Genomic DNA, 115,343 nt, shown 5'->3' with positions numbered 1-115,343 from the left:
TGACTACTCGGCCGGGTAGTCCGTGACGAACTGCGGCGCGCCGACCTTGGTCGTGTCGGCCGCGTCGCCGACGCCGTTGACGACGTGGTCGATCGTCCCGGCGTCGAGGTTGACCGTCATGATGTGGTGCAGCCGCACGCCCGGGGCCTGCGGCACCTCGAAGCCGTTCTCGGTGTGGATCTGCGGGTTGTTCCGGTTGAAGACGTAGACGCCCGCGCCGTAGAGGTTGTGCCTCTTCACGCGGTCGCCGACCTTGTAGCCGGCGTAGCCCTCCACGGATCCGTTCATCCAGTCGGCCTGCGTCGGCGGGTCGTACGGCAGCTCGTTCTGGTAGAGGATCGTCGTGCCGTCCTCGCCGTTCCAGACCGTGTTGTAGCGCTGGAAGTGCTCGACGAACAGGCCGGTCGCCGTCACGTGGTCGCCGTTGACGATGACGCCGTAGCGACCGACGTTGGTGTTCCAGCGCTGCGTGTCGGTGAAGCCCTCGACGCCGTGGTCGGCGCGCCACACCCAGGTGTGGTCGATGAGCACGTTGTCGCTGTTGACCTCGAGAGCGGTCTCGGTCTTGCCGACGTGCGGGCCGCCGACCCGGAAGTACACGTCGGACAGGGTCGTCGGGTTGTCCGCCGGGGTCCGGTGACCGTGCTCGCCGTGCTCCTTGCCCACCCGCAGCAGGACGGGGGACGTCTGGAGACCCGCGTCCACGCTGACCCCCGCGACGACCACGCCGGGGACGTCGGCGACGTCGAGCGGGATCGCGCCGCCTACGGCGGTGAGCGTGGCGTGCCCGAGACCGAGCACCACCGTGTCCGGCCGCTTGACCTCGATGCTCCGCGCGATGTCGTACACGCCGGGCGTGAGCAGCAGATTCCTGCCCCGCGCGAGCTGGCTGTTGATGGCCTGCACCGAGTCGGACGGCTTCGCGACGTAGAAGTCCGACAGCGGCACCGTGCGGCCCGGCGTCATGCCGTCCGCCCAGGAGACGCCGCGCGTGTTCTTCCTCGCGGCGGGCACGCGGACGTTGAGCCTGCCCTGCGCGTCGGCGTACAGGTAGGGCTTCTCCCGGCTGACGGGGGTGTTCTCCACCGTGGTGTAGGGCGGGTTCGGGAACCCGGACTCGTCCGGCGCGCCGACGACGCCCGAGAAGACCTGGTTCCACACGGCGTTGGACCACCCGGCGACCTCGGTGTTGCGGGTCAGCCACTGCTGCTGCGAACCGTTGGTGACGGACGGCAGGCGGGAGTCGGCGATGAAGCCCCCGCTCGCGTACTGCGGGCCGGCGGTGCAGTAGTCCATCAGCGACAGGGTGCCGCCGGTGACGTTGAGGCGGCGCATGGAGACCGCCTGGGAGACGGCCCAGAAGTTCGCCGTCTGGCGGCAGCCGTCCTGGCCCGCGGCGTCGATGTCGATCGACAGGTTCGACAGCGTGCGCCAGAAGTTGACGAGCGCCAGGCAGTTGCCGGTGCCGTCGTTCTCCAGGCAGCGGTTGTAGACCTCGACCTTGCCGTTGATGACGACGTCGGTGGGCGAGGCGCCGAGACCGGCGATCTCGGTGTAGTAGCCGACCTTGATCTGCAGCGGGTGCTCGGCGGTGCCGTACGTGCCGGGCTTGAAGAGGTAGGAGTGCCGCTCGGCGCCCATCTCGTTGTCGACCTGCGCCGTGTGCGCCGCGTCGAGGGTGGCCTGGATCTGGTCGACCGGCATGCCGGGGTCGAAGACGGTGACGCCGGGCCCGAGGTCGGGGTTTCCGGGATTTCCGGGGTTCCCGGGATTTCCGGGGTTCCCATGGGCGGGGGGCGGTGCGGCCGTGGCGGCTGTCGTTCCCGCCGTCATGACGGCGGTCGTCAGCACGAGACCGAACGTGAACGCCCGGCCGATCAACCGGCGGCCGGAGCGCCGCCTCGGGGGACTCCCAGAGCCAGGAGCCTGGATCGTCATACGGTTCGTCCTTTCCGCTGCGTACCCGGCCGAGAGAGCGCTCTCACGCGGTGGCTTGTTTGTACCGCGCGAACCCGCGCCGGCGCTATCCCTTGATTTTTCGGGATTCTGGGATAAGGCTTCCCCGGAACGCCGAACCGCCCCGGAGCGGACGGGCTCCGGGGCGGTGCAGCGCTCGGATCAGGCGGTCTCCCTGACATACCGCGCATAGGCGGCGGCCAGACGCCCCCCGACCTCCGCCGTGCTGACGAGCACGGACATGTTCGCCCTGGACGAGCGGCCCTCGGTGGCCGCGTCCACGGCGCGCATCAGATACTTGGTGATCGCGTTGCCGCGAACGCCGTCCCGCTCGGCGGCGGCCATCGCGCCGGTGATGGCCGCGTCCACCTCGGACGCGTCGATCGCGTCCTCCTCCCGCACCGGCGTGGTGATCAGGAACGAGCTGTTGTTGCCGAGCGCCCAGTGGTTGTCCACCGCCCGCGCGATCACCTGCTCGTCGTCCAGCCGCTGCGGGCTGCGGATGCCGCTGGAGACGCAGTAGAACGCGGGGAAGTCGTCCGACCGGTACGACACCACCGGCACGCAGTGGGTCTCCAGGTACTCCATCGTCAGGTTCAGGTCGAGGATGCTCTTGGCCCCGGCGCAGACGACGGCCACCTTCGACCGGGTGAACTGGATCAGGTCGGAGGAGACGTCCATCGTCTTCTCCGCGCCCCGGTGGACGCCGCCGATGCCGGCCGACGAGAAGAACGGGATGCCGGCCAGCTCGGCCGCCACCACCGAGCTGGCCACCGTCAGCGCGCCGAGCCCGCCCTGGGCCAGGACCACCGGCAGGTCCCGGCTGCTCACCTTGGGGATGCCGGACGTCGAGGCGAACCGCTCGACGTCCTCGTCCGTCATCCCGACCTTGATCTGACCGCCCTCGACGCAGATCGTGGCCGGGATCGCGCCGCCCGCCCGGACCGCGTCCTCGACCTTCCGCGCGGTCGCGGCGTTGTCCGGATAGGGCAGGCCGTGGGTGATGACGTTCGACTCCAGCGCCACCACCGGCCGCCCCTCGGCGAGTGCGTCCGCGACCTCCTCGCTGTAAACCAGCGGGACGCGCCCATGCTCCCGGGTCATCGTCGCCCCTCAGTTCGCAGCCGGGCCGTAGTTCGGCAGCTTGTTCAGCTTGTGCTTCTGGTTGAGGATCTCCGGGATGTAGACCTTCTCGTCCCACTGCTCCTTCGCGACCGGCTCCAGGATGATCGACACCGAGCCCTCCTCGCAGCCGAAGGCGCTCGTCATCGCCTTGGTCACCGCGGCGACCAGGTCGGAGTGCTGCTGCTCGGTGAGGGGGACCGGGAAGTGCTTGATGCTGACGTGCGGCATGATGATCTCCTTACTGTGCGTCCCGAGACGATCCCTGATGGCTGCGACCAGCTCGTCGATCTCCGGTTCCCTGAGCAGGCCGTAGTGATCGGCTTCCAGGTCGGCGACGACGGGGGCCGTCGCCGAGTAGCCGCCGCTGTTCTCCAGGAACGAGTAGTCGTCGCCCCTGGCCTTGAAGATGGTGATCGGCGCCTGGATCCGCCGCCGGGCCAGCTCGCGGAAGGTGTAGCTGAACTCGAAGGTCTCCCCCACCACCCGCATGATCCGGCGTACGAGGTCGATGTCCAGGTCGGGGAAGTTGCGGTGGATGAAGGCGGCGAAGCTCTCCTCGTCCACGGCCTCGGCCAGGCACCGTTCGAGCAGCGGCCCGGTGATCGTGCCGGCGAAGACCGAGAAGAGGATCGTCACGTACGCCCTGTTGCCGAAACCGGCCTCGCGCTCGTGCTCGGACGTGCCCTCCTGATGGACCTTCGGCGAGCCCGGTGCGATCAGGAAGAGGTGCTCCACCCGCTCACCGGCCCGCTCCAGCTGGTAGGCGGCTTCGAACGCGACGCGCGCGCCGAACGAGTATCCCCACAGCGTGTAGGGGCCGGACGGCTGCAGCCGCCGGATCGCCTTCACGTCCTCGGCCGCCATCTCGCCGATGGTCGCGTACGGCACCTCCTCGGGGTTGATCCCGTACGCCTGGACCCCGTAGAAGGGCTGGGTGGTGCCCATCCTGGCGGCCAGCGTGCGCAGGTTCATCGTGTAGCCGCCGAGGCCGGGCCAGCAGTAGACGGGCCGGCCCGCGCCCTCCCGCTGCAGCGGCACGAGCCGGGAGCACGCCTCGGACTCGGTTCCGTCGACCCGCCGGGCGAGCTTGTCGATCGTGGGGCATTCGAACAGCACCTGGAGGGGCAGCGAGGCGCAGAACTCCCGGTTGATCTTGTTGATCAGCCCGACGGCGATGAGCGAGTTGCCGCCGGAGGCGAAGAAGTCGTCCTCCACCGAGACGGTCTCCCGCTTCATCGCCTTCTTCCACAGCTCGGCGATCCGGCGCTCGGTCGTCGTCCGCGGCGCGATGTACGGCCGGTCGGCGTTGTCCACGTTCGTCGCGTCGGACTCGGCCAGCCCTCTGACGTCGATCTTCCCGTTCGCCGTGAACGGGAGCCGGTCCAGCACGACGACCTTGTTCGGGATCATGTAGTCCGGCAGGAAGTTGATCAGGTCGTCCCTGATCATCTCCGCCGGTCCCTTCATGTGGACCGAGTCCTCCTTCATCCCCTCGCTCAGCCGCTGCTCGTCGCTCACGCGGCCGCCGATGAAGAAGTAGGACGGGCCGGTGGGCCGGCCGTTGGAGCGGAGGATGCCGTCGATCCGGCGGGCCGAGGGCAGGTCGTCGCCGGACTTGGAGCTGTATCCGGACGACATGAACCCGATGTTGACGTCGTTCATCGACAGGTGCTGCAGCGTGCGGCCCAGGTCGATGTAGTGCAGCCAGTCCTCGGTGTTCCTGCTGACCACCGAGATCCCGAGGCTTGACCGGTCGTAGACCTGCTGGTTGATCGCGATGACATGTTTCTTGAGGATGAGCTCGTCGGAGATCAGCCGCAGGCGCCCGTTCTCGTAGGCGTACTGGCCGGCCCGCAGGTCGGCGATCTTTCCGGGATGCGACTGGACGTAGAGGTCGACCTCGTCCTGGCGCGGCCCCGCGTACGGGATCAGCTCGAAGGTGCCGAGGTAGTAGTCCTCGGCGGCGCAGTCCAGGTGGTCCTTCGTGGCCGGCGCGTACTCCACCGGCCTGATGTCCAGGCCGTAGTCGGGCAGCACCTCCTCGAACAGGCCGACCATGTGACCGGTCTCGATTTCCAGGACCTCGCGGATGTTGTTCTTGTAGACCGGTTCGATCGCCCGCTTCTTGCCGACGAAGTGCAGCCTCACCCGAGGCTCCGCTCCCCCGGCGGCCGGCCCGACCAGCACGAGCCGGTGATGCACGGGGTGGTGGTAGTAGAAACCCGGCCGGAGGTCGCCGATCCCGTCGATCTCCAGGTAGAGCTGCGTCGCGTACAGCGCCCCCGGCGAGGCGTAGGCGTACTTCGGCAGCAGGCGTTCCTCGCTGAGGTGCGGACCGAGGTAGCGCAGGATCTCGCCGAGATCCTCCAGGCCGACGGCGTCGAGACCGCGGGAGTGCGCGCCCTCGGCCTTCCTGGCCAGCAGCTTCAGGATGTCGCCCCGGCCGACCTCCCCGCCCTCGTAGAACCGGTAGGTCTTGCGGGCGAACGCCAGCCCGCGCTGCCGCGCGGTCGCCTGCGTGCCGGGCAGGTCGATCACCGGCCTGCCGTCGAGCTCCGCGGCGTCGCGGACCCCGGCGTTGGACAGCTGCGCCCTGACCTGGAGCCGGCTCGTCTTGGACTGGTGGTGGGCGCCGTGGTTGCCCTGGTCCATCAGCGCCGCTTCCTTGGGATTCAGCTCCACGCAGGCGATCAGGTTCTGGAACCCTGTGCGCGGGTCGTCCTTGACGATGACCGCCGCGTGCTTGACCCACTCGTGGGTCTCGATGGCCAGCTTGATCTCGTCCAGCTCGACCCGGAACCCCCGCAGCTTGACCTGGTTGTCCGCGCGGCCCACGAACTGGACGGTGCCGTCGGCGTTCCAGTACGCGAGGTCGCCGGTCTTGAACAGCCTGCCCTCGCCGAGCGGACTGCCGACGAACCGCTCGGCGGTCAGCTCGGGCCTGTGCAGGTAGCCGCGGGCGACCTGGACGCCTCCGATGAACAGCTCGCCGATCTCGCCGACGGCAACCGGCGTCCCGGCCAGGTCGAGGATGTGGTAGTCGGTGTGGTCGACCGGCGCCCCGATCGAGATCGCGTTCGGGCCCTCGTCGACGGTCGCCGGGTCCACGGTGTACGCCGACGAGTTGATCGTGCACTCGGTGGGGCCGTACAGGTTGATCAGCGCGCACCCGGGCATGCTGTCGAAGAAGCTCGTCGCCAGCACCTTGGACAGGACCTCGCCGCCGGTGAAGACCTGCGTGAGCGAGGCGCAGCTCTGCAGTTCCTCGGTGTCCAGCAGCGCCGTCAGCAGCGTCGGAACGCACTGCAGCGTGGTGACCCCGTGGGTCCTGATGACGTCGATCAGCCGCTCGGCGTCCCGGTAGACCCCGGGCGGGCCCACGACGACCACGGAGCCGCAGACCGGCGCGAGGATCTCCCACTGCGCCGCGTCGAAGCTCATCGGCGTCTTCTGCACGATGACCTTGTCCTGGTCGATCCCGTAGCCGGCGTGCAGCCACCGCATCTGGCTGACGATGCTGCGGTGCTCGATCATCACTCCCTTCGGCTTGCCGGTGCTGCCGGAGGTGTAGATGACGTACGCGAGGTTGCCGGGGCGCAGGCCCGGGTGGCGATCGGAGTGGCGGTCGCCTCCGGGTGACCCCGCGAACCCTTCCGCGTCCTTCAGGGTGACGATCCGCGTCCCGGCGGGCGCCAGCCCGGTCAGCCTGTCCACGAGCTCGTCCTGGGTGACGACGACGCGCACGCCGGCGTCCTCGATCATGTAGCGGAGGCGCTCTTCCGGGTATTCGGGGGACAGCGGCAGGTAGGCGCCGCCGGCCCGCAGGATTCCCCACACGCCGACCATGAGGTCGATCGACGGCTCCACGAAGAGCCCCACACATTCGTCGAGGTCCACGCCGAGCTCCCGCAGGTGCCCGCCGAGGGCCGCGCCGCCCTCCGCGAGCTCGCGGAAGGTCAGCCGCCGCTCTCCGCAGACGACCGCCGTGTCGTCGGGGCGCGACCGGGCCTGTGCGTCGAGCAGATCGGGAAGACAGGTGTCCTCGGGTGATTCCCGCCTCGCTTCAGCGACTGGAGTGGTGATCATTTCCTCCCCCTGCGATGGACGGACAAGGGTTACTGGGAAGCCACGGCTCTCGGACGCCGTCATCCGTTTCCCGCGCTCACCCGCGGGGTGACCGGCCTGGGCTGAGCCGCAGGCCGGTCGGGCCCGCCGGGCCGACGGGACGTGAAGCCTGTCGTCCCGGGGCTGTCGCCGGTGGAACAGGAAAGAGAGATCTGGCCGGCGACGGTTGGAGTCCCCTCCCCGCAGGGAGGGGAGGCGTCAACGCGGGACGTCCGTGCCGAAGTAGCGGTCGCCGAAGTCGCCGATTCCGGGGATCATGTAGGCGTTCTCGTTCAGCCGTTCCTCGATTGCCGAGGTCACGATCCGCAGGTTCGGGTGACGCGCGTGGACCGCGTCGATGCCCTCCGGCGCCGACAGCAGGGTGACGAAGACGATGTCGTCCTCCGCGACCCCGTGGGCGAGCAGCACCTCGATGGCGGCCAGCGCGGTCCCGCCGGTGGCCAGCATCGGGTCCAGCAGCAGCACGCTGTGCCGGTCGATGTCCGCGGGCAGCGCGGAGTAGTACAGCCGCGGCAGTTTCGTGACCTTGTCCCGCTGGATGAGGATCTTGCCGATCCGCACTCCCGGCGACATCGCCCGCAGCTCGTGCTCCATGCTCTCTCCGGCGCGCACGACGGGCACCCCGCAGATCGGCTTGGCCGGCCGCAGGCCGTGGTAGGTCTGCCCCACCGGGGTCTGCACGCCGGACGGCTCGAAGGGCAGGAGGTCCAGGGCCGTTTCGACGAGCTGGCGGATGATCCGGCCCGACGTGGTGACGAAGCGCTCCAGGTCGCAGTTCCGATCGCGGATGATCGTGTGCAGCGCCCGCAGCTGCCGGGTCTGCGGCAGCAGATGCACGGTGTCGTTCCTGGTGTCGTTCCTGGTGTCGTTCGTGATGCCGGCTGCCTCCGTCGCCATGATGGTCATGCCTTCGCACCCCGCTCCAGCTCGGCGAAGGCCCTTCGGGCCTCCTGGACGAACTTGCGCACCTTCGTCCGGTCCTTGCGGCGGGTGACGGGGTCCTCAAGGCCGGTGTGCGCGTCGACCGCGGCCGGACGGACCTCGGTGATGGCGGCGGCGACGTTGTCCGGGTTCAGCCCGCCGGCGAGCATCAGCGGCTTGGGCGAGATCCGGACCAGCTCCGCGCTGATCGACCAGTCGTGCAGCAGTCCGGTGGCGCCCTTGGCACCGGTGGCCGGGTTGAAGGTGTCGGTGATGAACATGTCGACCCACTCGGCCGCCTCGTCCACGATCGTGGTCAGCTCGTCGAGGTTGTCCTGCTTGACCACGAGGCTCTTGAGCACGTACAGGTCGGGGGCGATCCGCCGCAGCTTCCGCAGCTCCTCGCCCGTCACGTCGCCGTGCAGCTGGATCGCGGTGACGCCCAGCTCCTCGCAGAAGGTCTTGATCTCCTCGGCGTCGGTCAGGTAGGTGATCACGACGCCCCTGTGCTCCGGCTGGATCTCCTTGACGATCGCCGCGGCGTCCGCCTCGGACAGGTCCTCGTTCTTCGCCGGCAACCGCAGGGCGAAGCCCAGCCAGTCAGCGCCCTCCTCGCGGATCAGATCCGCCTCGGCCTGGTCGATGACCCCTGCCACCTGAATCAGTCCCTGCATGTTGACCCGCCTTTCGAACCGGCCTGAGCGGCCTCGGTCGGAAACGAATTGCAATCGGCCACGAACATGGCATTGAGCAGCCTGCGACAGTGCGGCCTTTAGAGATGGAATTCGCAACGGCGCGAATACTTCGGCCTGCGCGGCTCATTCAGAATTCGCGGCGGCGGGCTTCTCCCACAACCCCTAGCGGCCCCACAGCATGTCGGGACGATCCGTGACACCTTTGGACTTTTCGGGTGGCCCTGGGCGGGACGCGGAAGAGACGGCCGGCAACCCCTTACGACCCCTATCGAGAAACGGCCCGTCCCGAGTAGCGTCCGGTTCTCGTTGACCCGGCGGGAAACGCGGAACTAGCCTCCGTTTCGGAGTGCCCCGACGAGCATGCGCGAGAAACGGCGGTGGTGAGAATGCACCACAGGCAAGCGCTTTCCCCGGATCATTCGCCGGCGCGGCTCCCGGGCACCGGGCGCCGCCATCGGCCCGCGCACCTCGAACCCGGACGGCCACCCGTCTGGCCAATCTCTTAGCACTAAGGTAATGTCTCTTAGTGCTAAGCGAACTCGCCTGCCGCTGATCCACGGCCGCCGGGGCCGATCGGCACGACAGCTCGACCCAACCGACGCACGACGCTCGATCTCGCCTGCCCGGACCGGGCCCACGCGCACAGGAGGAACCAGATGACAGTCATCGAGTCCGTCTCCGCCGGAACCGACAGGCCAGATCGCGTCCCCCTGAAGAACTGGATCGCGGTGATCGCCGTCGCGCTGGGGACCTTCCTGGTGGTGACCGTCGAGAACCTGCCCATGGGCCTGCTCACGGCCATCGGCGACGGCCTGCACGTCTCCGACGGCGAGGTCGGCCTGATGGTGACCGTGTCCGGCCTGGTCGCCGCCGTCACCGCGCCGCTGCTCCCCGTGGCGATCCGCGGGCTGGACCGGCGGGTGGTCCTGCTCGGCCTGATCCTGCTGGCCCTGGTGGCCAACGTCGTGTCCGCGCTGACCCCCACGTACGCCGTGCTGATGGTGGCCCGGCTGTTCGTGGGCGTCAGCATCGGCGGGTTTTGGTCGCTCGCCGCGGGTCTCGGCGTCCGGCTGGTCCCCGAGACGCACGTCGCCAGGGCCACCTCGTTGATCTTCTTCGGCGCCATGGCCGCCAACGTCCTCGGCGTCCCCGCCGGCACGCTCGTCGGCGAGCTCACCGGCTGGCGCATCGCGTTCGGCGCCGTCGCCGCGGTCGCGCTCCTGCTGGTGATCGCGCTGTCCGTACTGCTGCCGAAGATGCCGGCGACCGAACCCGTCCGGCTGCGCACACTGGGCGAGCAGCTGCGCACGCCCGCCGTCCGGGTCGGTGTCGTCGCCACCTTCCTGCTGGTGTCCGGGCACTACGGCGCCTTCACCTTCGTCAGCCCGATCCTGCAGGACGTCTCCGGGATCGGCGCGGCCTTCATCGGCCCGCTGCTGCTGGCGTACGGCGTGGCGGGGATGGCCGGCAACCTCATCGCCGGCTCGTGGGCGGGCCGCAACGTCCGCGGCACGATCGTCGTGGTGAGCGTCGCGCTCGCGATCATCCTTGCGGCGTTCCCGTTCCTCGGCGGCAACGCGGTCACCGGGTCGATCCTGTTGATCGCGTGGGGTTTCGCGTTCGGCGGCCTGCCGGTGAGCGTGCAGACCTGGATCATCAAGGCGGCGCCGCAGGGCATCGAGGCCGCCACCGGGCTCAACACCTGCATGTTCAACCTGGCGATCGCGCTGGGAGCGCTGTTCGCCAGCCTCATCGTCGGGGCGGTCGCGGTGACCGGTGTGCTGTGGGTCGCGGCGGGGCTCGTGGTCCTGACGTCGCTGGTGGTGTCGGGCGTCAAGCGGGTCTAGGGTCCGGCTAGTCGTCCAGCGACATCAGCAGTTGCCTGAGGGTCTCGGCCAGGATCTCCCGCTGGTCGGGGGTGAGCCCGGCGAGCAGGCGCCGTTCGGTGTCCACGTGGTCAGGCAGCGCCCGGTCGATGAGCTCGCGACCGGCGCCGGTCAGATCGACGTGGACACCACGGCCGTCGATGTCGCTGGGCGTCCGCGTCACCAGGCCCCGCGCCTCCAGCCGGTCGAGGCGCTGGGTGACCGCCCCCGAGGTGATCATCGCGGAGCGCATCAGCTCGGCCGGGGCCTGCCGGCCGCCGCGGCGGAGGGTGGCCAGGACGTCGAACGACGAGGGGTCCAGGTCGTGTTCGGCGAACGTGCGGCGCAGCTCGTTGTTGACGAGCTGCGTCAGCCTCGACAGCCGGCCGAAGACCGCCATCGGAGTCACGTCCAGGTCAGGGCGGGCGTCGGCCCACTGCTGCAGGACACGGTCCACATGATCCGGCACACGGCAAGGGTACCGCCCGCGGCACCCCCCAAATCGAGAGGAAGTAGCAGCATGCGCATCGCAGTGTTCGGGGCGACCGGGAACGTGGGCAGACGCGTCGTCGCCGAGGCCGTGTCCCGCGGACACGAGGTGACCGGCGTGGCCCGCAATCCGGTGCGGCTCGCCGGACTGCCCGGCGAAGCACGTGCCCGGGTCGGCGACGCGACCGACGTGAACGACGTCATCGCGCTGTCCGCCGGACAGGACTTGGTGATCACCGCGACCTGCCCGGCGCCCGGCGACGAGAGCCAGCTGGTCACGGTCGCCACCACACTGCTCGCCGCGTGCGCCAAGACCGGCACACGTCTGCTGCTCGTCGGCGGCGCGGGCAGCCTGACCGTCGAGGACGGCGGCCGCCTGATGGACCGGGCGGGCTACCCGTCCTTCCTGCAGCCGATCGCGACGGCGTGCGTCGAGCAGCTGGCGGCCTGCCGGGCCAACACCATCGTGGACTGGGCCTACCTGAGCCCGGCCGACCTGCTCGTCCCCGGCGAGCGGACCGGCCGCTACCGGGTGGGCGGTGACGAGCTGGTGGTAGACGCCGAGGGCGAGTCCCGGATCTCGATGGAGGACCTCGCGGTGGCGTTGCTGGACGAGGCCGAACGGCCGCGCCACCACCGGACCCGTTTCACCGTCGCCTACTGACCTCTCCGGAGTCTGGCACCGGGCGACCATGGCCCCGGAGCCTCGTCACGTGACACCATGTGCGGAGTCTTCCGTTCCGAAGGGGCGTTCGATGCGGGCTATCACGAATGCCGACGTACGCCGGGTTTTCGACCGGCTGGCGGACCGGTACGACAGCCAGATGCTGGCCTGGGAGCGCCGCCTGTTCCCCGGCAGCCGGGAGTGGGCCGTCGAGCAGGCGCGCGGCCACGTGGTGGAGCTGGCGGTCGGCACGGGGCTCAACCTCCCGCTGTACGACGCCGGCACCACGGTCGTCGGGATCGAGCTGTCCGAGCCCATGCTGGAACTGGCGCGGCGGCGGGTGGCGCAGGCCGGCCTCGGCGAGCGGGTCGACTTGCGGCAGGGCGACGTGCAGCGCCTGGACGTTCCCGACGGCGTCGCCGACACGGTGCTGTCCACGTTCACGATGTGCACCATCCCGGATCCGCTGGCCGCGGCACGCGAGGCCTACCGCGTGCTCAAGCCGGGCGGGCGGTTCGTGCTGGCCGAGCACGGGCCGTCGAGCAACCCGGTCATCCGGGCCGGAATGCGGCTGCTCGAACCGCTGTCGGTGCGGTTCGAAGCCGACTACCTCACCCGCGATCCCCGGCCCTACCTGGAGCAGGCCGGTTTCGCGATCGAGTCGGTGACGCGGACGACCCGCGGGATCAGCTTCCGGGTGCTGGCCGTCCGGCCCTGACCCAACCGGCCCACGAAACCGCCGTGGCCGTCACCGCCGTGGCCGTCGTCAGTCCGCGCCCGGATCCTGCCGCTGTGGGGGGCCTTGCTCTGCCTGGTGCCGCGTCCGCCGAGATTTGCCCGGACGGGTCGGCTGGTAGGTGAAGGTCCAGCGGTCGGTGCCGGTCTTGTGGCGGGTGTAGCGGTCGGGGTGCTGGTAGCGGTCGCGGTTGTGGAACTGGCAGGCCGGGCCGAGGAGTTTCAGGTTGGTCAGGCCGCCGGTGCTCCAGTTGTCGGCGTGGTCGATCTGGCACATGGTGGCGGGCAGCGGACAGCCGTCGATCCAGCAGGTGGCGTAGCGGGCGTAGACGGCTCGTCGCTGGGCGGGGGTGGCCAGGCGGACCTTGCGGCCCATGTCCAGCACCTGCCCTTCGGCGTCCATCACCAACCGCACCAGCGCGCTTGTGCGGGCCAGGCGATGCACACTGGAAACCGGCAGCATCTGCCCGGTCGCCAGCAACAACCCCGGCGCGGTTCCCAGCAAAGCTCCCGGCACCGCTCCCGGCACCGCCGGCAGCCCCGGCTCGCCTGACGCTGTTCCCGATGGCCTCCCCGCTGGCCTCCCCGGCGCTGCTCCCAGTGGCTTGCCCGGCGGAGTTCTCGGCCCCGGCTCGCTCGACGGTGTCCCAGGCTCTGGCTCCGATGGCCTCCCCAACCCCGGTCTCGGCGCTCCCGGTGCCGCGCCTCGCGCCGTCCCTGCTCCCGACTGCTCATGATGCACGTCGCCGTGGCCTTCGGGCGCGCCCTGCGCATGCCGGCAGTCCCCCGCAGGCTGATGCCCGGCGTGAGTGTGATCCGCAACGGCGTCCTCAGGAGGAGGATCCGGCCATTGCGCCGCGCAGGAATGCGCTCCGCTGGGAGGCACCACGTGTGGAGGCGCACTACCGCCATAGGCAGGCCATGCTGGTGCACACTCGGGGTCTGTTTCAGCTTGGGCCGCGGCATGGTCGCGGTCTGCGCCCCTGGGCGGTGCGGTGTCATCGCCCTCGGCAGACGCAAGGTCAAGGTTGGTGCTCCCGGCGGCGGCGTCCGCGGCTGCCCCGGCATCGGCATCGGCTGCCGGACCGGCTGCCGCCTCGGCATCGGCTGCCGGAGCGGCTGCCGCCTCGGCTTCGGCGGTGCCCGGGTCATCTGGCCGGTGGGGGCCCTCACCCTGAGCAGGTGCGGCAGCGTCGGTTATGCCCACGTCGCCGGGGTCCGCGTCGCCGAGGCTGTCGGCCTCATCGTCGCCGAGGTTGCCGGGGGCCTCGTCGGTGGGGATGGCGTCTTCGACGTCACCGTCGTCTTCCACAGGGCAAGGCCCGTCAGCGCTTCTGGTGCCGCCGAACGCGCCGGTGTCCTCACTGTCGCCATCCTCGGCACTGTCCGCACCCTCGGCATCCTGAGCGTCCTGGCCGTCGCCGGCACCCTCGCCACCCTGCGCGCCCTCGATGCCCTCACCGTTCTCGGCGTTCTCGCCGTCCTGGCCGTCCGCGCCCTGGGCGTTCCGGCCGTCCTCGGTGTCCTCGGCACCCTGCTGGTCCTCAGCGTCCCCGGCGTCCCCGGCGTCCTCGGCGCTCTGGGCGTCCTGGGCGTCTTCGGGGTGGTCGGGGCCGGGGGCGGGGTCTTCGGGGTGGTCGGGTTCGGGGTCGGTGGGGAGGGATTCGGCGTTGACCAGTACCAGAAGCTCAGCGACGATCTTCTGCTCCATCAACGCGATGAACGCATCCGCCTGGCGGACCCGCAGCGGCCGATCATCGCCCTCCGCACGCGGCTTGGCATAAGCATCCAACAGCGCCCGCAACCGCGCCGCCGCCTCACGCGGCAGATAGAACTCCCCCTCCAAGCCCCCACCCGCAGTGGGGCGGACCCGCAAAAACCGCCGCCCGTAATCGGCCCGCTCGTCCCGCTCCTCACCATCAGGGTCCAACACCGCCCGCAGATACCGCCCGGCCTTGGCCACCTCCGCCGGCCCCGCCTTACCCGCCAACTCCAGCAGGATCGGCTCGGCCAGCCCCGCGTGCTCATCACTCAACCGCGCGGTGGCCGTGCAGATCGCCTCCACCACCCCCGCCGACAACACCCCGGCGGCGAACTTCTCCCGCACCCTCGGCAGACGCGCCAACTCCACCGCCAAGGTCAGCAGACGGCCCGCCCCGGCCACGCTCATTCCCGCGGCGGTGCGCAACCAACTGCGGGTGGAGGCATGCCCATGCTGCTTGGCCTGCCCCGCCCCATGCACCCGCCCCACCCGATCCGCCAACGCGCACGTGATCCGATCCCGCGCGAACAGCAAATCCTCAGCCTCAGCCACACAGATGCCCGCATCGCCCGGCAACGCCGCCAACGCCAACGCCTGCGCCGACTCACGCAACGAACCCACGAGCACCCACGACGACCGGCCCTTGCCCTGACCGGGACCGGCCTGACCACCACCGGCGCTCCCGGCATCGGCACCGGCACCACCAGCACTCCCGCCACCGCCCGCACCACGGGCGCTCCCGGCACCGGCACGGGCACCACCAGCGCTGTCGGCGCTGTCGCCGCTCGCGGCACTGGTCGCGGCACCGGGCGCGTCGTCGCCGGCGTGCTCACCGTCGGTGAGCCCGCTGCCGGTGCTGCTGCCGGTGCTGCTGTCAGCCTTGGTGTGGCTCGCGTGCCGCGCCGACTGGGGGTCGGCGATCGGAAAGTGCTCACGAGCGAGCGAACCTTCCGACGACCACAGAGGGGAATCGGCGGTCAGCCGATCCCACCAGTCCCTGTCGGCATCGTTCGAACGACGATGACGGCCGGAATCCAGATCTAACAGATCCACTGCACCCTCCTCGCTCGATTCGAACTCTTGTGTGAATTCTTTCATCTGCTCGTCACTCTGAGCAACCGACAGAAGCGAATAGTTGGAGCATCAGGTTGAGTCGCCGGTTGTTCTCGTGTGCTTGAGGCCCGGAAGGGGTCGGCTGTCCGGGGTGCTCCTCTCGCAGCCGCGTTCAACGGTCTCCGGGTTACGGGCGCAGATACCGAGCTGGACGGGCGAGCTCGCAGGAAAGGAGCGGAGGCGAGGGCGAGGGTGAGGTAAGGACCAAGGTCCTGGCGGCTACGGCGAAGACATCCGGGTCGCTCGCCACGGGAAGGACACAGACCAGCTGACCGCCGGGCACACACAGCACCGACACCCCCGCCAACGCCTGGCGCAACCCGCAACACCGACACCCCCGCCTACGACGCGTCGTCAAGAGGGCGAACGTGGCCTGACGCGGCATCTAGTGCCGTGACCGCCGCGGTTGCCTGGACGGAGCGGTGTCCAGAGTGGTGAGAGTGGCGCATCGAAGGCGGAGGAGGAACTCGTAGCGGAGCTACGAGCGACGGCGACTCCGGGCCCCGCGGCTTTCCGAGCTTGCGAGGAATCCGCGGGCGGGGGGAGCGACACCGAAGCGAAGTCCGCTTCTGGGCGACGCGACGGGGCAAAGATCCGCGATCTCAGGACACTAGCCGAGCCCGAGCATGATGCCGGACATGGGGCAAAGATCGGCGGTCTCAGGACACTAGCCGAGCCCGAGCATGATGCCGGTCATGGGGCGAAGATCGGCGGTCTCAGGACACTAATCGAGCCAGAGCACGATGCCGGTCATGCCGTTGAGCACGGCCGCGGCACCCGCCCGGACCGCACGGGCGGCGCGCTCGGGGGTGAAGCTGCCGGGATCGTACGCCGAGGACATGCCGAGGCCCTCGCCGCGAAACGACGCACCGGTCCAGTCGGCGGCGGTGACGTTCTCCGTGGGCTCGGCCAGCTCCGCACCGACCACGAGGAACTGCTGGTCCAGGTGGTTGGGGGTGACCAGGGCCAGGGGGTCGACGAGGGCGTCGCCGGCGCTGACGATGAGGTCGGGCCTCATGCCGAGCGCCCTGCCGATGGTCGGCACGAACTGGTCGGACCGCGTGGCCGTGAGGGTCCTGAGGCTGACGCGCTCCTCCTCGGCCCACGCCGTCACCGCGCTCACCAGCGTCGTCGTCTGGGGGTCGTCCCCCGCGGTGAGCAGCACCACGCGGTAGCCCTCCGGCGGGCGGACCCCGTTCCAGGAGCCGGACCGGGGCGTGATCGTCGCCTCCGGGGCCGGTGACACGGCCGGGAAGAATCCCGGACCGAGGGTGCCGACGGCGGTGGGCTTCGCGTGCGGCCGGGACCAGTCGTCGCCGGAGCCGCATCCGCCGGCCAGCAGGGCGGTCGCGACTGCCCCGGCCAGTGTGCAGGCAGGCAGAAGCCGAGAGCGCATGGGGATCGTCCTTCGAGGTGCCGGGAAGTGCGCCTACTTCCTACCGCATGATCTGCGGCCTCCGGCGCCCCAGGCCGTCGCCGCCGGACGTGGTTCCTCGACGGTTCTCGTACGAGACACCGCTCGTTCATCCCAGTCGAGCAGATTTCGTACGCCATAGCCAAAAGGAGTCATATGTCCCCCGCCGCTCGGCGTCGTATCCGTGCTGTCATCGCCGCCGCAGCCGTGGCCGTCCTGTTCAGCGCCCTGTCCACCCTCCTGGGGGCCCTGCCCGCCCTCGCTCACGGGTTCACCTCGACGGTCTACGCCAGCCTCGTCTCGCCGCAGGCCGGGCACGTCCGCACCGAGCTCCAGCTGGAGTACGACCTGCTCGTCGTCTCCGCGGCCGACTACGAGAAGGACGACCCGCTCTTCAAAGCGGGCACCGCGGCGTTCGAGGCCGGTGACGCGGCACAGCAGGCCGCCGCGCTGGACGCCCACGCCGACTCGGTCGTCGCGTACGTCACCGAACGCTTCCGCGTCACCGCCGGGGGCCAGGCGTGCACCCCGGTCAGGGACGGCGGCTTCACGATCGGGCCACGCGAGGGCGTCCCGTACGCGCGGCTGACCCTCGACTACCGGTGCCCGGGGGCTGCCGAAGCCCACGAGGTGCGCAGCGCGCTGTTCGCCGGCTCCGAGGGGTACGTGCGCGACAGCAAGACGATCGTCACCTACGACCTCGACCTGAAGACCGGAAGCACCGCCCTCGACGCTCAGCATCGGTCGTTCTCCACGCACCAGTCCTGGTTCGAGCGGTTCTGGGAGTTCTTCCGGCTCGGAGCCGAGCACCTGCTCGGCGGGCTCGACCACATCCTGTTCCTGCTGGCGCTCATCGCGGGGTCGCGCCGCCTGCGTGAGATCGTGCTGGCGGCGTCGACCTTCACGCTGGCCCACTCGGTGACGTTCGTCCTCGCCGCCCTCGGCCTCGTCGAGGTGCCCGCGTCGTTCGTCGAGCCCGTCATCGCCCTGTCGATCGCGGTCGTCGCGGGCTGGCATCTGTGGCGCATCTGGCGACGTCGCTCGCACGCCACAGATCTCGAAACGGCCGGTCACGGTCACCTGAGCCTGGACCGCGCCGGCTGGACGCGGCTCGCGGTGGTCTTCTGCTTCGGCCTCGTGCACGGACTCGGCTTCGCCTCGGCGCTGGGGATCGACCAGGCCTGGTCGTGGACGCTCCTGTGGTCGCTGCTCGTCTTCAACGTGGGCATCGAGGTCGTCCAGTTGACGATCATCGTCGCGGTCTTCCCGCTGCTCGCCCTGCTGCGTCACCGCCGGTCGATCGCGGGGCTGTGGACGACCGGGGCGATCGCGGCGGGTGTGTCCGCGATGGGCCTGGTGTGGTTCGTGCAGAGAGTGCTCGGGCTCTGAGATCACCTCACACTTCCGGCAAGCGCAACGGTCCGCCTGCCTCGCGTTCATCTCCCTGACACCGAATGCCGAAAGCGTGCAGAACGCTCCAATAACCCCCAAATGGATGGAAAGCCATGAAGCTCGACAAGGGGACTCAGGGCCCCGGGCTCGTCCTGCGCCGGGTGGCCATGAGCGCCACCGCGGCGGCCCTCAGCGCCGGCGCCGTGTTCGGCGGCGGCCTGGCGACCGCGGCCCACGCCGACAGCGCGACGCTCACCGGCGTCGTCCTCGGTGTGGGCGCCGACGAGACGCAGCGTGTCCTGTCGTGGTACTCCTCGGCGGGCACCGCGCAGGTGGTGCAGGTCGCGCCGGCCAAGAAGCTCGTGCACGGCGACTTCCCGAAGGACTCCGTCACCTTCCCCGCCACCGTGACGGCGAACACCGTCAACGGCGGCTACAACGCGCACGCCACGATCGACGGCCTGAAGCAGAACACCGAGTACTCCTACCGCGTCGGCGCCGAGGGCGACTGGTCCCCGACGTACTCCTTCACGACCCAGAACTTCAAGGGCAACGACCTCGACTTCCTGTTCTTCGGCGACCCGCAGATCGGCTCGTCCGGCGACGTGGCGAAGGACGGCGCCGGGTGGGCGGACACCCTGAACGTCGCCCTCGCCGCCAACCCGAAGGCCGAGCTGCTGGTGTCCGGCGGCGACCAGATCGAGAGCGCCAACAACGAGACGCAGTGGAACGCGTTCCTCGCGTCCGACAAGCTGCGCCAGTACCCGTGGGCCGCCACCATCGGCAACCACGACGTCGGCGGCAAGGCGTACGAGCAGCACTTCTGGACGCCGAACACCGACCGCTCCACGCCGTACTACAACGGCGACGCGGCCACCCGGTCGGGCGGCGACTACTGGTTCACGTACAAGAACATCCTGTTCATCGACCTCAACAGCAACGCGTACGCCAACGGGTCCGACGCCGCGCACATCAACTACGTCACCGACGTCGTCAACAAGCACGGCCGCGACGCCAAGCACACCGTGCTGATCTACCACCACTCGATCTACTCGCCGGCCAGCCACGCGAACGACGGCGACAACCAGGTGCGCCGCCAGGACTTCCCGACGGCCTTCTCGAATCTCGGCGTCGACCTGGTCCTTCAGGGTCACGACCACAGCTACTCCCGCAGCTACGTGATCAAGAACGGCCAGAAGGCGAACAAGGACGAGCAGCCCGGCGCCACCGAGGTGTTCAAGGGCCCGGGCGGCGTCATCTACGTGACGGCCAACTCCGCGTCGGGTTCGAAGTACTACAACCTCACCGCTCCCAACACGACCAAGGACCCGAACTACGGTCCCGACCCGCTGAACCCCAAGAACCACTGGGCCAACTCGGTCGAGAACCAGGAGCACGTCCGCACGTACGTGCGCGTCCAGGTGCGCGGCGACAAGCTCGTCGTCCAGAACATCCGCAGCGGCACCTGCGCCGCCCCCAACGCCGCGGTGGAGCTGGGCCAGGAGGACTGGTGCGGCCCGGACAGCGGGGCGAGCGCCGCTCAGCCGGTCGGCTCCCTCGTCGACCAGGTCGTGATCCACACGAACGAAGGCGGGCCCGGCAAGCCCGGCGAGCCCGGTGGACCCGGTAAGCCCGGCGGACCTGGCAAGCCTGGCGAGCCCGGCAAGCCCGGCGGACCCGGCAAGCCCGAGTCCGACTGGCTCCAGTAGACGACCGAGGGCGAGTGGGGCCGTCGCGATCAGCCGATCCGGCCCCACTCTCCCCCGAAACCACCCGAGGATCATGCAGATGCACCCGCCGAGACCCCGTACGGCAGCCGCAGCCGGCTCCCTCACCCGCGCCGTCGTCGTGGCGCTGCTCGCCGCGTTCGGCCTGTGCGGAGCGGCGACGGCCCCCGCCGCCGCGGCGGACGGCGAGGTCTCCTGGACGGTCGCGACGGCGCCCGGCGACTTCGGGTCCGACCGGCCGAACTACAGCTACACGCTGGACCCGGGCGGGCGGATCGAGGACGGTCTCGTGGTCGCCAACCACGGCACGACGCCGCTCCGCCTGAGCGTCTACGCCGCGGACGCGTTCACCACCGAGCAGGGCCGGCTCGACCTGCGCGGCCAGGAGGCGAAGCCGGCCGCGGTGGGCGCCTGGGTCCACCCGGACCGGTCCGACGTGACGGTCCAGCCCGGCGAGTCGGCCGAGGTGCCGTTCACGGTCGCGCTTCCCGGCGACGCCGCGCCCGGCGAGTACATGGGCGGCATCGTCACCTCGCCGGCCCCGTCCGGCGCGCCGGACGACGGACGGCGTCTCGGCATCCGGATCCGCCTGCGCGTGGGCGGAGAGCTGAAGCCGAGCCTGTCGGTGGAGGACCTGCGGGTGCGCTATTCCGGCACGCCCAATCCTCTCGGAACGGGCGAGGCCACCGTCACCTACACGGTCCGCAACGACGGCGACAGCATTCTCAGCGCTCGTCAGGCTGTGGCCCTGTCCGGACCGTTCGGACACTGGGACGCCCGCGCGGGACACATCGACGACTCGCCCCCGCTGCTGCCGGGCGACACCTGGAAGGTCTCCGTACCGGTGCGCGGAGTGACTCCCGCGCTGAGACTGACGGGAACGGTCACGCTCGTCCCGCTGCTCACCGACGCGGCGGGCTCGGTCGCCCCGCTCGCCGCCGTCGACGGCACTGCGCACGCGTGGATCCTCCCCTGGGCGCCGCTGCTTGTCCTCGTCGTCCTCTGCGGGCTCCTCGTCGCGGCTCTGGCCTCCCGGCGCCGCCGGTGATGTCACGCGCTCCCGGAACCGCACGTCGTCTTCGACGCCAGGCCGGTGTGTTCGGCGGCGAAGGCCAGGATGTCCGCGGTCAGGGCCCGTTCCTTGCTCGCGGGCGAGGCGGCGTGGGCGGTGCCGGGTTCCCGGCGCATGAGGATCGGACGGTCACCGGCGGTGGCGTGCTGGAGTGCCGCGCACATCTTGGTGACATGGGCCTGTCCGGTCTGCAGGTCGGTCACCGCGCCGGTGAACAGGAAGGCGGGATAGGGGGTCCCGGGCGTGACGTTGTGGTACGGGGAGTACGTCAGCAGCCACCGGAGTTGTTCGGGCCGGCAGGCGCTGCCGAATTCGTCGGTCCACGTGCATCCCAGGCCGAATCGTTCGTAACGCACCATGTCGCACAGCGGGCCTTCGGCGACGACCGCGGCGTACAGGTCCGGTCGCCGTACGGCGGCGGCGACGACCAGGAGCCCGCCGGCTGACTGGCCGTAAATCGCGAGTTGGTCGCGGGTGGTCGTGCCGGTCTCGACGAGCCAGGCCGCGGCGTCGTTGAAGTCGCTGATCGCGCGGTGTTTGTTCGGCCCGCGGCCGGCGTCGTGCCAGTGCTGCCCTTCCTCGCCGCCTCCGCGTACGCAGGCGACCGCGTAGGTGCCGCCGGCGCCGACCCACGCGGCCGCCAGGGGGAAGAACCAGGGGCGCATCGGCATGCCGAAACTGCCGTAGCCGTACAGGAGGGTGGGGCGCGGCCCCCGGTGCTCCTCGTCCGGAGTGAACAGGAACAGCGTGATCTCGGTGCCGTCACCGGCGCGACAGCGGACGGCGCGGCTGCGGATCCGCGGAGCGTGCCCCGCTGTGGCGGCGCCGGCTTCCCGCTCCATCGTGCCGAGCGCCGCGTCGTAGCGGTAGACGGTGGGAGGGGTGGTCGCGTCGCAGTAGCTGAACCAGGCCTGGTGCCCGTGCGGGACGCTCGCGCGCAGGCAGGACACGACGCCCGCGCCGGGAAGGGGCAGCGCGGTGAGCAGGCGGCCGTCGGCCAGGTCGTGCAGCGTCAGGGCGGAGGTGCCGTGGCGGGCGCGTGCCACCAGCAGGAGGGGCCGCGCAAGCGCCGGGCCGTCCAGGACCAGGCACTCGTCCAGAGGAGCCTGAGGATCTTCGGCGATCAGCGTGCGCCAGGCGGCCGGGCCGGCATCGTGCCGGTCCGCCACGCAGACGCGGCCGCACGGGGCCTCGTGGTCGGTGACGAGCAGCAGGGCGCCGTCCGCGAGGAAGCGCGGCAGGACGCGGGCGCCGACTGCCGCCCCGTCCACGACCTTGACGAAGCGCGGGGCTTCCGGATCGACGAGCTCTGCCACGTACACGTCGTTCTGCGCGGTGGGCCCGGCCACGGCGGTGACGGCGAGACGACGGCCGTCCGCGCCGACGGTGAGCCCGTAGTAGTGGTCCGGGGCGTCCTCGCCGCCGAACACCACGGTGTCGTCCTGCCAGGGCGTGCCGATCCGGTGCAACCGCACCCGCCGGTGCAGCCGCATGTCGTCCGGGGCCAGTTCCTCGCCGGGGACCCGGCTGACGTAGTAGAACGCGTCTCCTCCGGGCAGCCAGGCGACCGAGGTGTTGCGGGCGCGCGGCAGCGGCCCGTCCACCACCTCGCCGGTACGCGCGTCGAGCACCACGATGTCGCTGCCGGGCTGCTCGGCGACCTCCATCTGGACGGCCACGCGTCCGCCCTCGCGCGACGGCCACCAGGCGTAGAGCCCCGTGTGCCCGGACGGATCGATCTCCATCGGATCGACCAGCACCCGCCTGTCGCCCTCGGCGTTGACGACGATCAGGCGCCGCTGCTCGTCCCCGCGGAGTTGCTCGGCGAGGAACATGAGCGAGCCCCGCACCGTCGGCGGCTCCGGCACACCGAAGGAGGACACCTGGTCGACCGAAGACGCCCAGAATTCCTTCTCACGCCATTGTTCGCGGCAGGCGAGGAAGAGGCGATCCTGGGCCGCGGCCCAGTCCCGCACGCGCGCGTCATCGCTGTCTTCCAACCATCGATAAGGATCGGAAACCGGGAATCCGAACAGATCCTCCACCACATCGCCGCGCCAGGCGGCAGGGTAGAACAATCGCGGCATGAAGGTCCCCCGCCTCCGATAGGTGCGCCGTAACGGGTCGAGGCACTGCGGCCCGCATGCGCCGCAGCACCTCGATTCACTCGGCTACGACTCGCCGCGGAGAATGTCCGCCTGCCAGCCGCGTACGCCGCCGACGCGGGCAGCGGGAGTGGAATCGCGATACGGCAGGTATCCAGTCATATCAGCCTCCTGGATCCGTTCGGCTCACCCATTATGGGCGATTACGAGGCGAACCGTCCCCGCGCCCGGGATCGATAAACTCGGGCGCCGCCTCCGGCTCCTCGACCGACCGTGCGGCGAAAAGCCGTCAATCACACTCCCGTTAAATTCACCGAAAGAAACGACGGCGTACGGGAATGCCACTGGAGATCAATCTCCTACGACGGCAGTTCGGAGTCTTCCGCGGTAGATCCCGGGCTGACGGGCGTGGGACGCGGCCGGATCGGCAGCACCGGCGCCGCGAACCGCGGTCCCCGGCCGGAGCCCCGGGCGGGCGGGTGAAAGGCTGGACGGGTCCATCGCCGGCGGAACGGGGCCATCACCATGGGGGACATCGGCGCGAGGAGCCAGCACAGCGGGACCGAGGACCTCGACCAGGCGGCTGCCACGTTCGAGAGCGTGCGGCCGCGCCTGTTCGGAATCGCGTACCGGATCCTGAGCAGTTCCACCGAAGCGGAAGACCTGTTACAGGACGTCTGGCTGCGCTGGCAGGCATACGACCGCGGCATCGTGGCCGACCCGGGGGCGTTCCTGGCGACGGTGACCACGCGCCTGGCCATCAACGCCCTCCAGTCCGCGCGGGTCCGCCGCGAGACGTACGTCGGCCCGTGGCTTCCCGAACCCGTCGACACCGGTAACGACCCTCACCTCGGCGCCGAGCGAGGCGAGGCCCTCAGCTTCGCGGTCCTGCTCCTGCTGGAGAAGCTCTCGCCCACCGAACGCGCGGCCTACGTGCTGCGGGAAGCGTTCGACTATCCCTACCGGGAGATCGCCGAGATCATCGAGGCGAGCGAGGTCGCGGTGCGGCAGCTCGTCAGCAGGGCACGCAGGCACATCGCCTCCGAGCGCCGGGCACCGGTGAACCGGGCCCACCAGCGCAGACTGCTCACCGCCTTCGTCGCCGCCGCCCGCTCGGGCGACCTTGCCGCGCTGGAAGAGCTCCTCGCCGCGGACGTCATCAGTTACTCCGACGGCGGCGGCGCCGTACGAGCCTCGCGCATCCCCGTGTTCGGCGCGTTCCGGGTCGCGAAATACGTCAGAGCGTTCGCGGACCGGTTCTGGGCCGGGGTCGAGGTGGACTGGGCCGACGTGAACGGGCAGGCGGCCGCTCTGCTGCGCCACGACGGCGAGCTGTTCGCGGTCCTCACCGTCAACGCCTCCGACGACGGCATCGACCAGGTGCTGTGGATGATGAACCCCGCCAAGATCGCCGCACTGTCCGCCGCGGGCTGACGCCGTCGCGCGCCGGGTGGCGGCCGGCCCGCATGAAGCCGGCTCCCTCCCTCAGACGGGGAACTCGACCTGGGCGAGCCGCTCGGAGACGGTCCACAGCCGGGCCGCGTCGCGCTCGGGCCGGACGGATTTGTAGAGGGACAACTCCGTCGGCCCACCGGTGAACTGGCCGATGCCGTCGGGGCCGTAGAAACGGCCGCCCTGCGCCTGTGGGCTGGTGGCCGCGTACAGGGCCGGCCGCAGCCCGGCGTCGACCGTCTGCACGAACAGACCCCACCGGAGGAGCAGCTTCATGATCCGCTCGTAGGGTGCGGAGCGGGTGCGCCCCATGTTCGGGCCGGACGCGTAGAGATTGGTCAGGGTCGTGCCGGGATGTGCGACGGTGCTGACGACGCCCCATCCGCCGGCCTTGCTGCGCCGGTCCAGTTCGAGCCCGAAGAGCAGGTTGGCCAGCTTCGACTGACCGTACGAGCGGACCGGCGAATACTTCCGTTCGCTCTGCAGGTCGTCCCAGTCGATCGCGGCGGAGCGGGCGGCGCTGCTGGACATCGTGGTGACTCGCGCCCCTCTGAGGCGCAGCAGCGGCAGGAGTCGTGCCACCAGCGCCACGTGGCCGATGTGGTTGGTGCCGAACTGCAGCTCCAGGCCGTCCGTGGTGGTCTGCCGGGTGGCGGGGGCCATCACGCCCGCGTTGTTGATCAGGATGTCGATCGGGCGGGCCTCGTGTCGAAGGGTGGCGGCGAGCGCCGCGATCGATTCCAGCGAGGCCAGGTCGAGCTCACGGGTGGAGACGGCGGCCTCCGGCACCGCCGCAAGGATCTTCTGGACGGCGGCGGCTCCCTTGGCGGGATTGCGGACCGGCAGCACGACCTCGGCCCCGGCCCCGGCCAGGCGGATCGCCAAGCCGAGACCGAGCCCGTCACTGCCGCCCGTCACCACGGCCAGCTTGCCGGTCAGATCGGGCACGTTTTCGGCATCCACAGCAAACCTCCTGGTCAACAGAGAGTTTCGGTCTGCCGACAAGACAGGACAGGGTCCCCGTCTGTGACACGCACGGGCCGCCGATCATCGACTGGAGGTCACGGAGCGCTCCGGTTGCCGCCCGCTTTCACTGCCGTCGCACCAGGCACCGCTTTCCCATACTTCGCATAACATCACCCTCTTGGGCAAATACAGACAGTATCTAGGCATTTACCCAGAGTTGTGATGACATGGTGGCCGACCGCCCGGCCCTGCGCCGGGCGCGCCAGGTGGACCCCGGCCGGGACAGCAAGCCGACGGCGAAATGCCGAGACGTAGTGGACCTGAGCAGGAAGGGCGACATGAGCGCGGACGACCCGACAGCGGACCCGACAGCGGAACAGGCATGGCCGGAGCACGCGGCGGCGGTGGTGGGCGTGGGATGCCGACTGCCTGGTGGGATCGTGAATCTGGACGGGCTGTGGCAGGCGTTGCGGCAGGGCGCCGATCTGGTCGGCCGGATCCCGCCGAGCAGGTTCGACGCCGATCGGTTCGTCGACGACACCATGCCGAGGCCGAACAGGAGCTACACCCGGGCCGGAGGCTTCCTCGACGAGGACGTCACCGCGTTCGACGCCGCCTACTTCGGCATCTCCCCCAAAGAGGCCGCCTCGATGGACCCGCAGCAGCGGTTGCTCCTGGAGATGGCGGTCGAGGCCCTGGACGACGCGGGCATCGATCCGGCGGTGCTGGCGGGCACGGACACCGGGGTGTTCATCGGCATCTCCGATCCGGCCTACGGCACGATGCAGGCGTTGGAGCCTGGGGCCCTGGGGCCGTACTCGATGTCGGGGGGAACCCTGTCCATCGCGGCCAACCGGCTGTCGCACTTCTTCGACCTGCGCGGGCCGAGCATGAGCATCGACACGGCGTGCTCCTCCGCGTTGACGGCCGTGGAGCGGGCCTGGCGGTCCCTCGCGGAGGGATCCAGCCGGGTGGCGCTGGCCGGCGGCGTCAACCTGCTGCTCAGCCCCGGCCCCTTCATCGGTTTCAGCCAGGCGTCGATGCTGTCGCCGACCGGCCGGTGCCGGGCGTTCTCCGCCGACGCCGACGGGTTCGTACGCGCGGAGGGCGGCGGTGTGGTGGTGCTCAAGCGCCTGGCCGACGCGATCGCGGACGGCGACCGTGTTCACGGCGTCATCGTCGGCGCCGCCACCAACAACGACGGCCACACCATGGGGCTGGCGTTGCCGAACGCCGAAGCGCAGGAAGCCCTGTTACGGCAGGTGTACGCCACGGCGGGCATCAGCCCCGACGAGATCGTGTACGTGGAGGCGCACGGCACCGGCACCCAGGCTGGGGATCCGGCCGAATGCCAGGCGCTGGGGCGGGCGCTGGGCAGCCGGCGTACACGCGGAGTCCTGCCCATCGGCTCGGTGAAGTCCAACCTGGGGCACCTGGAGCCCGCCTCCGGCATGCCGGGACTGTTCAAGGCCCTGCTGGTGCTCCGGCACCGGATGATCCCGCCCTCGTTGCACGCCGCCACGCTCAACCCTCGCATCGACTTCGACGCCCTGGGGCTGAGCGTCACCGTCGAGCCGCGACCGCTGGACGAGGCAGGCGAGCGGCCCGTGGCCGGAGTCAACTCCTTCGGCTTCGGCGGCGCCAACGCTCACGTGGCGTTGGCCGCACCACCCCTCCCCCAGGCGATGACGCCCCCGCCCGCCCGGACAGTGCCCGTCGTCGTGTCCGCGCGCAGCCGGACCGCGCTCCAGCAGGCCGTGGAACGAACGGCCGCGCACCTGGCGTCCCTCGACGAACGGGATTTCTACGACGTGGCCTACACCGCGGCCCGCCGGCGTGGCGTCCACCGGCACCGCGCCGTGGTCCTCGCCGATTCCGCCGCCGCGGCGGCTCGGGCGCTGACGAACCCGGCGGACGCGACGGTGGCGGAAACAGTGGCGGAGGCGGAGGCGGTGGAGCACGGACGGATGGCGTTCGTGTTCTCCGGCAACGGTTCGCAGTGGGCCGGGATGGGCGCCGACCTGCTGTCCGACCAGACCTTCCGCTCGGCCGTGGAAGCGGTCGACGCCGAATTGTCCGCTCGGCTCGGCTGGTCGGTGCTCGAGGAGCTGTCCCTGCCCGCCGACCAGTCACGGCTGTCGGCGACCGAAGTGGCGCAGCCGTTGCTGTTCGCCGTCCAGGTCGGCCTGGTCGAGATGCTCAAGGCCGCGGGCGTACGGCCGGGAGTGGTGCTCGGCCACAGCGTGGGCGAGGTCGCCGCCGCCTACACCGCCGGCGCCCTGTCACTGGCCCAGGCGGCGCGGGTGATCGCCGAGCGCGGCATGGCGCAGTCGGCCACCCGGGGGCAGGGCCGGATGGCCGCGCTCGGGCTGCCCGAGGCCGCGGCCAGGCAGATCCTGGCCGGCTATCCGCAACTGGAGATCGCGGCGGTCAACTCCGACCGCGACGTCACGATCGCCGGACCGGACGGATCGCTGAAGTCACTGTGCGAGGACCTCTCCTCGCGCGAGACCTTCTTCCGGGAGCTGGACCTGGACTACGCCTTCCACAGCGGCGCCATGGATCCGGTGCGGCAGCCCCTGGCGGAGGGACTCGCCGGGCTGCGGCCCTGCCCGGCGCACATCCCTCTGGTGTCCACGGTGACAGGCGACCTGATCCGGGGTTCGGAGCTGGACGCGGCGTACTGGTGGCGGAACGTCCGGGAACCGGTCCGGTTCGCGGCGGCGGTCGAGCGGGTGCTCGGCGACGGCTTCGACGTGCTGCTGGAGATCGGCCCGCATCCGGTGCTGCGCTCGTACCTGCGTCGCATCAGCGGCACGGCGCGGGTACGCACGGCCGTCGTGACCACCCTGCGCCGCGACGAGCCGGGCCCGGCGCTCGTCCGCCGCGCGGTCGCCGAACTCGTCGCGGCCGGTGCGCGGCTCGACTGGGACCGGTACTTTCCCCGCCCCGGCGCGGTGCGGTCGCTGCCGGCCTATCCCTGGCAGCGCGAGCGGCACTGGATCGGCGGCCCGCACACCTGGGTGCAGACCAACATCGACACGACGATCCGGCACCCGCTGCTGGGACAGCGGATGCCGGTGCTGGACCCCACCTGGCAGGGGGAGATCGACCGGGTGCGGGTGCCCTGGGTGGCCGACCACCGGGCCGGCGGCGCCGCCGTCATGCCGGCCACCGGATACGTGGAGATGGCCATCGCCGCCGCCCGGCTGACCATGCCGGACGCCGCCGAGGCGGTGGAGGTGGACAGGGTCGACATCAGCCGGGCCATGGTGGTGCCCTCACAGGCCGCCGCCGCTCCGGTGTACGCGCAGACGTCGCTCCACGCCGAGACCGGGGTGGTCACCGTGGCCAGCGCCGACCGGCAGGCGGAGCAGCCCCGCGAGCACTTCCGGGCCCGGGTGCGGCCCCTGCTGCGCCGGATCCCGCCGCCGCTGGACGTGGCCGCGCTGCGCGCTCGCATCCGCACGCCTGTGGACGTGCCCGGCTACTACGCGCGGGCCGCCGAAGGGCACATGGTGTGGGGGCCGGAGTTCCAGGTCCTGACCGAGCTGTGGGCGGGCGAGGGAGAGGTGCTGGGCGCCTACTCGTGCCCGGAGCAGGGGCAGGGGCGCTACCAGATGCATCCGGTGGTGCTGGACAGCGCGCTGCAGGCCGGCGTGCTGTGGCTGGTGGAGTCGCTGCGATCGGGCCGCGGCTACATGCCCGCCGCCATCGGCTCCGTCCGCCTGTGGGGAACGCCCCCGGCGCAGGGGCTGGTGCACGTGCGGGAACGTTCCAGCAGTGCCGAGGAGGTCTGCTGGGACATCGTGGTCGCCGGCCACGACGGCCGGATCGCCGCCGAAGTGGAGGGCTGCCGGCTACGCCGGATGCCCGGCGTCCACATCACCCCGGTCACCCGTTACGAGGTGGCGCTGCGGGCCGCACCCCGGGCCGGCGCGCCCGCCGCGCCGTGGCCGGCCCCCCGCCCCGGGCAGATCCTGTCCGGCGCGGCCGAGCGGATCGACCGACTGCGTTCGACGTGGCACGAGCTGGACTACCCGCGGTACGCGGCACGGCTCGAAGAGGTCTTCGCTCACACGCTGGCCGGCGCGCTCGGCGAGCTGACCGCCGAGCGGCCAAGCGACATCGAGGAACTGATCGAAGCGTGCCCGGGGGCGCACCACCGGCGGATGCTCCGCGCGGCCCTGCCCCTGCTGGAACAGCACGGGCTGCTGGAGCGCCTGAAGCCGCCAAGTCCAGACTCGCGCGAGCTACACAGTGATCCCCACCGTGATCCCCACCGGGACCTCCTCGCCCGGGGAGCCGCCTTCGCCGCGCAGAGCGCCCTGTCCGTACGGGTCGGCCGGTGCCTGCCCGAACTGCTCTCAGGCCGGCGGGCCGGCTCCGACGTCCTGGATTCCGGCGGCGGTCATGAGCTGATGGAGCAGTTCCACGACGTCGGGCCGGTCAACCTGTTCACCAACCGGATCGCCCGGGCACTCGTCGAGCAGATCGTGAGGAGATGGCCGGCCGACCGGCCGCTGCGTGTCCTGGAAGCCGGTGCGGGGACGGGCGGCACCACCGCCATGCTGCTGCCCGTCCTGCCCGCCGACCGCACCCGATACCTGGTCACCGACCTCGCCGAGGCGGCGCTGACCCGGCTGCGGCAGCGCTTCGCCGGCTTCGACTTCGTCGACTACGCCGTCCTCGACCTGGACGCGAATCCGGTCGGGCAGGGACTGACCGCGGGCGGATTCGATCTCGTGATCGCGGCGAACAGCCTGCACCTGGCCCGTGACCTGCCCGCTGCGCTGCGCCATCTGTCCACCCTTCTGGTTCCCGGCGGCCACCTGCTCATCGCCGAGCCTCACCGGGTGGGGACCCTGCTGCCGTTCCTCGGCATGCAGGAGGAGTTCTGGAACTTCACCGACCGGCACCTGCGCCCGGCCTCGCCGCTGCTGTCGCGGGAGCAATGGCCGGAGGTGCTGGCGGAGGCCGGCTACACGGAGGTCGTCCAGGTCGGCGACGACGACGCACTCGCAGCCGGCGACTTCTCGGTGCTGCTGGCCGCCGCTCCCGCCACCGCTCCGGCTCCGGCCCCCGCGCACCCCTTGCCGGACGCCGACGGCACGTGGATCCTCGCCGGTGAGGACGGCACCGACGCGCTGACCACCGAGCTGGGGGCTCTGCTGGGAACCCGCGGCGGCGACGTGCTCCACTCGCCGCTCAGCGACGATCCCGACCACTGGATCGATCACTTCCCGCCCACCGCCCAGACGATCACCATCGCGATCGTCCTGGGCGGAGCGGACGACACGGATCCGGAGGCGGCCGTCGAGCGGATCACCCGGCGGGCCGCGGCGCTGCGGGCCGTCGCGCTGGCCTGCGAGCAACTGCCCGAGCACGTCGCGACCACGTTGTGGCTGGTGGCCCGCCCCTGCGCCGCGCTGCCGGAACCCCACGTCGCCGACGTCCGGCTCCACCCCGAGGACGCGGCGACCTGGGGGACGACGCGTTCGCTGGGCAACGAGCAGCCACGGCCGGTGATACGCAGGCTCTGCCTGCACCCCACCGGTGACACCGCGCAGGACGCCGGCCGCCTGGCGGCGGAACTGCTCGACCCGGGCGAGGAGGACGAGATCCTGCTCACCCGTGGGGGACGTTTCGTGCCGCGGCTGATCGAGCCGGGCGAGCACACCCGCGACCTGCCCGTCGGTTCGGGCGACGCCTACCGGCTCAGGGTGTGCGATCCCGGGCTGTCGTACACGCTGGCGTGGGAGGAGATCCCGATGCCGCAGCCCGATCCTGACGAGATCGTGGTCGAGGTGCGGGCGATCGGGCTGAACTACCGCGACGTCATGCGCGCGGTGAACCTGCTGCCCGCCGAGGCCGTCGAAGCGGTCTTCGGCGGGCACGAGCTGGGCCTGGAATGCGCCGGGATCGTCACCGCCGTCGGCGCCGCCGTCACCGGGACGAAGCCCGGTGACCGGGTCATGGCCGCGGGACCCGTCGGATTCGCCAGTCACGCCAGGGTCAAGGCGTGGGCGGCCGTCGCCGTCCCCGAGGGGATGACCTTCACCGAGGCCGCCACCATGCCGATGGCGTTCTCCACCGTGCACCATTCGCTGGGGCACTGCGCACGGATCAAAGCCGGTGAGACGATCCTGGTCCACGGTGGCGCCGGTGGGGTCGGCCTGGCCGCGCTGCAGTACGCCCGGTTCCACGGAGCCCGCGTGATCGCGACCGCCGGCACCGCCGCCAAACGCGACCTGCTGCTCGCCATGGGCGCCGACCACGCCTTGGACTCGCGCAGCCTGCACTTCGCCGATCAGGTCAAGGAACTGACCGGGGGCCGGGGCGTGGACATCGTGCTCAACTCGCTGGCCGGGGAGGCCATCACCCGGGGCGTGGAATGTCTGCGGCACGGCGGCCGGTTCATCGAGCTCGGCAAGCGGGACATCTACCAGAACGGGTCCCTGCTGCTGCGGCCGTTCTCCGACAACATCGCGTTCTACGGCGTGGACGTCGGCACCCTCATGTGGAAGGCGCCCGAGCTGATGGCGGACAGCACGGCGGAGGCGGCGCCCCTCTACCGGTCCGGGGAGTTCCGGCCGCTGCCGCACACGGTGTATCCGGCCGCACGCGTCGCGGACGCCTTCGCCATGATGCGCCATTCCCGGCACATCGGAAAGGTCGTGGTGTCCTTCGATCCACGCGACGAACCCGTCGCCGTCCGGCCCCGGCCGACGGCGCCACGCCTGGATCCCGAGGGGGCCTACCTGGTCACCGGCGGCCTGGGCGGGTTCGGTGCGGCGACCGCTCGCCGCCTCGCCCGGCGGGGCGCCCGCCACCTGGCCCTGGTCGGCCGCCGGGGCGCCGAGTCGCCCGAAGCCCCCGACCTGCTTGCGGAACTGCAGAGCTCGGGGGTGGAGGTCCGCGCGTACGCGGCCGACGTGGCCGACCGCGACGCCATGTGGCGGATCCTGCAGGACCTGGACGCCGGGGGCCGCCCGCTGCGTGGCGTCGTGCACGCGGCCATGCACCTTGACGACGGGCCGCTCACCGACCTCGGCGATGACCGGATCCGGGCCGTGCTCCACCCCAAGGTCGCCGGCGCGGTGGTGCTGGACGAGCTGACCCGGGATCGGCCCCTCGACCTGTTCGTCATGTACTCCTCCCTCACCACCGTCGGCAACATCGGTCAGACGTCGTACGTCGCCGCGAACCTGTTCCTGGAGGCGCTGGCCCGGCGGCGGCGCCGGCAGGGCCTGCCGGCACTCGCGGCCTGCCTGGGCGCGCTCGCGGACACCGGGGTGCTGACCCGGGGCACACAAGGCGAGGTGCTGGCCAAGGCCGGGATCCCGCCGATGCCTGCCGGCCGGGCGCTGGACGCCGTGGAGCACATGCTCGGCGAGCAGGCCGACGTGGCCGTGGTGGGCCGCTGCGACTGGGGCCGGTTGCGGCAGGTCCTGCCCAGCCTGCAGCGTCCGTGGCTGTCCCTGGTGCTGCCGCCCGGTGCGGAACAGCAGGCGCCCGACCTGCAGGCGCTGCTGGCCGGGGCGACCTACGAGCAGGCGTACGCGTACCTCACCGAGCAGATCACCGGCTTGCTGTCCGCCGTCCTGCTCGTCCCCGCCGACCAGATCGCCGACGACCGGCGGCTGGACGAGTACGGACTGGACTCCCTCATGGCCGCCGAACTGCTGACCTCGATCCGGAACCGGTTCGGCATCGACATCCCGCCCATGGAGCTGATGCGCAGCGGCGGGACCGTCGCCGACATCGCCCGGAGCCTGCTCATCCGTCTCGGGCTGCGCGACGACCGGCAGCCCGCCGGCACGGCACAGAAGAGAGGCCTGCGTTGACCCTGCACACCCGGCTGGCCGGGGTGGCCGCCCACCTGCCCGAGACCACACTGAGCACAGCCGAGCTGGAAGACCGGCTCGCCGACCGCAATCCGGCACTGGACCTGCCCCGGGGGCTGATCCACGACCACAGCGGCGTCCGGCGCCGGCACATCGCCCCTCCCCACGAGAAGCCGTCCGACCTGGCGGCGCACGCCGCCCGCCGGGTCCTGGAGGAGTGCGACCTTCAGGCCGCCGACCTCGACCTGCTCATCTACGCGGGGGTGTCGTCCGACGCCGTCGAGCCGGCCACCGGGCACATGGTCGCCGCCAAGATCGGGGCCTGCTGCCCGGTCTTCGACGTACGCAACGCCTGCAACAGCGTGCTGAACGCCATCCAGGTGGCCGACGCGCTGATCTCCGGCGGCCGTCATCGGCGGGTCCTCATCTGCTGCGGAGAGCTGCCCACCGCCGGCACACCGTGGACCCTGTCCAGCGCCGAGGAGTACGTCACCGTCGCCGCGTCCTACACCGTCTCCGACGCCGGCGCCGCGGTGCTGCTGGAGGCCGGCGCCGAACCGGGAGTGCTCGCCCACCGGTTCTCCGCGTACTCCGCCGGGTGGCCGGCGGCGGTCTCCGCCGTGGACAACCTCACCAGCGACCCGTGGGCGGACCGGCCCACCATCGGGCCGCTCATCGTCGACGCGGCCCGGCTGGCGCGCGGCTTCGAGGAGATCGACTACGCCGTCTTCCACAAACCCCTCGCCGATCTCGGGCTGACCTGGGACGACTTCGCGGCCATCTGCGTGCACCAGGCGTCGCTGGCGACGCTGTGGTGGTTCTGCGACCAGGTGCGTATTCCGCAGGGCAAGGTCGTCGTCACCATCGCCCAGCACGGCAACCTCGTGGCGTCGACCCTGCTCGTGCAACTGGCACGGGTGGTCGGCTCGGGACGGGTGCGGCGCGGCGACCTGGTCGCCCTGGTCGGCCTGGCCAGCGGGGCCAGTGCCGGAATCGTCGTCGTGCGGTGGTGATCCCGTGACCACACAGGCGACCCCTCCCGGCTCCGGCCCCGCCGAGCCGCCCGCGCCGATCAGTGAGCTGATCGTCCGCGCCGAGCGCTGGTTCCGCGAGCAGCCCGACGTCATCGCCTGCCAACTCGGTGGCCGCACCCCGGCGGCCACCACCTACGGGCAGCTGTCGCGGTCGGTGGACCATGCCCTCGCCGCCCTCGCCGAGGCCGGGATCCGCCCGGGCATGCGTACCGGCCTGCTGGTGCCGCCGGGCCCAGAGCTGGGCGCGCTGGTCGTCGCCCTGGTACGGCTCCGCGCGGTGCCGGTGCTGGTCGATCCCGGGCTGCCGCTCGACGCGATCAGGCGCTGTCTGCGTCAGGCGGCGCCCGAGGCGTTCATCGCGATTCCCGCCGTTCAGCTGGCCAGGAGGCTGCTGGGCTGGACCCCCGACGTCCGCGTTTCCATCACGGTCCCCACGCGGCGGCGGCGCGGCTCGGCATGGACGTCACGCGGACCGGTACGGTGGCCCCCCGCCGGCCCCGACGACCTGGCGCTGATCGCCTATACCTCCGGATCCACCGGCCCGCCCAAGGGCGTACCGCTGCGTCACCGGCACCTGACCGCGCAACTCGACCTGCTGGGCGCGCTGGGCACGGTGCGACCGGGCACGCCGGTGTTGTCGACGTTCGCGCCGTTCGCTTTGGGAGCGGCGGCGTTCGGGGCGACCGTGGTGATCCCGGACATGGACCCGCGGCATCCGGTGCGGGCCGACCCGGCCGCTCTGGTCGCCGACATCCAGCGGTATCGCGTGGCCGGGATGTTCGCCCCTCCCGCGCTGCTGGACCGGCTCGCACGGCACTGCGCCGCCCGCGGCCTGGTGCTGGACACGCTCGGCGACGTGGTGTCCGCCGGGGCGCCGCTGCCGATGCCGGTGATGGAGCGCCTGCGCGGCTGCCTGCGTGACGAGGCGCGGGTGCTGTCGGTGTACGGCGCCACCGAGTGCATGCCGGTGGCCGCGATCGAGAGCCGGCTGCTCGCCGAGCACGCCGCGGCCACCGCCGCCGGGGCGGGCACCTGCCTGGGTCCTCCGCTTCCGGGCGCCGAGGTGCGCGTCATCGCCGTCACCGACGACCCCATCGAACGGTGGAGTGAGGATCTGGTCGTGCCGTCCGGCACGGTCGGGGAGATCACCGTGGCCGCCCCCACCGTCAGCGATCCCTACCTGGACGATCCGGGGGCCACCGCGCTGGCCCGGATCCGCGATGGAGACCGCGTCTGGCACCGGATGGGCGACGTCGGCCGGTTCGACGGGCACGGACGGCTCTGGTTCGCCGGACGCAAGTCGGAGCGGGTCCGCACGGTCGGCGGCGACCTGCACACTGACCAGGTCGAACCCGTCTTCGCCGCCGTGCCGGGGGTCCGCCGCACCGCACTGGTCGGCGTCGGTCCCGCCGGCGCGCAGCGAGCGGTCCTGATCGTGGAGCGCGAACCGGGGTCCCGGGACAACGGCCGGATGAAGGAGGACATCCTCGATATGGCGGCCCGTCATCCGCACACCGCGGAGCTTCGGGAGGTGCTGTTCCACCCCGGATTCCCGGTCGACGCCCGGCACAACAGCAAGATCCGCCGGCACGAGCTCGCCCGGTGGGCCTCGCGACGCGTCCGGGCGGGCCGATGACGACAGTCCTGGTGACCGGGGGCGGCGGCTTCCTGGGAGAGGCCGTCTGCCGGCGGCTGGCCGCCCGCGGTGACACCGTTCACGCTCTCCAGCGTCACCGCAGCCCCGCGCTGGCGGCTCTCGGGGTCACCCAGCACCTGGCCGACGTCCGCGACCGCGCGGCGGTGCTGGCCGCCGTCGAGGCATGCGAGGCGGTCGTGCACTGCGCCGCGAAGGCCGGCGTACACGGTCGGGACCGGGACTACGAGGAGATCAACGTGTCGGGGACGCGGAACGTGCTGGACGCCTGCGCGCGCCACGGGGCACGCCTGGTCCACACGTCCTCGCCGAGCGTCGTCCACGACGGGCGGGACCTGGAGGGAGTGGACGAGTCCGTGCCCTACGCCCGCCGTTTTCCCGCCGCCTATCCGCGGACCAAGGCCGAGGCCGAGCGGCTCGTCCTCGCCGCTGCCGCCGCCGGACAGGTCACGGCGGTCGCGTTGCGTCCGCATCTCATCTGGGGGCCGGGAGATCCGCACTTCCTGCCCAGGCTGGTGGCGCACCACCGCCTGCTGTGGCTGCCGGGCACGACCGACAAGAGCATCGACACCGTCTACATCGACAACGCCGCCGACGCCCACCTGCTCGCGCTCGAACGGTTACGTCCCGGATCACCGCAGGCGGGCCGGGCCTACTTCGTCACGCAGGGCGAGCCCTGCGGCTTCGGGGAGTGGCTCAACCTGCTGCTGCGCGCCGCCGGGTTGCCCCCAGTGACCCGCCGGGCACCGCTCGGACCGGTCCTGCGGGCGGCCCGGCTGCTGGAGCGGGCTCGCCGGCTCCCGTGGACGCCGCACCTGCCACCGCTGTTGTTCCTGGTGGAGCAGGCATCGACGGCGCACTGGTTCGACATCTCCGCGGCCCGCCGCGATCTCGGCTACCGGCCCCGGGTGAGCATGGCGGAAGGACTGGCCCGGCTCACCGCCCACCTGTCCGCGGGGAACACCCGGTGACCGGGTTCCCGGACTACCCGTTCGCCTCCCGGTGGTTCGCCCACCCGCGCCGTGACGGCCTGCGCCAGCAATACCTGGACGAAGGGGCGGGACAGCCGGTGCTGTTCCTGCACGGCAACCCTTCCTGGAGTTACCTGTGGCGGCGGCCGATACTCGCCCTGCGCGAGGAGTTCCGCTGCATCGCCCCCGACCACATCGGCATGGGACTGTCGGACAAGCCCGGAGCCGACCGTTACCCCTACGACCTGGCCGCCCGCGTGGACGACCTGGACGCCTTGATCGAACACCTCGTCACCGCCGGAGGCGCCCCCGAGCACGGGTGGACACTCGTGCTGCACGACTGGGGCGGGCCGATCGGCATGACCTGGGCCTGCCGCCACCCCGGCCGGGTCGCCCGCCTGGTCCTGCTCAACACCGCGGCCTTCCCCAACCCGCACGGCGAACGCGTGCGTCCCCTGCTGCGGCTGCCGTTCCGGGTGTTGCGCGACACCCGGCTGGGAACGCGCCTGTTCCTGCGCCACAACCTCTTCGCCCGCGGCGCCACCTGGCGGCCGCTGGGCGTCCGGCGCCGGATGCCTGCCGCGGTGCGCTCGGCGTTCCTGGCCCCCTACGACCGGCCCGAGCACCGCGTGGCCATCCAGCGCTTCGTCCAGGACATCCCGTTGCGCCCCGGCGACCCTTCATGGCCGGTGCTGCACGGCACCGGCACGTCGCTGGCGCAGTTCGCCGACCGGCCCATGCTGATCGCCTGGGGACTGGGCGACCCGGTCTTCGACCGCGCCGTGCTGGGTGAATGGCAGCGGCGCTTTCCCGCCGCCCGGACTCGCCTTTATCACGGCGCGGGCCACTACCTGCTGGAAGACGCTCACGCCGATCTCGTCCCGGTCATCCGCTCGTTCCTGCGCACCCCGCCTGGCGCGTGACGCCGCCTCTGGGTCATTCCACCAGCGCGCCGAACACGTAGCTCCCGGGAGCGCTCGGGTTGTCGCCCGCCCAGAACTCCGTCCAGTGGGTGCGGAACTCGTCGCGGGTGAGGTGGCCGTCGCCGTCCAGGTCCAGGCGCGGGAAGATCTCGTCGGTCGCCGCCGGCGTCCCGTTCCACGTCTCGACGAGCACGCCGTACTCGGAGCGGGAGATGAAGCCGTCCCCGTCGAGGTCGACGGCCTCGAACATCGCGTCGGCGGTGGCGGAGACGGCGTCCGCCCTGTCGCCGAGTCCTTCCACGACGAGGAGCACCTCGTCGAGGGTGACGGCGTCGTCGCCGTCGGGGCCGGAGGCGGTCTGGAGCACCGGCCACCAGCCGGTCATGACGGCTGCGAGTCGCTCCGGGTCGACGGATCCGGCGACGGCCGTCCATCGGCGGGCGAGCGCCTGGAAGTCGGCCTCGGTCAGCCGGCCGTCTCCGTCCACATCCATCGCCCGGAAAACTCCGCCGACCTTCTTCCGCTGGAACTCACTGGCCACATCTGCCTCCACTCTTCGGGAAGACTCCATGTTGCCAATGAGTCACTTTGGGTGATCATATACAGTAGGTGACTAATCCGTTACGGTCATGACGCCGGGGAGGCCGGTGACTGCTCGTGGGGCAGCAGGAACCGCCAGGAGAGCACATAGGTCGTCCCCGAGCCGGTCCTGAAGAGCGGCCGGTCGGACTGCTGCCCGGCGGGAACCGCCTTGGTGAGCGCACTCGCCGCCGCCCCCTCGACGTCCTCCTGCCAGACCGGGTCCACCACGCCAGAAGGCTCAGGAACGCCCTCGGGCCACGGCGACGGCTTGCCCTCCGCCGACTCGGCCCCTTCGGCGACCATCCGGACACGGGTGGCGACATAGTCGGCGCCCTCCGCGGCGGCCCGGGTCGCCAGGCCCTCCATCAGCTTCTTGGCGTCCACCAGCTGCTTCGGATAGAAGTCCGCAAGCTGTTCCAGGGCCGGGACCCGCACCTCCAGCGACTTCCCGTCCTTGCCTCGTACGCCGAGGACGGTGTCGGGCAGGTCCGTCACCGACGGTGCACCCGGCTTCGGCGCCGCGGTCGGCGGCTGCCCGGTCAGGTATTTCTCCATCCGCGCGACCACCTCGCCGGCCTCGGCATCGGTGAGCGTCATCTGCTTGCTCGCATCGACGATCACCAGTCCGTCGCCGTACAGCACCACCCTGGGCGGACGCAGCACGTTCGTGGTCGCGGTCACGAACCCGCCTTCCGCGCCCCACAAGGCGACCGGCTCCGCCGGCACGTCGGCGACCGCGGCCGCCGATGTGTCCGATTCCACTCCTCCACAGGCCGCGGTCAGCGCCGTCACCGCCACGAGCAGGATCATTCGTAGTCTCATGCCTCCACCACGTAAGCACTCTCACCTTGGTTCATCCGACTCCGCAACTACACAGGACCGCCCGTGGGGAGGAGTCGCCGGCCGGCTTCTCGTGCGGTCGGCGGGCAGGGCTCTTCGGGGGCGCGGGCGGGGTTTTGCGAGACAGTGGCGCGGGAACGACGTCGCGCCGTGTAGTGTTCGGAGAAACAGGTTGTGTCGAAGTCCCAGTTTGCGTAACAGCGCCTGCGGAGCTATGACAGCGGGCGTTACCGTACGGAGCCGAGGCTTTCCCAAGGCGGTCGGTCGCAGCAGCCCGGGGATCACACCCGTGGTCCTCGAGATCGTCTTATCAAGGAGAAAGCAACATGGCTCAGGGAACCGTCAAGTGGTTCAACGCCGAAAAGGGCTTCGGCTTCATCGCTCCCGACGACGGCACTCCGGACGTCTTCGTCCACTTCTCGGCCATCGACGCCGGCGGCTACCGCTCGCTGGAGGAGAACCAGCGGGTCGAGTACACCGCGGGCCAGGGCGCCAAGGGCCCGCAGGCCGAGCAGGTCCGTCCGCTCTAAGCGACGCTTCACCGCCGATGCCGGGCACATAGTGGCCCGTCATCCGACGACATCCAGCCCCGGGCTCCTCACGGAGTCCGGGGCTTTGTCATGCGGGTTGCGCCGGTCGTTCGGGGCGGCAGACCTCCACTGACGCCTCGCCCCTTCAAGGCCCGGCGGAGCGGGTCAGCGGATGAGGGCGCGGGTGAGGAGCTGCTGCAGGACGTCCTGCTCCTCGGGGGCCAGAGGGGCCAGGGGGGAGTTTTCGGAGAGCAACTCGAGGAGGCGTCGGCGGAGCTCGGTGCCCTTGGGGGTCAGGACGAGCTGCTTGGCGCGACGGTCGTCGGGGTGCGGATGCCGTTCGAGGTAGCCCTGCTCTTCGAGGCGATCGGCGACGAAGGTGACGTTGGAGGGCTCGCAGCCCATCCGTTCGGCGAGTTCGCGCAGGGTCATGGGGCGGGTCAGCTCGCACAGCGCGGTGCCCTGTGAGGCGGTCAGACCGAGAGTGGCCGCCCGGCCCCGGATGTTGGCTTCGATCTGATTGGACAGGACCTTGACCAGCCCGCACAGCTCGCGGTCGGTCGGGGCTTGGGTCTCGCGCTCGGTGGCCACCGCACGAGTCTACTACAGTTCGAATAGTTGCAGTTAGAGCTATTCTAGTTGTAACTTCTGGCTCGTAGCGCCGCTCCGGCGACACCTCTTCACGCACGAGGTAGGACCACATGGCCACGACAACCGATTTCGACCGCGCACGGCTGACCAGCGCACCGCGGGTTCGTTCGCTCCACATGGGCGAACTGAAGATCACCTATGTTCCGGACGGGCTGTGCCTGTGCAAACCGCGCGGCTGGCTGACCGGCGCCACCGACGCGGACTGGGCGGCCAACCGCGATCATCTCGACCACGACGGCTTCCTGCCCGCGGCCATCGGCGGGCTGCTGGTCGAGCGGGGCGACCGGGCCCTGCTCATCGACACCGGGTTCGGACCCGAGTCCCACCCCGACGACCCGGCCAACCCGGTCATCGGAAGCATCTACGGCGGTGAGATGCCGGACGGGCTGCGGCGGCTGGGCCGCGAGCCGCGCCAGATCGAGGCCGTCGCCATCACCCACCTGCACCTCGACCACCTGGGCTGGGCCTGGAGCGCCGAGCCTGGCACCGACGCGCCGCCGTTCGCGCACGCCACCCACTTCGTCGCGGCACCCGAGTGGGAGCGGCGCGACCTGGCCGCCGAGGGCGGGGCGACCGAGGAACGTCTGGCCGCCTTCGCGCCCCGCGTCCGTACGGCCGAGGACGGCGAGGAGATCTTCCCAGGCGTGCGGGTCTCATACTCTGCCGGACACACCTTCGGCCACACCACGTACACCATCACCGGCGGCGACCGCCGGCTCATCGCGTTCGGCGACGCGATGCACGCGCCGATCCAGGTCACCCACCCCGAATGGGGCTGCGTGCTCGATCACGACCCCGCCGAAGCCACCGAGCAGCGCCGCCGCCTGGTCGAAGAGCTGAGCCGCCCCGACACCATCGGCTACGGCAACCACTTCGCCGACGTGGTCTTCGGACGCGCCGAGCGCCGCTCCGACGGCCGGTTCACCTGGGTACCCGTCGCCTGACCGTCCGCCATCCAGTGGTGCGCTCCCTGGAACGGGCCGCGCCACCACGCGCTAGAGAAACAGAGAACTGGTATGAAGCACATCAAGCTGGGGGACCTGGACGTCTCCCGTATCGGTCTGGGCTTGGTATCGATGTCCTACGCCTACACAGGAGCCGGCACGGACGACGCCGAGTCGATCCGCACCATCCACCGGGCCCTGGAGCTGGGTGTCACCTTCCTCGACACCGCCGAGGTCTACGGCCCGTACGTCAACGAGGAACTTCTCGGCAAGGCGCTCAAGGGCCGCCGCGACCAGGCCGTGGTGGCGACGAAGTTCGGCATGATCTCCCATGCGCACGGCGGGCCAGGACATCTCGACAGCAGCCCGGCCAACATCCGCACCGCCGTCGAGGGCTCGCTCAAGCGGCTGGGCACCGACTACATCGACCTGTACTACCAGCACCGGGTCGACCCGAACACGCCCATCGAGGACACCGTCGGGACGCTGGCCGAACTGGTCACCGAGGGCAAGGTCCGCCACATCGGCCTGTCCGAGGCTGGGCCGGAGACGATCCGCCGTGCCCACGCTGTGCACCCCATCGCTGCCGTCCAGTCGGAGTATTCCCTGTGGACTCGGGAACCGGAGGCACGGGTGCTGCCGCTGCTGCGCGAGCTGAACATCGGCTTCGTGCCCTACTCGCCGCTGGGCCGCGGCTTCCTGACCGGGCAGATCCGTTCCACCGTCCACTTCGACGACACCGACTTGCGCAAGAACAACCCACGCTTCACCGGCGAGAACTTCCAGCACAACCTGCGCATCGCCGACGAGGTCCAGGCCATCGCGGCCGACGCGGGTGCCACTTCGGCGCAGATCGCCCTGGCCTGGCTGCTGACCCGGGGCGACGACATCGCCCCCATCCCCGGCACCAAGCGCGTGGCACGCGTCGAGGAGAACTCCGCCGCCGACGCCGTGGAACTGACCGCCGAACAGATCAAGAAGCTCGACGACCTTCCCCCGGCCATCGGCGACACCCACGACGAAGCCGGCATGCGTACGCTGGAGCGTTGACCGGGCCCAAGTTGTGACCACACGAACGCGCCCTTGCCGTTCGCGCGCGGACGGCATCACCCCCCACGAACTCCGACCGACACCGTTCCTCCCCGAGCTGAGGATTTCGTCATGCCAACTGATTTCCGCTGCGCCGTGCTGGACGACTACCAGAGGGTGGCACTCGGGCTGGCCGACTGGTCGCGGGTCCGGGCCACCAGCTTCCACGAGCACTTCACGAGCAGCGACGAGCTCGTGGCGGCCATCCACGACTGCGAGATCGTGGTCGCCATGCGGGAGCGCACGCCGTTCCCCGCCGAGGTGTTCGACCGCCTGCCCCACCTGCGGCTACTCGTCACCACCGGCATGCGCAACGCCGCCATCGACCTGGAGGCGGCGCGGGCGCACGGCGTCACCGTGTGCGGCACGGGCGGCGGCTCGACCTCGACGGTCGAGCTGACATGGGCCCTGATCCTCGGCCTGGCCCGCCACCTGCTGCCCGAGGCGACCGCGCTGCGCGCCGGCGGCCCCTGGCAGCACACCATCGGCACCGACCTGCACCGACGCACCCTCGGGCTGCTCGGCCTCGGCCGGATCGGGTCGCAGGTGGCGGCGATCGGGCGGGCGTTCGGCATGGACGTGCTGGCCTGGAGCCAGAACCTGACGCGCGAGCGGGCCGAGGAGTGCGGCGCGCGGCCGGCCCCCGGCCTGGACGCCCTGCTCGCCGACTCCGACGTCTTCTCCATCCATCTCGTGCTCGGCGACCGGACGCGCGGACTCGTCGGCGCGCGGGAACTGGCGCTGATGAAACCCACCGCCTACCTGATCAACACCTCGCGGGCGGCGATCGTCGACCAGACCGCCCTGGCGTCCGCGCTGCGCGAGGGGCGCATCGCAGGAGCCGGTCTCGACGTGTTCGAGGAGGAGCCGCTGCCCACGGGACACGAGTTCCGTACGCTGCCGAACGTGCTGGCCACGCCGCACCTCGGCTACGTCAGCGAGCTGAACTACGCGACGTTCTTCCGTGAGGCCGCGGAAGACATCGGCGCCTACCTCGACGGAGCCCCGATCCGGGTGCTGACCTGACTCACCCGGCTGCCGCGCTGGTTCAGCCCTGTATGTGGCCGACGGCGTCGAAGACGGCTGCGGCCACCGCGTCGGGCTGGGACGCCCCGACGGCGTGGGAGGCGCCCGCGATCTCACGGGTTCCGCGCGATCCGGCGCGTTCGGCCATGAACCTCAGCGCCGTAGCCGGAATACTGAGGTCGCGGTCGCCGTGGACGAACCAGGACGGCTTGGTACGCCAGCCCGGCTCGCTCACTGTCAGCCCGTCGGTCAGCGCCTGTTCGGTGACCGGGCGCTGGGTCGCCGCCATCAGAGCGGCCTCATCGGCGTCGAGGTCGGCGCAGAACTGGTGGTGGAAGGTATCCTCGGCGATCCGGAACTCGTTGCCGCCGGAGGAGACCGGGTAGGCGACCAGCGCACCGCCCAGGCTGCTGCCCTCGAACTTGCCGGACAGCGCCAGCGCGCTCTCTCCGGGCTCGGGTGCGAAGGCGGCGACGTACACGAGGGCCTGCACGGCGTCGTCGCCGGCCGCCGCCTGGGTGATCACCATGCCGCCATAGGAGTGGCCGACCAGGACGACCGGCCGTCCGATGCCGGCGATGACGTCGCGCACGTAGGCGGCGTCGCCCTCCACGCTCCGCAGCGGGTTGGCCGCCGCGACGGCGGTCAGCCCGCGGTCGTGCAGACGCTGAATGACGCGGTTCCAGCTCGCCGACTCGGCGAAGGCGCCGTGGACGAGGACGACAACGGGCTGTTCTGCGGTGGTCATGAGTTCGCCTTTCCGTACTTCGACGGCCTGGGTGACGGCGGCGCCGGCCGCCGTCGAGCGGGCGGGGTTGAGCATCATGAAGTCGTGCGGGGTGCGGGTGTGACGGACGCCGGCGATGGGCACTCCCGCCGCCGTCCGCCCAGGTCACAAGGTACCGATCAGGCCGCCGTCGATGACGAAGTCCGCGCCGGTGACGTTGCCGGCGCGCTCGCCGGCGAGCAGGACGACGAGGTCGGCGACCTCGTCCGGGCGGGTGAACCGGCCGGTGACCGAGTCGGCGGCGGCCTGCTTCGCGACCGCCTGCGACTCGCCGCCGTCGCGGCGGGCGAGCGTGGCGGCGACGCCGTCCGGGCCGAGCCACAGGTCGGTGGAGACCGGCCCGGGGCTGACGGTATTGACCCGGATCCCGTGCGGGCCCAGCTCCTTCGACAGAGACTTGCTGAAACTCGCCAGGGCCGCCTTCGCGGCGCTGTAGTCGATCACCAACGGGTCCGGCAGCGACGCGTTGACCGAGCTGACGGACACGATCGCGCCGGAGCCCCGGCCGAGCATGAGCGGCAGCGCCTCGCGGGTGGCGCGCACCGCGGACAGGAAGTTGACGGTCAGGGTGGCGAGCCAGTCCGCGTCGGTGACGGACGCGAAGCCGCCGGTGCGCGGGCGTACCGCGCCGACGTTGTTGACCAGGATGTCCAGGCCGCCGAAGGCCGCGCCGGCGGCCTCGACCAGTTCGGCCGGGCCGTCCGGGGTGGCGAGGTCCACCGCGACCGGGCGTACGCGGCCCTCCGCCGCCAGCGCGGACAGCTCGGCGCTGATGTGCCGCGCTCCGGCGGTGACGCTGACGCCCTCCGCGGCGAGCGCCCGGGTGATCGCCAGCCCGATGCCCTTGCTCGCGCCGGTGACCACGGCGGTCTTGCCTGTCAGATGCAGCTCCACGACGGGCCTTTCTGCGGGACGCGGCCCCGCCCCCTGGGGGCCGCGTGCGGGTTCAGCGGACGGACTTGGCGGCGGCGACGATGACGTCCACCACGGCCTGCGGCCGGGACAGCATCGACAGGTGCGACGCGGCGACCTTGGTGACGTGGCTGTGCGCCCGGTTCGCCATGGTGGCCTGCAGAGACGGCGGCAGGATGCCGTCCTTCGTGCCTATCAGGTACCAACTCGGCAGCTTCTTCCAGGCGGGCGGCCCGGACGGCTCCTGCAGCGCGCTCAGCGCGATCGGGCGTTGCTCGGCGGCCAGCCGGACGGCCGTGGCGGCCGGCAGATCCCCCGCGAACGCCTGCGGGAACACCGCCGGCTTGATGTAGAGGTCGACGTCTCCGACCGGCGCCCCGGGGTAGGCCACGACGTCGAACAGCGCGCTGGGGTCGCCGCCGCCCTGCAGCCCGAGGACCGTCTCGCCCTCGTCGGGCGCGAACGCGTCGACGTAGACGAGCGCCTTCACGTCGGGGTCCGTGCCGGCCGCGTTGGTCACGACCGCGCCGCCGTAGGAGTGGCCGACCAGGACGACCGGGCCGCCGGTCCGCTGGGCGAGGAACGCCGACAGGTAGGCGGCGTCGGCGCCGAGCCCGCGCAGCGGGTTGGGCGCGGCGAGCACGGTGTACCCGAGCCGTTGCAGCCGGCCGGTCACGTCCGACCAGCTCGACGCGTCGGCCCAGGCGCCGTGCACGAGAACGATGGTCGGCTTGGGGTGGTCGGAGCGGCCGGCGGCCGACGCCGGGGCGGCGAGTGTGAACAGGGCGAGGGCGGCCAGCGCGATCATCGCACCGCGCCGGCGGAGGGGTCGGTTCGTCATCGTTGAATACCGCTCTCAGTCGAGGAAGCCGAGCAGGTGGCGTGTTGACCGGTCGTCCTCATGGAACCGTGCCGGGGCGGGTCGCCGAATCAGGGAAAAACCCCAGTGTGTCCACGGGGGGGTTCAGGCTGGTCTGGACGCGCCTTGGAGGAGCGGGGCGAGTTTGCGGCGGGAGGTGATGTCGAGCTTCCGGAAGATCTTGTTGAGGTGGTATTCGATGGTCGAGGTGCTGAGGAACAGGCGGGCGGCGATTTCGCTGTTGGTGGCTCCGGAAGCGGCGAAGGTCGCGATCTGCTTTTCGCGGGGGGTCAGGGCATCGGCGTCGGGGGCGGTTCGCTTGCGGGGGTGCTCGCCGGTCGCCGACAGTTCGGCTCGGGCTCGTTCGGCGAACCCCGCGGCGCCCATTCCCGTGAACATCTCGTAGGCCGTTCGGAGCTCGAAGCGCGCGTCGCTGCGGCGCTTGTGCCGCAGGAGCCATTCGCCGAACAGGAGGTGGCTTCGCGCGACTTCGGTCGTGATCCGCGTGTGGCCGAGCAGCTCGATCGACTCCTGGTAGAGCCGCTCGGCGTGCTCGCCGTCGACCATCAGCGCCCTGCAGCGGGTGAGCAGGCCGAGACCCCAGGCGGTGTCGGCGGCCAGGGCGCGCTCCTCCAGACGGGTGAGGGCCGCCTTCGCGGCCACATGGTCGCCGCTCCGCAGTCCCGCCTCGACGATCTCGTGCAACGATCTGGTGCCCGTGCCCGGCCTGTCGGCGTCAAACGACGGAAGGACGCAGGCCAGTGCTTCGGCGTAGCGGCCGAGGCTCAGCTCCAGCACCGCCAGGCTGTTCCCGGCGAAGTCGACGAGACCGGCGGTCGAGCCGGCCCGCGCGGCGGCCGCCAGCGCCCGCGTCTCGGCCTCTCTGCCGCTCCATGCCAGGAGCTCGATCCGCGGGATGTCTCCGGAGGACGGTTGCCCGATCATGCTGGACAGATCGGCGAGCTCGTCCTGGAGCGCACCCGCCGCCGAGAACCGGCCCGCGCGCAGCTCCCACATGGACCCGACCATGAGTGTGGTCCGCAGCGCGCCCAGCGCTCCGTTCTCGCGGTCGAAGGCTTCGAGCCGCTTCCACGCCCGCCATCCTCCCTCGTCGTCCCACACGTCTTCGGACGCGAACATGCTGACGACCGCCAGCGGCAGACCGTCCTCGGCTAGGCCTCCGTCCGTGTGCAGGGCCTCCAGCGCGCCGCGCAGCAACGGCACGGCGGGCCGGTGGCCGACGGCGATGCGTGTGGCATAGGCGTTGAGCAGCAGGTCGGAGAAGGTCGATTCCGCCGACCCCATCGCAGGTGAGGCCAGCACCGCGCGAGCGAGGCCCTGCGGGGTGACTCCGACGGAGTGGTCGTAGGTGATCAGAGCCACCTGGAGTGCTTCGAACATCATTTTCCGCGACAGGCGGGGATCCTGGTCGGCGATCGACTCAGCGGCCTCCAGGAGAATCGCGGGGGTGGCGGCGACCTGGCCGAGGTACAGCTCGGCCGTCGCCCTTATCTGCCGCGCACGGGCGCGCAGCACGGGACGGTCCAGGCCGAGCTCGGCACGTCCGAGCATCTTCCGCGCCGCGGCCGAGTCCCCGACCATGACGTAGGCCTGTGCCGCCGCGACGAGCCGTGCGGCCTCGTCGCGGACGTCGGGAGTGAGCTCCGCCGCGCGGGACAGGAAGGCGGCCTGCTCCGCGTGGCCGCCGCGGGAACGTGCGTGCTCCGAGGCTCTTTCGAGCTCCGCCGCAACCTCTTCGTCGAGGCCGATGGTGGCATGCGCGCGATGCCACGCGCGGCGGTCCCGGTCGCGATCCGGATCGCTCACGGCGGCGAGGGCGGCGTGGACGCTGCGCCGCTCCACCGCGTCGGCGCCCCGGTAGACGGCGGAGCGGATCAACGGATGCCGGAAGTCCAGCGAGCCATGGTGGGTGAGAACGCCCGCGGACAGCGCGGTGTCCGCCGCGCTCGCGGCGATCCCCAGATGACCGGCGGCCCGCCAGAGCAGCGACTGGTCTCCGGGCGGCGCGGCGGCGACGACGAGGAGCAGCGTCCGGGTGTCCGCGGGGAGGGCCTGGATCTGCTGCAGGAAGTGCGTTTCGAGGAGCCGGCCGACCGGGAGGGGGCTGGGCAGGGGGGCGCGGCCCGACAGCTGCTCAGCGGTGAGCGTGCGGGCGAGCTCGATCAACGCCAGCGGGTTGCCGCCGGTGCCGGTGACGATCTTCGCGGCCACGGCGTCGTCGAGACGTCCGGCAGCGCTCGCCGACAGCAGCCTGCGGGCATCGCGTACGGGCAGCCCGGACACCGTCATGACGGGCAGCCCGTCGAAGAGGGCCAAACCGTCAGAGCGCGGGCGGATGGCGAACAGGAGCCCCACGGCTTCGGCATGGAGGCGGCGGGCGACGAACGCCAGGGCTTCCGCCGACTCCCGGTCCAGCCATTGCACGTCTTCCACCACGCACAACAGGGGCTGGACGGAGGCGGCGTCGGCGAGAAGCGTGAGAGCCGCCATGCCGACGAGGTACCGGTCGGCCGCGACCGCGGCCACCTGGCCGAACGCCGAGCGCAACGCGTCGCGCTGCGGGGTGGGAAGGCTCTCGATACGAGACGACCACGGGCGCAGCAGGCGGTGCAGCGCGGCGAAGCCGAGATGTGCCTCGGACTCCACACCGACGATCCTGGCGACGCGCACGTCCGGGCATCCCGTCGCGGCCTCGTCAAGGAGCCGGGTCTTGCCGGTCCCGGGCTCGCCGACCAGCACCAGCACGCCGCTCAGCCCTTCCTGGACGCCGGCCACAAGACCGGCCAGGACGCGTTGTTCCTCGATGCGGCCGATGAGCGGCCGGTCGGCGGCACGGTCGGCGGCACGGTCGGCGGCGCGGCCGGCCAGGCCCTCAGGGAGAAGCGCGAGCACGTCGCGCGTGACTGCCGTCATCGGACGGCGGACTGGCGGATGAGCTGGGCGACCGCGGCGGGCTGGGAGACGTGGACGGCGTGGCTGCCGATCGCCTCGACGACGAACGATCCGGCGCGTTCGGCCATGGCGCGCTGGGCCGGTGGCGGGATCATCCGGTCCTCGGTGGCGACGAGATACCAGCTGGGCCTGTGCCGCCAGGCCGGCTCGGTGACCGCCCCGGCGAGGGCTCCCACACCCCAGGGGACCTGCGCGTCGGCCATGAACGCGGCCGACCGCGCGGACATGTCGGCGGCGAACGCGGCGTGGAACCTGTCACGGTCGAGACAGAGGAATCCCTCGCGCGCGGGCAGGATCGGCGGCGCCGGCGCCCCGGGCGGCGGGTCGGCGATGAGCGTGCCGGCCGACTCGCCTCTGTCGGGGGCGAAAGCGGCGACATATACCAGTGCCGCCACGTTGGGGTGCGTACCGATCTCACTGATGACGACCCCGCCATAGGAGTGGCCGACCAGGACGGCCGGACCGTCGAGCGCGTCCAGGACCCGGCGGGTCGCGGCGACGTCGTCGTCCAGCGACACCGTCGGGTTCTGCACGATCCGGACGCGGAAACCGTCTCTCACGAGGTCGTCGTAGACGCCGTGCCAGCCGGATCCGTCCACGAAGGCGCCGTGCACGAGCACGACGTTCTCGGTTGTCGTCATGGTCGCTCCTGACCTGGATGAACGGACAGGCTCAACGCCTGTCCTGTACGTCCAATCCAAGTCGCGCGGAAGGAACCGGACCACGCACAACAGCACGAAGAAGTTCCGCGCTCAAACGGCTTGCGCGACTAAGGAGAAGCGGCCGCGAGGTCGCGGCAGCGGTCGCCCTCCGCGGTGTCGCCGACGTCCTCGTACACCTCGGCCGCCCGCGCGTAGGCATGGCGGCTCTCCCCGGTCCGGCCCTCCTCGGCCAGCAGGGCCGCCAGTGTCTCCAGGGAGCGGGCCTGCAGAACGGGCAACTGGACCTGCTCCATGAGACCGGTCGCCTCGGTGAGCGTGATGATCGCTTCGGCCCGGCGGCCGAGCAGTCCCAGACACTCGCCGACGCGGGCAAGCGCGATCGGCCGGGTGAACACCGCGACGCTCGGCGTCACCCCCGACCGGTCGTCGTTCAGCAGGGCCAGCAGATCGAGGTACTGCTCCAGCGCCTCGGTGTGGCGTCCGGCGTCGCGAAGGCAGGTGCCGAGGGCGCCGAGACACTGGCAGTACCGATCCATGTCCCCGTTGGCCTTGTGGATCCCCGCCGCCTGGGTTTCCGCCGCGATGGCCTCATCGAGCCGCCCGAGCCGCCGGAGGGCGCCTCCCGCGTGGTGGTGGGCCAGGGCGATCTGCACCGTGGCGCCACTGCGGGTCGCCAGGTCGATCGCCTGCGCGGTGTAGCGCAGTGTGGTCTCCAGGTCGTCCCGCGGCACCAGATGGACCCAGGCCAGCATGTTCAGCTGTTTGGCCTGCCGGGCGGGATCCCCCAGTACAGCGGCGGCCTCGGCGCCGAGGGTGAACACCTCGTACCAGTGCGGCGCGTGCATCCATCGGTCGGAGAACCAGTTCATCGACTCGGCGCAGTCGAGGATGGCGGAGTGCAGGCCACTGCTCGCCGCGTGGCGCAGCGCGCCCAGCCAGTTGTCCACGTTCACCCGCAGCCAGCGGTCGGCCTGTTCCGGGGAGGACAGTTCGGTGAGATCGGCGTCGGGCCCGGCGGGGCACCTGTAGGCAGGTTCGAACCACCGCCCCGCGGTGGTGGTGGCCATCCGCAACAGCCACGACGCCACCGTCTCGATCAGAGCGTCGCGCTCGGCCGCGGCGTCCTCCGCCTGAAGCCTGTCGCGGGCGAACAGCCGGACCAGGTCGTGGAAGCGATACCGGCCCGACGCGCCGTCCTGCAGCAGGCCGAGGTCCACCAGCTCGTCGAGGGCGTCCCAGGCGTCCTCGGCCGAAATCCCGCCGGCGACCGCGGCCAGAGCGGCGTCGAAGTCCCGGCCCGGCACCAGGGCGAGCCGGCGGAAGAGCTGCCGCGCGGACCCCGCGAGCTGCTCGTACGACATCCCGAACGCATTGGCGATCTTGAGGTCACCGGCACTGAGCTGCTCAAGCCGGCGTTCCTCGTTCGCCAGCCGGGCGACGAGCTCGGCGGCGCTCCAGCCGGGACGGCTGACCAGCCGGTTCCCGATGATCCGCAGCGCGAGAGGCAGGCCGCCGGACACCTGCGCGAGCTGCGTCAGCGCCCGCTCGCCGTCCGATGCGGAGCGGTCGCCCACGATCCCGGTCAGCAGTTCGGTGGCCTCCGCCAGGGGCAGGGGTCCCAGGCTGAGCCGGCGTACCCCCTCCAGGCCCGCCAGCAGCCGGCGGCTGGTGATCAGGACCCGGCCGTGGCTGCCGCCCGGCAGCAGTGGCCGGATCTGCTCCTCGGAGGCGGCGTTGTCGAGCACGACCAGAACGCGCTTCCCCTCAAGCAGCGACCGATACAAGGAGGCGCGATCGGGGACGTCACCGGGCATATCTCGGTCCTCGACGCCGAGCGCACGAAGCAGCAGCGCCAGAGCCTCTCCGGCGGCGACGGGGTGCGGGGACATGCCGAACAGATCGAGGAAGAACACCCCGTCCGGAAAATCGGGTCGCAGGGCATGGGCGGCGCGAACGGCGAACGTGGTCTTCCCCAGACCGGCAGGGCCGGTGATCAGCCCGACGCCGGCCACCCCCGGCGAGGCGTCGGCGTGCACCAGATCGTTCGTCCAGGCCAGCTCCGGGGCCCGGCCGGTGAAGTCGCCGACGGATCGCGGGAGCGCGCACAGACCGGTCGGGCGGGTCCAGTGATCCCGCAGGCGGCCGTCCCGCGCCAGTTCGACGAGCTGCCTGCGGGCGCTCTCATCGAGAGCGAGTGCGTCCGCGAGAGCGGTGACGGTCCGGTGCTGAGGTCCTCTGCTGCGTCCCCGCTCCATGTTGGACAGGCTTCGGGCGCTCACCCCTGAGGCCTCGGCGAGCTGTTCCAGCGTGAGACGCGCCGCGTGCCGATGGCGGCGCAGCACCTCCGCGAAGCTGAGTGGATCGGCGATGGGGACCACTCCTTCTCAGCGGTGGGTCCATGACCCCCGAAGGCCCTCACGGAGGCGTCGATCAACCCGCGCCTGAGCGGGCACCACTAGAAGAGGGAAGCACTCAGTGCCCGGCCGGGACACTAGGGACGCCCCCTAGTCGTCGATCCCAGGGTCGGGCCGGGCGAGGCTCACGCGGAGCGAAGGGCCTCGGCGAGCTGGCGGCGGGAGGAAATGCCGAGCTTGGCGTAGATGCGGGACAGGTGGTATTCGACGGTCTTCTGGCTGACGTAGAGCTCCGCCGCGGCCGCCTGGTTCGTCCGTCCGCTCGCGATGAGGTGTGCCACGGACAGCTCGCGTTCCGTCAGCGCCGACAGCCGGCCGGGATCCTTCTCGAACGCCGTGAGCCCGCTCGCGGACAGATCGGCCTCGCACCGCCGGGCGAACGGCACGGCGCGCAACGTGCTGAAACGGCCGTGAGCCTTGTGGAGCCACGCTGCCGCCTCCCGGCGCGACGTGGAACCGGTGGCCAGGAGAAGCCTTCCGTAGGCCTGTTCCACAATGGCCCGGTGAAGGGGCCCGGTGTCGCCGTCCGCGTCGGCGGCGACGGCCTGCTCATAGATCGCGAGGGCGTCGTGCGGACGGCCCTGGGCTTCGGCGAGCCGACCGCCGAGTCCGGCGATGACGACCCCGAGATAGCCGTCGCCGTCGTAGGCCGCCCGCAGTTCACGCAGTGCCACCGCTGCGGCGTCCACCCGTCCGGTGCCGGTCAGCGCCTCGACGAGCAGCGACTGCTGCCACAGCCAGAAGGGCTTGTACCGCAGGCGGAACCGGCCGTCTTCGGCCGTCCCGTCGAGCAGCGGCCGGAGCGAGCGCAGCATGGCCCTGTGGTCGCCCCTGGCCTGGGCCACGGTCGCGGCCGCCAGGGCCGAGTAGACGATCTCGCCTGCCGAGTCGAGGGACTGCGCGATCCGCGCCAGGTCGTCGAGGTGCCGCTGCGCGATGTCCCACTCGCCCCGGCCGGCCTTGACGCAGACGGCCGCGAAACCGGCCGGGGCCTCACCCACCAGCTGGTCCTGGGACGACGCGACGGCCAGGGCCCGCTCCGCGGTGGACTCGCTCTCGTCCCAGTCACCGGCGACGTAGTGGACGACGGACAGAAGGGAGATCGTCAGGGGGCCGAACTTGGATCCGGCCCCCTGCTGGTCGCGTTGCGCCACGATCTGAAGATCGGCGCGCGCCGCGGAGAGCTCGCCCAGGAACAGACGCAGGACGCCGCGCGTGGCCAGCGTGTCGAGACTGTGGTTGCCCACCGTGGTGCCCTGGACCGGCAGATGCGCGAGGTCCCGCAGTGCCGCGCGCGGACCTTCGTGCCAGAGCCGGCCGGTCGCCAGGGCCGCGCGGGTGAAGTCGGTCGTCGCAGGGTCGAGATCGCCTGTCGCCAGGGTGCGGCGGGCGATCTCCACCGTCTCGGCGCCCCGCCCGCGCCAGAGCATGATGTTGGTCAGGAAGGTGCCGGCCAGTACGGCCACCCAGCCGGGCTTCGGGAGCGACAGAGCCTCCTGCCATGCCTGGGTGAGGTGCGCCTCGGCGGTGGCGAACCGGCCCGCCATCATGTCCAGGGTCCCCAGGACGCAGCTGCGCAGCGGCCCCGGCGAGCAGTCCTCCACCTGCTGCCGCAGGTTCGCGGCCCAGCCGGGCTGCATGGTGAGCAGCGACTGGGCACAGGCGGTGAGGAGCCGTCGTTCGCGGTCCGCGCGGTCGGCCGACAGAGACGATGCCCACAGGAGGCGGGTGGCGGCCACGGCGTTGCGCCCGCTCGCCGCCTCTTCCATTCCGGACCGGTCGAGCTCGTCGGAGAGCCGGGCGTCGGTGGTCGTGGCAGCCGCGACCCGATGGGCCCAACTGGCGGCCGTGCCCACGAGCGCAGCCGCGCCGGCGTGCAGAAGGCGACGCCGTTCGGGGGCGAGCGAGTCGTAGATCGTGTCGCGCTGGAGCGCGTGCACCAGGGCGACGGGGCTCTGGGGTTCCTTGGGCCACCACAGCGCGAGCCCGGCAGCCAGGGCAGGCCCGAGTGCGCGCGCCGGGTCCGGGAGGCCGGCGAGCCGGCCGGCCGCCGACAGCGGAACCTGCGCGTCCAGCACCGCCATCGCCTCCAGGAGGTCGCGGGACTCCTGTGGGAGACGGTCCAGTTGCGCCCTGATCCCGACCTGAAGCGATCGCGGGACGGGCCAGCGCTCCAACATGCCGTCTCGCAGCACCTCGGCGGGGATCTCCGCCAGCACGGTCCGGACGTACAGCGGGTGCCCCCGGGTGTAGGCGTGCAGCCGGTCGGCCAGGCCCGGCGCCAACCGGCCTTCGATCAGGGCCTGCGCCAGCTCCGCGATCTCGTCGCGGCCGAGCCCGCCCAGGTCGACCTTCACCGTCCGCTCCGACGAGCGCAGCAGCCTCTCCAGGATTTCGCCGGACGCTTCGGCTTCCGGCCGGGTGGCCAGAATCGTCAGGACCCGGTCCGCCCAGAGACGGCGCAGAACGAAGCCCAGCATCTGGACCGACAACCGGTCCGCCCACTGGACGTCGTCCACGATCACGGCGACGGGATTCCCGGACTCCTGCAACGCGCCCAGCAGGAGCAGCAACTGCCCGCCGACCACGTGCGGATTCGTCCCCGCGGGCGGGCTCTCGGCCAGCAGGGGGAACTGTTGCAGCACCGCTCGGTCCACATGCCGGGCCAGCTGTCCGATCACGCCGTACGGCAGGTCGGCCTCCGACGGGTCCCCGATCGCCCGGAGGACGGTGAAGTCGTCCAGCGCCGCGGCGAACCTGCGTACGAGGGCACTCTTGCCGATCCCGGCCTCACCCTCGATGACGGCCAGCCAGGAGTCACCTGCCCTGACCTTGTCCGCACAGTACCGAAGCCGGTCGGACTCACGCGCACGGCCGACGAACGACTCGTCCGCCACATCAGGGTCCACGTGCCCGAACCCTCCCAGTGCCAGTCGTGGCGGAGCGCCGTTTGTCACCTCCGACATGAACATTCTCGCCGGAAAACGAGCGGAAGGTCTCATGCGCTACGAAGTCAGAAAATCACACCGCCTGTGGCATGCGACGCGGGGGGACTGTGGACTTTCCCTGTTACGAAGCCTCCGGCGCCGGTGTTCTCCTGCTGCGACAGACAAGAACACATGTGGAGGCACCATGACGACACCGATCCCCGTCATCTTCATTCACGGCCTGTGGCTGCACGCCACGTCGTGGACCCCCTGGATCGAGATGTTCGGCGACGCGGGCTACGCGCCGTCCGCCCCCGGCTGGCCCGGCGACCCCGACACCGTGGCCGAGGCGCGCGAGAACCCCGAAAGCATCGCCGACCATGGCATCGACGACGTCGTGGAGCACTTCGCCGGGATCATCCGCACCCTGGACACCCCGCCGATCCTCGTCGGCCACTCCTTCGGCGGAATGATCGCGCAGAAGCTGCTCGGACAGGACCTGGCCCGCGCCGCCGTCGCGATCGACGCCGCGCAGATCAAGGGCGTCCTGCCGCTCCCGCTGTCCGCGCTGCGCGCCACGCTGCCGGTGTTCAAGAACCCCGCCAACAAGCACCGTGCGGTCTCGCTGACCGCCGAGCAGTTCCGGTTCGCGTTCGGCAACGCCATCTCCGAGGCCGAGTCGGACGCGCTGTATGAGCGATGGACGATCCCCGCGCCCGGCAAGCCGCTGTTCGAGGCGGCCGCCGCCAACTTCAACCCGCACTCACCGGCCAAGGTCGACACCGCCAACCAGGCACGCGGCCCGCTGCTGCTGATGACCGGCGGCAAGGACCACACCGTCCCGGAGACGGTCGTCCGCGCGACGCTCAAGCAGTACCGGCACTCTGACGCCGTCACCGACATCACCGCGTTCCCCGACCGGGGTCACTCGCTGACCATCGACGCGGGCTGGCGAGAGGTCGCCGACACCGCGCTGACCTGGCTGCGCCGGCAGTCCCTGTAGGACCGTTCCTCTTCCCCCTGGAGCCATCGATGAGACCTTCCCTCAGCTTGTTCAAACTGCGCAGTCTGGGACTGCTCGCCATGGCCGCGGCGGTCGGACTGACGTCCGTCGTCGTCACCGGACCGGTGAGCGCCGCTTCGCCGACGACCGCCCACTCCGTGAAAGAGGAGATGCCCGCCGGATTCTCCGAACACAAGGTGCAGGCCGGCTCGCTCGGCATCAACTACGTGATCGGCGGCCACGGACCGACTCTGGTCCTGATCCACGGATACCCGCAGACCTGGTACGAGTGGCGGCACATCATGCCGGCGCTGGCCGAGCATTACACGGTCATCGCCCCCGACCTGCCCGGCGCCGGACGCAGCGACGCCCCGGCGGCCGGCTACGACAAGAAGACGATGGCCGCGGAACTGCACGCGCTGCTGGTGCGACTCGGACGCGACAAGGATCTCCGCATCGTCGGGCACGACATCGGCACCATGGTCGCGTACTCGTATGCCGCCGCGCATCCGGCGGACGTGCGGAAACTGGTGCTCAGCGAGGCGCCGATCCCCGACCCCGGCATCTACTCCTACCCGTCACTGACCGCGGACGGTCCCGGCTTGTGGCACTTCGGCTTCTTCGCGCTCACCAACGGCCTGCCCGAAGACCTCATCACCGGCCGCGAGACGTCGTGGACCGGCAAATTCATCGAGAACCTCGAGGTCAAGCGGGGCGCCGTCACTCCGGACGAAATTTCGGTCTTCGCCGGCTACCTGCGGGACAAGGCGCACCTCGAAGCGAGCTTCGCGTGGTTCCGCACACTGCCGCAGGACATTAAGGACAACGCCGTCTACCGCAAGCACAAGCTCACCATGCCCGTCCTCGCGATCGGCGCTTCCGCGAGCCTCGGCTCCGCCGTGGCGGACCAGGTGAAGCGGTACGCGAAGAACGTCACCGGCGTCGTCGTCCCCGATTCCGGCCACTGGATCTACGAGGAACATCCCGACGAGATGACCCAGCGCCTGCTCACCTTCTTGAAGTAACCAGAAAGGCCACTTCCCCGTGAGTACGCGATTGTCCATTGGCGACCTTCGAGCGAACGTGACCGGCACCGTTCTCCTACCGGAGGACGAGGGCTACGCGGAGGAGCTTCGCACCTACAACCTGACAACGGTGCACGCGCCGTCCGTCGTGGTCGGCGCCGAGAACGCGGCCGACGTACAGGCCGCGGTGAAGTTCGCCGCGGCTCATCACCTGCCGGTCGCGGTGCTGGGCGCGGGTCACGGCAGCTCGGTGCCGTCGACGGGCTCGGTCCTGATCACGACGCGGCGCCTGAGCGGGCTGGCGATCGACGCGGGCGCTCGCACGGCCCGGGTCGAGGCGGGCGTCCGGTGGGGCGAGTTCATCGAGCAGGCAGCCAAGGTGGGTCTGGCGGGTCTGAACGGCTCGTCGCCGACGGTGACGGTCGTCTCCTACACCCTGGGCGGAGGTCTGGGGCCGTTCGGCCGCAAACACGGTTACGCCGCCGACCACGTCACCGCCCTGGAGGTCGTGACCGCGGACGGCCGGTTGCGCCGTGTCACCGCGGAATCCGAGCCCGACCTGTTCTGGGCGCTGCGCGGCGGGAAGGGCAACTTCGGGGTCGTGGTGGCGATCGAGTTCGACCTGTTCCCGATCCGCGGCTTCTACGGCGGCGGCATCTTCTTTCCCGGCGAGTTGTCGGGGAAGGTGCTGCACCTGTTCCGGGAGTGGACGGCCGACGTGCCGGAGGAGATGTCAGGCTCGGTCGGGTTGCTGCACCTCCCCGCGTTGCCGTTCGTGCCGGAACCGCTGCGCGACCGGCTGGTGGCCCATCTGCGGATCACGTACCTCGGAGACCCGGCGGAAGGCGAACGGCTGGTCGCGCCGTTCCGGGCACTGGGCGAGCCGATCATCGACGCGGTCGGCGAGATGCCGTACTCGGCGGTCGCGGCGGTGCACAACGACCCGATCGACCCGCTGCCGTTGTTCGAGCATGGCGCCCTCCTGAGCGAGTTGCCGGCCAAGGCGGTGGACGAGTTCCTCCGGCTGGCCGGCCCGGACGCGGCCTCGCCGTTGGTTCTGGCGGAGATCCGTCACATGGGCGGGGCGCTGGCCCGGCCGCCGGCGGTGCCGAACGCGGTCGGAAACCGCGACGCGACGCTCTACAACGTCTTCCTCGTGGCGGCGGGCGGCCCGCCCGACGCCACGGCTCTGCACGGCTACGAGCAGACGCTGATCGACGCCCTGGCACCGTGGTCGACCGGCCGCCGGTATCTGAACTTCATGTTCGGGGGCGACGCGGATCCGCGGACCGCGGCGCTGGCCTGGTCGGAGGAGGCATATCCGCGGCTACGCGAGATCAAGGGGCGGTACGACCCAGCGAACCTGTTCCGGATCAACCACAACATCCCGCCCCTCCGCTGACAAGGCGTCTACGCGCCTTCGGCGCCGCCGTCACCCGGTGTGGCGGCGGGCGCCCCGTGCGCTCTGAGGCGGGCGGCGAGCGCCGCCGCGGCTTCGGAGAGCCCGGACCAGCGCCGGCCGCACAACAGCAGGTTGCGCTTCGCCCAGGGATTCGTCAGGTCCACGATCCGCAGGTCGTAGGTACGCCGCCAACGGACGACCGCGCGCGCGGGAACCACGGCGATGCCGACGCCGGCCGCTACCGCGCCGCAGATCGCCTCCGTGGTCGGCAGATGCGCCCGGTAGCGAGGCCGGAGCCCGAGCGGCTGGGTCTGCCCGTTCAGATGCTCCTGCAACGGGTTTCCCTCGGTGTAGCCGACGAACGGGTGGCCGAGGCACTCGCTGAACGCGACATGAGCACGCGCGGCCAGAGCATGGCCTGGCCGTGTGATGACGACCAGCGGGTCGGGACGCAGCACCGCCCGTTCCAGCCGGCCCGAGTCCACGGTATCGGCGATGATCCCCAGTTCCGCCCGGCCGTCGGTGACGGCGGCGACGATCTCATGGCTCGGCCGCTCCTCCAGTTCCAGGTCGATGTCGGGATTGTCGGCCAGGAAGTCGACTATCACCGACGACACGAGCGTTTCGGTCGCCGAAGTGTTCGCCGAGATCACCAATGTGGACCGCAGGCCGTCAGAATAGCGGGACAATTCAGAACGCATTCGAGCAATCTGCCCAACGACCTCACGGGCATGGGCCACCAGGAGCCACCCTGCCGGTGACGGCACAACGCCACGGCGATGCCGGATCAGAAGCGGCGCCCCCAGAGCCTTCTCCATCGCGTTGATCCTCGCGCTGGCCGAAGCCAGCGACAGGTGCGACCGGTCCGCACCCCCGGTGATGCTGCCATGGTCCACCACCTGCAGGAACAGCTGGAGATCGGTCAGGTCGTACGCCATGGCCGAGACGCTACTCCCATCAGTCCCATCCCGAGGAGCCTCCGGCTCAGCCGAAGGGTCACTCCAAAAAAGACTCATTGTGAACTCGGGCCCAAACGCCCAGACTCTGAACGGCGGATATCCATCACTCCCCTCTTCGGAGGTATTGATGTCATCTCAGGTCGAGCCGGCCGAAGTTGCTGAAAGCCGCATCGCCACGGACTGGAGCCTGGACCAGTGGGCGGACCGGCTAATCGATCAGGCTGGATTCGGAGTCACCGTCCTCGACCGCCACGGAACGGTGATGTATTACAACAAGTGGGCTTCGGAGCACCTCGACCGGAAGCCCGAATACATCGGAAACGACGTCCGGAAGCGACATCGCCGAGCGGTGACCAATCCCCGTTTCGACGCCATGCTCCGGCTTTTCGAGGAAGGCCGCGTCGAGCCGGTAAGTTACGTCGCCAGGCCCTACGGAAGAACCACGATCCTGGTCACGGTCTCACCGATCCGGGTCGATGGCGAACTGGTCGGTTTCTCTCAGGTCGTGCTTCTCAAGGACGAAATACAGGAGCTCTGCGCGCGGTTCGACGAGTCGGGACGCGAATCCTTCGAAAGGGAAATGCTGCCTGATACTCCAGCTGTAGCTCGGGATCCCGCTGCCGGCCAGTGCTCCAGCCGTAGAGCCTGATAGACGTGTCGTCGCCGGCGGACCAGCACAGCAGGTCGGTCGTGCTACGGGCGGTGCGGACAAGCACCCGCCCCACCGTGGGTTTGGGCTTGGCTCCCGTTCGGGGATGCGCCTGCGCCTCGGACGTTCCCAGCAGGGCGCCCGTCGCGACCGCGCGTTCCCGGCGTCCGGGCCCCGAACCTCCCGCACTGGCAGACGTGGCGAGCTCTACTCACGGGGCTCGTGCGGTAAGCCTTCCCGCTGGATCCCCTACATGCTGCCGCGACGTGCTTAGTGGTCGGCTCCGGAAGTCCTTCGGGCGTCGACTTCGCATCCAGCGGTGTGCGTGTCACCACGTCAGCTGTCAGGGGTGACGATGAGCCCACCCGCGAGCAGCGTCAACGGCACCAAGAGAACGCGAAGAGCCGCCTCGCGGCGCGATCACCAGGCCGCGGCCACGGTCATCGGCCCACGGCGGTCACCGCGGCTGCTGTTCCGCGATGACCGCCCAGTCGTCCGCCCCGCGACCGTCGGCGATGGCCTGATCGAAGACCGTCCGCAGGAGTTCACCGATCGGGAGCGGAATGTCGTGGTCGTTCGCTGCGTCGAGCGCGAGGTGGAGGTCCTTGCGGCCCAGGACTGTGGTGAATCCGGGCGGCTGGTAGCGCCGTTCGGCAATCATCGACCCGTAGCCGGCGTAGACGGCTCCCGGGAAGAGTGTCGAGGTCAGCAGTTCGACGAACTGCCCCGAGTCGACACCGGCGCCTTCCGCGAGGCTGACAGCCTCGCCCAGCGACTGGATCGCACAGGCGATCAGGTAGTTACCGAGGATCTTCACGATGTTGGCCTGCTCGGGACGATCGCCGAGTCGCCAGGTCCGCGAGCCGATCACGTCGAAGAGCGGCTGCACGCGGTCGATCAGCCCCTGCTCGCCCGCCGCGAGGATGTTGAGTGCTCCGGCTTCGGCGACCGGAACACGGCCGAAGACTGGTGCCGCGACGTACCCGACTCCATGCTCAGCGTGCGCTGCGCCGGCCCGGCGAGCCAGGCCGGCGCTCACCGTCGCGAGGTTGACGTGAACGGTCCCGCCCGGGGCCTGAGCGAGAACACCGGAGTCGATGAACGTCTCGGCGACGGCCCGGTCATCGGCCAGGACCGAGAGGACCACCGACGAGTGCATGGCCTCTGCGACCGAGGCGGCTCGACGGGCACCCGCCGCGACAAGCTCGTCCGCGGGCCTGTCGGAGCGGTTCCACACCACGACGTCGTACCCGGCCCTCAGGAGGTTGCGTGCGATGGGCCGCCCCATTGCTCCCAGACCGATGACCGCGATGTCACTCCTGGAGAACCCTCTCTGTGAACCGCCTCAGGCAGTTCCACGATGTCATGGAGGTACGATTGCGTCGAACCGGCTGAGACGGTTCGAAAGGTGCTGTCGCTCACTGCGGAGGCTGGAATGACCGAGGACGTACGTCGTGTGTTCCGAATGGACAACGAGGTCCTGGCGTTCCGGTTCACTGCCACCGTCAGCGATCGAGCCGGCATGGCGCCGCGAGAGCGGCTGACTGACCCCGCACGACTGAAGATGTGGCTGCAGGCCACAGGGCTTGACGCCGCGGACGTGTCGCTGACCGATCTGAAGGACGCCGTCGAGCTGCGCGAGGCGATCTACCGCATCGGGTCGGCGATCGCCGCAGGTGAACAGCCCGATTCGAAGGATGTCCGCACTCTCAACACGGTCGCGGCCGCTGGGCACGCGAAGGCCGCGCTCAAAGGCGATCTCGCAGGATGGCACCTGACCGAGACGACGCCTGTCGGTGACGCCCTCGGGGTCCTGGCCACGGATGCCATCCACATCCTCGGGGGCCCCCACCGCAGCCGCATCAAGAACTGCGAGGGCCCCGGATGCGCGGGGCTCTTCCTTGACACCAGCCGCGGAGCCAACCGCCGTTGGTGTTCCATGAACACCTGCGGCAACAAGGTCAAGAAGGCACGACTCGCCGAGAGCTGACCCAGCAGCCGCGATCAGGCCCGGCAAGCCCGACCACCCGCGCATTAACGGACAGGACACCGTCCGACCACCGGCTACCTCTCGATCGGCCCTCGTCTCATGCCCGTTGCCCTGGCCCGCCCGACAGCGCCGACCGCCGCCGAGCGCAAGCGGCTGAAGAAGATGGCCTACAGGCACAAGACCGAGTATCGGTTGCGCTTGCGCGCGCAGGGCGTCCTGCACGCGGCGCGCGGCGCTCCAACGCTCGCGTCGCCCGTGAGACGGGCACCATGGAGCGGGGCATCGCCACGTTCGTGTCAGCCTCCACTGTGCGTCGCCGGCTGGCCCAGGATTCGATCAAGCCCTGGCAGCACCGCTCCTGGATCTTCATCGCGGACCCCGACTTCCGCGCCAAGGCCGAATGCGTGACAAAGCAGATCACCCCTTCGCCTTCATCCCCCGGAGGGGGCTTCCAGCCATCCATGATTGCGGCGTCTCGATAGAAGGAGCAGGCGGGGCCGCGTCGGTGGGTGCGGGCGGGACTGCGTCGGCGGGCCAGGGGCGGGCGTTCAGGGCCTCGAGGGCCTGGCGGGCCATGGCTAGCTTCTCGTAGACGAACAGGACCGGGTGGCCGGCGGCCATCGTGACCGCGATGCGCAGGGCGGCCTGCGGTCCTTCGGCGGTGGCGAGGCCAATGCCGGGCCGGGCCCGGCGCATGGCCGCGGTGATCAGGCCGGTCATCTCACCGGGCCGGCGGCCGCGCTTGTCGGCGTCCTCGTAGACGACGACCCGGCCGAACCACGCGGCGACGGCCTCGGCCGAGCGGGCCACCAGGTCGTCGCGGCGGTCGCCGGGCAGCGTGATCGCGGCAACGGGCTCGCCGCCCCACACATCGTTGATCATGCGGCCGGTCGCGTCGAGCGCTGCGGCGTTGTGGCCGTAGTCCAGGATCACCGGGCCGCCGCCGGCCATGTAGACGTTGCCGCGCCCCGGGTTCGACTCGCCCGGCGTGAACGTGCCCAGTGCGCGCCGGATGTCCTTGACGCTGACCCCGAGCCCACGGCAGGCCGCCACCGCGGCCAGCGCGTTCGCGATCACGTGCGGGGCGAGCCCGCCGAACGCGCCGGGCAGCTCGGCCACGGCGAGCAGCGCCCGCTCCCGGTCCGTATCGAACTCGACCAGCTCGCCGTTGCGAAGCTCGTAGGCCAGGCCGCCCGCCTGCCGGTGCCGTTCGATGACCGGGTTGCCGTTCACCAGGCTGAAATACCTGATCACGGACGCGTGCCTGTGCACCCGCGGCCGGTCGGCGAGCGCGGCGACCACCGGGTCGTCGGCGTTCAGCACCACGGTCCCGCCCTCGCGAACCTCCTCGGCGACCAGCGCCTTTACCTCGACCAGCTCATCGAGATCTTCCACGCCGTCCGCGCCCAGGTGGTCGGCGGTGATGTTGGTGACCACGGCCACGTCGGCCTGGTCGTAGCCGAGCCCACCGCGGATGATCCCGCCGCGCGCCGTCTCCAGCACCGCGGCATCGATGCTGGTGTCGTCGAGCACCATGTCCGCGGACCGCGGGCCCGAGGCGTCGGCGTCGTAGACCAGCCGGCCGCCGGAGTAGACCCCGTCCGTGGTGGACATCCCCACCCGCATCCCGGCCTTGCTCAGGATGTGGCCGATCATGCGGACCGTCGTGGTCTTCCCGTTGGTCCCGGTGACCGCGACGACCGGGACCCGAGATGGAGCGCCGGGTGGGTACAGGCTGTCGATCACCGCGCCGGCCACGTCCCGCGGCGCCCCCTCGGCCGGGAACAGGTGCATCCGCAGCCCCGGGCACGCGTTGATCTCGATCACAGCCCCGGGCTCAGCCCCGCCGTGACCTGCCGCGCCGCACGGCATCGGTGCCGCGATGTCGGCCAGCCGCATGTCGATGCCACAGATGTCTAGGCCGACCACGGCCGCGGCCCGGCGGCACACGTCGGCCACGTCCTCGTGCACCAGGTCGGTCACGTCGCGGCTGGTTCCGCCGGTGGACAGGTTCGCGTTCCGGCGCAGGGTCACGAGCCGGCCGCGGGCCGGGACCGACGCCGGGCCCAGGCCCTGGGTCTCCAGGTGCGCGAGCGCGCGCTCGTCCAATTTGATCTTGGTCAGCTCTCGGGAGTGGCCCTCGCCCCGGCGGGGGTCGGCATTCACCACGTCGACGAGTTGGGCGATGTCCGAAACACCATCCCCGGTCACCGACGCCGGCCGCAGCTCGGCCGCGGCCACCACCTGGCCGTCGACCACCAGCACCCGGTAGTCGGTGCCGGGCACGAACTTCTCCACGATCGCGCCCTCGCCGTCGGCCGCCGCCTGGGCGTATGCGGCGACCGCGGCCGCGGCGGTGGTCACGCCGACGGTCACGTTGGCACCGTGGTTGCCGCGGAGCGGCTTGATCACGACCGGCCCACCGAGCCGGCCCAGCGCTCCGGCGGCGTCGGCCGCGCTCCAGGCCACCACCCCATCGGGCACCGGGATGCCCGCGCCGGCCAGCAGCTGCTTGGCCAGCATCTTGTCGGCCGCGATGTCCACACCGATCACCGACGTCTGCTCGGTCGCCGCGGCCCACACCAGCCGGCGATAGCGCCCGTAGCCGAGCCGCAGCATGCTCAGCTGACCGACCCGGCGGACCGGTATTCCCCGGCTACGGGCCGCGCCCGCGAGCGCGGCCGTACTCACGCCGAGGCGCTCCCGCTCCACGACCCGAGCGATCCTGGCCAGTTCGAGCGGCAGGTCGGGCATGCGTTCAAGAAGAATGCGCTTGACCGTGGTGATGGCCAGTTCCAGCAGCTCGGCAGGCACCGAGGACTGCGCGGGCTCGTCCTGCGGGCACTCGGTCATCACGTCGTAGCGGCCGTCGGCGCCGGCCCACATGGTCCGGCCCAGATACACGTCGCGGCCCACCAGGCTGGACAGCTCCAGCGCCACGTGCTCGGTGACGTGGCCGAAGTAGGTGCCCCTGGCCATCGCCTCCAGGAACCCGCCCGGACGCCCGGCCGCGCAGTGGTGCTCGGCCAGCCCGGGTAGGGTCGCGGTCAGCCGGCCGGCGAAGCCCGGGTACTCGGTGGTCTTCCGGTCGGTCAGCTCCTCGAGCTCGAGCCGCGCGACGATGACCGGCCGGGTGCTGAATGAGTTAGGTCCGCTCAGGTGACGCAGGTCGTCGAGACGCACGTGACACTCCCCAAGGGTTGGGCGGATGGGCGGGCCGGCGGTGGTCAGTACCGGTCGTGCGCGGGCCCGATGGTGGCCTCGCGGGTCGCGATGTCGAAGACGCACCCGGCGGGCAGCAGGTGCAGCCGGACACCGGACAGGGTGATCGGGTCTTCGTCCCCGGCGGCGTGGATGACCGTGGCGTTCCGCCCGTCAGCCACCGTGGCCACGCCGGTGCCGAGCACCTCGAAGCGGGTGCCGTCGACCAGGATCCCGGTGTTCTCGCCGATGCCGACGCCCAGGTACTCCAGGTCGAGCGCCATGGCGCTGAGCAGCCGGGGAAGCCGGGCGCGCTCGCTGAAGTGCGTGTCGATGATGAGCGCCTTCGGGAGCAGGCCGAGCCCGGGGCCGGTGCGGACCGTGGCGGCGGACACGCCGGGGCCTTCGCCGCCGAGGATCATCGTGCGGCCCATGGCGGTGGCGCCGGCGCTGGTCCCGGCGATGACCGCGCCGCCTGCGCGCAGCCGGCCGCGCAAGATCTCGTTGGCCCGCGTGCCGACCAGGGCGCGCAGCCGCGACTGGTCGCCGCCGGAGAAGAACACGCCCGTGGCGTCGTCGAGGAGCTTGGCCGCGGCTTCGCCGTCGGCGTCGGAGCGCCCGCGCAGCCGAAGTTCCCTGGTGCCCACGCCGAGCTTGCGGAACACCCGCTCGTAGTCGGCGTGCACCTCCTCGGGCGCCCCGGTGGCCGTAGTGACCAGCACGATCCGGGCCGCCTCGCCGCCAGACAGCTCTACGAACCGCTCGAGCAGGCCGGAACCGCGGCACTCGGCGCCCCCGATGATAAGCAGGTGGCCCAGATAGCCGGGCTTATCCCCTTCGTCCGCGTCCATGCTCCCTCCTCGACCAGAGGTTACCCTTAGTTATCAAATATCAACCGAGAGCAACTAGTGTGGCCCCGTATGGTCCGGTTTGAGAGCGCGGATGCTCGCGTTACTCGGAGCACAGGGCGCCGCGGACGTGCCGGCCGCGCCCCGGGGCCCGGAGTGCTGCCTGGACAGCTCCTCGGGCAGCTACAGCCCAACCTGCCCGCACCACACCTCCATACGCGCCCTGGTTGACTGTTGCGGCACTTCTACGCGGTTCGGAAGCGTGCCCGGGCTGGAGACGTCCCGATTTCACGACATCCGGTACACCGCCGTCTCGCTCCTCCTCGATCTGGGCGTGCCTCCGCACGTGATCCGCGAGATCGTCGGAGACAGCGCCATAGAGGTCACAAATGGACGTGTATGAAGGCACCCCAGAAGTTCGATCGTCACGGACTCGTCCTCGTCGGTCACCTCGACATAGAGGTCTTCGGCATCAAGACACTGCCCGAGGATCCGATTGTCCTCGTGGATCAGGAGATACTTCGGCCGGAGACATTCCACAGTCATCGCACTGTCCCAATAGTCCGCGACGTTGCTGTCAGCGTTGCTGTCACTGGAAATCAAAAACGCCCCGGAGCATAATCGCTCGGGGCGTTTGGGCTGTTCGATGATGGTGGTCAGGGGCAGGGTCGAACTGCCGACCTTCCGCTTTTCAGGCGGACGCTCGTACCAACTGAGCTACCTGACCTCGGCGGCTGCCGCCGTACGCGGTCCTGACGGGACTTGAACCCGCGACCTCCACCTTGACAGGGTGGCGAGCACTCCAAACTGCTCTACAGGACCTTTATGTCCGGGGGGCTTTCGCTCCCCGTGTTGTTCGGCTTGCCTAGCTTACCAGCTTCCGGGAGGTCTTCGACCTTCCGTCATCCGGTGCGCTCGACGCGCTCCACGTGCCCCCAACGGGATTCGAACCCGTGCCGCCGCCTTGAAAGGGCGGTGTCCTAGGCCGCTAGACGATGGGGGCTCAAGGCTTTCGCCCTGTTCCGTGACGCCTTCCGTCGGAGACCTCTGAAGCATAGGGGACGTTTGCCCCTGATGCCAAAGCGACCGGCGACGGCGAGCCGCTGCCGGTTGCCGTCGGCGACGGCGCCAGCGGCGACTCGGGAAAAATTGTACGGCCAGGGTCCGGCTCGATATGACGCTCACACTGGATCCACTGCTCGCCGAGGCCGCCGACGGTGATGTCGTCCCAGGCCTCCAGGCGGTGGCTGCTCTTGCCGAAGTAGAGCACCGAGGCGGTCAGCGGGGTCGGCTCGTCGTGTTCCAGGCCGCGCAGGCCGGCGCCGCCGGTGGATCCCTGGATCATCAGGCGGGTGCCCGAGGGCAGCAGCTCGGTGGACCGCGCGTGGACGTGCCCGCTCAGCACCAGCGGCGCATACCCGGACAGGCCCCGGCCGACGGTCGGGTCGTGGACGGCCACGATGTCAGCAGCGATCTTGTCCGGGGCCGAGGTGGAGGCGGACCTGGGCCACTCCCGCGGCGTCAGCTTGGCCGCGTTGGCCCGGCCGAGGTCGAGGAGGCTCTTGCTCTCGTCGCCCTCCGCCTGCACGGATTTGTCGGGCGTGAACCTCGGGTCGCCGATGCCGTAGATGCTCAGCCCCTTGACCGTGGCGGCGGCGCCGTCCAGCACGACCGCGTTCTTCTGCTTCCCGACCGCTCGCTGGGTCGTCAGGGAGTCGTGGTTGCCGCGCACGTAGACGTACGGCACGTCGAGCGAGCCGATCTCCTTGACGAACTCGTTCTCGGCCTTCGTCCCATGGTCGCTGATGTCGCCGGTGTCGATAATGAAGTCGACCTTGAACTGATCCTTCAGCGACTTGATCACGTTCCAGCCCAGCGGGTTGATGTGCAGGTCGGAGACGTGCAGCACGCGGATGGTGCCCGGATCCGGGTCGAAGATCGGCAGGCTGGACCCCGCCTCGTACAGCTGCGACACGTTGGTCACCAGCTTGGCGAGCTGACCGCGATATTCGGAGAACTTGGTCACGATCGACTGCGCGCTGCCGACCAGGGACGGCACGCCCGTGAGCAGCCCGGTGTACCGGGGCTCGGCGATCGAACGGGGGTTGAACGTCAGCGCGGAGACGCCACCGAGGACGACGACCATCGCCAGCGAGCCCGCCGCTGTCCAGGCCGCCCGTGACAGCCGCCGGAAGGCGACCAGGCCGGTGAGGAACCCGGCGACGACGGCGAACAGCGCCGCGCGCAGGGCGAGATTCCGCAGCCCGGAGATGACGTCGGCCTCGATGGTCGTCGGCAGCCGGTCGGCCCACCGGGGGTTCTTGAGTATCTCCTCGGCGACCTCCGGATGGACCGCCTCGATCGTCATGTCGAGCCGCAGCGGGCCGTGGTGGCTGTCGAAGCTGAGCGTCCCGAGGGGCCGTACGTCGATGACGGTCTCCCCGCTCCAGGACGGGGCCAGGGACATCCCGATGTCGGCGGGCCCGACCGGCGTCTCCACCTGGGCGCCGAATGCCAGCCCGAGCCATCCGCCGACCCCCGCCGCCAGCACGACCGCGAGCACGCGAGCGGACAGACGGGCGGGCCGACTGCCGACCGTCCTGTGGGCGAACATCCTCAACCGCGAGTTATCCATCCCTTCCTGACTACCCGAAGATGCGACCTCTGTGGTTACCGGACCACGGTGTTCCGGTTACCGACCGTCGGGCTGGGCCTCCAGACGTGCCCGCATTCCAGACAAAATCAGCGCTAAACCGTGCTCGAAGGACGCGTCCGTCTGCGGGCCTTTGGTCTCGGCCATGACCGCGCGCACGTTCGGGTACGGCGCGAGGCTCTCCAGTGCCTCCTCGAACAGGGCCGGGTCGCTCGTTCCCCGCTCCTGGTCGGACTGCTCCTCAAGGACGAATCCGCCGAGGAAGCTCGCGAGCGTGCCGAGACCCCACATCGCGTCCGTACGGGTGAATCCGGCCCGCAGCAGCGATTCCAGGATGGTCTCGACGGTCTGCAGCGTGGCCGTGCCGGGGTGGGTGCCGGCGGCGAGGCGCGCGGTGTCGCGGTGCGACTTGAACGCGCGGCGCTGGCCCCTGCACCACTCCGCCAGCCACTCCTCCCACGACTCCCCCTCGGCGAGCGGCCGCAACGGCTCCTGTACGGAGATCGCCTCGGCCATCTCGTCCAGCAGTTCCTGCTTGTTCTTGAAGTGCCAATAGAGGGCGGGGGCCTGCACGCCCAGCTCGGTCGCGAGTCTGCGCAGGGTCAGCTTCTCCAGCCCCACCTCGTCCAGGAGCCGGATGGCGGTCCTGACGATCGTGTCCCGTTCCAGTGCCACGGTTGACAGCTTAACGCCGTTCAATGCATCCTTAACGTTGTTAAATTTAACCGCGTTAAGGAGATGCCGTGATCCATGCGGAAGGAGTACGCAAGCGGTTCGGCACGACCGAGGCGCTGCGGGGCGTCGACCTCGACGTGCCGCGCGGCTCGGTGTGCGGCCTGCTTGGGCCCAACGGCGCGGGCAAGACGACGATGGTGCGCGTCCTGACGACGCTGCTGCGCCCCGACGGCGGCTCGGCCCGGGTGGCCGGCTGCGACGTGGCCGGGGACGCAGAACGGCTCCGTTACCGCATCGGCCTCGCCGGCCAGCACGCGGCACTGGACGAGCTGCTGACCGGACGCCGCAACCTGGAGCTGTTCGGCCGGCTCTACCACCTGCCCCGTCGTACGGCCCGCCGCAGGGCCGAGGAGCTGCTGGACCGGTTCGGCCTGACCGAGGCGGCGAACCGTCCGGTGCGGACGTATTCCGGCGGCATGCGGCGCAGGCTCGACCTGGCCGCCAGCCTGATCGTCTCCCCGCCGGTGCTGTTCATGGACGAGCCGACCACCGGCCTCGACCCCCGCAGCCGTCTCGCGCTGTGGGACGAGCTGCGCGCGCTCGTCGCCGAGGGAACGACCCTGCTGCTCACCACGCAGTACCTCGACGAGGCCGACCACCTGGCCGACCGCATCGCCGTCATGGACGCCGGGCGGGTGGTCGCGGCCGGGTCGCCGTCCGCGCTCAAGGCGAAGGTGGGGGGCGACCGGGTGAGCATCGCCTTCCGCGACGCCGCGGATCTGGCTCCCGGCGTCGAGGCCGTGCGCGGAGTGCTCCCGGGCGAGCCCGAGATCGACGCCGCCGAGCGGCGGCTCGTCGTGCCCGTCTCGGACGGCGCCGCCTCTCTGGTCAGGGTTGCCGCGGCCCTCGGCGCCGCCGGGGTCGGCGTGGAGGACCTGGGGCTGCGCCGGCCGACGCTGGACGAGGTGTTCCTGGCGCTCACGGACGCGCCCGCCAAAGAGCCCACCAAGGAGAAGGAGGCCGCATGATCACCCTGGAACCCCCCGCGACGAGGGCGCAACGGCTGCGCTGGGCCCTGAGCGACACGTTCGTCATCGCGGGCCGCAGCTACTCCCAGCTGCGCACCCAGCCCGGCCAGATCGCCGCCGAGCTGGTCGCTCCGGTCATCATGACCATCCTGTTCGGATACGTCTTCGGCAGCGCGATCCGCCTGCCCGGCGGGGGCGACTACCGGAACTACCTGATGCCCGGAATCTTCATGCAGGTCATGGCACTGTCCGCGGTCGCCGCCGCCACGTCGGTCGCCGAGGACATGGCGCGCGGCATCATCGACCGCTTCCGCGCCCAGCCCATCGCGCGCGCCGCCGTACTGGCCGGGCGGAGCTTGGCGGACCTGTCCAAGGACTGGCTGTCGCTCGCCACCATGAGCGTGTGCGGCCTGCTGATCGCGGGATGGCGTCCGCACGGCACCCCTCTGGGGACACTCGCCGGCTTCGCGCTGCTCGCCCTGTTCGGGTACGCGATGATCTGGCTGGGCACGTACATCGGGCTGTTCGTGAAGAACGGCGCGCAGGCGGACGCCGCGACGTTCGGCTGGCTGTTCCCGATGACCTTCCTGGCCAACGCGTTCGTGCCACTGGAGGGCCTGCCCGGGTGGCTGCGGGCGATCGCGGACTGGAACCCGATGAGCGCCGTCGTCTCGGCCGCCCGGGAGCTGTTCGGCAACCCCGGCTCGGCCGCCGCCTCCTGGCCTCTCCAGCACCCTGTGACGGCGGCGCTGTGCTGGTCGCTGCTGATCATCGCGGTGTTCGCACCGCTCGCCGTACGGCGCTACCGCACGGCCGCCTCGCGATGACACGATGAGACGGTGATCGACGTCCCGCTGAAGAGGTTCGAAGAGCTCGTGGCCGAGGCGCTCGACACGATCCCCCCGGATCTGGCCAAGGTCATGGACAACGTCGTGCTCGTGGTGGTGGACGACCCGCCCGAGCCCGGTCTGCTGGGGCTCTACACCGGCATTCCGCTGACCGAGCGGGGCGACTGGTATGCAGGGGTTCTCCCGGATCGCATCGAGATCTACCGGAACCCGACGCTGGAGATCTGCGAAACCGAGGACGACGTGGTCGAGGAGGTCCGCGTCACCGTCGTCCACGAGATCGCGCACCACTTCGGCATCGACGACGAACGACTGCACGAGCTCGGCTGGTGACGGCCGTGTCTCCTGGCGCCTCCACTCGTCGGCGTCTCCCCTCGTCGGCGTCTCCCCTCGTCGACGTTTCCCTCGTCCGCGTTTTCCCCTCGTCGGTGTTTCCCCTCGTCAGGACGGCGATACGCGTTCGCGGGCCGCGAAATGGGACCGTCAGCGGGTTGCAAAACTCGCATCCGGCGGGCACTGTAAGTGACATGTTGACCACGGATTGTCAGATCCAGTCGCCGCGGCGTACACCGGCGGACATGGCCGGCGGAGCGACCACTGCGGAGTGAGATGGCGGCCACCAAGCCCGGCAGGCTGTCCGGCCGGCACCGCCGTTCCCCTGAGGTGCGGACCACCTATCGGGAGGTCGCCGCGATCCCCGAGTTCCGGGCCCTGTGGCTCGGACAGGGCATGTCACTGCTCGGCGACCAGCTCGCCCAGGTGGCGCTCGCGGTGCTGGTCTACAGCCGGACCGCCTCGCCGCTGGCGACGGCCGCCGTCTACGCGCTGACCTACCTGCCGCCCATCCTCGGCGGGCCCCTGCTGGCCGGGCTCGCCGACCGGTACCCGCGCAGGCGGGTCATGCTCTGGTGTGACGTGCTGCGCGCCCTGATGCTCGCCGCGATGGCCCTGCCCGCCACACCGTTCCCCGTGCTGTGCGCGCTGGTCTTCTGCGTGGTGCTGCTCGGCGCGCCGTTCTCGGCCGCCCGCGCGGCGCTGCTGCCGGAGGTCCTTGAACGCGATCGGTACGTCGTGGGGTCGGCCCTGCAGAACGTGACCAACCAGGCCGTGCAGATGCTCGGGTTCGCCGCCGGGGGCGCGGCGATCGCGGTGCTCGGGCCCTACCGGGCGCTGGCGCTGGACTGCGCGACGTTCCTCGGATCGGCCCTGGTGATCGTCGCGGGGGTGCGGCACCGCCCCGCGCCATTGCGGGAGGACGGCGAGCGTCCGTCCATCTGGCGGATGACGCTGTCCGGCACGCGCCTGGTGTTCGGCGAGCGGCGGCTGCGCACGCTCGTGCTGTTCGCCTGGCTGTGCGGGTTCTACGTGATCCCCGAGGGCCTCGCGGTTCCGTACGCCGCGGCGCTCGCCGACGGGAGGCTGGCCGTCCCGGTGATCACGGGCCTGCTGATGGCGGCGATGCCGATGGGCATGGTTATCGGCGCGTTCTTCTTCGGGCGGTTCGTCACACCGTCCGGACGGCTGCGGAGCATGGGCTGGCTGGCCATGCTGACCTGCGCGCCGCTCGTTCTGTGCGTGATGCGGCCACCGCTGGAGGGTGTGCTCGCCCTGTGGGTGCTGTCCGGCGTCGGCGCGGCCTACCAGCTCGCGGCCAACGCGGCCTTCGTCCAGTGCGTTCCGGCGTCGGGGCGGGCCGCGGCGTTCGGGCTGGTGCAGTCGGGCCTGCTGGCCGTCCAGGGCGTCGGCATCCTCGTCGGAGGCGCCGCCGCCCAGCGGCTCGGCCCAGAGGCTGTCGTCACACTGGCGGGAGTGGCCGGGCTGTGCGCCGCGGCCGTGCTCGCCATGCTCTGGACCGAGTCGCGCAGGGAGATCATCGCCAAGGTCCGGGCCGCCACGACCTGAGTCAGGCCTGCGGACCCTGGTTCTGGGAGTCGCCGTCGGAGGGCCGGCCGTACGGGTGCTGCTCGTAGCCGGAGGCCTGCGGGGCCTGAGGGGCCTGCGGCGGGTAGGGGGTGCCGGTGGGGCGGCCGCCCTGGTTCCAGCCCTGCTGGACGTTGTCCCACTTGGCCTTGGCGTCCTGCCAGACGTGGCCGTCCTTGTTCTTGTCGATGAGGTCCTGGACGATGGAGGTGTTCTTGCCCTCCTCGGGGAGGAGAAGCCAGGCGACGGCGTAGACGCCGACGCCGAGGCCGCCGAAGAAGCTCGCGACGGCGAGCCCGAGGCGCAGGATGTTGGCGTCGATGCCGGTGTACTCGGAGACGCCCGAGCACACCCCGGCGACGATCCTGCCGTTCCGAGTGCGGCGGAGCTGCTTGACCGAACCGTTGGTGTTCATCTCGTTCATACCTCCACAGTGCCTCTCCGGGGGATGGGCGCACATCGGGATTCCCCCTGGCCCTACCCCGAGAGCGCCCGGATACCCTGACGCCATGGACGACCTCCTCGCGCTCGACGACCAGCTCGACCCTGAGCACCGCATGGTCAGGGACTCCGTAAGGGAACTCGTCTCCGGCAAGGTCCTTCCCCATGTCGGCGAGTGGTTCGAGCAGGGCACGTTCCCCGCCCGCGAACTCGCCCCGGCCCTGGGATCGCTCGGCCTCCTCGGCATGCACCTCCAGGGGTACGGCTGCGCCGGGCTCGACGCCGTCTCGTACGGCGTGGCCTGCCGCGAGCTCGAGGCGGGCGACTCCGGCCTGCGGTCGTTCGTGTCCGTGCAGGGGTCTCTGGCGATGTTCCCCATCTGGAAGTACGGCTCGGACGCGCAGAAGGAGGAGTGGCTGCCCCGGCTGGCGTCAGGGGAGGCCATCGGCTGCTTCGGCCTGACCGAGCCCGACCACGGGTCCGACCCCGCCGGCATGCGCACCACCGCCAAGCAGGACCCGTCCGGCGACTGGATCCTGAACGGCGCCAAGATGTGGATCACCAACGGCTCGATCGCCGACGTGGCCGTCGTGTGGGCGCGCACCGACGAGGGCATCCGTGGCTTCGTCGTCCCCACCTCGGCCCCCGGCTTCTCGTCCGCCGAGATCCACCGCAAGCTGTCGCTGCGGGCCTCGGTCACGGCCTCCCTGTACTTCGACGACGTACGGCTGCCCGCCTCCGCGGTGCTGCCTGGCGTCTCGGGGCTGAAGGGCCCGCTGTCGTGCCTCACGGAGGCGCGGTACGGCATCCTGTGGGGCGTGGTCGGGGCCGGCCGGGCCTGCCTGGAGGCGGCCGTGGACTACGCCACCACGCGGGTGCAGTTCGGCAAGCCGATCGGCGCGTTCCAGCTCACCCAGGAGAAGCTGGCCTGGATGGCGGTCTCACTCGGCCAGGCCGGGCTCACCGCCCTTCACCTCGGCCGGCTCAAGGACGCTGGGAAGCTGAAGCCGACCCAGGTCAGCTTCGGCAAGCTGGCCAACGTCCGGGCCGCGCTCGACATCGCCCGCGAGGCGCGTACGGTGCTCGGCGCCAACGGGGTCACGTTGGAGTATCCGGTCATCAGGCACATGAACAACCTGGAGTCCGTGCTCACGTACGAGGGCACCCAGGAAGTGCATCTACTCACTCTGGGCAAGGCGCTCACGGGCCTCGACGCCTTCCGCTGACGCCGCTGTTCACCGCGATCAGGGACAATCGCGTCGCCGAAGACGCGGTACTCTCTGTACCCTGCATCATGGGGAGTGTTCCACGGATCACAGCGCGACACGGGCCGGGTCCGCGGGGCACGACCAAGGGGTGCTAGCTCAATGGCAGAGCTGCGGACTTTTAATCCGTCGGTTCAGGGTTCGAGTCCCTGGCGCCCCACCACCTCTGACCTGGGCGTTCTCCTCAACGGGAGATCACTCGATCATGACCTGGGACACGGCGCCGGTGCCCGGGGAGGTACAGGTCGTCACGCCGCCGGGGGCGACCGTCCAGCCGTTGGCCGTGAGCAGCTCGGTGGCGTGCTTCGGGTCGCCGGCTGCGTCTTCTCCGCCGGGTCGATGGCCTGGTGCGGCGCCCTGTCGCACGACGGCTACCGCAACGACATCTCGACGATCACCCGCAACGTCATCGACCGGTTCCACGACCCCGAGGCGTTCGCGGGGGTGGCCGCAAATGGCTAGGAATGAGTCCGCCCGCGCGGAGGAGCAGAGCGAGACCCGGCACCGGATCCTCCGTGAGGCCGCCAATCTGTTCGCCGAAAAGGGTACGCCGCCACGACGACGCGGGAGATCGCCGCGGCCGTGGGCGTGCAGCAGCCGTCCTTGTTCCACCATTTCGGTTCCAAACAGGAGATCCTCGACAACGAGGTCTCCGCGCGGCGGCCGATCGCACGGGGCATGCTGCGCAAGCCGCCGGGCGCGCCGCGGGAGTCGAACATGTTCACGCCGCCGCCCTTCTGGGAGCCGCGGTACGAGGCGTACGAGTGGACGAGGTACAACGGGTACTCCCGCCATCACGCCGACGCGTTCTGGGCGACCTATGAGCGCCGTTCGTGGTGTGGGCCGAGGAGGCCGGCTATGAGCTGGACTATCTCACCCAGCACGACCTCGACGCCGATCCCGGCGTGCTCGCCGGGCACGCCTGCGCGATCGTCGTCGGCCATGACGAGTACTGGTCGTGGCGGATGCGGGACGCCGTGGACCGGTTCGTCGACGGCGGCGGCAACATCGCGCGATTCGGCGGCAACTTCTTCTGGCAGGTGCGCATCACCGACGACGGCGGCACGCAGATCTGCTACCGCGATCCCGCCGCCGACCCGGTGACGGGCACCGACGACGCGCACCTGGTCACCACCGCCTGGGACTACCCGCCGATCGGCCGCCCGGCCGCGGAGTCGATGGGGCTGACCGGTTCGTCCGGCGTATACGTTCGCTACGGCTGCGCGGCGCCGCGCGCCTCCGGCGGGTACACCGTCTACCGTCCCGGCCACTGGCTGTTCGAGGGGACCGACCTGTACTACGGCGACGTCATCGGCGCCGCGCCGATCGGCATCGCCGCATTCGAGCTCGACTCCGTGGAGTACACCTTCCGGCGCGGGCAGCCCTATCCGACCTTCGAGGACGGCGCGCCGGAGAACCTGGAGATCCTTGCCATGTGCCCGGCCGTGGCGTCCGAGGAGGACCGCTGGGCGGGCACGGTGCCGCTGGGCAGCGGCGGCCCGGGAGAGAGCCAGGGCCTGCGCGAGCTCACCGGCCGGGCCACCGGCGACGACGCCCCCGACTGGCAGTACGGCTCCGGCATGATGGCCGTGTTCACCCGCAACGGGGGCACGGTCGTCAACACCGGCACCACCGAGTGGGTCAACGGCCTCGTCGCCCGCGACTTCTTCACCGAGAAGATCACTCGCAACGCACTCGACCGGCTGGGCGGATAGGGGATGCGACATCCGATGCCGCCGTCCCAGCCCCGCCCGATCGAAGGAAATCCGTGACGATGCCCAAGCAACCTGAACGCGCGCCGATCGGCCCGGTCGACGCGTCGGTGGTACCGCGTTACGGCGGCGAGGCGACCTTCGCCCGGCTGCCGCGCCTCGACCAGGTGCCGCACGCCGACGTCGCGCTTCTCGGCGTGCCGTTCGACAGCGGGGTCAGCTACCGCCCCGGCGCGCGTTTCGGGCCGGGGCACATCCGGCAGTCGTCGCGGCTGCTGCGCCCGTTCAACCCCGCGCTGGGCGTGGAGCCGTTCGCCGAGCAGCAGGTCGTGGACGCGGGCGACGTGGTGTGCAATCCCTTCGATATCGGGGCGGCGGTCGAGTCCGTCGACTCGGCGGTGAGCGAGCTGCTGGACCGCGGCACCAAGGTGGTGACGCTGGGCGGCGACCACACGATCACGCTGCCGGTCCTCCGCGCCCTGTCGCGGCGGCACGGGGCCATCGCGGTCCTGCACTTCGACGCCCATCTGGACACGTGGGAGACCTACTTCGGGGAGCCGTACACGCACGGCACCCCGTTCCGCCGCGCCGCCGAGGAAGGACTGCTCGACGAGACGCGCTGCGCGCACGTGGGAATCCGCGGCCCGCTGTACAGCCCGCTCGATCTGGTCCGGGACGCCAAGCTCGGCTTCCGGGTCTTCACGAGCGACGACATCGAGGCGCGGGGCGCCGCGGCGGTGTCACAGGACGTCCGCGCGCGCCTCGACGGCGGGCCCGTCTACGTGTCGGTCGACATCGACGTGCTGGATCCGGCGCACGCCCCCGGCACCGGCACGCCGGAGATCGGCGGCCTGAGCTCCCGCGAACTGCTCGTAATGCTGCGCGGGCTGGCCGGCCTGGAAATCGTGGGCGCCGACGTCGTCGAGGTCTCACCGTCCTACGACCACGCCGAGATCACCGGCCTCGCGGCCGCGAACGTCGCCTACGAGCTGGTGTCGCTGCTGGCACTGGGCGCCCGCCCTCTCTCATCCCGCTGACTTCGATCTGGAGGACAAGATGGACATCTCCGCGGTAACGGTGCTCGGCGCGGCCGGCCGTGCCCCTTACGTGCCACCGCTGAGCGACTACGCCGCATCGTCGCCGTCGTGGACCGAGGCGGAGTTCACCGGCCTCGAGACCACTGCGGCATCGGTGCGGGCAGGCTACTGGACCGGTGAGCCGGGCAGCGTGCGGCTGGATCCGTGGCCCTACACGGAGATCTGTTCCATCCTCACCGGCCGGGTCGCGGTGGTAGACCAGGCGGGCGGGCGGCTGGAGTTCGGCGCCGGCGACGGCTTCGTCGTGCCGAAGGGCTTCGTGGGCGACTGGCTGACGCTCGAAGCCGCGTCGAAGTACTTCATCGCGGTGGAGTGATCGGCGGCCCGCCTCCGCCCTAGGTCGTGTCTGGACGGCGACGACTTCGATGCCGCGACCTGCACCTACCTGTCCAGGCCAGGCAGCCGCACCACAAGTGACCTCTCGTGTGATCGGAGGGCTCTCGCGCACCGGCGAACACCTGTTTCCAGCTGAGCCACGACGGCCACTTCGGGCTCTCGATAGAGTTGAGTCTCCGCTCGCCCCACCACGAAAGGCCAGAGATCACCAGTGGCTGATTCGTTCGTTCACCTGCATGTTCACACCGAATACTCCATGCTGGACGGAGCGGCGAAGATCGGCAAACTGGCCGAGCGGGCAGCCGCGCTGGGCATGCCCGCGATCGCCATGAGCGACCACGGCAACATGTTCGGCGCCTACGAGTTCCAGTCGAGGATGAAGGCCGCCGGGGTCAAGCCCATCATCGGCATCGAAGGTTACGTCAGTCCGGAATCCCGCCACTACAAGCAGCCGGTGTTCTGGGGAGAGCCCCACCAGCGTAAGTCCGACGAGCGCACCGGTCTGGGCGGTGACGTGTCGGCCAGCGGCACCTACCTTCACAAGACCATGTGGGCGGTCAACGCGCAGGGCCTGCGGAACCTGTTCAGGATCTCGTCGCTGGCCTCCCTTCAAGGCCACATGAAGAAGTACCCGCGCATGGACGACGAGCTGTTCGCGGAGTACCACGAAGGGATCGTCGCCACCACCGGCTGCCCGTCCGGAGCAGTACAGACCCGCCTCCGGCTCGGGCAGTACGACAAGGCGCTGGAACACGCCGCCAAATACCAGGAAATCTTCGGGCGGGACAATTACTTCCTGGAGATCATGGACCACGGCGGGATCCCCATCGAGACGGGGGTCCGCGAGGACCTGCTGCGGATCGGCAAGGCCCTCGGCATCCCGCCCCTGGTCACCAACGACTCCCACTACGTGACCGAAGACCAGGCCACCGCCCATGACGCGTTGCTCTGCGTCGGCACCAACTCCCTGCTCAGCGACCCCAGCCGGTTCCGCTTCTCCGGCAACGGCTACTACGTACGCACCGCCGAGGAGATGTGGGCTCTCAACCCCAGCTCCGACATGTGGGCCGAGGGCTGCAAGAACACCTTGCTGATCGCTGAGCGGGTCGAGCCGTACGACGAGGTGTTCGCTCATCGTGACCTCGCCGCCAAGTTCCCGGTCCCCGAGGGGGAGACCGAGATGAGCTGGCTCCGCAAGGAGGCCCAGCGTGGCGCGGAACGACGTTACGGCGCTCCCGTACCGGCCGAGGTCGTGGAGCGGATCGAGTACGAGCTCGGCGTCATCGAGGGCATGGGTTTCCCCGGCTACTTCCTCGTCGTCGCCGACATCTGCCGCTACGCGCGGGAGAACGGCATCTGGCTGGGGCCGGGCCGAGGATCCGCTACCGGCTCCATGGTCGCCTACGTCACCGGCATCACCGAACTCGATCCCATCGAGCATTCACTGCTGTTCGAGCGGTTCCTGAACCCGGAACGCATCTCCATGCCCGATGTCGACCTCGACTTCGACGAGCGTCGGCGCGGCGACATGATCCGTTACGTCACGGAGAAGTATGGCGAGGACAACGTCTCGCTGATCATCACCTATATGACGATCAAGTCGAAGGCGGCGGTGAAGGACGCGGCCCGCGTCCTCGGCTACCCCTTCCCCGTCGGGGAGAAGATCACCAAGGCCTTCCCACCGGCCGTCATGGGTAAGGAAATCCCGCTCACCGGCATCTTCGACGAGAAGCACCCCCGGTTCGCCGAGGCGACCGAACTGCGGAAGCTCTACGCAGAAGACCAAGACGTCAAGCAGGTCATCGACACCGCGCTCGGCCTTGAAGGGCTGACCCGGGGCACCGGCGTTCACGCCGCGGGTGTCATCCTTTCCTCTCAGCCGTTGATCGACGTCATGCCGATCTTCATGCGCCCTGACGACGGTGCCCGCATCACCGGCTTCGACGGACCCAGTTCCGAGTCCATGGGCGCCCTGAAGATGGACTTCCTGGGCCTGCGCAACCTCACCGTCATCGGTGACGCGGTGCAGAACGTGAAGGACAACCGCGGCGTCGACCTGGACATGCTCAGCCTTCCGCTGGATGACAAGAAGACCTATGAGCTGCTGGCCCGCGGCGAGACGCTCGGCGTGTTCCAGCTCGACAGCTCGATGATGCGGGACCTCACCAAGCTGATCGCCCCGGCCCGATTCGAAGACATCTCGTCCATCCTGGCCTTGGGCCGTCCCGGCCCCATGGGGGCGAACGCCCACGTCAACTATGCGCTGCGCAAGGCCGGCCAGCAGGAGATCACCCCGATCCATCCTTCGCTCAAGGAAGCCCTTGAGCCGATCCTCGGCACCACCTACCACCTGGTTGTCTACCAGGAGCAGGTCATGGCCATCGCCCAGCAGCTGGCTGGCTACACCCTCGGTGGCGCCGACATCCTGCGCCGGGCCATGGGCAAGAAGAAGAAAGAGGAGATGGACAAGCAGTGGGCCACCTTCTCCTCCGGCATGGTCAGCAAGGGCTACACGGAGGAAGCAGCGAAGGCTGTCTGGGACGTACTGGAACCGTTCAGTTCCTACGGCTTCAACAAGTCCCACACCGCCGGGTACGGTCTTGTCTCCTACTGGACCGCCTACCTCAAGGCCAACTACCCGGCCGAGTACATGGCCGCACTGCTCACCTCTGTCGGTACCAACAAAGACCGCATGGCGCTCTACCTCGCCGAGTGCCGACGCATGAAGCTCAAGGTCCTACCGCCTGACGTCAACGAATCCGGACTGCGGTTCTCAGCCGTCGGGGAAGACGTTCGCTTCGGATTGGGCGCGATCCAGAACGTCGGGGAAAACGCCATCAAGGGCATCATCTCGGCACGTCGCAAGAAGGGCGCCTACACCGACTTCAACGACTTCCTGACCAAGGTTCCTCAGGTTGTCTGCAACAAGCGCACAATCGAATCTTTGATCAAAGCCGGAGCGTTCGACGGACTTGACCATGCCCGGCATGGGCTGATCCAGATTCACGAGCAGGCCGTTGATGCGGTGATCGATGTCAAGCGCAAGGAAGCACTGGGCCAGGACTCACTCTTCGGTGCGCTCGACGAGGGCGGCGATGCAGGGAATGTCTTCCATATCTCCGTCCCGGACGGCGAGTGGGACAAGAAGACCAAACTGGCCTTCGAGCGGGAAATGCTTGGTCTTTACGTTTCCGACCACCCGCTCCACGGCGCCGAACGCATTCTGGAACGCAACCGGGATCTGACCATCGCTCAAGTTCTTGATGGACAGGCCGGGGCAGGAAACGTCCGCATCGCCGGCATCATCTCAGGCGTCGACAAGAAGGTCACCAAAAAGGGCGACGTCTGGGCCATTCTCAAGATTGAAGACCACGACGCGTCGATTGAGGTTCCCTGCTTCCCCCAGACCTACCAGCTATACGGCACCAACCTCGCTCCCGACCTGGTCGTCTCCGTCACCGGCCGGATCCGTTCGCGCGGCGACGGTGACGAAGCCACCATCTCTTTCAACGCCACCGACATCACGTTCCTCGACATCTCCGGCATCCAAGACGACGGCCGCGAGCCGATCGTGATCGCCCTCCGCGAGGAACGCATAAACAGGGAACTCGTCCACGAACTCAAGCGGATTTTAACCGTACACCCAGGGGAAACCCCCGTCCGCTTGCGAGTGGAGCGACTCAACCGGAAGATCAACGTTGTGGAGCTCCCCGACTACGCGGTGAACATCAACAACGGCGCATTCGCCGGAGACATCAAAGTTCTCCTGGGCGCGAACGCACTCGTTGTGTCATAAAAAGTAACTCCACCCGAGACCCGAGCCGAGTCGAAGTCATCCTGACAGCAGAGCCGCCCGAGTGCGGACGATGCGGCCAGGCAGGCATCCTCTCGGCCCGGGTTCCGCACCACCTCGTCAATGCTCGAAACGAGACCCTTCGGGGTACCGGCATCGTGGTTCTGTGCCCCCGCTGCGACATGGGCCAACCAGAAGCCGGGCCCTTGATCGCGTGGTTCACCGATTTGAAAAGGTGATCGTGGTGGATGTCGAACCGACCAACGGCTCACGGGCGTCGGGCTAGAGGTTCTCCGGCTCGATGGCGGTCCCGATGTGCGTGGTGAGGACCAAGCCGTACGGGTTGTTCCAGGCCGATCCGGCCGCCAGGCGCTCCGCGGCCTGCTCGGCCCTGTGCTCCTTGAGGACCTGCTCGGCCCTGTGCTCCTTGAGGACCTGCTCGGCCCTGTGCTCCTTGAGGACCTGCTCGGCCCTGTGCTGCTTGAGGGCCTTCACCAGGTTCTCCGGGAGCCGGATCGCACACAGTTTCCGCGTGGGGGCGAACCTCAACCTTTGACGGCCTCTGCGATCTGCCGTGCGACCTGGGCGGGTGTCAGGTGCGTGGTGTCGATGACCTCGGCCTCGCCATGTAGCCACGTGCGGGCCGCCTCGGCGTAGGGCTCAAGGTATTTGAGACGGAAGGGGGAGGGGCCAAGAAGAGTGTCCCCCTCGATGCGCCTGCGGAGAGTGTCCTGGTCAGCGTGGAGGACGAAGTGCCGTACCGGGATGGCATGCCGGGTGAGGCCGGTGCTGATCTCGCGCCAGTACTGCTCGACCAGGACAGTCATGGGCATCACCAGAATGCCGCCGGCGTAGTCGAGTACGAGGCGGGCGGTCTCGACGACGAGTGGCCGCCACGGCGGCCAGTGCTGGAAGTTGTCCGTCGCCGGCAGCCCCGGCGTGATGTCCATGAGCGTCTCGCCTACCTTCTCGGCGTCGAACACCCGTGAGTCCGGGATCAGTTGCTGCACGAGTGCAGCGGCCGTCGTCTTGCCTGCGCCATGGGTTCCGTTGATCCATACGATCACGAGACCCGATGCTACGTACTTCCGCTCCGACCCCGAACCGGTAGGTCGGCCGCGCCCGCTCCTACGTCACTCGACTGCTCCGCCAGAACACGAGCTATGGGAACTGCCGGTGGGAAGGGAGCTCCGGCCGACGAGGCCGATCCCGGCAAGCCTCGTCATCGGCTGTGATCGTCGGCCGGAGGTTGATCGATGTCGTGTTCGCTGTGGACGATGGCATGCGCCGCCTCCGACAGGCGCAGGCCGCGGGTGCGCGCGTAGACGCACAAGGAGTCGAAGGCGTCGTCCATGTCGCTGTGATGGCGCTCGGCCAGCATCCCCGTGGCCTGCTCGGTGAGCGTGCGACTGTTGAGCGCGGTCTGTAGCTGCTCTGTGGCTGCCTCGTATCGCTCCAGCCCGCGCTGGTGCAGGATGCTGATGGTGGCGACATTGGCCAGTGCCTGCCCGATGTGCAGCTCATCCGTGGTCAATCGGCCGGCTGCCGTCCGTAGCAGGGTGAGTGCGCCGATGACCCTGTCGCGGTGGCGCATCGGCAGTGCCTGGACCGCGACGAAGCCGGCGAGCTGCGCCGCTGCGGCGAAACGGGGCCAGCGCCCTCCCCCGGCGATCAGATCGGCACTGGTCACCGGCTCGCCGGTGCGGTAACAATCCAGGCCGGGGCCGTCCACATCCTGGAGCTGGAGGAGTTTCAGCATGCGGGCCTGCTCAGTGGAGGCCGCCATCGGACGCAGCCGCCCTTGCCGGTCGACCAGCAGCAGCCCCGCCGCATCGACGTCCAGCAGTCGCACGCAGCGCAGGGTGAGCTGGTGTAACAAATCGACGACGTCGAAGTCTCCGACAAGGGTGTCCGTCAACTCGGCGAACGCGTCGGTCAGTTGGCGTTCCCGCGTCACGGCTGCCTCCCAGAAGGGACCTGCAGAAACGTTGTCCTCCTGGACGTTCATGCTTACCTAACTACACTCAGGTCATGCCGCACCAGCCCGTGAATCCGGGCTCAGCGAGCGCGGGGCTGCGAGCCAGTCGAGCCGGCGGGCAACTTGCCGGGCGGTGTCGATGACGGCGTTGACGTATGGAGACGGGTCGCCTGAGCGCCACAGGAGCGACCAAGGGTAGTGGGGGTTTGGTTCGGTCAGTGGCCGCCAGACGGTGCCTGGACGGTTGGATGTGCGGGCGGAGGAGGGGACGCAGAGCACGCAGCGGTGCTGGAAGACGAGATCTTCAGCTGCGTGGTTGCTCTCGACGGTTCCCTTGTAGACGGTGGGCTCGAAGCCGGCTGAGCGGCACAGTTCGCGGACGAACTGGTTGGACTCCGGCGTCTGGGCCTCCTCGCCGAGCAGGAGGAGTTCCTCAGCCAAGGATGCGACGGGCACCCCGTCCAGCGCAGCGAAGCGGTGGGTATCAGGAACCAGCACGCCCAGCGGATCGAGCCGGATGAGCTCGGAGGCCATGTCGGGGGGGAGCTGGGAGGAGAGACCGATCCCGATCTCCAGGCGCCCGTCGGCCAGTTTGCGGTACTGCGCGGGAGTGCTCGCCTCGACCTGGTGGATCGTCAGCTCCGGATGGCGTCGCTGTACGGCTTGCAGGATCCGGGGCATGGAGTCGTAGCCCGCGTCGACGATGCCCACCCGGAGTGTGGGCGGAGAACCGACGGCGTTCCGGGCCGCGTGCGCCGCCCTACCCGTATGGTCGAGGATCTGCCGGGCCTCGATGAGGAAGGCGGTGCCGGCCGGGGTCAGTTCGACGTGGTGGGTGCTGCGATTCAGCAAGCGCACACCTAGTTCGCGTTCGAGACGTTGCACCTGTTGGCTCAGCGCGGACTGCACGATGTGCTCACGAAGCGCCGCCCGGCCGAAGTGCAGCTCCTCGGCCAGGGTCACGAAGTAACGGAGCTGACGTAGCTCCATGGGCCATCCCCTCCGGCCTGCGGCGTCGACGCGGACCCGCGTTTTCCCACCTTAAGTCCTCGCGCAGGAGGCCGCCGCGACGTGAACCGGACGATCGACTGGAGGACGATCACCATGCCCACCGCTGACCGGGGATTCCGTGCCGATAGGCCGCTGCCCTCAGGGCCCGGCGGATGTGCGGGCTCCCTCGGACAGGCCCGTGCGCCGACGGCGCTCGACACGGCCGGGATCGGGCCAGCGCACGCCGGTGGCCCAGCCCAGACGCTCGAAGAGCCGGATCAGCCCGGCGGCAGGGTCGATCTGGTGCCGGTCCAGGCCGTGCACGGCGCAGGTGGGTTCACTGTGGTGACCGTTGTGCCAGCTCTCCCCGAACGACAGAACCGCCAGCGGCCACAGGTTGGTCGAGCGGTCATGACGGCGAGTGGCGAAAGGCCTGCTGCCGACCACGTGGCAAAGAGAGTTGACGCTCCAGGTGACGTGCTGCAGGAGGGCGATGCGAACCAGCCCGGCCCACAGGAACGCGGTCAGCCCGCCGTACAGGCTGCCGCTGATCGCCCAGCCGGCCAGGAACGGCAGCCCCAGCGACAAGGCGCACAGTGCGGGGAAGGCACGCGCCACTCTCACCATCGCCGGATCGGCGGGCAGGTCGGGCGCGTAGCGGGAGGCCGGCGTCAGATCGTCGGTGAACAGCCAGCCCAGATGGGCGTGCGCAAGGCCGCGAAGCTGGCCGTACAGGCTGGTGCCGTACCGGTAAGGAGAGTGCGGATCGCCGGGGCGGTCGGTGAAGGCGTGATGGCGTCGATGGACGGCCACCCAGTCGATGACGTTGCCCTGGAAGCTCATCGACCCGGCGACCGCCAGCGCGATCCGAAGCCACGGGCGGGCGGTGAAGGACCCGTGAGTGAGCAGCCGGTGGAATCCGACGGTCACCCCGAATCCGGTCACCATGTAGAGCGCCCCGGCCAGCAGCAGATCGGTGAGCACGACTCCGTGCCCCCATGCCAGCAAGAGCCCGGTTCCGAGCGCGACGAACGGCAGCACGACGATCGTCGCGGTCAGTCCTGTCTGCGCTCTGCCGGCCGAAACCTGCTCTGCGGCCGTGGGGAACGGTGACGTGCCGTCGTAGTCCTCCCGGCGTTTCAGGATATGTTCGGAGGTGATCATGAGCCTCTTCCCTCTCGTCCTATAGGGCGGCACGTCCGTGCACGTAACACCATCGCCGGGGTGTTTCCGAATCCAGTGCGGCAACCACCGGATGGTCGGTCTCCTCGTAGTGCGCCCGCGCGTGACCGCCGGGCGAATCATCGGAGCAGGCGACCCACCCGCAGGTCAGGCACACCAGCAGGTGAGACCAGGGCAGCCCCAGGGCCAGGCACGGCCGGCATTCGGGAGCCTCGTGCCGGACGTCCGGGAGCATGTCGAGGTGCTCACAGCGGCGCTCCTGCCCGTTCGGCCCGCTGTCGGCGCGGACCTTCATGCACTCCACGTTCAGGGTCATCGCGCCCCCTTACGGCGGTCGCAGCGACGCGAGGTGCGCCGGCTGATCTGCCTCAAGTCAACGCGGCCGAGGGTGCGGGGGAAACGTCGATTCCGAGTCAGGCTCATCTCCGGCTGAGATGGCCCGTCGAGGCACCACCCGAATTCGCCCTCCACCCGCACCCGACGGGCACCTCACCGCGATCCTGCCGCCTCCCGTTCGCCGACGATCAGCAGGTGGCAGGCGGCTGGAGAGGACGCGGCAGGAGGCCGGAAGCCGGCGAGGTAGGCTGAAGGCGCCGAGGACATTTCGTGCGTTGGCAGTCAGGTCGGCGTCGCCCCCGGCGAACCATCGCTTCGGCCCCTGCAAGGAGCCGGACAGGCTAGGCAGTCATGGTGCCAGCGCTTCTTTCTCGTCCCAAGCCGCTGAGCGCCGCCGCGCCCGAGGGTCCCGTGATCGACTCGGCGGTCCGGCTCTCCTTGAATCCCGTGCTGGACCGGCGCGCCACCGTAGACGGGGCGTGGTGGCCCTACTCCCGCGACGCCACCGCCGAGCTGCCCGGCCTCATCGCCGCCGTCGATCAGCGGGTCGGCCGGACCACGCTGCGGGTCGGCGTGTACCGGGACGCGTGGGACCACATCCCGCGCCGTGTCCCGGCACACAGGCGCCAGGTGAAAGTCGGCTGGTTCCGCTACATCGACCCCCACGTGATCACCTTGATCCTCTCGGGCGCCGAGCCGGTCGTCCTGCTGGTCGTCCCGCCGGGCACCGCAAGCGGGCCCGCCGAGGCGGTCCTCACGCTCGTCACCGGGAAGACGACGGGCCTCGCTCCGGCCGACATCCTCGCCGCCGCGCACCTTCCCACCGCACCGGGCGCCGGCCGGGCGGACCAGGAGTGCATGCTCCGCTGGGAGAACGAAGGCGGGTCCGTCACCGAGCACCAGACCGTTGCCGCTGCCGGTCGGTGACCTGCGTCGCAGTGAGCCACGCGCCGCCACCGGCCGGACCTGGCGATCCCGGCAACGACCTTTCCGGCGGCGGATCGATCTGCGGCCGGCAGGCCCTGTCTCAGCCGCCAAGGGTGAGACCGGGCGCGGAGCACCAGCCGGTGAGGTCGAGCAGGCGTCGCGTCTGCGGGGGCGCCGACCGCAAGATCAGTGAGTGATCACCCTCCAGCCGCGCAGCAGCCGTGACGAGGGCACGCAGGCCACCGACATCGATGAATACCAGGCCGCTGAGATCGACGTGGATGTCGGCGCTGTTCGACATCGAGGCCAGTGCCAGGGTCAGAGCGGGCAGGCTGATGCGGTCGAGGTCGCCTTCGATGCAAAATCCCTGAGGATCGGCACACGCGGTGATTCGCCGGCGCCGGACGGTGGCCCTCATGGCAGAGTCGGCGTTTGGATCATCGACGCGTGAGGAGGGCTCGAAGTCGGTCCTTGGGACCGCGGCTCGCTGGAAGACGCCCGTCCCCTACGGTCTGCCCGATAGGCGGCTCGTATAGCGGCTTGTGGTGCTTGGAGGCGTCGCCGACCGACGTGGATACCATCCGGCGACGGGCGAGCCGACGGAGCTGGATGATCCGCCCGACTCCGGGGAGTGCGACGGCGAGAATGCCGCCGGTCATGGCCAGCAGGAGCGCGACGCCCAGAGGCAGGTCTCCGTCGGCGCCGAAGAAGGAAACCCTGATCACTTGGCCGTTCTGCAGCACGAAGATCAGCAGCAGGAGCAGGATGAACGCCGCCGTGATGGTCGCCACCCACATCGCGCTCGCACGCGTACGCGCGAGGACGAACCGGCGGGATGGCCCGACCGTGGGCACTTCGACTGGCTGGGACTCGCGTGGCTTCGACAGGTCGGGCATGGCTGCTCTCCTTCTTTCCGTCAGGCCGGCCGCGGTCTCCTCGGCGGATCCGCCGAAGGGGGCAGGAGGGTTCGGGGGATGGACCTGAAGGAACTCCAACGTATGCCCGATGCATCGACGCGGTGAGTGCGGGGAACAGGGCGATCCGAGCTCAGCTCATCACATCCGGTGATGACTCCCGTCCCCGCTCTCGGGTGGAGGAGCCGCTCTTGGGTGAGACGAGACGGTCCACATCGGAACCGCCCGGCCGGGAAGGGGTGGCGGGCATGAAGCTACGCCAACTCCGCTTGGTTGCGACGCTGTGCCGAGGTCGGTACCCCCCGAGCAGTACCGGCAACTGACCGGCGGAACCACAAGGTTTCCCCGGCCCCTACTCGCTTCCGGCGCCCTGCCCGAAGCCGGCCCCCACGTCAGTGCAGCCGTTGGTCAGGCCTCTTGACGCCATCGGCGTCCCGAAGGGCGGCGAGGGGAAGCCGCAGCGTGAAGCGTGCACCGCCAATGGGAGAGTCTCCGGCATGGAGGGTCCCGTCATGCGCCTGAGCGATTTCACGGGCGATCGACAACCCGAGGCCCGTGCCGCTGCGGTCGCGGCGGCGGCCTGCGTCCAGCCTGGTGAATCGTTCGAAGATCCGCTCGATGTCGGCCTCGGCGATCCCTTCGCCGTCGTCGGAGACCGCCAGTTCCGCGATGCGCCCGTTATGGCTGACCTCGACCCGTACGACCCGTTCGGCGTGCCGTTGGGCATTGTCCAGCAGATTTGTGAGTGCCCGGCCGATCTGGATGCCGACGATCTTGACGTACACCCCGGGGACGAGCCACAACTGGACCGGAATCCGGTCCGCCCGGCGGGAGACTTCCGCCTTGACCAGTTGTGCCAGGTCGACCGGCGCCCGCCCGTTCGGCACAACGCTCTCGACACGGGACAGCAGAAGCAGATCGCCGATGATCGCCTCGAGCCGGTCGACGGCGCTCAGCGCACGTTGGAGGGTCTCGTGCAGATGAACATCATCTGGATGCAACTGAGCCTGCTCAAGCTCTGCGCGCAGCCCAGCGAGGGGGTTACGCAACTCATGCGACGTGTCGGAGGCGAACCGCCGCTGTTGCTGCAGTGCCTTGTTGAGCCGTTTCAACGTGCAGATCACGGCCCTGGTGGTCCGGGCGATCTCGTCTTCACCGAGGGGATTGGAAACCTCCGCGTCAAGGTCTGTGACAGATGCGGGGATGTCAATACCGTCGATACAGCCGGACAGAGCCTCAACGTGTCTCATGTCCATGTCAGTTCTTCCTTCCCGCGACCGAGTGGTCGGGGTGTGTGGGTATCGCCCGCGTGCCTGCCGCATCCCCGTGAGTCACGAAGAGTGTTGTGCATTCCGAAGCCGGCCGGGAATTCCTTCCCGGCCTTTGACCGGGGGGCTCGACGACGGGATGTCTCGGGGGCGACGACGAGGGCCTCATGGCATCCATGCCGGCGTGCCCTCTGAAGCAAAGCGGCGCCTTCCTCTGCCGGGGTACCGGCACTGGGCGCTCTTGAGCCCAACCCCGCCAAGGCGGTAGTTCGGGGAAGATCCGCGGTGACCCGCGGTGGGACGCATGTTCACCAATCTAGGAAGACGCCAGACGCCACGCCACCCGCATATGGTGCATCTGACACCCCCCAGATGGGCCGAATCGCGGGCTCAACCAGGTTTTCGCAGTCCTGGCAGAAGCCCCGTCCGAGTCGCCACGACAACCGCTTCGAGCTGGCTGTGCGCGCCCAGCTTCATCATGACGTTCTTGACATGGCCTCGAGCGGTGTGAAGGCTCACGACGAGTCGCCCAGCGATCGCACGGGGATCGAGCCCTTCGCCCATCAGATTCAGGACTTCCAGCTCGCGCGCGGTGAGCCCCGCCCAGCTCTCGCGCCCACCGTGCGGCGGTGCGCTGGGGTCCTGGAGGAGCGCTTTGAGTGGTTCGCCCTCCACCATAAGGATGTTCTTGTCGACCGGGGCACGGATCACTTTGAGAATGTCCGGAAACTTACTGTCTTTTGCGAGAAATCCGGAAGCCCCTGCCGCCGCTGCGGCCGCGAACAGGTCTGGGCTGGCATCACCGGTCAAGATGAGGACGCGGACATCCGGGTGAGACGCTTTGATCCGCCTCGTACCCTCGATTCCGTCGACGTCCGGAAGATGAATGTCCATGAGCACGACGTCGGGACTCCGCATCGTGGTGAGCGAGACGGCGTTCTCGACCGTTCCCACGGCGCCCACACAAATCAGGTCGGGCTGGGCGTCGATCGCGATCTCAAGAGCGCCAGCGAGCGCCCGCTGATCCTCGACCACGAGAACTCGGATCACAGGATGCTCCTGCCCGCCGTGGCCTTGTCCACTGCTCGGCTCATGGCTGCTCACTTCATGAGCGGTTTCGCCGCCGTACGCCGGTCGGCCGGGGCCCGCTCTGCCCGTCTCCCGGGTTGGGCACAGCTTGACCAGAAAGGTTTGCTTCGGAGCCGGCCGATGGGGGCGCGCCCCCCTGGCGAAAGCGGGCCGAAGACCCTGTGGCCTGCCCTTATGGACTGTGGCCTGCCCCTGTGAACTCATCATGACGCTACCCCGCGTGCACGGTGATACACAAACAGATCGACCTGCATCGGCGCCATGCGAGGGGCGGCAATGCCTGATGCGTACGCAAAGCGGTGGGGAGGACACCTCCATCCGCCACGCGCGCCGTCTTCTCCTCCGATGCTCGTCCCTGCCCGTCTTCGGGGTACGAAGAGCAGTAGACCGCAAGGCCCCAGCTCGGGGCCCTGCGAACGTTGGAGACGGTTCCTGACGTGACCACTTACTCATTCAGGCTGTACGTGGCTGGGAACTCGGAGCGGTCCCACGCCGCGGAGGTGAACCTGCGGTTCCTGTGTGACGCTCACCTCTCCGGCATGTACGAGGTCGAGGTCGTCGACACCGTCGCGCGGCCAGAACTGGCCGAGGAGGGACGGATCCTGGCCACCCCCACCGTCGTCAGGCTCACGCCGCCACCACAGCGGCGGGTGATCGGGGATCTGTCCGATCACGGCCGCGCCGCCATCGCTCTGGGCCTCCCAGCCGCGGACGCATCGCCCATGGAAGGGCAGTGACGATGACTGGCAGCAACACCATCGAGCGGATCCCCACAGGGATCAGCGGCTTCGAGCACGTAACCCTGGGCGGATTGCCCGCGGGCCGATCCACACTGGTGAGCGGCACGACCGGCAGCGGTAAGACCTTGTTCGCCGTTGAGTTCCTCTCCCGCGGAATCATGCGCTTCAACGAGTCTGGGGTGTTTGTCACCTTCGAGGAGACATCCACCGACATCCGCCGTAACGCAGCCTCGCTGGGCTTCCCCGTACAGCTGTGGGAGGACGAAGGAAAGTGGGCCTTCGTCGAAGCCTCGGCGAGTATCGGCGAGGACACGCCCGCCGTCGGCGCCTACGACTTCGGCGCCCTGGTGGCGCGCATCGAGCACGCGGTCCGCCAGACCGGGGCTCGCCGTGTCGCGCTCGACTCGCTCAACGCGATCTTCACCCAGTTCACCGACAGCGGCATCGTCCGCCATGAGCTGTTCCGGATCGCCTCCGCCCTCAACGCGCTCGGAGTCACCTCGGTGCTCACCGCGGAGCGTCCCGAAGAGTACGACGGTGTGACCCGCTACGGGGTCGAGCCTTTCGTCCTCGACAATGTCATCATCCTGCGCAACGTGCTCCGGCAGGGTCGGCGAACCCGGACGGTTGAGATCGTCAAGTTCCGCGGCGCCCAGCACCGTACGGGAGAATGGCTGTTCACGATCGATCCACGGGACGGCATCGTGGTGGTCCCCCTCGCGTTCCTCACGCCGTCCGACCACGCGTCACTCGCCCGCGTCTCGTCCGGCATTCCCGAGTTGGACGAAATGTGCGGCGGCGGCTTCTACCGGGACGCGATCGTCCTGATCACCGGGCCCACCGGCGCGGGCAAGACAATGGCGAGTCTGCGTTTCGCGGCCGCCGCCGTCGAGGCGGGTGAGCGCTGCCTGCTGTGCACCTTCGACGGGACCCCCGGGCAACTCTTCCGCAGCGCCGCGAGCTGGGGTCTGGATCTCAAGGCGATGCAGGCAGCGGGTCTGCTCCGAGTCATGTGCGGCTACGCGGAGGTGATGTCTCCAGAAGACCACTTTCTGCAGCTCAGGAACGCCATTGAGGAGTTCGCGCCTGGCCGGCTCGTCATCGACACGTTGTCCGCGCTCGAACGCGTGGCCGCGCCGCGGACTCTACTCGATTTCATCATCGCGCTGACGGCGGTTCTCCGACAGCGCGAGATAACCACTCTTCTCACGGGGACACCTGCCGGACGGTTCAATTCGGCGAACGCGCCGCTGATCACCTCCGACGTCGCCGCCCTTGCCGACGTCTGGATCCAGCTCCGGTATGTCACAGGGCCCGTCGAGATCCAGCGCGCCATCGCCGTGCTCCAGGCGCGCGGCTCCGCCCATGACCACAGCATTCGCCAGTTCAGGATCGACCGCACCGGAATGCACATCGGTGAGCCCCTGACAAGCGCCCCCCACGGCTTCACTGAGGCGATCAGTCCCGGCGGCGCGTGGGAATCGCCCGAGTCCGAAGTGACAGAGGGTCCGTCGGGGTGAGTGCCGGCGGCGGGTCCTCGCCTGGCGGAAACCCCATAGGAGGCTCCGAGTCAGGCCGGCCCAACGACGTCGAATTCCGGGACGATATCAGCCAGGTCATCGTTTCGGCTTCGGCGGACGGGATCGTCGCCGTCGACAAGGAAGGAATCATCAGGCTCTGCAACCCCGCTGCCGCGGAGCTCTTCGCCCGCTCGGCCGAGGAGCTGATCGGCACACCGTTCGGCTTCCCCATCGCCGCGGGCGCGGCGACCGAGATCGACTTGATGCTGCCCGCCGGAGGCAGACGGGTCGTCGAGATGCGGGTCACCGCCACGACCCTGGAAGGTGAGCCCCTGTACGTCGCCGCGCTCCGCGACGTCACACGGAGCAGGCACGTCGAACAAGAGCTGGAGGCGGCCCTGGAACGCCAGAACGTCGCGGTCGCCGTCGCAGCCCATGAGCTCCACAATCCTCTGGCCACCATCAGCGTGCTGGTGGACGTGCTACGTGACCGCCTGATCGCGCTCGCCGAGGAGCGAAGAACCGAGATCATCGAGCGCATCGCCGATCGGACGGCCCGGCTCCAAGGGCTCGTCCGCAAGCTCCTCACCGCGTCGACCATCGAAGCGAAAGGCGCGTCCGCCCGCGTGGAACGCGTCCCCGTGCTCGAAGTGCTCCTTGAACGACTCGGCGAGCTGGACGCACGATCGCAGCAGGTGCACGTGTCCTGCAGCCCTCATCTGGAGGCCCTGGTCGATCGCAGGGAGTTCTCTGCGATGGTGGACAACTACCTGGAGAACGCGTTCGCCTATGGGCGTCCGCCCGTCGAGGTGTCCGCGACCGGGCAGCCGGAATGGATCCTTCTCCGGGTGTGCGACCGTGGGCCAGGTGTGCCGGAGGCTTTCGTGCCCCGGTTGTTCGAGCGCTTCAGCCGTGCGCGGGAGGTTGACCGCGAGACAGAGGGGACGGGCTTGGGGCTGTGGATCGTCCGAAGCTTCGCCCTGGGCAACGGCGGCGACGCCTGGTATGAGCCCCGCGAGGGCGAGGGGGCCTGTTTCTGCCTCCGCCTGCGACGACCGCCTTCACCCGGCGCGCCGGACCGGACCTAGGAATAGCCGCCGAGGCGCCGGGCGGAGGCGCCGGTCGCGACGTCTGGCCCTATGTATCGGCCGACGCGGTTCGCCCGGGGACCTCGGACACGAGCACTCGGTCAATGTGATCTCCGGAGGTCATTGGGACCTGGACAGGAACGAGGTCGGGTGCCGGCGGCGTTCCCGCTCGTCGACGGCGCCGCCGGAAGCCTGTCGCGCCCGACCACGAAAACCTGTGTTCGCCGCAGTAGACATTCGTGCCCGATGGGGCTAGTGTTTCTCGCATCGCAAGGAACGGTTCGGCAGGGCAGCAGAAGTACCGGCACCACGATGGACTGCCCTGAACAAGATGAAGTTCGAAGTCTGAAGTCGATGGCAGAAGGTCGGACGTGGTGGGCCAGTGCAGTGGTTGGGGCCCTGATCGTGGACGCGCTGCCGCAGGTGAAGCCGGACAGGGTCCGGAAAGAATTGAAGGGAGTGTTGACGCCATCAGGATCGCCCGTTGCCGGCTGAGTCTCGCCGCTCGGGTACCGCAGTTCCACAGATAGGAAGGTGGTCTACGGTCACGTATCCGCGATCCCCGCACCACCGCCGCTCAGTACGGCGGACGCGGAAAACAGTACGCCGGCCAGATAGCCGGTAGATGGTGTTGAACTCTTTGGGGCCCCGGCACAACAGGTGCCGGGGCCCCCTGTGCGCGTGATGGAAGGAACGTATGGATCAACCTCACTCGGCTGGCAAGGGTGACGCGCTCACTCACGGCAGGACCGCGGACACGGCCGGCTCCAGGCCTGGGCCGAGGGCCGAAGATCGGCCAGAAGATCAGTTCGAAGATCGGTTCGACGACGAGGACTACCCCGCCTACAGCATGGGCGCGGCCGCGGAGATGCTCGGTGTCAGCCCCGCGTTCCTGCGGGCTCTGGGCGCCGCGAAACTGATCGAGCCGAAACGCTCCAGCGGCGGCCATCGCCGCTACTCCCGCTACCAGCTGCGGCTGGCCGCGCGCGCCCGGGAACTCGTCGATCAGGGCACTCCTGTGGAAGCCGCCTGCCGGATCATCATCTTGGAAGACCAGCTCGCCGAGGCGCTGCGCATCAACAACGCGCGCGAGCGCCCGGCCGGACACTAGCCGGCACCGGCGGCGAGAAGACCCGGCGGCGTGAGGCCGACCAGGTCCAGCCTGTGCGGCTTGGCGACGTGGTTGCTCTCTGCCGCCGGCCTCGCATCTCCGGGGCTTCATGCCTCCTACCTGGCCTGATGACGTTTCACCCGCTGTCGATCACCGGTGTCGAGGAGTCGCGCGACTGTGGCCGACATCCGCTGCCGCCGATTCTCACGCAGCAGCGATACAGCAGCAGAAAACGAATCAGGGCCCGCACCTGTGAAGGTGCGAGCCCTGAAACGTGGCGCTGTTCGTCAGGCGGGAACGATGTTCTCGGCCTGCGGGCCCTTCTGACCCTGAGTGACGTCGAAGGCCACCTTCTGGCCCTCACGCAGCTCGCGGTAGCCGCCCTGAGAAATGATGTTCGAGTAGTGCGCGAAGACGTCGGCGCCGCCGCCGTCCTGCTCGATGAAGCCGAAGCCCTTTTCCGCGTTGAACCACTTCACGGTGCCAGAAGCCATTTTAATCTCCTCTTGATAGGCGTAGCCGAAATCCGCACTGTCACGAATTCCGCGTTGCCGCGATAGGCCCACACCCGGAGAAGACCGGCAAACAAAAAAATGCACCTGAGGCTACATCCGTCAGGTGCACACAAGTTTATTATGGGTACCACAACTGCAACTGCCTTCAACCTAGCACACATGAGGCGTGATACGCACACCCCGCCGCTATCCGCCGGGATGAGCCGCATTCCGCGCGGCGCCGCACACCCGTCTCCGTACACGCGTAGCTGCAGGTCAGCACATGATGGCGGATCCGCACCAAGGCCGGAGGACGCTCGTCGTCTCCCCCAGGGCCACGGGTCAAGGTGGAGCGGGACGCGCCCGGTCGGCACCACCAACGCGAGACATTCTGGACCAAGAGCGCCAGTTCGCCTCCGACATCGCCCACGAGATCCGGTGCGGGATACGCGTCGTGGCGGCAGAGGCGACTACCTGTTCCGGCGAGGCAGGCCCGCCCCCGCGTGCTGGAGGCGGTCCTCCGTGGAGTTGATCGGCATGGAGTTGACCGGCATGGAGTTGACCGGCATGGAGTTGACCGGCATGGAGTTGACCGGCATGGAGTTGATCGGCTGGAGGCGCCGGCCACCGCACTGCGGAACTCGAACCTGCATCTTGGGAAATCGAACCTGCATCTTGCTTCCGGAACAGCGCCGTTCCAGATGACACGAGGTAATGTTCAAACACCGAGGACTTTTCGTGCGTTGGCAATCAGGTCGGCGTCGCCCACGGCGAGATATCAGGACGCGGTCCTTTTCGAGGGCCAAGACAGGCCAGGCGATCATGACACCGACGCTGCTCACTTGTTCCACACCGCCCACCGCCCCTGCCGAAGCGGCCCCCGTCGTCGGCTCTGACGTCCGGCCACGGTCGGCTCCCGTCCTCGGCCCGGCATACGCCGCGAACGGCCCTGCCGGAACCGCGCTCATGCGCGCCGGTCAGGGCACGCTCGGCCTGCTCCCCGTCGGCCTCCTCACCACTGCGACCCGCAAAGAAGGCGGCGCCACGCGGGACGTGGACGGCGAGAACGACGGCGGGCACATCAGCACGCTGCCGGCGGACCTGCCGGACGGGTGCCGACACCGCCGGTCGCACTCCCACCTGCCAAGCCTGCCGCGAAAGACCCCGTCTCGTCGCCGGCCGGCGCGTTCCATCGCCGTCCGTGACACCACGCCACCCGGCCGAGCCTGCCCTTCGGTCCCGACGACCATCCGGTTGTCCGGTGAGATCGATATCTTCACCAGTCCCGGCCTGCGTGAGGATCTGCTGGACGTCCTGCGCTACAGCAGTGGCGTGCTCGTCATCGATCTGTCGGGTGTGGCGGCATGCGACACCTGCGGGCTGGGAGTTCTGGTCGGCATCCAGCGCCGCGCCAAGGCGATGGGGATCACCCTCTCCCTGACCGCAGCCCGCCCGTACCTGTCCCGGCTACTTCATGTAACCGGCCTGGACCGCATCATCCCGATGCCGGCGTAGCCGGAGGGCCCGGAGCCGCGACGAAGGCGGAAGCCCTCGCCGCGCAGGAGGCGGGCCCGCGAACGAGCCCGTGGCCCACAAGACGAGGGCGGCCGCACCCCACAGCACCGGACAACCGCACCGCACAGCACCGGGCAACCGCGCAGCACTAGACAACCGCACCGGACAACCGCTCCGGACCGCACCGGGCAACGCCACCGCACAACAGCACAGCACCGCATCGCGCCCTATACGACGGCTCAGAAGCTGCTGATCCGTGTCGACCCGTAGGGAGCGAAGCGGGCTGCCACCACGTGCCTGAAGTTGACCACGTAGGTGAAGGTGCCCGGCTCGCCCTCGTGGGAGATCTGAAGGGACACCACAGTGCCCTGCTCCATCCAGTCGACGAGTCTGTCGACTGCGGGCGTCGCGCCGTGCACGCGGAGAATCAGTTCCTTTTCCTTGCCAACGCTCAGCAAGTAGAGCAGCCCGGTGGGAGCGTCCATGGTCATGCGCTGCTCCTCATCGTGAGGATGGGACCGGGTCCACGTGGGTATCCCCGCAAAACCCCCGGCGTAGCGTCCACATCGCCCTTTCTGCGGGCGCCGCGAACCTCCTCCTGTAGCCGAGCCGCCAACGGGCCTTACCGGTCCTGAACCGCTTCCTGCTCCCTTCATGGCCCTGGCCCACAGGTGCCGGACGCGGACGGCGGGTATGTCTCAGCACGGACGGCCCTTTCGTGGCCTGGGTCCTCGACCGCCTCGGGAAGGCTCTGTGATCCTTACACGCGCATCCGTGTCCCCTGCGGCTCTCCTGCACCGGCTGTCGGGAGCCGCGCACTGGCTGACGTCACCGCTGCTTCCCGAGGACTACCTCAGGTTGATCAATCCGCTCTGGGCGGTGGAGGAGTTGTACGGCCGGGTCGAGGCGGTGCACGCGGAAACCTGCGACGCGGCGACTCTGGTGATCCGCCCGGGTCTGGGCTGGACGGTGCACCGTCCCGGTCAGTCGGTCCGGATCGGCGTCGACATCGACGGGCGGCGGCACTGGCGGACCTTCTCACTGTCGTCGGCCCCGGACCGGTCCGATGGTCGCATCACCGTCACGGTGAAGGCCGTGCGCGGCGGGCTCGTCTCCGACCACCTGGTACGGAGCACCATGCCCGGGGCGGTGCTCACGCTGGGACGGCCCGAGGGGGCGTTCGTCCTTCCGGAGCCACCACCACCGCGACTGCTGTTCGTGACCGCCGGGAGCGGCATCACACCGGTGATGGCGATGCTGGACGGCCTGCGTCTGGACAGTGCGGACGGACCGGACATCGTGCTGGTCCACTCGGCGCGGACACCCGACGACGTCATCTTCGGCCGGCGACTCCGGAGCCTGGCTGCGCGATACCCCCGGCTGCGGCTGCACGAGCGGCACACCCGCACCGAAGGACGGCTGCGGCCCGCGGATCTGGCCCGGCTCTGCCCGGACTGGGCCGAGCGGTCCCTATGGGCGTGCGGACCGCCGGCGATGCTCGACGACATCGCGGCGCGCTGGATCGGGCCCGCGGACGGGATCCATGTCGAGCGCTTCAGTCTGGCGCCGGCGGCGGCAGCGGGCTCGGGGGGACACGTCCGCTTCACCAGGAGCGGGCGAGAAGCCGAGGCCGACGGCGGCACACCGTTGCTGGCCGTCGGCGAGAGCGCGGGGGTGCTCATGCCGAGCGGCTGCCGTATGGGCATCTGCTACGGATGCGTCGCGCGCCTGCGCTCGGGCCGGGTACGTGACGTACGGACCGGCCAGGTGCACGGAGACGCAGGAGACATGATCCAGACCTGCGTGTCGGTGGCGATCGGCAAAGTCGAGATCGAACTGTGAAAGGGACACGCATGCCTGCCAAACAACCGGCCTCTGTCGACACCGAGGGGTTCGGCCGCGAGCTGGACAAGATCCGCGACGAGGTGCTCGCGAGCCTCGGCGAGCGGGACGCGGCCTATATCCGGGGTGTCATCGCGGCCCAGCGCAAGCTAGAGCTGACGGGGAGGGCGCTGTTGTTCGCCTCCTGGTTGCCTCCCGCCTGGGCCGCCGGGACGGCGGCGCTGGCCGTCGCGAAGATCCTGGAGAACATGGAGATCGGCCACAACGTCCTGCACGGGCAGTGGGACTGGATGCGGGACCCGAAGATCCACTCCACCACCTGGGAGTGGGACATGGCCTCCCCCGCCGACCAGTGGAAACACTCCCACAACTTCGTCCACCACACCTGGACGAACGTGCTCGGCAAGGACCGCGACATCGGCTATTCGGCGATGCGGATCAGCCCGGAGCAGCCATGGCATCCGATCTATCTCGCCCAGCCGTTCTACAACGCGCTGCTGGCGCTCTTCTTCGAGTACGGCATAGCCATCTACGACCTCGAACTGGAGCGCATCCCGTCGGGGAGAAGGGATCCGAAGGAGGCCCTCGCGCAGGCTCGCGCCGTGGCGGCCAAGATACGCCGCCAGATCGTCAAGGACTACGTCGCGTTCCCGCTGCTCGCCGGTCCGGCCTTCCTGCCCGTCCTGCTCGGCAACCTGACCGCGAACATGGCGCGCAACGTGTGGGCGCACACAATCATCTTCTGCGGTCACTTTCCCGAGGGCGCGCACATCTTCACCGAGGACCGGCTCGAGAACGAGACCCGTGGCGAGTGGTACCTCCGCCAACTGCTCGGCTCGTGCAACATCGACGGCGGACGCCTCCTCCACATCATGAGCGGCAACCTCAGCCACCAGATCGAGCACCACCTGTTCCCCGACCTGCCCAGCAACCGGTACGCGGAGATCGCACCCCGGGTCCGCGCCCTGTGCGAGCGGTTCGGCCTTCCGTACACGTCCGGGTCGCTGGCCCGGCAGGCGGGGTCGGTATGGAAACGCGTCCTGCGGATGGCACTGCCGGGGCCCGGCCGGCCATCGGCGGCCGACTCCTCCGCTCAGGCGCTCAAAGCCGCGGCGTGAGCCCGAGCGGATCCACCGGCGCATGACAAAGCCCCGGACTCCGTGAGGAGCCCGGGGCCGGATGTCGTCGGATGACGGGCCACGTTCAGGTGCCCGGCATCGGCGGCGAAGCGTCGCTTAGAGCGGGCGAACCTGCTCGGCCTGCGGGCCCTTGGCGCCCTGGCCCGCGGTGTACTCGACCCGCTGGTTCTCCTCCAGCGAGCGGTAGCCGCCAGCGTCGATGGCAGAGTAGTGGACGAAGACGTCCGGAGTGCCGTCGTCGGGAGCGATGAAGCCGAAGCCCTTTTCGGCGTTGAACCACTTGACGGTTCCCTGAGCCATGTTGCTTTCTCCTTGATAAGACGATCTCGAGGACCACGGGTGTGATCCCCGGGCTGCTGCGACCGACCGCCTTGGGAAAGCCTCGGCTCCGTACGGTAACGCCCGCTGTCATAGCTCCACAGGCGCTGTTACGCAAACTGGGACTTCGACACAACCTGTTTCTTAGAAACAGTACCCGATAGGCGCGCCCGTGTGGCCCCCTTTACGAAACCGCCGTACATCCCGGCTGCGGGCATGACCCCGTACGCGGTCAAGCACTCGACGACGCCTGTTGACCGGTGGCTGGTTCAGCGGGGACGGCGGCCCTTCCTGCCCCGGCCGGTTTGCGCGCCCCGCCGGCCCGACCCGCCCGGAGCGGGACCGCGCGGCTGCTTCCGCGCCTTTTCCTGCGCAGACGCGGGTTCCTGGGCAGGTGCGGGGGTGCGGCCCCGCGAACTGTTCGCCGTACGCCCTCGGACGATGCCGATGAAGTCCTCAACCAGTTCGGTCGTCGCCTTTTCGGGCCAGGCCAGCGCGATCTGCGACTGCGGCGTCTCCACGACCGGCCGGTAGGTCAGATCCTTGCGGTGATGCAGGCGTGCCAGCGACTGCGGGACCAGCAGCAGCCCGGCCCCGGCCGCCACGAGCTGGATCGCCTCCGCCGTCGTGTCCGGGCGCGTGAAAGCCGGCCGTCCCGGCAGGGCCGTCCACTCAAGGGTGTCGTCCATCGGATGGAACACCTCGTCGTCGGCGAGATCGGCAACGGTCACCTCGTCGGCGGCGGCCACCGCGTGATCCTTCGGCACCACGACCACGGTGGTCTCGGCGTAGAGAGGGATCACGCTGAGCCCTGCACGGTCCACGGGCAACCGCACGAACCCGGCGTCGGCGCCGCCCTCGTGCAGGAGCCGCACCACGTCGGCGGGGGCGACGGAGACCAGGCTGAGTGGCACGTCGGGCACACGCTCGGCCCAGACGTCGACCCATTTGGCGGGCGTCACCCCAGGCACGTAAGCCAGCCGGAACTCCCTGTCGGTCACCTGCCCAGGGTACCGATGTCCGGGGAGGCGGCTTCCCGCCATACCCTTGACATCATGACCAAGCTCAAAACCACCCAGACGATGAAGCCCGCGACCGCGGCCAAGAAGCTGGGTGTGCTCCTCTCGGCCACTCCCGCCGAGTTCCAGGAGGGAGTCGTCTCCAGGGATGAGCTGAACAGGCTGCAGGCCGATCCGCCGGCGTGGCTGGCCGATCTGCGGCGCAACGGTCCGCATCCCAGGCAGGTCGTCGCCGTGAAGCTGGGCATCTCCAACTCGGGCCTGGCCAGGGCCGGCATCACCGGACCGCTCACCACGGCCGAGATCGAGGCCATCAAGGCGGAGGACCCCGAGTGGCTGAAGCACGAGCGGTCGGTCCAGGCCGAGGTGCGCAAGGAAGCACAGCGCCTCAAGCAGCGCTAGCAGCGCTGGGGAGTGGCGATCTGGACCGGTTCGGTCCGCCGCCATCCGGGCGAGCCGCTGAGTCTTTCCAGCGCGACCCGGCGCATGAGCAGCTCTACCGCGCCTTGGCCGACCGGGACGTGCCAGGCAGGCCACCGGTCCGGGGCCGCCCTGCGTTCGGACAGCCGACCATCGGCTGAAACTTTCCCACTTTTTCATCCGAGGTTTTCCGCCTCCGGCGGAGCCATCGGCACCGTCAATCACAGCGCGACCTGGGGATCCAACTGCGGGTTCTGCTGTCCCCGCGGCGGCGGTCGCAGGGCCCACACCGGTGCACCGATCGGGTCTATTGACGGAGACGGATGCGCTGAATAGCTTCCCGATCAGGAAACGATCTGCCTCGATTTCGGTGACACTCCGGAACGCGGGTGGGCGGCCCGAGACGGGGGCTCACCCCGGAGCTCCGATGTTAGCGCTCACAGTCTTCGAGGCGACGACGCTGCTCGGCCGCCCCCACGGTCAGGCCTGCACCCCAGGAGGATCGTTGCACTCCCCCCCACCCGTACGCAGAAAGACAGGGATCGCCGCGATGGCCGCCGCGATGGTGACGGTGGTCGCGGCGGCGCTGACATGGGCGGCGCCGGCGGCGGCGGCCGCGTCCTCGTTGGTCAGCACCGCCTCGGGCCGGTGTCTGGATGGGGCGGGAAACGCCGACGCGCCGGGCACCGCCCTGCAGATCTGGGACTGCAACGGGCAGGCCAACCAGGCGTTCGAGTTCACCTCGGCCGGTGAGCTGCGGACGTTCAACGGCACGCGGTGCGTGGACGCCTACGGCGGGGGGACCTCGCCGGGCACGAAGGTGGTCATCTGGTCGTGCAACGGGCAGAACAACCAGAAGTGGCGGCAGAACGCCGACGGGTCGATCACCGGCGGGCAGTCGGGTCTGTGCCTGGACGTGAACGGCAACGGCACGGCCAACGGGACCGCGGTCATCCTGTGGACCTGCAGCGGACAGGCCAACCAGAGGTGGAGCACCGCCGGAGGCAGCCCCAGCCCGACACCCAGCCCCACGCCCAGCCCCACGCCCAGCCCGACACCGAGCCCGACGCCGTCCGCCTCCCCCACCCCGTCACCGTCGCCGTCGCCGTCGCCGTCGAGCAGCCCGCCGACCGGATCGAGCTCACGGCAGAAGGTCAACTTCGACCGGGGGTGGAGGTTCGTCCGTTCGGATGTGACGGGCGCCCAGAACGCCGGCTTCGACGACTCGAGATGGGTCCCCGTGGCGTTGCCCCACGACTTCGACGCGCCGTACAACGTGGGCGGCTCCACCGGCGGGCAGAACTTTCACGTGGGTGCGGGCTGGTATCGCAAGCACTTCACCGTTCCCTCGTCCTGGGACGGCAAGCGCGTCGAGCTCGAGTTCGAGGGCGCGTTCTCGATCACCGATGTGTGGGTCAACGGAACCAAGGCAGGCACGCATCGGGGCGGCTATACGGGATTCGCCTTCGACATCACCAGCGCGATCCGGACCGGCGACAACGTGATAGCGGTGCGCGTGAACAACCGCTGGCAACCGGACCTCGCCCCCCGGACGGGCGACCACCAGTTCAGCGGCGGCCTCTACCGTGACGTCTACCTGAACGTCACCGACAACGTCCACGTCACCTGGTACGGCACCTTCGTCACCACCCCCGCGCTCACCAACCCGGCCTGGAACACGAGCAACTCGGCGTACTACAGGAACATCGATCTGTCGCAGTATCCGAGCGAGACCGACCTGCGCGCGAACATCACCGCCCGCCGCTCCAACGTCAGAGCGCAGACGGAGGTCCGCAACGACGGTTCCGCCGCGGTCGACGTCTACGCGCGCCAGGAGGTGCGCAAGCAGGGATCGGCCGGCGTGCTGGCGACGTTCACCTCGCCCGTACGGACACTCGGCGCCGCGGCCACGACGACGCTCGACGCGCTGAGCGGATCTCTCTCGAACACCTCCGCCATGCTGCAGGGTCTCGACCTCTGGGCGCCGAACAACCCGGCGCTCTACACCGTGACCACCTCTCTGGTGATCGACCGCACTCCGGACGGGGCGGTCGACAACGGTGTCATCGTCGACAGCTATGACACCACGTTCGGCTTCCGCAGCGCGCAGTGGAAGGTGGACGGCTTCTATCTCAACGGTGTCAAGACGCTGCTCGTCGGGGCGGACGCGCACCAGGACCACGGCGGCTGGAGCAACGCCGTCACCAACTCGGGCTTCGACCGCGACGTCCGCTACATCCGTGAGGCCGGGATGAACTTCATCCGGGGCTCGCACTATCCCCACGACCCGTCCTTCGCGGACTCCACAGACAGGCTCGGCGTCATGCTCTGGTCGGAGGCCACCTTCTGGGCGACCGCGACCGCCGGCAGGGAGCCCACGCCGACCGGCACCGTCAACGACTACCAGGCGGACGGCTATCCGCAGAAGACGGCCGACCAGGCGGCCTTCGAGCAGAGCGCCTTGGACGGCCTGCGCGACATGATCCGGGTCAACCGCAACCATCCCTCGATCATCAACTGGTCGATGGGCAACGAGGTGTTCTTCACCTCCTCATCCACCCTGAACAACGCCAGGGCGCTGGTGAGCAGGATGCGCGACTACTCCCACCAGCTCGATCCGACGCGCAAGGCAGGGCTGGGCGGCGTGCAACGCAGCTCGCTCGACCAGCTCTCGGTCAGTGACGTCGCCGGTTACAACGGCGACGGCGGGAAGATCACCAACACGTGGATGCCGAACGTCGTCTCGGAGTACGGGTCGTACACCTCCGACCGGCCCGGTACATACAACCCGACGTACGGCGACGTCGCGGATCCGTCCGACGGCACCAGGTTCACGCTCACGACCGGAAGCGCCGGACTGGCCATCTGGGCGGGCTTCGACCACGGCACGATCATGAGTGCCGCCTTCGCCCGCATGGGCATGATCGACTACTACCGGCTGCCGAAGGACCAGTGGTACTGGTACCGGGCCAACAAGTCGAGGTGGACAGGCCTCACCAATGTCGCCGACCCCACGCCCGTGGCCCGCGAACGATCCACGAGCGGAACAGCGACCCGGATGACGCTGGAAGCCGGGAAGTACTCCCCGACGACGATCACTGACGACGGCGCCACGGACACCCAGCTCGTGGTGACGATGCGGAACTCGTCCGGCGCCTGGGTCAACGACACCCGCGCCGTCACACTAACCGTCACCAGCGGCCCGGGAATCCTGCCCGGCGGCAAGTCGTACACCTTCACGCCGAACGTCTCGGCCTTCGACGGGAAGATGGCGATCGAGTTCCGTTCCTACTACGCCGGCACCACCACCATCACGGCGAAGTCCTCGGGCCTGCCCGACGCCACCATCACGATCACGACCACCGACACGGCCGGGGCAGCGGGCGAGACCGAACCCGCCAACTTCGGCAACTCAGCCCTCTGGGGCTGAACCGCCGCTCACCCGGTCGATTCCTGGCGGGAAGCCGCCAGGAATCGACCGGCTCCCGCTGCCGACTGATGTCGTGGAACGGCCTCACGACGGCTCCTGCGAGGCAGCCCGAATCCTGTCGCCTTTGCCGAATGATCGGCCTAATCTGCCCGCATGGCCCATGGGAAGACCTCCTTCGTCTGCTTGCCCTGCCGAGCCTCGTACAAGCAGCCGTTTCCAGGCCTGGGCCTCGACGATCGGCTCTGCCCTCGATGCGCGCAGCCGCTTGTCCATGTCGGCTCCGCCTTCGCGGCACCGCGCCGTACCGACAGGGCAGGCTGGCGGACGCTCTCGGTGCTGCTGCACGCGGGCGTCCGCTTTCACAAGAGTTGCTGCGGGGGCCCTGGTTACCGCCCGCGCTCGCTCAGCGAGGTGCGCGCGCGAATGACGTACGCCCGGAGAACCGGAGGGCCCTTCTCCGAAGCTCTGGCGCGCCGCGAACTGCCCTAGGCGTGACCTCCTGCCGTCTTGGCTGGTCACGCATCCGGTGAGCCGCAGAGGCAAGCTGCGATTGCGATCACGATCCCGTCGCACTTCGGCACGCCGCTCGCCTTCGTCGGACAGCCCTACCTGCCGACCGCCCACGGAGCCGTTCATCCCCGCGGCGCTTGCCATCGCCTCACAGTGTCCTGGCCACGGTTGGCGGCGACGTCGGTCAGTCGTTGGCGGCCACGTAGCCGCCCGTACATCGAGACGCCCGGCAGACGGGGCAGATTCACATGCTCACTTCAGCGACACCCGAACCCCACCCGAGAACAGCGAGTCATGCAGCTCGATCGCCACCGGGTTCAATCCCTTCGGCACGTCGAAGACCACCGTCCCATCCACCGACAGGCCTGGATTGATCTGCTCATACATGCTCTTGGAGTCTTTCAGCCAGAGTGCCGCCCCGGTGTCGGCCTCATACTCACGGCCGTCGGCGTCGATCAGCTTCTGCACGGACCCGGCGAACGACTGGGCTTCGTCGCCGATGTTCTCCACGGTGATGACGATCAGGATGAACTCGCCCTTGGGCTTCTGCTCGGTGAACCCAGACCCGACACTGTCGGCGCGGGACACCTTCTTCACGGTGAACTGGAACTTGCCGTCCCTGACGGGGGTGCCGACCTTCCCCGCGGTCTTGTCCTCCGACTCGTCCGCGGGCTGCTCTGTCTCCTGGTCGTCGCCGACGGCCGGGGCCGTCTCGTCTTGTCGTACGGTCGCCACCGTGGGGGAGTTCGTGTTATCGCCGGTGAGGGCGACCAGGACGCCGCACCCGGCGAACAGCACCAGGCAGATCCCGCCGATCACCGCAAGGACGATCAGCCCTGTGTTCGACTTCTTGGGCGGCCGCGGCGGAGGCGGGTAGCCGTAGCCGGGTGGAGGACCGTAGGCAGGTGGGCCGTACTGCTGAGGCTGCGGACCCCCAGGCCCCTGGTACGGGTACGGCTGCTGCGGGAACTGGCGAGGGTCCGGCTGATAGCCGCCGGGAGGCTGCTCGGTCATCGGTGAATCTCCGGGAGGTCATGTGAAACTGGACGATCACGGGACGAGTGATCCACCGAGACGGGTTACCTCTCCCTGCCGACTGATCAGATCGTTAGCCTTCGGGAGGCCAAGGGAGCCGGTGAGCGGGCCGTCGGCGTGGTCCGCGCCCGGCGCTCGTTGAGCCCGATAAGCGTCGCCATCCCGTCCAGCGGGCACTTCAGGTCGAGCTCGAACAGCGTGTCCAGGTCGAGCGCGTGGTAAATCCGCCCGCGACGTCACACTTCGCTCCCCGCCGGTCCTCTTAGGAGGCGTGACCGTTCCCGTGCGCGCCCAGCGGGCGGGACGGCGTGACCCACGGCGACAAGGAGCACTCGGCATGACCATTCTCGTCACCGGAGCCACCGGGACCGTCGGCCGACAGGTGGTCCACCATCTTCTCGAACGCGGCCGGAAGGTGCGGGCGCTGACCCGGGACCCCGGCTGCGCCGTCCTGCCGTACGGCGTCGAGGCTGTGGGCGGTGACCTCACCGACGCCGCCGGCCTGGAGGGAGCCTTCGACGGCGTCACCGCCGTCCACCTGATCAATTTCGGCGTCGGCTACCGGCCTCTCGCCAACGGACGCGACATCGTCGCGCTCGCGGAGCGGGCCGGAGTCGCCAAGGCCACCGTGCTGGGCGGCTGGCAGGAGGGCACGCTGGAGCCGGCCGTCAGGGCGAGCGGCCTGGAGTGGACCCTCCTGCGGCCGACCCAGTTCATGGCCAACTTCCTCAACGACTGGGGCGAGTCGCTGCGGACCACCGGGCGGGTGCGTGAGCCGTACGGAGATCGGCAGAGCCCGCCGGTCGACGAGTACGACATCGGCGCCGTCGCGGCGGCCGTGCTGACGCAGGACGGTCACGGCGGCAGGTCCTACCACCTCACCGGCCCCGAGGTGCTGACCGCACGGCGGATGGTCGCGATCATCGCCGAGGCGACCGGCCGCGATCTGCGGTTCGAGGAGCTCACCCCCGACGAGGTGCGCCGCGAGTGGAGCGTGCCGGACCGGCGTCCGCAGCTTGCCCTCTTCCGTGCGTTCGCGGAGATCGAGAGAGCCGACGAGACGGACCTGGTGGAGAGCCTGCTGCGGGTCTACGGCACGCCCAGCGACTTCGCCACCAGGCTCATCGGCGATGTCGAGCAGGTCGTCGGCCGGCCGCCGCGCACGTTCGCCCAATGGGCCGCCGACAACGCCCGTCACTTCCTGCCCACCGGCCCGCGCTGACCTCACGAAGGCGAAACCCATGATCCTCATCACCCTGGACTCACGCATCTTCGGCGACTCGGCCGACCGGCTCCTCGCCTTGGCCGCCGAGCGGGGCGTGAGCAGGGTGGTGGTCCCGTCGGCGATCATCGACGATCCGTTCGACCTGCAGCCGTCCCGATGGCGGGGGGACCGGAACAGGGAGGCCGGGGAAGCGGCCGTCCGGCACGGACGTACGCCGGCTGGGTGGCCGGCCACATCGCCGCCTTCCGGAACGGATGAGCTTCGATGCCGGCACGATCCCGCCCTGGTGCTGTGCGCGACGCGCTGATCCGGTATCCCTAGCGGCAAGGAGCCCCATGATGCGTGAAACCCCCGCGGCCGACGCTTCCGAGGTGTTCGCCGGCCACCGTGAGTTGTTGTTCTCCATCGTCTACAACATGCTCGGCACGGTCGGCGACGCCGAGGACGTGCTTCAGGAGACCTGGCTGGCGTGGGCGGCACGGGATGTGGCCGGCGTCGACAACCCCCGCGCCTACCTGGTGCGTGTCGCGGTCAACCAGGCCCTCGGTCACCAGAGCGCGCTGCGCAGGCGCAAGGAGACCTACCTGGGCCCGTGGCTGCCGGAACCGCTGATCACCGGTCCCGACGCCGCCGAACCCGCGGTACGCGCGGAGTCGGTGTCGATCGCCCTGCTGGTGATCCTGGAGACGCTCACCCCGCTGGAGCGGGCCGTGTTCGTCCTGCACGAGGTGTTCGCCTACCAGCACAACGAGATCGCCGCCATGCTGGACCGCAGCCCGCCCGCGATCCGGCAGATCGCCCACCGGGCCCGCGAACACGTCCAGGCGCGGCGTCCACGCGCCCGGGTCGACCGGCGTACGCACCGGGAGGTGACCGAGCGCTTCGTCGAGGCGGCGTTCGGCGGTGACCTGCCCGCTCTGATGGAGATGCTCGCGCCGGACGTCGTCCTGTGGCCCGACGGCGGAGGCAAGTCGGCGGTGGGCGGGCCGCGTCCGATCCGCGGCCGCGACAAGGTCGCCCGGGTGGTCGTGGCCAACGCGCGCGGCGGCGTGGACGTCCGGCACCGCCAGGTCAACGGTGACCCCTCTGTGGTCGTCTTCGCGGAGGACGCGCCCCTCGCGGTGATGGTGCTCGACCTCGACGCGGACGGGGAGCAGGTGCGCGACATCTACGTGGTCAGCAACCCCGACAAGCTGGGATCCGTCTCCGGCCACACCGCCGGGAAAGGTCAGGAAATATCCCGAAACGATTAGCCGCACCTCGGGTCGAAGGGCCGGACGCCCGAAAGGCCGGGCGCCCCGGAGGACGCCCGGCCCGGTGACATCGGCCGGCTTTATCCGACGCGCTTCCAGGGACCGTTCGGGTCGCCCGGCTTCTGGTTGCGGGTCCACCATTGCGCCTGGTAGACGACGCCCTGGTAGTCCGCCCGGTCGCCGGAGTCGAAGATCCGTGACGGGGTCCAGACAGCGGTGCCGTCCGCCGTGGTCACGAACTCCTGCCACGGGCCGTACGGATCGCCGGGGGTCTGGTTCTTCGTCCACCACGAGGCGTGCCAGACCGATCCGTGGTAGGACACCTGGTCACCCGTGTCGTAGACCGTGGTGGCGGCCCAGGCCGGCGGGTTGCCGATGACGAAGGAGACGGTCTGCTCGGTGGTCAGCCCGTTCGTGCCGACCGCGTCGATCTTGAGCTGGTAGGTGCCGTTCGGGTAGGCGGTGGTGTCGACGACGAGGTTGGGGTGAAGCCCGTCGTTGTGGCTGCCGGATGCCTTGGTGTTGTCGGTCAGCCAGACGCCGTCGCGGTTGAGCTCGATGTAGGTGTAGGACACGTCGGACGCCGCGCCGCCGAGATCGACGGTGAAGGTCGGCGTGCCGGAGACGGTGGCGCCGTCGGCCACCGAGACGCCCTTGATCGCCAGGTAGGGCGCGAGGGTCCAGAAATGGTCGGGGACGGTGCCGTCGCCCGTCGCGGGCGCCGGGCTGGCGACGAGGGTCGCGTTGCGTCCGTTGCCCGACGAGTCCGCGACGGCCGTTCCCGTGCTCTCGTCGAACGTGTAGCGCAGGACGTCGCCCGCGCCGGCCTGCCCGGTCGCGAGGGCGGACACCTCGGACGCGGTCAGCGCGCGGCTGTAGACGTTGAAGTCGTCGACCGCGGCGGCCAGGTAGGGGTCTCCCGAGTACTGCGAGCGGCCGATCCAGTTCTGGGTGGTGTTCCCCAGGCTGGAGGGGTGCAGGGTGAGGTTGGCGTTGGTGCCCGCGACCTTGTCGTTGACGTAGAGGGTGCCGGTGGTGCCGGAGACGGTCACCGTCACCAGCGACCAGGTGTTGAGCGGGAGCGACGTGGTGGAGCTGATCAGCTGCTCCCCGCCGGCGCCGCCGGTCGTGATGGCGAACCGGAGCCCGGCGCCATTGGTGAGCGTCAGGAACATGTAGTTCGACGCGCCGGTACCGAAGTCGAACACGCGCGACCACGTCGTGTTCTTGGCCGGGTTGACCCACGTCGAGACCGTGAAGTCGCCCGTGACGCCGCTCACCGCGCCGCGCGGCACGTTGACGTACTGGCTGGCTCCGGACAGCGCGACGGCCTTGCCGAGCTTGCCGGTCACCCGGGTGCCGCCGATGCCGGAGGACGTGACGGTGGTGTCACTCCACTGCACGACCTGGGCGCCCGAGTCCTTGCTCATGCCGTCGACGGCGAGCACCAGGCCCGTGTCGTAGTTCACGAGCTGGTTGTGGCCCTTCCCGTCGGGGACGACCTGCCAGAGCCGGGTGTTGCCGCCGGTGTCGGTCTCCACGACAGCGGACGCACCGTTGCCGGACGAGGCGTCCTTCACCCCGAGCACCAGGCCGCTGGCCGCGTTGACGACCTTGACCAGGCCGGAGCCGGTGGAGACCAGCTTCCATCGCTGCGTGGCGCCGCCCGCGACGGTGGCCTGGTTCACGAGGGTCCCGGCCGACGTCCCCGCATCGTGGGTGTCGAGCGCGAGCCCGCTGTTGAGGTTGGTGATCCGGTAGGTGTTCTCCAGGTCGGTCGCCGTGCCGGCGCCGCTGACCACCAGGTGGTAGGCGTCGGCGGAGCTCATCGCCACGGGCACGGTGATGGAGCCGTCGGTCACCTTGTAGACGGTGTCGGAGATGGTGATCGGGCCGGCGACGGGGTTGGTGCGCCCGTACGACGGGGTGTACTCGAGCGTGGCGTGGACGGTGTCGCCCAGGTCGAGCTTGTCCAGCCCGTCGACCTTGACGGCGGTGGCGCCGCCGGCGCCGCCGAAGACCACGCTGACCTGCTTCTTGTCGGTGGGCACGGCGGCGGCGCCGTCGAGGCCGGTGGTGGCGTTGGGCGGGGTGGTGGTGACCATGTCCCCGCTCATGTCGGCGTACCACTTGTAGAGCCAGTAGGCGCCGTTCGGCTTCCCGCCCGTGCCGGTCAGCAGGTCGCCGAGCGCGCCGTAGCCGTTCCAGAACGCGAGCTCGGCGTCGTGGATGCCGTATCGCTCGAACTTCGCGATGTATCCCACCAGCGAGCCGGGGATGCCGACCTCGGAGGGCGCCGCGTACTCCTCGATGGAGATCGGCCGGGGGCTGATGCCGAGGTCCTTCATGATCGCGTTGACCTTGGCGAGGTCACCCACGATCTTGCCCGAGTTGATCAGTTCGTGCCAGGAGATGATGTCGGGAACCGTGTCGGTCTCGACCGCGTTCCTCAGGAAGTTCTCCATGTCGTTGATGTTGTCGGAGAAGCTCGGGCCCTGGATCGGCGTGGTCGGGTCGAGCGATCGCACCTGGCGGAAGGTCTTCGTCCAGAAGTCCTCGTAGGTGCCGTTGGACGAGAGCCAGGTGTTGTCCGACTCGTTCCACAGCTCCCAGGCCACCATGTTCGTCGCTCCGGACGCCTGGACGGCCTTGACCTGCTGCTCCACCACGCCCGGCCAGGAGTCCCAGCTGAACTTGTACGGCCAGCCCGCGTAGTAGTCCGACAGGCGGTTCACGACCTTCGCACCCGCTCGGGCCGCCTTGTCGGCGACCACGAGCACGTCGCCCTTCGCCTGCTGCTTGCCGCCCACGGCCATCTGGACGAAGGTGTTCGGCTTGATGGCCTTGACCAGGGCGTCGGAGGGCGTCGCGTCGTCGGCGAGGCCGTACAGGGACCCCGTCGCGACATGCGTGACCGGGCGGAAGGGCTGGTCGGCCTTCACCACGAGCGTGGACGCCGGGACCGGCGCCGCGTCCGCGGCGGCGGACGCGGGCACGGCGGAGAGGGCGGCTCCCGCGGCCGCGCTCGTGAGCGCGGCCACCAGGGCCGCGGCGTGGCGGGATACGCGCCGGAGCCGGTTGCGGCCAGGGCGCGGGGCTGAAGCACCTCCCGGGGGAAATGCCGTTCGAGACATGGGTGCTACTCCTTCACATTGTGTGAACGACAGGACGTTCACCTTTCTTGGGGCGTCCCGCAGGGCCCCGGCGATGCCGCCGAGACCCAGTGTTAGCGCTAACATCAGCGGCGAGCCCGGATGTGGCGTTCTTCCGGGATGCGGGACGCTTCCTCTAGTCCTTCACCGCTAGTCCTTCACCGCGCCGGCGGTGACGCCCGCCGCGACGTACCGCTGGGCGATGACGAGCAGGACGGTTGCCGGGATGGAGGCGACCACGGCGGTGGCCATGATGGCGTTCCACTCCTGGTTGTTGTTGCCGATGTAGTGGTAGATGCCCAGCGTGATCGGCTGACGGCCGCCGCCCTGGTCGAGGGTGGAGGCGAAGACGAAGTCGGACCAGGCCCACAGGAACGCGAACAGCGACACCGTGATGACCGAGTTGCGGGAGACCGGCAGCACGACCGACCAGAACGTGCGTAGCGGGCCCGCGCCGTCCACCCGGGCCGCCTGCATCAGCTCCTCGGGGATGCCGGACATGAACGCGGTGAAGATCAGCACCGCGAACGGCACCGCCAGCGTGGAGTCGGCCACGATCAGCCCCGGCACGGTGTTGAGCACGCCGGTGCTCAGGTAGATCGCGTAGAACCCCATCGCCATGATCACGCCGGGGATCATCTGCGCGATCAGCAGCACGAAGCTCAGCACCCCGCCGCCGCGCGGGCGCAGCTTGGCCAGCGAGTACGCCGCCGGCGCCGCGATCACCACCGTCAGGGCCACGGTGCCCAGCCCCACCACGAGGCTGGTGGCGAGGTAGGGCCCCTGCTGCTCCAGCACCGCGCGATACCCCTCCAGCGTCCCGTGGACGGGGAACCAGTACGGCGGCGACTTGCGCATGTCCTGGTCGCGGGTGAACGAGACGTTGATCATCCAGTAGACCGGGAACAGCATGAGCGCGGTGAACACCACGCCGAGGCCGGTCCGCCACCAGGTACGCCGGGTTGTCATGCCGCCCCCTGCCGTCGCTGCACGCGGATGTAGACGAGGCCGAAGACCAGCGCGATCACGATCAGGAGGTTGCCCACCGCCGCGCCGGGGCCGAAGGAGGGCAGCATGTTGCCGAATCCCAGCCGATAGGACCAGGTGGCCAGCGTCGTGGACGCGTCGCTCGGCCCGCCCTTGGTCATGATCCAGATGATGTCGAACACCTTGAGCGTGTAGACCAGCCCGAGCAGCAGCGTGATCGCCGAGACCGGCCGCAGCAGCGGGAAGGTCACCCGCCAGAACCGCTGCCAGGCACTGGCCCCGTCCAGGGCCGCCGCCTCGTAGATGTGGGAGGGGATCGCCTGCAGCCCGCTGTAGAGCACGACCAGGTTGAACGGGATGCCGATCCAGATGTTGGCGATGGTCACCGACCACAGCGACCAGTCGGGGGACGTCAGCCAGTTGACCGGGTCGATCCCCACCGCCGCGAGCACCGCGTTGACCACGCCCGACTCGCTGTTGAGCATCCACGACCAGGTCGAGGACGACACGATCAGCGGCAGCAGCCACGGCACCAGGAACAGCGCGCGCAGGGTCGCCGACAGCCGGAAGTTCCGGGTGAAGAACACGGCCAGGGCGAGCCCGATGGTGAACTGGAAGGCCAGCGACACCACGGTGAACACCACCGTGTGCCACAGCGCCGGCCCGAACGTGGCGTCGCGGACGGCCTTCCCGTAGTTGGCCAGCCCGGTGAACGGCGCGTCGCCCTGCACGAACGACCGCACCGTGTAGTTCCGCAGGCTCAGGTCGACGTTGCGGTACAGCGGATAGACGTAGAACGCGAGCAGGTAGACCACCACCGGGGCGAGGAACGCCCACGCCGCCCACTGACCCGATCGCCGTACGGGTGCACCGCGATCGCCTCCGGACTGTGGCCCCGGGGCCCGCTCCCGCCGGCCCGCCGCGGTCGGCGGGGCCGGCGTCTGTGTTGCGTGTTTCATGCTTTCCTTCATCTGGACGGCCAGAGGCGGGCCCGGCGACCGACGCCCGGGCCCGGACGCTACTGGACGGCGCTTTCCGCCGTGCCCTGAGCCGCCGTCAGCGCCTCCTGCGCCGACTGCGACCCGCTCAGCGCGGCCTGCATCGCCTTCCACATGGGCTCGGAGATCTTCGGGTACTTGGTGCCCAGGTTGTCGCTGGTGCGGCCCTTCGCGGCCTTGACCGCCTCCACCCACACCTTGAGCTCGGCGTTCTGCTCGACCTGCTTGGCCTGCACCTCCTCGGTCGGTGCGATGTACGACAGCGTGGTGTCGGTGGTGTAGGAGTTGCCGGTGCTGGCCAGGCACGTCACCAGCTTCTGGGAGGCGACGTAGCGGGCGGTGTCCTTCTGCACGGGAAGGGTGACGAACTCACCGCCGGTCGGGGCGGGGGCGGTGCCGCCGTCCTTGGCGGGGATCGGGATGATGCCGTAGTCGAAGCCGGTCTTCTTGGCGTTGGCGAGCTGCCAGGTGCCGTTCTCGCCGAAGGCGAAGTCCCCGGTCGCGAACTCCTGCCAGCTCGTGGTCTGGGTGTTGTTGATGACCGAGGTGGGGGCGTAGCCCTTCTTCACCCAGTCGGCCCACAGCGACAGCGCCGCGACGCCCTCGGGTGAGTCGAGCTTCGTGAGCTGCGCGCCCGAACCCCAGAACCAGGGCAGGAACTGGAAGCTGCCCTCCTCGGTGCCGATGCCCGAGAACGTGATGCCCTTCTTGCCCGCCGCCTTGACCTTCTCCAGCGCCGCGGTCAGCGACGCCCAGTCCTTCACCGCGTCCGCGTCCACCCCGGCCTTCTTCAGCACCTCCTTGTTGTAGTAGAG

Annotated in this window: 94 protein-coding genes, 4 tRNA genes and 2 pseudogenes (1 of these 100 running past the window's edge); 48 read left to right on the top strand and 52 right to left on the bottom strand. The window is 69.8% G+C overall.

What is annotated here, in order from left to right:
- Window positions 1-19: the 3' end of an MFS transporter gene (locus tag FLX07_RS27585; RefSeq protein ID WP_142574589.1), read on the top strand. It extends 1,265 nt beyond the left edge of the window; the window shows 19 of its 1,284 coding nt (coding positions 1,266-1,284); its start codon lies beyond the left edge, outside the window; the stop codon is at window positions 17-19.
- On the opposite strand, the gene FLX07_RS27580 is transcribed toward FLX07_RS27585, so the two are convergent.
- The 6 genes and pseudogenes from FLX07_RS27580 to FLX07_RS27560 form a co-directional block, all read right to left on the bottom strand.
- Window positions 4-1,938 carry a glycoside hydrolase family 55 protein gene (locus FLX07_RS27580; RefSeq protein WP_223853999.1) on the bottom strand — a complete coding sequence of 645 codons (1,935 nt, stop codon included), beginning with the start codon at window positions 1,936-1,938 and terminating at the stop codon, window positions 4-6. The genes FLX07_RS27585 and FLX07_RS27580 overlap by 16 nt on opposite strands.
- Window positions 1,939-2,118: 180 nt before the next feature.
- Window positions 2,119-3,060 carry a pseudouridine-5'-phosphate glycosidase gene (locus FLX07_RS27575; protein ID WP_142574588.1) on the bottom strand — a complete coding sequence of 314 codons (942 nt, stop codon included), beginning with the start codon at window positions 3,058-3,060 and terminating at the stop codon, window positions 2,119-2,121.
- A 9-nt stretch (window positions 3,061-3,069) separates the two neighbouring features.
- Window positions 3,070-4,491, bottom strand: coding sequence for a thioesterase domain-containing protein (locus tag FLX07_RS38995; protein WP_482808820.1), 1,422 nt, complete (start codon window positions 4,489-4,491; stop codon window positions 3,070-3,072).
- A gap of 1,380 nt (window positions 4,492-5,871) precedes the next feature.
- Window positions 5,872-7,167: pseudogene (locus FLX07_RS38990) on the bottom strand (non-ribosomal peptide synthetase); the annotation flags it as partial.
- Between the two features lie 237 nt (window positions 7,168-7,404).
- A complete protein-coding gene (gene upp / locus FLX07_RS27565; protein WP_208762419.1) occupies window positions 7,405-8,112 on the bottom strand; it encodes a uracil phosphoribosyltransferase in 708 nt (235 codons plus the stop codon).
- Window positions 8,109-8,801 carry a phosphoribosylanthranilate isomerase gene (locus tag FLX07_RS27560; RefSeq protein WP_142574586.1) on the bottom strand — a complete coding sequence of 231 codons (693 nt, stop codon included), beginning with the start codon at window positions 8,799-8,801 and terminating at the stop codon, window positions 8,109-8,111. The genes upp and FLX07_RS27560 overlap by 4 nt, the downstream gene beginning before the upstream one ends.
- A gap of 677 nt (window positions 8,802-9,478) precedes the next feature.
- Here FLX07_RS27560 and FLX07_RS27555 point away from each other — a divergent pair.
- Window positions 9,479-10,669: an MFS transporter gene (locus FLX07_RS27555; protein WP_142574585.1), complete on the top strand. Its 1,191-nt coding sequence runs from the start codon at window positions 9,479-9,481 to the stop codon at window positions 10,667-10,669.
- Between the two features lie 7 nt (window positions 10,670-10,676).
- On the opposite strand, the gene FLX07_RS27550 is transcribed toward FLX07_RS27555, so the two are convergent.
- On the bottom strand, window positions 10,677-11,156 hold the full coding sequence (locus tag FLX07_RS27550; protein ID WP_142574584.1) for a MarR family winged helix-turn-helix transcriptional regulator: 480 nt from the start codon (window positions 11,154-11,156) through the stop codon (window positions 10,677-10,679).
- Between the two features lie 51 nt (window positions 11,157-11,207).
- Between FLX07_RS27550 and FLX07_RS27545 the strand changes: the two genes are divergently transcribed.
- Window positions 11,208-11,840: an NAD(P)-dependent oxidoreductase gene (locus tag FLX07_RS27545; protein ID WP_142574583.1), complete on the top strand. Its 633-nt coding sequence runs from the start codon at window positions 11,208-11,210 to the stop codon at window positions 11,838-11,840.
- 91 nt (window positions 11,841-11,931) lie between these two features.
- Window positions 11,932-12,558, top strand: a complete 627-nt coding sequence (locus FLX07_RS27540) for a class I SAM-dependent methyltransferase (protein ID WP_142574582.1) — start codon at window positions 11,932-11,934, stop codon at window positions 12,556-12,558.
- Window positions 12,559-12,606: 48 nt separating this feature from the next.
- On the opposite strand, the gene FLX07_RS38575 is transcribed toward FLX07_RS27540, so the two are convergent.
- Window positions 12,607-15,435, bottom strand: coding sequence for an HNH endonuclease signature motif containing protein (locus FLX07_RS38575; protein WP_142574581.1), 2,829 nt, complete (start codon window positions 15,433-15,435; stop codon window positions 12,607-12,609).
- A gap of 739 nt (window positions 15,436-16,174) precedes the next feature.
- A complete protein-coding gene (locus FLX07_RS27530; protein ID WP_189105059.1) occupies window positions 16,175-16,846 on the bottom strand; it encodes a type 1 periplasmic-binding domain-containing protein in 672 nt (223 codons plus the stop codon).
- A gap of 174 nt (window positions 16,847-17,020) precedes the next feature.
- Between FLX07_RS27530 and FLX07_RS27525 the strand changes: the two genes are divergently transcribed.
- From FLX07_RS27525 to FLX07_RS27515, 3 genes are all read left to right on the top strand, one after another.
- Window positions 17,021-18,253 (top strand): HupE/UreJ family protein, encoded by a 1,233-nt coding sequence (locus FLX07_RS27525; RefSeq protein WP_142574580.1) that lies wholly within the window; start codon window positions 17,021-17,023, stop codon window positions 18,251-18,253.
- 116 nt (window positions 18,254-18,369) lie between these two features.
- A complete protein-coding gene (locus FLX07_RS27520) occupies window positions 18,370-19,965 on the top strand; it encodes a purple acid phosphatase family protein (RefSeq protein WP_208762418.1) in 1,596 nt (531 codons plus the stop codon).
- Between the two features lie 79 nt (window positions 19,966-20,044).
- Window positions 20,045-21,031, top strand: a complete 987-nt coding sequence (locus FLX07_RS27515) for a WxL protein peptidoglycan domain-containing protein (RefSeq protein ID WP_167748409.1) — start codon at window positions 20,045-20,047, stop codon at window positions 21,029-21,031.
- A gap of 2 nt (window positions 21,032-21,033) precedes the next feature.
- Here the strand turns inward: FLX07_RS27515 and FLX07_RS27510 are convergent, their stop codons facing one another.
- Complete coding sequence (locus tag FLX07_RS27510) at window positions 21,034-23,142, bottom strand: prolyl oligopeptidase family serine peptidase (protein ID WP_142574578.1); 2,109 nt, start codon at window positions 23,140-23,142, stop codon at window positions 21,034-21,036.
- Between the two features lie 543 nt (window positions 23,143-23,685).
- On the opposite strand from FLX07_RS27510, the gene FLX07_RS27505 reads away from it, so the two are divergent.
- Window positions 23,686-24,594, top strand: a complete 909-nt coding sequence (locus FLX07_RS27505; protein WP_142574577.1) for an RNA polymerase sigma-70 factor — start codon at window positions 23,686-23,688, stop codon at window positions 24,592-24,594.
- 51 nt (window positions 24,595-24,645) lie between these two features.
- Here the strand turns inward: FLX07_RS27505 and FLX07_RS27500 are convergent, their stop codons facing one another.
- Window positions 24,646-25,575, bottom strand: coding sequence for an SDR family oxidoreductase (locus tag FLX07_RS27500; protein WP_208762417.1), 930 nt, complete (start codon window positions 25,573-25,575; stop codon window positions 24,646-24,648).
- A 230-nt stretch (window positions 25,576-25,805) separates the two neighbouring features.
- On the opposite strand from FLX07_RS27500, the gene FLX07_RS27495 reads away from it, so the two are divergent.
- The 5 genes from FLX07_RS27495 to FLX07_RS27475 are packed head-to-tail and all read left to right on the top strand — an operon-like array spanning window position 25,806 to window position 38,007.
- Window positions 25,806-33,425 carry a type I polyketide synthase gene (locus tag FLX07_RS27495; RefSeq protein ID WP_208762416.1) on the top strand — a complete coding sequence of 2,540 codons (7,620 nt, stop codon included), beginning with the start codon at window positions 25,806-25,808 and terminating at the stop codon, window positions 33,423-33,425.
- Entirely contained in the window at window positions 33,422-34,438 is a 1,017-nt protein-coding gene (locus tag FLX07_RS27490) for a 3-oxoacyl-ACP synthase III family protein (protein ID WP_208762415.1), read from the top strand. Before FLX07_RS27495 ends, FLX07_RS27490 begins: the two co-directional genes overlap by 4 nt.
- A gap of 4 nt (window positions 34,439-34,442) precedes the next feature.
- Complete coding sequence (locus FLX07_RS27485) at window positions 34,443-36,095, top strand: fatty acid CoA ligase family protein (protein WP_208762414.1); 1,653 nt, start codon at window positions 34,443-34,445, stop codon at window positions 36,093-36,095.
- Window positions 36,092-37,084, top strand: a complete 993-nt coding sequence (locus FLX07_RS27480; RefSeq protein WP_142574576.1) for an NAD-dependent epimerase/dehydratase family protein — start codon at window positions 36,092-36,094, stop codon at window positions 37,082-37,084. Before FLX07_RS27485 ends, FLX07_RS27480 begins: the two co-directional genes overlap by 4 nt.
- On the top strand, window positions 37,081-38,007 hold the full coding sequence (locus tag FLX07_RS27475; RefSeq protein WP_142574575.1) for an alpha/beta fold hydrolase: 927 nt from the start codon (window positions 37,081-37,083) through the stop codon (window positions 38,005-38,007). Before FLX07_RS27480 ends, FLX07_RS27475 begins: the two co-directional genes overlap by 4 nt.
- Before the next feature lie 13 nt (window positions 38,008-38,020).
- On the opposite strand, the gene FLX07_RS27470 is transcribed toward FLX07_RS27475, so the two are convergent.
- Window positions 38,021-38,548, bottom strand: a complete 528-nt coding sequence (locus FLX07_RS27470; RefSeq protein WP_189105058.1) for an EF-hand domain-containing protein — start codon at window positions 38,546-38,548, stop codon at window positions 38,021-38,023.
- Between the two features lie 86 nt (window positions 38,549-38,634).
- Window positions 38,635-39,411: a hypothetical protein gene (locus FLX07_RS27465; RefSeq protein ID WP_142574573.1), complete on the bottom strand. Its 777-nt coding sequence runs from the start codon at window positions 39,409-39,411 to the stop codon at window positions 38,635-38,637.
- A gap of 344 nt (window positions 39,412-39,755) precedes the next feature.
- Here FLX07_RS27465 and FLX07_RS27460 point away from each other — a divergent pair, with 344 nt between their 5' ends.
- Window positions 39,756-39,959, top strand: a complete 204-nt coding sequence (locus FLX07_RS27460) for a cold-shock protein (protein ID WP_142574572.1) — start codon at window positions 39,756-39,758, stop codon at window positions 39,957-39,959.
- 165 nt (window positions 39,960-40,124) lie between these two features.
- On the opposite strand, the gene FLX07_RS27455 is transcribed toward FLX07_RS27460, so the two are convergent.
- Complete coding sequence (locus tag FLX07_RS27455) at window positions 40,125-40,550, bottom strand: MarR family winged helix-turn-helix transcriptional regulator (protein WP_142574571.1); 426 nt, start codon at window positions 40,548-40,550, stop codon at window positions 40,125-40,127.
- Between the two features lie 110 nt (window positions 40,551-40,660).
- Between FLX07_RS27455 and FLX07_RS27450 the strand changes: the two genes are divergently transcribed.
- From FLX07_RS27450 to FLX07_RS27440, 3 genes are all read left to right on the top strand, one after another.
- On the top strand, window positions 40,661-41,554 hold the full coding sequence (locus tag FLX07_RS27450; protein WP_142574570.1) for an MBL fold metallo-hydrolase: 894 nt from the start codon (window positions 40,661-40,663) through the stop codon (window positions 41,552-41,554).
- A gap of 72 nt (window positions 41,555-41,626) precedes the next feature.
- Window positions 41,627-42,604 (top strand): aldo/keto reductase, encoded by a 978-nt coding sequence (locus FLX07_RS27445; protein WP_142574569.1) that lies wholly within the window; start codon window positions 41,627-41,629, stop codon window positions 42,602-42,604.
- A 111-nt stretch (window positions 42,605-42,715) separates the two neighbouring features.
- Window positions 42,716-43,669, top strand: a complete 954-nt coding sequence (locus tag FLX07_RS27440) for a D-2-hydroxyacid dehydrogenase family protein (protein ID WP_142574568.1) — start codon at window positions 42,716-42,718, stop codon at window positions 43,667-43,669.
- A gap of 22 nt (window positions 43,670-43,691) precedes the next feature.
- On the opposite strand, the gene FLX07_RS27435 is transcribed toward FLX07_RS27440, so the two are convergent.
- The 7 genes from FLX07_RS27435 to FLX07_RS27405 form a co-directional block, all read right to left on the bottom strand.
- Entirely contained in the window at window positions 43,692-44,540 is an 849-nt protein-coding gene (locus FLX07_RS27435; protein WP_229689910.1) for an alpha/beta fold hydrolase, read from the bottom strand.
- A 21-nt stretch (window positions 44,541-44,561) separates the two neighbouring features.
- Window positions 44,562-45,350: an oxidoreductase gene (locus FLX07_RS27430; RefSeq protein WP_142574567.1), complete on the bottom strand. Its 789-nt coding sequence runs from the start codon at window positions 45,348-45,350 to the stop codon at window positions 44,562-44,564.
- A gap of 52 nt (window positions 45,351-45,402) precedes the next feature.
- Entirely contained in the window at window positions 45,403-46,209 is an 807-nt protein-coding gene (locus FLX07_RS27425) for an alpha/beta fold hydrolase (protein WP_223854000.1), read from the bottom strand.
- Window positions 46,210-46,332: 123 nt separating this feature from the next.
- Window positions 46,333-49,161 (bottom strand): helix-turn-helix transcriptional regulator, encoded by a 2,829-nt coding sequence (locus FLX07_RS27420; RefSeq protein ID WP_142574566.1) that lies wholly within the window; start codon window positions 49,159-49,161, stop codon window positions 46,333-46,335.
- Entirely contained in the window at window positions 49,158-49,841 is a 684-nt protein-coding gene (locus FLX07_RS27415; RefSeq protein ID WP_142574565.1) for an alpha/beta fold hydrolase, read from the bottom strand. The genes FLX07_RS27420 and FLX07_RS27415 overlap by 4 nt, the downstream gene beginning before the upstream one ends.
- Window positions 49,842-49,969: 128 nt before the next feature.
- On the bottom strand, window positions 49,970-52,240 hold the full coding sequence (locus FLX07_RS27410) for a helix-turn-helix domain-containing protein (protein WP_142574564.1): 2,271 nt from the start codon (window positions 52,238-52,240) through the stop codon (window positions 49,970-49,972).
- 161 nt (window positions 52,241-52,401) lie between these two features.
- Complete coding sequence (locus FLX07_RS27405) at window positions 52,402-55,242, bottom strand: ATP-binding protein (RefSeq protein WP_142574563.1); 2,841 nt, start codon at window positions 55,240-55,242, stop codon at window positions 52,402-52,404.
- 166 nt (window positions 55,243-55,408) lie between these two features.
- On the opposite strand from FLX07_RS27405, the gene FLX07_RS27400 reads away from it, so the two are divergent.
- The 3 genes from FLX07_RS27400 to FLX07_RS27390 are packed head-to-tail and all read left to right on the top strand — an operon-like array spanning window position 55,409 to window position 58,633.
- Entirely contained in the window at window positions 55,409-56,206 is a 798-nt protein-coding gene (locus FLX07_RS27400; protein WP_142574562.1) for an alpha/beta hydrolase, read from the top strand.
- Window positions 56,207-56,235: 29 nt separating this feature from the next.
- Window positions 56,236-57,231, top strand: a complete 996-nt coding sequence (locus tag FLX07_RS27395; RefSeq protein ID WP_142574561.1) for an alpha/beta fold hydrolase — start codon at window positions 56,236-56,238, stop codon at window positions 57,229-57,231.
- A gap of 58 nt (window positions 57,232-57,289) precedes the next feature.
- Window positions 57,290-58,633: an FAD-binding oxidoreductase gene (locus FLX07_RS27390; RefSeq protein WP_229689909.1), complete on the top strand. Its 1,344-nt coding sequence runs from the start codon at window positions 57,290-57,292 to the stop codon at window positions 58,631-58,633.
- 8 nt (window positions 58,634-58,641) lie between these two features.
- On the opposite strand, the gene FLX07_RS27385 is transcribed toward FLX07_RS27390, so the two are convergent.
- Window positions 58,642-59,571, bottom strand: coding sequence for a LysR family transcriptional regulator (locus FLX07_RS27385; RefSeq protein ID WP_167748408.1), 930 nt, complete (start codon window positions 59,569-59,571; stop codon window positions 58,642-58,644).
- A 148-nt stretch (window positions 59,572-59,719) separates the two neighbouring features.
- On the opposite strand from FLX07_RS27385, the gene FLX07_RS27380 reads away from it, so the two are divergent.
- Window positions 59,720-60,241 carry a transcriptional regulator gene (locus FLX07_RS27380; protein WP_142574559.1) on the top strand — a complete coding sequence of 174 codons (522 nt, stop codon included), beginning with the start codon at window positions 59,720-59,722 and terminating at the stop codon, window positions 60,239-60,241.
- A gap of 457 nt (window positions 60,242-60,698) precedes the next feature.
- Here the strand turns inward: FLX07_RS27380 and FLX07_RS38740 are convergent, their stop codons facing one another.
- Window positions 60,699-61,553: an NAD(P)-dependent oxidoreductase gene (locus tag FLX07_RS38740; RefSeq protein ID WP_373292624.1), complete on the bottom strand. Its 855-nt coding sequence runs from the start codon at window positions 61,551-61,553 to the stop codon at window positions 60,699-60,701.
- A 123-nt stretch (window positions 61,554-61,676) separates the two neighbouring features.
- Between FLX07_RS38740 and FLX07_RS27370 the strand changes: the two genes are divergently transcribed.
- Window positions 61,677-62,231, top strand: a complete 555-nt coding sequence (locus FLX07_RS27370; protein WP_142574557.1) for a CGNR zinc finger domain-containing protein — start codon at window positions 61,677-61,679, stop codon at window positions 62,229-62,231.
- A 417-nt stretch (window positions 62,232-62,648) separates the two neighbouring features.
- Here the strand turns inward: FLX07_RS27370 and cphA are convergent, their stop codons facing one another.
- The 8 genes from cphA to FLX07_RS27325 all read right to left on the bottom strand — a co-directional run bounded on the left by cphA (window position 62,649) and on the right by FLX07_RS27325 (window position 69,608).
- Window positions 62,649-65,414 carry a cyanophycin synthetase gene (gene cphA, locus FLX07_RS27360; RefSeq protein ID WP_167748407.1) on the bottom strand — a complete coding sequence of 922 codons (2,766 nt, stop codon included), beginning with the start codon at window positions 65,412-65,414 and terminating at the stop codon, window positions 62,649-62,651.
- Window positions 65,415-65,458: 44 nt separating this feature from the next.
- Window positions 65,459-66,283 (bottom strand): cyanophycinase, encoded by an 825-nt coding sequence (locus FLX07_RS27355; RefSeq protein ID WP_142574554.1) that lies wholly within the window; start codon window positions 66,281-66,283, stop codon window positions 65,459-65,461.
- 285 nt (window positions 66,284-66,568) lie between these two features.
- Complete coding sequence (locus FLX07_RS36690) at window positions 66,569-66,826, bottom strand: hypothetical protein (protein ID WP_167748398.1); 258 nt, start codon at window positions 66,824-66,826, stop codon at window positions 66,569-66,571.
- A 104-nt stretch (window positions 66,827-66,930) separates the two neighbouring features.
- A tRNA-Phe gene (locus tag FLX07_RS27345) sits at window positions 66,931-67,007 on the bottom strand.
- 20 nt (window positions 67,008-67,027) lie between these two features.
- Window positions 67,028-67,102 (bottom strand) — tRNA-Asp (locus FLX07_RS27340).
- A gap of 108 nt (window positions 67,103-67,210) precedes the next feature.
- Window positions 67,211-67,283: transfer RNA gene (locus FLX07_RS27335), tRNA-Glu, on the bottom strand.
- Entirely contained in the window at window positions 67,284-68,894 is a 1,611-nt protein-coding gene (locus FLX07_RS27330; RefSeq protein ID WP_223854024.1) for a metallophosphoesterase family protein, read from the bottom strand.
- A 78-nt stretch (window positions 68,895-68,972) separates the two neighbouring features.
- Window positions 68,973-69,608: a TetR/AcrR family transcriptional regulator C-terminal domain-containing protein gene (locus tag FLX07_RS27325; protein ID WP_167748406.1), complete on the bottom strand. Its 636-nt coding sequence runs from the start codon at window positions 69,606-69,608 to the stop codon at window positions 68,973-68,975.
- 68 nt (window positions 69,609-69,676) lie between these two features.
- Between FLX07_RS27325 and FLX07_RS27320 the strand changes: the two genes are divergently transcribed.
- The 4 genes from FLX07_RS27320 to FLX07_RS27305 all read left to right on the top strand — a co-directional run bounded on the left by FLX07_RS27320 (window position 69,677) and on the right by FLX07_RS27305 (window position 73,386).
- Window positions 69,677-70,636 (top strand): ATP-binding cassette domain-containing protein, encoded by a 960-nt coding sequence (locus FLX07_RS27320; RefSeq protein WP_142574550.1) that lies wholly within the window; start codon window positions 69,677-69,679, stop codon window positions 70,634-70,636.
- On the top strand, window positions 70,633-71,463 hold the full coding sequence (locus tag FLX07_RS27315; RefSeq protein ID WP_142574549.1) for an ABC transporter permease: 831 nt from the start codon (window positions 70,633-70,635) through the stop codon (window positions 71,461-71,463). Before FLX07_RS27320 ends, FLX07_RS27315 begins: the two co-directional genes overlap by 4 nt.
- A 12-nt stretch (window positions 71,464-71,475) precedes the next feature.
- On the top strand, window positions 71,476-71,817 hold the full coding sequence (locus tag FLX07_RS27310) for a metallopeptidase family protein (protein ID WP_142574548.1): 342 nt from the start codon (window positions 71,476-71,478) through the stop codon (window positions 71,815-71,817).
- Between the two features lie 276 nt (window positions 71,818-72,093).
- Window positions 72,094-73,386, top strand: coding sequence for an MFS transporter (locus FLX07_RS27305; RefSeq protein WP_142574547.1), 1,293 nt, complete (start codon window positions 72,094-72,096; stop codon window positions 73,384-73,386).
- Between the two features lies 1 nt (window position 73,387).
- Here FLX07_RS27305 and FLX07_RS27300 read toward each other — a convergent pair whose 3' ends face one another.
- Entirely contained in the window at window positions 73,388-73,828 is a 441-nt protein-coding gene (locus FLX07_RS27300; RefSeq protein WP_142574546.1) for a PspC domain-containing protein, read from the bottom strand.
- A gap of 85 nt (window positions 73,829-73,913) precedes the next feature.
- Between FLX07_RS27300 and FLX07_RS27295 the strand changes: the two genes are divergently transcribed.
- The 9 genes and pseudogenes from FLX07_RS27295 to FLX07_RS38900 all read left to right on the top strand — a co-directional run bounded on the left by FLX07_RS27295 (window position 73,914) and on the right by FLX07_RS38900 (window position 82,287).
- Entirely contained in the window at window positions 73,914-75,071 is a 1,158-nt protein-coding gene (locus FLX07_RS27295) for an acyl-CoA dehydrogenase family protein (protein ID WP_142574545.1), read from the top strand.
- A gap of 127 nt (window positions 75,072-75,198) precedes the next feature.
- A tRNA-Lys gene (locus FLX07_RS27290) sits at window positions 75,199-75,273 on the top strand.
- A 137-nt stretch (window positions 75,274-75,410) separates the two neighbouring features.
- Window positions 75,411-75,572, top strand: a complete 162-nt coding sequence (locus FLX07_RS36685) for a hypothetical protein (RefSeq protein WP_167748405.1) — start codon at window positions 75,411-75,413, stop codon at window positions 75,570-75,572.
- Window positions 75,573-75,656: 84 nt separating this feature from the next.
- Window positions 75,657-75,740, top strand: a pseudogene (locus FLX07_RS38905) (helix-turn-helix domain-containing protein); the annotation flags it as partial.
- Between the two features lie 203 nt (window positions 75,741-75,943).
- Entirely contained in the window at window positions 75,944-76,825 is an 882-nt protein-coding gene (locus FLX07_RS37995) for a N,N-dimethylformamidase beta subunit family domain-containing protein (protein ID WP_142574544.1), read from the top strand.
- A gap of 59 nt (window positions 76,826-76,884) precedes the next feature.
- Window positions 76,885-77,859 carry an agmatinase gene (speB, locus tag FLX07_RS27275; RefSeq protein ID WP_142574543.1) on the top strand — a complete coding sequence of 325 codons (975 nt, stop codon included), beginning with the start codon at window positions 76,885-76,887 and terminating at the stop codon, window positions 77,857-77,859.
- 19 nt (window positions 77,860-77,878) lie between these two features.
- Complete coding sequence (locus FLX07_RS27270) at window positions 77,879-78,235, top strand: cupin domain-containing protein (protein WP_142574542.1); 357 nt, start codon at window positions 77,879-77,881, stop codon at window positions 78,233-78,235.
- A gap of 231 nt (window positions 78,236-78,466) precedes the next feature.
- On the top strand, window positions 78,467-82,051 hold the full coding sequence (gene dnaE / locus FLX07_RS27265) for a DNA polymerase III subunit alpha (protein ID WP_142574541.1): 3,585 nt from the start codon (window positions 78,467-78,469) through the stop codon (window positions 82,049-82,051).
- The gene (locus FLX07_RS38900) at window positions 81,997-82,287 is read left to right on the top strand and encodes a DUF6300 family protein (protein WP_373292623.1); all 291 of its coding nucleotides are present in this window, start codon (window positions 81,997-81,999) and stop codon (window positions 82,285-82,287) included. Before dnaE ends, FLX07_RS38900 begins: the two co-directional genes overlap by 55 nt.
- Window positions 82,288-82,330: 43 nt before the next feature.
- Here the strand turns inward: FLX07_RS38900 and FLX07_RS27260 are convergent, their stop codons facing one another.
- From FLX07_RS27260 to FLX07_RS27235, 6 genes are all read right to left on the bottom strand, one after another.
- Window positions 82,331-82,543 (bottom strand): hypothetical protein, encoded by a 213-nt coding sequence (locus tag FLX07_RS27260; RefSeq protein WP_167748404.1) that lies wholly within the window; start codon window positions 82,541-82,543, stop codon window positions 82,331-82,333.
- A gap of 50 nt (window positions 82,544-82,593) precedes the next feature.
- Window positions 82,594-83,115 carry a P-loop nucleotide/nucleoside kinase family protein gene (locus tag FLX07_RS27255; RefSeq protein ID WP_142574539.1) on the bottom strand — a complete coding sequence of 174 codons (522 nt, stop codon included), beginning with the start codon at window positions 83,113-83,115 and terminating at the stop codon, window positions 82,594-82,596.
- Between the two features lie 155 nt (window positions 83,116-83,270).
- The gene (locus FLX07_RS27250; protein WP_142574538.1) at window positions 83,271-84,056 is read right to left on the bottom strand and encodes a GAF and ANTAR domain-containing protein; all 786 of its coding nucleotides are present in this window, start codon (window positions 84,054-84,056) and stop codon (window positions 83,271-83,273) included.
- Between the two features lie 21 nt (window positions 84,057-84,077).
- Window positions 84,078-85,016 (bottom strand): LysR family transcriptional regulator, encoded by a 939-nt coding sequence (locus FLX07_RS27245; RefSeq protein WP_142574537.1) that lies wholly within the window; start codon window positions 85,014-85,016, stop codon window positions 84,078-84,080.
- Window positions 85,017-85,175: 159 nt separating this feature from the next.
- Window positions 85,176-86,180 (bottom strand): acyl-CoA desaturase, encoded by a 1,005-nt coding sequence (locus tag FLX07_RS27240; protein WP_142574536.1) that lies wholly within the window; start codon window positions 86,178-86,180, stop codon window positions 85,176-85,178.
- Between the two features lie 19 nt (window positions 86,181-86,199).
- Window positions 86,200-86,514, bottom strand: coding sequence for a UBP-type zinc finger domain-containing protein (locus FLX07_RS27235; protein ID WP_223854002.1), 315 nt, complete (start codon window positions 86,512-86,514; stop codon window positions 86,200-86,202).
- 371 nt (window positions 86,515-86,885) lie between these two features.
- On the opposite strand from FLX07_RS27235, the gene FLX07_RS27230 reads away from it, so the two are divergent.
- Complete coding sequence (locus tag FLX07_RS27230) at window positions 86,886-87,461, top strand: DUF5994 family protein (protein ID WP_142574535.1); 576 nt, start codon at window positions 86,886-86,888, stop codon at window positions 87,459-87,461.
- 100 nt (window positions 87,462-87,561) lie between these two features.
- Here FLX07_RS27230 and FLX07_RS27225 read toward each other — a convergent pair whose 3' ends face one another.
- The 4 genes from FLX07_RS27225 to FLX07_RS36680 form a co-directional block, all read right to left on the bottom strand.
- A complete protein-coding gene (locus FLX07_RS27225; protein WP_142574534.1) occupies window positions 87,562-87,879 on the bottom strand; it encodes an STAS domain-containing protein in 318 nt (105 codons plus the stop codon).
- Window positions 87,880-87,898: 19 nt separating this feature from the next.
- A complete protein-coding gene (locus FLX07_RS27220) occupies window positions 87,899-88,357 on the bottom strand; it encodes a LapA family protein (RefSeq protein ID WP_167748403.1) in 459 nt (152 codons plus the stop codon).
- Between the two features lie 410 nt (window positions 88,358-88,767).
- The gene (locus FLX07_RS27215) at window positions 88,768-89,631 is read right to left on the bottom strand and encodes a sensor histidine kinase (RefSeq protein WP_167748402.1); all 864 of its coding nucleotides are present in this window, start codon (window positions 89,629-89,631) and stop codon (window positions 88,768-88,770) included.
- A gap of 402 nt (window positions 89,632-90,033) precedes the next feature.
- Window positions 90,034-90,693 carry a response regulator transcription factor gene (locus FLX07_RS36680; RefSeq protein ID WP_167748401.1) on the bottom strand — a complete coding sequence of 220 codons (660 nt, stop codon included), beginning with the start codon at window positions 90,691-90,693 and terminating at the stop codon, window positions 90,034-90,036.
- A 476-nt stretch (window positions 90,694-91,169) separates the two neighbouring features.
- Between FLX07_RS36680 and FLX07_RS27205 the strand changes: the two genes are divergently transcribed.
- From FLX07_RS27205 to FLX07_RS27190, 4 genes are all read left to right on the top strand, one after another.
- Complete coding sequence (locus FLX07_RS27205; protein WP_142574531.1) at window positions 91,170-91,469, top strand: circadian clock KaiB family protein; 300 nt, start codon at window positions 91,170-91,172, stop codon at window positions 91,467-91,469.
- Window positions 91,470-91,471: 2 nt separating this feature from the next.
- The gene (gene kaiC, locus FLX07_RS27200) at window positions 91,472-92,992 is read left to right on the top strand and encodes a circadian clock protein KaiC (protein WP_142574530.1); all 1,521 of its coding nucleotides are present in this window, start codon (window positions 91,472-91,474) and stop codon (window positions 92,990-92,992) included.
- A complete protein-coding gene (locus FLX07_RS27195) occupies window positions 92,989-94,080 on the top strand; it encodes a sensor histidine kinase (protein ID WP_167748400.1) in 1,092 nt (363 codons plus the stop codon). Before kaiC ends, FLX07_RS27195 begins: the two co-directional genes overlap by 4 nt.
- Window positions 94,081-94,930: 850 nt before the next feature.
- On the top strand, window positions 94,931-95,191 hold the full coding sequence (locus tag FLX07_RS27190) for a helix-turn-helix domain-containing protein (protein WP_142574641.1): 261 nt from the start codon (window positions 94,931-94,933) through the stop codon (window positions 95,189-95,191).
- Window positions 95,192-95,478: 287 nt separating this feature from the next.
- Here the strand turns inward: FLX07_RS27190 and FLX07_RS27185 are convergent, their stop codons facing one another.
- On the bottom strand, window positions 95,479-95,685 hold the full coding sequence (locus FLX07_RS27185; RefSeq protein WP_142574528.1) for a cold-shock protein: 207 nt from the start codon (window positions 95,683-95,685) through the stop codon (window positions 95,479-95,481).
- Window positions 95,686-96,155: 470 nt separating this feature from the next.
- Window positions 96,156-96,338, bottom strand: coding sequence for a hypothetical protein (locus FLX07_RS36675; protein ID WP_167748399.1), 183 nt, complete (start codon window positions 96,336-96,338; stop codon window positions 96,156-96,158).
- Between the two features lie 313 nt (window positions 96,339-96,651).
- Here FLX07_RS36675 and FLX07_RS27175 point away from each other — a divergent pair, with 313 nt between their 5' ends.
- Complete coding sequence (locus tag FLX07_RS27175; RefSeq protein WP_142574526.1) at window positions 96,652-97,200, top strand: STAS domain-containing protein; 549 nt, start codon at window positions 96,652-96,654, stop codon at window positions 97,198-97,200.
- A 239-nt stretch (window positions 97,201-97,439) separates the two neighbouring features.
- Here FLX07_RS27175 and FLX07_RS27170 read toward each other — a convergent pair whose 3' ends face one another.
- Window positions 97,440-97,691, bottom strand: coding sequence for a hypothetical protein (locus FLX07_RS27170; protein WP_142574525.1), 252 nt, complete (start codon window positions 97,689-97,691; stop codon window positions 97,440-97,442).
- Window positions 97,692-97,974: 283 nt separating this feature from the next.
- Here FLX07_RS27170 and FLX07_RS27165 point away from each other — a divergent pair, with 283 nt between their 5' ends.
- Complete coding sequence (locus tag FLX07_RS27165; RefSeq protein WP_229689908.1) at window positions 97,975-99,042, top strand: ferredoxin reductase; 1,068 nt, start codon at window positions 97,975-97,977, stop codon at window positions 99,040-99,042.
- Window positions 99,043-99,053: 11 nt separating this feature from the next.
- Window positions 99,054-100,160 (top strand): fatty acid desaturase family protein, encoded by a 1,107-nt coding sequence (locus tag FLX07_RS27160; protein WP_142574523.1) that lies wholly within the window; start codon window positions 99,054-99,056, stop codon window positions 100,158-100,160.
- A 117-nt stretch (window positions 100,161-100,277) separates the two neighbouring features.
- Here FLX07_RS27160 and FLX07_RS27155 read toward each other — a convergent pair whose 3' ends face one another.
- Window positions 100,278-100,481, bottom strand: a complete 204-nt coding sequence (locus FLX07_RS27155) for a cold-shock protein (protein WP_139577431.1) — start codon at window positions 100,479-100,481, stop codon at window positions 100,278-100,280.
- A 287-nt stretch (window positions 100,482-100,768) separates the two neighbouring features.
- Window positions 100,769-101,500: a LysR family substrate-binding domain-containing protein gene (locus FLX07_RS27150; RefSeq protein ID WP_229689907.1), complete on the bottom strand. Its 732-nt coding sequence runs from the start codon at window positions 101,498-101,500 to the stop codon at window positions 100,769-100,771.
- Window positions 101,501-101,554: 54 nt separating this feature from the next.
- Here FLX07_RS27150 and FLX07_RS27145 point away from each other — a divergent pair, with 54 nt between their 5' ends.
- On the top strand, window positions 101,555-101,920 hold the full coding sequence (locus tag FLX07_RS27145; RefSeq protein ID WP_189105057.1) for a DUF5997 family protein: 366 nt from the start codon (window positions 101,555-101,557) through the stop codon (window positions 101,918-101,920).
- Window positions 101,921-102,365: 445 nt separating this feature from the next.
- On the top strand, window positions 102,366-105,368 hold the full coding sequence (locus tag FLX07_RS27140; protein WP_142574520.1) for a ricin-type beta-trefoil lectin domain protein: 3,003 nt from the start codon (window positions 102,366-102,368) through the stop codon (window positions 105,366-105,368).
- A 762-nt stretch (window positions 105,369-106,130) separates the two neighbouring features.
- Here FLX07_RS27140 and FLX07_RS27130 read toward each other — a convergent pair.
- Window positions 106,131-106,892, bottom strand: coding sequence for a DUF4352 domain-containing protein (locus tag FLX07_RS27130; protein WP_142574518.1), 762 nt, complete (start codon window positions 106,890-106,892; stop codon window positions 106,131-106,133).
- A 358-nt stretch (window positions 106,893-107,250) separates the two neighbouring features.
- Between FLX07_RS27130 and FLX07_RS27125 the strand changes: the two genes are divergently transcribed.
- From FLX07_RS27125 to sigJ, 3 genes are read left to right on the top strand one after another with little or no spacing between them, the layout of a single operon-like run.
- On the top strand, window positions 107,251-108,135 hold the full coding sequence (locus tag FLX07_RS27125; protein WP_142574517.1) for an NmrA family NAD(P)-binding protein: 885 nt from the start codon (window positions 107,251-107,253) through the stop codon (window positions 108,133-108,135).
- A 19-nt stretch (window positions 108,136-108,154) separates the two neighbouring features.
- Complete coding sequence (locus FLX07_RS27120) at window positions 108,155-108,445, top strand: hypothetical protein (RefSeq protein ID WP_142574516.1); 291 nt, start codon at window positions 108,155-108,157, stop codon at window positions 108,443-108,445.
- Between the two features lie 28 nt (window positions 108,446-108,473).
- Window positions 108,474-109,391, top strand: coding sequence for an RNA polymerase sigma factor SigJ (gene sigJ / locus FLX07_RS27115; protein ID WP_223854004.1), 918 nt, complete (start codon window positions 108,474-108,476; stop codon window positions 109,389-109,391).
- 80 nt (window positions 109,392-109,471) lie between these two features.
- Here the strand turns inward: sigJ and FLX07_RS27110 are convergent, their stop codons facing one another.
- From FLX07_RS27110 to FLX07_RS27095, 4 genes are all read right to left on the bottom strand, one after another.
- On the bottom strand, window positions 109,472-112,525 hold the full coding sequence (locus tag FLX07_RS27110; RefSeq protein WP_142574515.1) for a LamG-like jellyroll fold domain-containing protein: 3,054 nt from the start codon (window positions 112,523-112,525) through the stop codon (window positions 109,472-109,474).
- Window positions 112,526-112,693: 168 nt separating this feature from the next.
- Window positions 112,694-113,512, bottom strand: a complete 819-nt coding sequence (locus FLX07_RS27105) for a carbohydrate ABC transporter permease (RefSeq protein WP_142574514.1) — start codon at window positions 113,510-113,512, stop codon at window positions 112,694-112,696.
- The gene (locus tag FLX07_RS27100) at window positions 113,509-114,489 is read right to left on the bottom strand and encodes a carbohydrate ABC transporter permease (protein ID WP_142574513.1); all 981 of its coding nucleotides are present in this window, start codon (window positions 114,487-114,489) and stop codon (window positions 113,509-113,511) included. Before FLX07_RS27100 ends, FLX07_RS27105 begins: the two co-directional genes overlap by 4 nt.
- A gap of 59 nt (window positions 114,490-114,548) precedes the next feature.
- The coding region (locus FLX07_RS27095) for a sugar ABC transporter substrate-binding protein (RefSeq protein ID WP_142574512.1) at window positions 114,549-115,343 on the bottom strand (795 nt) is incomplete at its 5' end.

Origin of the sequence: Microbispora bryophytorum, from assembly GCF_006874465.1 — a bacterium.
Lineage (GTDB): Bacteria > Actinomycetota > Actinomycetes > Streptosporangiales > Streptosporangiaceae > Microbispora > Microbispora bryophytorum.
The sequence above is the reverse complement of the archived record's forward strand: the minus strand, read 5'-3'. Positions and strand labels throughout refer to the sequence as shown.

Bases quoted from the DNA above. Each gene is read 5' to 3' on its own strand.
- FLX07_RS27580 (WP_223853999.1), bottom strand. From the start codon at position 1,938: ATGACGATCCAGGCTCCTGGCTCTGGGAGTCCCCCGAGGCGGCGCTCC.
- FLX07_RS27575 (WP_142574588.1), bottom strand. From the start codon at position 3,060: ATGACCCGGGAGCATGGGCGCGTCCCGCTGGTTTACAGCGAGGAGGTC.
- FLX07_RS38995 (WP_482808820.1), bottom strand. From the start codon at position 4,491: ATGATCCCGAACAAGGTCGTCGTGCTGGACCGGCTCCCGTTCACGGCG.
- upp (WP_208762419.1), bottom strand. From the start codon at position 8,112: ATGACCATCATGGCGACGGAGGCAGCCGGCATCACGAACGACACCAGG.
- FLX07_RS27560 (WP_142574586.1), bottom strand. From the start codon at position 8,801: ATGCAGGGACTGATTCAGGTGGCAGGGGTCATCGACCAGGCCGAGGCG.
- FLX07_RS27555 (WP_142574585.1), top strand. From the start codon at position 9,479: ATGACAGTCATCGAGTCCGTCTCCGCCGGAACCGACAGGCCAGATCGC.
- FLX07_RS27545 (WP_142574583.1), top strand. From the start codon at position 11,208: ATGCGCATCGCAGTGTTCGGGGCGACCGGGAACGTGGGCAGACGCGTC.
- FLX07_RS27540 (WP_142574582.1), top strand. From the start codon at position 11,932: ATGCGGGCTATCACGAATGCCGACGTACGCCGGGTTTTCGACCGGCTG.
- FLX07_RS38575 (WP_142574581.1), bottom strand. From the start codon at position 15,435: ATGAAAGAATTCACACAAGAGTTCGAATCGAGCGAGGAGGGTGCAGTG.
- FLX07_RS27530 (WP_189105059.1), bottom strand. From the start codon at position 16,846: ATGCGCTCTCGGCTTCTGCCTGCCTGCACACTGGCCGGGGCAGTCGCG.
- FLX07_RS27525 (WP_142574580.1), top strand. From the start codon at position 17,021: ATGTCCCCCGCCGCTCGGCGTCGTATCCGTGCTGTCATCGCCGCCGCA.
- FLX07_RS27520 (WP_208762418.1), top strand. From the start codon at position 18,370: ATGAAGCTCGACAAGGGGACTCAGGGCCCCGGGCTCGTCCTGCGCCGG.
- FLX07_RS27515 (WP_167748409.1), top strand. From the start codon at position 20,045: ATGCACCCGCCGAGACCCCGTACGGCAGCCGCAGCCGGCTCCCTCACC.
- FLX07_RS27510 (WP_142574578.1), bottom strand. From the start codon at position 23,142: ATGCCGCGATTGTTCTACCCTGCCGCCTGGCGCGGCGATGTGGTGGAG.
- FLX07_RS27505 (WP_142574577.1), top strand. From the start codon at position 23,686: ATGGGGGACATCGGCGCGAGGAGCCAGCACAGCGGGACCGAGGACCTC.
- FLX07_RS27495 (WP_208762416.1), top strand. From the start codon at position 25,806: ATGGTGGCCGACCGCCCGGCCCTGCGCCGGGCGCGCCAGGTGGACCCC.
- FLX07_RS27480 (WP_142574576.1), top strand. From the start codon at position 36,092: ATGACGACAGTCCTGGTGACCGGGGGCGGCGGCTTCCTGGGAGAGGCC.
- FLX07_RS27465 (WP_142574573.1), bottom strand. From the start codon at position 39,411: ATGAGACTACGAATGATCCTGCTCGTGGCGGTGACGGCGCTGACCGCG.
- FLX07_RS27460 (WP_142574572.1), top strand. From the start codon at position 39,756: ATGGCTCAGGGAACCGTCAAGTGGTTCAACGCCGAAAAGGGCTTCGGC.
- FLX07_RS27450 (WP_142574570.1), top strand. From the start codon at position 40,661: ATGGCCACGACAACCGATTTCGACCGCGCACGGCTGACCAGCGCACCG.
- FLX07_RS27445 (WP_142574569.1), top strand. From the start codon at position 41,627: ATGAAGCACATCAAGCTGGGGGACCTGGACGTCTCCCGTATCGGTCTG.
- FLX07_RS27440 (WP_142574568.1), top strand. From the start codon at position 42,716: ATGCCAACTGATTTCCGCTGCGCCGTGCTGGACGACTACCAGAGGGTG.
- FLX07_RS27425 (WP_223854000.1), bottom strand. From the start codon at position 46,209: ATGACGAACCGACCCCTCCGCCGGCGCGGTGCGATGATCGCGCTGGCC.
- FLX07_RS27420 (WP_142574566.1), bottom strand. From the start codon at position 49,161: ATGACGGCAGTCACGCGCGACGTGCTCGCGCTTCTCCCTGAGGGCCTG.
- FLX07_RS27415 (WP_142574565.1), bottom strand. From the start codon at position 49,841: ATGACGACAACCGAGAACGTCGTGCTCGTGCACGGCGCCTTCGTGGAC.
- FLX07_RS27405 (WP_142574563.1), bottom strand. From the start codon at position 55,242: ATGTCGGAGGTGACAAACGGCGCTCCGCCACGACTGGCACTGGGAGGG.
- FLX07_RS27400 (WP_142574562.1), top strand. From the start codon at position 55,409: ATGACGACACCGATCCCCGTCATCTTCATTCACGGCCTGTGGCTGCAC.
- FLX07_RS27395 (WP_142574561.1), top strand. From the start codon at position 56,236: ATGAGACCTTCCCTCAGCTTGTTCAAACTGCGCAGTCTGGGACTGCTC.
- FLX07_RS27385 (WP_167748408.1), bottom strand. From the start codon at position 59,571: ATGGCGTACGACCTGACCGATCTCCAGCTGTTCCTGCAGGTGGTGGAC.
- FLX07_RS27380 (WP_142574559.1), top strand. From the start codon at position 59,720: ATGTCATCTCAGGTCGAGCCGGCCGAAGTTGCTGAAAGCCGCATCGCC.
- FLX07_RS27370 (WP_142574557.1), top strand. From the start codon at position 61,677: ATGACCGAGGACGTACGTCGTGTGTTCCGAATGGACAACGAGGTCCTG.
- FLX07_RS27355 (WP_142574554.1), bottom strand. From the start codon at position 66,283: ATGGACGCGGACGAAGGGGATAAGCCCGGCTATCTGGGCCACCTGCTT.
- FLX07_RS36690 (WP_167748398.1), bottom strand. From the start codon at position 66,826: ATGACTGTGGAATGTCTCCGGCCGAAGTATCTCCTGATCCACGAGGAC.
- FLX07_RS27330 (WP_223854024.1), bottom strand. From the start codon at position 68,894: ATGTTCGCCCACAGGACGGTCGGCAGTCGGCCCGCCCGTCTGTCCGCT.
- FLX07_RS27315 (WP_142574549.1), top strand. From the start codon at position 70,633: ATGATCACCCTGGAACCCCCCGCGACGAGGGCGCAACGGCTGCGCTGG.
- FLX07_RS27305 (WP_142574547.1), top strand. From the start codon at position 72,094: ATGGCGGCCACCAAGCCCGGCAGGCTGTCCGGCCGGCACCGCCGTTCC.
- FLX07_RS27300 (WP_142574546.1), bottom strand. From the start codon at position 73,828: ATGAACGAGATGAACACCAACGGTTCGGTCAAGCAGCTCCGCCGCACT.
- FLX07_RS27295 (WP_142574545.1), top strand. From the start codon at position 73,914: ATGGACGACCTCCTCGCGCTCGACGACCAGCTCGACCCTGAGCACCGC.
- speB (WP_142574543.1), top strand. From the start codon at position 76,885: ATGCCCAAGCAACCTGAACGCGCGCCGATCGGCCCGGTCGACGCGTCG.
- FLX07_RS27270 (WP_142574542.1), top strand. From the start codon at position 77,879: ATGGACATCTCCGCGGTAACGGTGCTCGGCGCGGCCGGCCGTGCCCCT.
- FLX07_RS27250 (WP_142574538.1), bottom strand. From the start codon at position 84,056: ATGAACGTCCAGGAGGACAACGTTTCTGCAGGTCCCTTCTGGGAGGCA.
- FLX07_RS27245 (WP_142574537.1), bottom strand. From the start codon at position 85,016: ATGGAGCTACGTCAGCTCCGTTACTTCGTGACCCTGGCCGAGGAGCTG.
- FLX07_RS27240 (WP_142574536.1), bottom strand. From the start codon at position 86,180: ATGATCACCTCCGAACATATCCTGAAACGCCGGGAGGACTACGACGGC.
- FLX07_RS27235 (WP_223854002.1), bottom strand. From the start codon at position 86,514: ATGACCCTGAACGTGGAGTGCATGAAGGTCCGCGCCGACAGCGGGCCG.
- FLX07_RS27230 (WP_142574535.1), top strand. From the start codon at position 86,886: ATGGTGCCAGCGCTTCTTTCTCGTCCCAAGCCGCTGAGCGCCGCCGCG.
- FLX07_RS27225 (WP_142574534.1), bottom strand. From the start codon at position 87,879: ATGAGGGCCACCGTCCGGCGCCGGCGAATCACCGCGTGTGCCGATCCT.
- FLX07_RS27220 (WP_167748403.1), bottom strand. From the start codon at position 88,357: ATGCCCGACCTGTCGAAGCCACGCGAGTCCCAGCCAGTCGAAGTGCCC.
- FLX07_RS27215 (WP_167748402.1), bottom strand. From the start codon at position 89,631: ATGGACATGAGACACGTTGAGGCTCTGTCCGGCTGTATCGACGGTATT.
- kaiC (WP_142574530.1), top strand. From the start codon at position 91,472: ATGACTGGCAGCAACACCATCGAGCGGATCCCCACAGGGATCAGCGGC.
- FLX07_RS27190 (WP_142574641.1), top strand. From the start codon at position 94,931: ATGGGCGCGGCCGCGGAGATGCTCGGTGTCAGCCCCGCGTTCCTGCGG.
- FLX07_RS27185 (WP_142574528.1), bottom strand. From the start codon at position 95,685: ATGGCTTCTGGCACCGTGAAGTGGTTCAACGCGGAAAAGGGCTTCGGC.
- FLX07_RS36675 (WP_167748399.1), bottom strand. From the start codon at position 96,338: ATGCAGGTTCGAGTTCCGCAGTGCGGTGGCCGGCGCCTCCAGCCGATC.
- FLX07_RS27175 (WP_142574526.1), top strand. From the start codon at position 96,652: ATGCGCGCCGGTCAGGGCACGCTCGGCCTGCTCCCCGTCGGCCTCCTC.
- FLX07_RS27170 (WP_142574525.1), bottom strand. From the start codon at position 97,691: ATGACCATGGACGCTCCCACCGGGCTGCTCTACTTGCTGAGCGTTGGC.
- FLX07_RS27160 (WP_142574523.1), top strand. From the start codon at position 99,054: ATGCCTGCCAAACAACCGGCCTCTGTCGACACCGAGGGGTTCGGCCGC.
- FLX07_RS27155 (WP_139577431.1), bottom strand. From the start codon at position 100,481: ATGGCTCAGGGAACCGTCAAGTGGTTCAACGCCGAAAAGGGCTTCGGC.
- FLX07_RS27145 (WP_189105057.1), top strand. From the start codon at position 101,555: ATGACCAAGCTCAAAACCACCCAGACGATGAAGCCCGCGACCGCGGCC.
- FLX07_RS27140 (WP_142574520.1), top strand. From the start codon at position 102,366: ATGTTAGCGCTCACAGTCTTCGAGGCGACGACGCTGCTCGGCCGCCCC.
- FLX07_RS27130 (WP_142574518.1), bottom strand. From the start codon at position 106,892: ATGACCGAGCAGCCTCCCGGCGGCTATCAGCCGGACCCTCGCCAGTTC.
- FLX07_RS27125 (WP_142574517.1), top strand. From the start codon at position 107,251: ATGACCATTCTCGTCACCGGAGCCACCGGGACCGTCGGCCGACAGGTG.
- FLX07_RS27120 (WP_142574516.1), top strand. From the start codon at position 108,155: ATGATCCTCATCACCCTGGACTCACGCATCTTCGGCGACTCGGCCGAC.
- sigJ (WP_223854004.1), top strand. From the start codon at position 108,474: ATGATGCGTGAAACCCCCGCGGCCGACGCTTCCGAGGTGTTCGCCGGC.
- FLX07_RS27110 (WP_142574515.1), bottom strand. From the start codon at position 112,525: ATGTCTCGAACGGCATTTCCCCCGGGAGGTGCTTCAGCCCCGCGCCCT.
- FLX07_RS27105 (WP_142574514.1), bottom strand. From the start codon at position 113,512: ATGACAACCCGGCGTACCTGGTGGCGGACCGGCCTCGGCGTGGTGTTC.
- FLX07_RS27100 (WP_142574513.1), bottom strand. From the start codon at position 114,489: ATGAAACACGCAACACAGACGCCGGCCCCGCCGACCGCGGCGGGCCGG.